Annotated in this window: 91 protein-coding genes (1 of these 91 running past the window's edge); 47 read left to right on the top strand and 44 right to left on the bottom strand. The window is 33.9% G+C overall.

Going from position 1 to position 115343, the window contains the following annotated elements; translation table 11 throughout:
- The 3 genes from FDM27_RS14465 to FDM27_RS14455 all read left to right on the top strand — a co-directional run.
- Nucleotides 1-1417, top strand: the 3' portion of a protein-coding gene (locus FDM27_RS14465) for a valine--tRNA ligase (protein ID WP_140487543.1). 1217 nt of this gene lie to the left of the window's left edge; 1417 of the gene's 2634 nt are visible here — the last part of the coding sequence; its start codon lies off the left edge, out of view; it ends in the stop codon at nucleotides 1415-1417.
- Between the two features lie 871 nt (nucleotides 1418-2288).
- Nucleotides 2289-6017 (top strand): hypothetical protein, encoded by a 3729-nt coding sequence (locus tag FDM27_RS14460; RefSeq protein ID WP_140487541.1) that lies wholly within the window; start codon nucleotides 2289-2291, stop codon nucleotides 6015-6017.
- A 194-nt stretch (nucleotides 6018-6211) separates the two neighbouring features.
- On the top strand, nucleotides 6212-6742 hold the full coding sequence (locus FDM27_RS14455; RefSeq protein WP_071183731.1) for a hypothetical protein: 531 nt from the start codon (nucleotides 6212-6214) through the stop codon (nucleotides 6740-6742).
- A 47-nt stretch (nucleotides 6743-6789) separates the two neighbouring features.
- Here the strand turns inward: FDM27_RS14455 and FDM27_RS14450 are convergent, their stop codons facing one another.
- Complete coding sequence (locus FDM27_RS14450) at nucleotides 6790-7740, bottom strand: TerC family protein (RefSeq protein WP_071183730.1); 951 nt, start codon at nucleotides 7738-7740, stop codon at nucleotides 6790-6792.
- 106 nt (nucleotides 7741-7846) lie between these two features.
- Nucleotides 7847-8863: a glutamine synthetase beta-grasp domain-containing protein gene (locus tag FDM27_RS14445; RefSeq protein WP_071183729.1), complete on the bottom strand. Its 1017-nt coding sequence runs from the start codon at nucleotides 8861-8863 to the stop codon at nucleotides 7847-7849.
- A 275-nt stretch (nucleotides 8864-9138) separates the two neighbouring features.
- Here FDM27_RS14445 and FDM27_RS14440 point away from each other — a divergent pair, with 275 nt between their 5' ends.
- The gene (locus tag FDM27_RS14440; protein WP_140487539.1) at nucleotides 9139-11328 is read left to right on the top strand and encodes a glutamine synthetase III; all 2190 of its coding nucleotides are present in this window, start codon (nucleotides 9139-9141) and stop codon (nucleotides 11326-11328) included.
- A 117-nt stretch (nucleotides 11329-11445) separates the two neighbouring features.
- Here FDM27_RS14440 and FDM27_RS14435 read toward each other — a convergent pair whose 3' ends face one another.
- Nucleotides 11446-11718 carry a DUF4242 domain-containing protein gene (locus FDM27_RS14435; protein WP_071183728.1) on the bottom strand — a complete coding sequence of 91 codons (273 nt, stop codon included), beginning with the start codon at nucleotides 11716-11718 and terminating at the stop codon, nucleotides 11446-11448.
- Between the two features lie 286 nt (nucleotides 11719-12004).
- On the opposite strand from FDM27_RS14435, the gene FDM27_RS14430 reads away from it, so the two are divergent.
- Both FDM27_RS14430 and FDM27_RS14425 read left to right on the top strand, forming a co-directional pair.
- The gene (locus FDM27_RS14430) at nucleotides 12005-13183 is read left to right on the top strand and encodes an AIR synthase related protein (RefSeq protein WP_140487812.1); all 1179 of its coding nucleotides are present in this window, start codon (nucleotides 12005-12007) and stop codon (nucleotides 13181-13183) included.
- A 97-nt stretch (nucleotides 13184-13280) separates the two neighbouring features.
- Entirely contained in the window at nucleotides 13281-13646 is a 366-nt protein-coding gene (locus tag FDM27_RS14425; RefSeq protein ID WP_140487537.1) for a hypothetical protein, read from the top strand.
- A gap of 46 nt (nucleotides 13647-13692) precedes the next feature.
- Here FDM27_RS14425 and FDM27_RS14420 read toward each other — a convergent pair whose 3' ends face one another.
- Together FDM27_RS14420 and FDM27_RS14415 are read right to left on the bottom strand one after the other, a co-directional pair.
- Nucleotides 13693-15159: a PAS domain S-box protein gene (locus tag FDM27_RS14420; protein ID WP_140487535.1), complete on the bottom strand. Its 1467-nt coding sequence runs from the start codon at nucleotides 15157-15159 to the stop codon at nucleotides 13693-13695.
- Nucleotides 15160-15236: 77 nt separating this feature from the next.
- Nucleotides 15237-17132: a heavy metal translocating P-type ATPase gene (locus tag FDM27_RS14415; protein WP_140487533.1), complete on the bottom strand. Its 1896-nt coding sequence runs from the start codon at nucleotides 17130-17132 to the stop codon at nucleotides 15237-15239.
- A 216-nt stretch (nucleotides 17133-17348) separates the two neighbouring features.
- Between FDM27_RS14415 and FDM27_RS14410 the strand changes: the two genes are divergently transcribed.
- Nucleotides 17349-17789 carry a hypothetical protein gene (locus tag FDM27_RS14410; RefSeq protein ID WP_071186095.1) on the top strand — a complete coding sequence of 147 codons (441 nt, stop codon included), beginning with the start codon at nucleotides 17349-17351 and terminating at the stop codon, nucleotides 17787-17789.
- A gap of 270 nt (nucleotides 17790-18059) precedes the next feature.
- Here the strand turns inward: FDM27_RS14410 and FDM27_RS14405 are convergent, their stop codons facing one another.
- From FDM27_RS14405 to FDM27_RS14370, 8 genes are all read right to left on the bottom strand, one after another.
- Entirely contained in the window at nucleotides 18060-18365 is a 306-nt protein-coding gene (locus tag FDM27_RS14405) for a hypothetical protein (RefSeq protein WP_071183723.1), read from the bottom strand.
- Nucleotides 18362-18691 carry a hypothetical protein gene (locus FDM27_RS14400; RefSeq protein ID WP_140487531.1) on the bottom strand — a complete coding sequence of 110 codons (330 nt, stop codon included), beginning with the start codon at nucleotides 18689-18691 and terminating at the stop codon, nucleotides 18362-18364. The genes FDM27_RS14405 and FDM27_RS14400 overlap by 4 nt, the downstream gene beginning before the upstream one ends.
- 272 nt (nucleotides 18692-18963) lie before the next feature.
- Nucleotides 18964-20118 (bottom strand): peptidylprolyl isomerase, encoded by a 1155-nt coding sequence (locus FDM27_RS14395; RefSeq protein WP_071183721.1) that lies wholly within the window; start codon nucleotides 20116-20118, stop codon nucleotides 18964-18966.
- A 34-nt stretch (nucleotides 20119-20152) separates the two neighbouring features.
- Nucleotides 20153-21271, bottom strand: coding sequence for a peptidylprolyl isomerase (locus tag FDM27_RS14390; protein WP_140487529.1), 1119 nt, complete (start codon nucleotides 21269-21271; stop codon nucleotides 20153-20155).
- Nucleotides 21272-21310: 39 nt separating this feature from the next.
- Entirely contained in the window at nucleotides 21311-21982 is a 672-nt protein-coding gene (gene gldI, locus FDM27_RS14385) for a gliding motility-associated peptidyl-prolyl isomerase GldI (RefSeq protein WP_140487527.1), read from the bottom strand.
- A 5-nt stretch (nucleotides 21983-21987) separates the two neighbouring features.
- Nucleotides 21988-22992 carry a DHH family phosphoesterase gene (locus tag FDM27_RS14380; protein ID WP_140487525.1) on the bottom strand — a complete coding sequence of 335 codons (1005 nt, stop codon included), beginning with the start codon at nucleotides 22990-22992 and terminating at the stop codon, nucleotides 21988-21990.
- A 68-nt stretch (nucleotides 22993-23060) separates the two neighbouring features.
- Nucleotides 23061-24308, bottom strand: a complete 1248-nt coding sequence (locus tag FDM27_RS14375) for a voltage-gated chloride channel family protein (protein WP_140487523.1) — start codon at nucleotides 24306-24308, stop codon at nucleotides 23061-23063.
- Between the two features lie 97 nt (nucleotides 24309-24405).
- Nucleotides 24406-24792, bottom strand: a complete 387-nt coding sequence (locus FDM27_RS14370) for a RidA family protein (RefSeq protein ID WP_128197594.1) — start codon at nucleotides 24790-24792, stop codon at nucleotides 24406-24408.
- 236 nt (nucleotides 24793-25028) lie between these two features.
- Between FDM27_RS14370 and FDM27_RS14365 the strand changes: the two genes are divergently transcribed.
- The 7 genes from FDM27_RS14365 (at nucleotide 25029) to yidC (ending at nucleotide 34120) form a co-directional block, all read left to right on the top strand.
- On the top strand, nucleotides 25029-25646 hold the full coding sequence (locus tag FDM27_RS14365) for a hypothetical protein (RefSeq protein WP_071183715.1): 618 nt from the start codon (nucleotides 25029-25031) through the stop codon (nucleotides 25644-25646).
- 110 nt (nucleotides 25647-25756) lie between these two features.
- On the top strand, nucleotides 25757-26470 hold the full coding sequence (locus FDM27_RS14360) for a hypothetical protein (RefSeq protein ID WP_140487521.1): 714 nt from the start codon (nucleotides 25757-25759) through the stop codon (nucleotides 26468-26470).
- 123 nt (nucleotides 26471-26593) lie between these two features.
- Nucleotides 26594-28123 (top strand): glutamine-hydrolyzing GMP synthase, encoded by a 1530-nt coding sequence (guaA, locus tag FDM27_RS14355; RefSeq protein ID WP_140487519.1) that lies wholly within the window; start codon nucleotides 26594-26596, stop codon nucleotides 28121-28123.
- Nucleotides 28124-28241: 118 nt separating this feature from the next.
- Complete coding sequence (locus tag FDM27_RS14350) at nucleotides 28242-30152, top strand: LysM peptidoglycan-binding domain-containing protein (protein WP_140487517.1); 1911 nt, start codon at nucleotides 28242-28244, stop codon at nucleotides 30150-30152.
- A 12-nt stretch (nucleotides 30153-30164) separates the two neighbouring features.
- Nucleotides 30165-30398 (top strand): DUF3820 family protein, encoded by a 234-nt coding sequence (locus tag FDM27_RS14345; protein WP_071183712.1) that lies wholly within the window; start codon nucleotides 30165-30167, stop codon nucleotides 30396-30398.
- A 143-nt stretch (nucleotides 30399-30541) separates the two neighbouring features.
- Nucleotides 30542-32155, top strand: coding sequence for a CTP synthase (locus FDM27_RS14340; RefSeq protein WP_140487514.1), 1614 nt, complete (start codon nucleotides 30542-30544; stop codon nucleotides 32153-32155).
- Nucleotides 32156-32224: 69 nt separating this feature from the next.
- On the top strand, nucleotides 32225-34120 hold the full coding sequence (yidC, locus tag FDM27_RS14335; protein ID WP_140487512.1) for a membrane protein insertase YidC: 1896 nt from the start codon (nucleotides 32225-32227) through the stop codon (nucleotides 34118-34120).
- Nucleotides 34121-34174: 54 nt separating this feature from the next.
- Here yidC and FDM27_RS14330 read toward each other — a convergent pair whose 3' ends face one another.
- On the bottom strand, nucleotides 34175-35134 hold the full coding sequence (locus tag FDM27_RS14330; protein ID WP_140487509.1) for a fasciclin domain-containing protein: 960 nt from the start codon (nucleotides 35132-35134) through the stop codon (nucleotides 34175-34177).
- Between the two features lie 371 nt (nucleotides 35135-35505).
- On the opposite strand from FDM27_RS14330, the gene FDM27_RS14325 reads away from it, so the two are divergent.
- From FDM27_RS14325 to FDM27_RS14310, 4 genes are all read left to right on the top strand, one after another.
- Nucleotides 35506-36168, top strand: coding sequence for a toxin-antitoxin system YwqK family antitoxin (locus FDM27_RS14325; protein ID WP_255510560.1), 663 nt, complete (start codon nucleotides 35506-35508; stop codon nucleotides 36166-36168).
- Between the two features lie 99 nt (nucleotides 36169-36267).
- The gene (mnmA, locus tag FDM27_RS14320; RefSeq protein ID WP_140487505.1) at nucleotides 36268-37455 is read left to right on the top strand and encodes a tRNA 2-thiouridine(34) synthase MnmA; all 1188 of its coding nucleotides are present in this window, start codon (nucleotides 36268-36270) and stop codon (nucleotides 37453-37455) included.
- Between the two features lie 92 nt (nucleotides 37456-37547).
- Nucleotides 37548-38489 (top strand): NAD(P)H-dependent flavin oxidoreductase, encoded by a 942-nt coding sequence (locus FDM27_RS14315; protein WP_140487502.1) that lies wholly within the window; start codon nucleotides 37548-37550, stop codon nucleotides 38487-38489.
- Between the two features lie 11 nt (nucleotides 38490-38500).
- Complete coding sequence (locus FDM27_RS14310) at nucleotides 38501-38914, top strand: hypothetical protein (RefSeq protein WP_071183705.1); 414 nt, start codon at nucleotides 38501-38503, stop codon at nucleotides 38912-38914.
- A 73-nt stretch (nucleotides 38915-38987) separates the two neighbouring features.
- Here the strand turns inward: FDM27_RS14310 and FDM27_RS14305 are convergent, their stop codons facing one another.
- The 4 genes from FDM27_RS14305 to FDM27_RS14290 all read right to left on the bottom strand — a co-directional run bounded on the left by FDM27_RS14305 (nucleotide 38988) and on the right by FDM27_RS14290 (nucleotide 46629).
- Nucleotides 38988-40958 carry a DUF3857 domain-containing protein gene (locus tag FDM27_RS14305; protein WP_071183702.1) on the bottom strand — a complete coding sequence of 657 codons (1971 nt, stop codon included), beginning with the start codon at nucleotides 40956-40958 and terminating at the stop codon, nucleotides 38988-38990.
- Nucleotides 40955-42892 (bottom strand): DUF3857 domain-containing protein, encoded by a 1938-nt coding sequence (locus FDM27_RS14300; RefSeq protein ID WP_083382033.1) that lies wholly within the window; start codon nucleotides 42890-42892, stop codon nucleotides 40955-40957. The genes FDM27_RS14305 and FDM27_RS14300 overlap by 4 nt, the downstream gene beginning before the upstream one ends.
- The gene (locus FDM27_RS14295; RefSeq protein WP_140487500.1) at nucleotides 42867-46121 is read right to left on the bottom strand and encodes a toxin-antitoxin system YwqK family antitoxin; all 3255 of its coding nucleotides are present in this window, start codon (nucleotides 46119-46121) and stop codon (nucleotides 42867-42869) included. Before FDM27_RS14295 ends, FDM27_RS14300 begins: the two co-directional genes overlap by 26 nt.
- Before the next feature lie 70 nt (nucleotides 46122-46191).
- On the bottom strand, nucleotides 46192-46629 hold the full coding sequence (locus tag FDM27_RS14290; RefSeq protein ID WP_140487498.1) for a DUF4268 domain-containing protein: 438 nt from the start codon (nucleotides 46627-46629) through the stop codon (nucleotides 46192-46194).
- Between the two features lie 87 nt (nucleotides 46630-46716).
- Here FDM27_RS14290 and FDM27_RS14285 point away from each other — a divergent pair, with 87 nt between their 5' ends.
- The 3 genes from FDM27_RS14285 to FDM27_RS14275 all read left to right on the top strand — a co-directional run bounded on the left by FDM27_RS14285 (nucleotide 46717) and on the right by FDM27_RS14275 (nucleotide 49787).
- Entirely contained in the window at nucleotides 46717-47370 is a 654-nt protein-coding gene (locus tag FDM27_RS14285) for an NUDIX hydrolase (RefSeq protein ID WP_140487496.1), read from the top strand.
- Nucleotides 47371-47435: 65 nt separating this feature from the next.
- Complete coding sequence (locus FDM27_RS14280) at nucleotides 47436-48257, top strand: lysophospholipid acyltransferase family protein (protein ID WP_071183697.1); 822 nt, start codon at nucleotides 47436-47438, stop codon at nucleotides 48255-48257.
- Between the two features lie 321 nt (nucleotides 48258-48578).
- Nucleotides 48579-49787: a 3-oxoacyl-[acyl-carrier-protein] synthase III C-terminal domain-containing protein gene (locus FDM27_RS14275; protein WP_140487494.1), complete on the top strand. Its 1209-nt coding sequence runs from the start codon at nucleotides 48579-48581 to the stop codon at nucleotides 49785-49787.
- Nucleotides 49788-49797: 10 nt separating this feature from the next.
- On the opposite strand, the gene FDM27_RS14270 is transcribed toward FDM27_RS14275, so the two are convergent.
- A complete protein-coding gene (locus tag FDM27_RS14270) occupies nucleotides 49798-50889 on the bottom strand; it encodes a DUF3810 domain-containing protein (protein ID WP_140487492.1) in 1092 nt (363 codons plus the stop codon).
- A gap of 106 nt (nucleotides 50890-50995) precedes the next feature.
- Between FDM27_RS14270 and FDM27_RS14265 the strand changes: the two genes are divergently transcribed.
- Entirely contained in the window at nucleotides 50996-52459 is a 1464-nt protein-coding gene (locus tag FDM27_RS14265) for an aminoacyl-histidine dipeptidase (protein ID WP_140487490.1), read from the top strand.
- Between the two features lie 314 nt (nucleotides 52460-52773).
- Here FDM27_RS14265 and FDM27_RS14255 read toward each other — a convergent pair whose 3' ends face one another.
- The 3 genes from FDM27_RS14255 to FDM27_RS14245 form a co-directional block, all read right to left on the bottom strand.
- The gene (locus tag FDM27_RS14255) at nucleotides 52774-53541 is read right to left on the bottom strand and encodes a carboxypeptidase-like regulatory domain-containing protein (protein ID WP_071183693.1); all 768 of its coding nucleotides are present in this window, start codon (nucleotides 53539-53541) and stop codon (nucleotides 52774-52776) included.
- 89 nt (nucleotides 53542-53630) lie between these two features.
- Nucleotides 53631-55496, bottom strand: a complete 1866-nt coding sequence (locus tag FDM27_RS14250) for a DEAD/DEAH box helicase (RefSeq protein ID WP_140487488.1) — start codon at nucleotides 55494-55496, stop codon at nucleotides 53631-53633.
- A gap of 612 nt (nucleotides 55497-56108) precedes the next feature.
- Nucleotides 56109-56687, bottom strand: a complete 579-nt coding sequence (locus FDM27_RS14245; protein ID WP_071183691.1) for a non-canonical purine NTP diphosphatase — start codon at nucleotides 56685-56687, stop codon at nucleotides 56109-56111.
- Nucleotides 56688-56887: 200 nt separating this feature from the next.
- Here FDM27_RS14245 and FDM27_RS14240 point away from each other — a divergent pair, with 200 nt between their 5' ends.
- Nucleotides 56888-57328 carry a lipocalin family protein gene (locus tag FDM27_RS14240; protein WP_140487486.1) on the top strand — a complete coding sequence of 147 codons (441 nt, stop codon included), beginning with the start codon at nucleotides 56888-56890 and terminating at the stop codon, nucleotides 57326-57328.
- Between the two features lie 302 nt (nucleotides 57329-57630).
- On the opposite strand, the gene FDM27_RS14235 is transcribed toward FDM27_RS14240, so the two are convergent.
- The 5 genes from FDM27_RS14235 to FDM27_RS14215 all read right to left on the bottom strand — a co-directional run bounded on the left by FDM27_RS14235 (nucleotide 57631) and on the right by FDM27_RS14215 (nucleotide 62010).
- Entirely contained in the window at nucleotides 57631-59139 is a 1509-nt protein-coding gene (locus FDM27_RS14235; RefSeq protein ID WP_140487484.1) for an FMN-binding glutamate synthase family protein, read from the bottom strand.
- Between the two features lie 56 nt (nucleotides 59140-59195).
- A complete protein-coding gene (locus tag FDM27_RS14230; protein WP_140487482.1) occupies nucleotides 59196-59996 on the bottom strand; it encodes an NYN domain-containing protein in 801 nt (266 codons plus the stop codon).
- A 106-nt stretch (nucleotides 59997-60102) separates the two neighbouring features.
- Complete coding sequence (locus tag FDM27_RS14225) at nucleotides 60103-60429, bottom strand: DUF2200 domain-containing protein (protein ID WP_410503849.1); 327 nt, start codon at nucleotides 60427-60429, stop codon at nucleotides 60103-60105.
- 401 nt (nucleotides 60430-60830) lie between these two features.
- Nucleotides 60831-61136: a DNA-directed RNA polymerase subunit alpha C-terminal domain-containing protein gene (locus tag FDM27_RS14220; RefSeq protein ID WP_140487478.1), complete on the bottom strand. Its 306-nt coding sequence runs from the start codon at nucleotides 61134-61136 to the stop codon at nucleotides 60831-60833.
- Between the two features lie 25 nt (nucleotides 61137-61161).
- Nucleotides 61162-62010 carry a hypothetical protein gene (locus FDM27_RS14215; RefSeq protein WP_140487476.1) on the bottom strand — a complete coding sequence of 283 codons (849 nt, stop codon included), beginning with the start codon at nucleotides 62008-62010 and terminating at the stop codon, nucleotides 61162-61164.
- 392 nt (nucleotides 62011-62402) lie between these two features.
- Between FDM27_RS14215 and FDM27_RS14210 the strand changes: the two genes are divergently transcribed.
- Entirely contained in the window at nucleotides 62403-63671 is a 1269-nt protein-coding gene (locus FDM27_RS14210) for an aminotransferase class I/II-fold pyridoxal phosphate-dependent enzyme (protein WP_071186091.1), read from the top strand.
- Nucleotides 63672-63840: 169 nt separating this feature from the next.
- Here the strand turns inward: FDM27_RS14210 and FDM27_RS14205 are convergent, their stop codons facing one another.
- Together FDM27_RS14205 and FDM27_RS14200 are read right to left on the bottom strand one after the other, a co-directional pair.
- Complete coding sequence (locus tag FDM27_RS14205; RefSeq protein ID WP_140487474.1) at nucleotides 63841-64959, bottom strand: GTP cyclohydrolase; 1119 nt, start codon at nucleotides 64957-64959, stop codon at nucleotides 63841-63843.
- A 14-nt stretch (nucleotides 64960-64973) separates the two neighbouring features.
- Nucleotides 64974-65927 carry a transporter gene (locus FDM27_RS14200; RefSeq protein ID WP_071183681.1) on the bottom strand — a complete coding sequence of 318 codons (954 nt, stop codon included), beginning with the start codon at nucleotides 65925-65927 and terminating at the stop codon, nucleotides 64974-64976.
- A 131-nt stretch (nucleotides 65928-66058) separates the two neighbouring features.
- Here FDM27_RS14200 and FDM27_RS14195 point away from each other — a divergent pair, with 131 nt between their 5' ends.
- From FDM27_RS14195 to FDM27_RS14175, 5 genes are all read left to right on the top strand, one after another.
- The gene (locus FDM27_RS14195; protein ID WP_071186089.1) at nucleotides 66059-66337 is read left to right on the top strand and encodes a DUF4834 family protein; all 279 of its coding nucleotides are present in this window, start codon (nucleotides 66059-66061) and stop codon (nucleotides 66335-66337) included.
- A gap of 45 nt (nucleotides 66338-66382) precedes the next feature.
- Nucleotides 66383-68815 (top strand): YfhO family protein, encoded by a 2433-nt coding sequence (locus FDM27_RS14190; RefSeq protein WP_140487471.1) that lies wholly within the window; start codon nucleotides 66383-66385, stop codon nucleotides 68813-68815.
- Between the two features lie 45 nt (nucleotides 68816-68860).
- On the top strand, nucleotides 68861-70147 hold the full coding sequence (locus FDM27_RS14185) for a glycosyltransferase family 4 protein (protein WP_140487468.1): 1287 nt from the start codon (nucleotides 68861-68863) through the stop codon (nucleotides 70145-70147).
- A gap of 8 nt (nucleotides 70148-70155) precedes the next feature.
- Nucleotides 70156-71625 (top strand): lipopolysaccharide biosynthesis protein, encoded by a 1470-nt coding sequence (locus FDM27_RS14180; protein ID WP_071183678.1) that lies wholly within the window; start codon nucleotides 70156-70158, stop codon nucleotides 71623-71625.
- A 133-nt stretch (nucleotides 71626-71758) separates the two neighbouring features.
- A complete protein-coding gene (locus FDM27_RS14175; protein ID WP_071183677.1) occupies nucleotides 71759-72052 on the top strand; it encodes a hypothetical protein in 294 nt (97 codons plus the stop codon).
- A 275-nt stretch (nucleotides 72053-72327) separates the two neighbouring features.
- On the opposite strand, the gene uvrA is transcribed toward FDM27_RS14175, so the two are convergent.
- Nucleotides 72328-75114, bottom strand: a complete 2787-nt coding sequence (uvrA, locus tag FDM27_RS14170) for an excinuclease ABC subunit UvrA (RefSeq protein WP_140487466.1) — start codon at nucleotides 75112-75114, stop codon at nucleotides 72328-72330.
- Between the two features lie 197 nt (nucleotides 75115-75311).
- Between uvrA and FDM27_RS14165 the strand changes: the two genes are divergently transcribed.
- From FDM27_RS14165 to FDM27_RS16120, 9 genes are all read left to right on the top strand, one after another.
- Nucleotides 75312-78113 carry a triple tyrosine motif-containing protein gene (locus FDM27_RS14165; RefSeq protein WP_317133614.1) on the top strand — a complete coding sequence of 934 codons (2802 nt, stop codon included), beginning with the start codon at nucleotides 75312-75314 and terminating at the stop codon, nucleotides 78111-78113.
- 244 nt (nucleotides 78114-78357) lie between these two features.
- Nucleotides 78358-81405 carry a SusC/RagA family TonB-linked outer membrane protein gene (locus FDM27_RS14160; protein WP_140487464.1) on the top strand — a complete coding sequence of 1016 codons (3048 nt, stop codon included), beginning with the start codon at nucleotides 78358-78360 and terminating at the stop codon, nucleotides 81403-81405.
- Between the two features lie 11 nt (nucleotides 81406-81416).
- On the top strand, nucleotides 81417-82949 hold the full coding sequence (locus FDM27_RS14155) for a RagB/SusD family nutrient uptake outer membrane protein (protein ID WP_071183673.1): 1533 nt from the start codon (nucleotides 81417-81419) through the stop codon (nucleotides 82947-82949).
- Nucleotides 82950-82953: 4 nt separating this feature from the next.
- Nucleotides 82954-84579 (top strand): hypothetical protein, encoded by a 1626-nt coding sequence (locus FDM27_RS14150; protein WP_140487462.1) that lies wholly within the window; start codon nucleotides 82954-82956, stop codon nucleotides 84577-84579.
- Between the two features lie 11 nt (nucleotides 84580-84590).
- On the top strand, nucleotides 84591-86237 hold the full coding sequence (locus FDM27_RS14145; protein ID WP_140487459.1) for a family 16 glycosylhydrolase: 1647 nt from the start codon (nucleotides 84591-84593) through the stop codon (nucleotides 86235-86237).
- Nucleotides 86238-86301: 64 nt separating this feature from the next.
- Entirely contained in the window at nucleotides 86302-88602 is a 2301-nt protein-coding gene (bglX, locus tag FDM27_RS14140) for a beta-glucosidase BglX (protein WP_255510558.1), read from the top strand.
- Between the two features lie 3 nt (nucleotides 88603-88605).
- A complete protein-coding gene (locus FDM27_RS14135; protein ID WP_071183670.1) occupies nucleotides 88606-89361 on the top strand; it encodes a family 16 glycosylhydrolase in 756 nt (251 codons plus the stop codon).
- A 256-nt stretch (nucleotides 89362-89617) separates the two neighbouring features.
- A complete protein-coding gene (locus tag FDM27_RS14130) occupies nucleotides 89618-90202 on the top strand; it encodes an RNA polymerase sigma factor (RefSeq protein ID WP_071186085.1) in 585 nt (194 codons plus the stop codon).
- Nucleotides 90203-90260: 58 nt separating this feature from the next.
- Nucleotides 90261-90404: a hypothetical protein gene (locus tag FDM27_RS16120; protein ID WP_181161680.1), complete on the top strand. Its 144-nt coding sequence runs from the start codon at nucleotides 90261-90263 to the stop codon at nucleotides 90402-90404.
- Between the two features lie 58 nt (nucleotides 90405-90462).
- On the opposite strand, the gene FDM27_RS14125 is transcribed toward FDM27_RS16120, so the two are convergent.
- Entirely contained in the window at nucleotides 90463-91110 is a 648-nt protein-coding gene (locus FDM27_RS14125; RefSeq protein WP_140487457.1) for an endonuclease III domain-containing protein, read from the bottom strand.
- 154 nt (nucleotides 91111-91264) lie between these two features.
- On the opposite strand from FDM27_RS14125, the gene bcp reads away from it, so the two are divergent.
- Nucleotides 91265-91717 carry a thioredoxin-dependent thiol peroxidase gene (gene bcp / locus FDM27_RS14120; RefSeq protein WP_140487455.1) on the top strand — a complete coding sequence of 151 codons (453 nt, stop codon included), beginning with the start codon at nucleotides 91265-91267 and terminating at the stop codon, nucleotides 91715-91717.
- 374 nt (nucleotides 91718-92091) lie between these two features.
- Here bcp and FDM27_RS14115 read toward each other — a convergent pair whose 3' ends face one another.
- Nucleotides 92092-92700: an outer membrane beta-barrel protein gene (locus FDM27_RS14115; RefSeq protein WP_140487453.1), complete on the bottom strand. Its 609-nt coding sequence runs from the start codon at nucleotides 92698-92700 to the stop codon at nucleotides 92092-92094.
- Between the two features lie 231 nt (nucleotides 92701-92931).
- Nucleotides 92932-94386, bottom strand: coding sequence for a TonB-dependent receptor (locus FDM27_RS14110; RefSeq protein ID WP_140487451.1), 1455 nt, complete (start codon nucleotides 94384-94386; stop codon nucleotides 92932-92934).
- Between the two features lie 101 nt (nucleotides 94387-94487).
- Between FDM27_RS14110 and FDM27_RS14105 the strand changes: the two genes are divergently transcribed.
- Together FDM27_RS14105 and FDM27_RS14100 are read left to right on the top strand one after the other, a co-directional pair.
- Nucleotides 94488-95252, top strand: a complete 765-nt coding sequence (locus FDM27_RS14105; protein WP_140487449.1) for an MBL fold metallo-hydrolase — start codon at nucleotides 94488-94490, stop codon at nucleotides 95250-95252.
- A gap of 10 nt (nucleotides 95253-95262) precedes the next feature.
- Nucleotides 95263-95763 carry a hypothetical protein gene (locus FDM27_RS14100; protein ID WP_140487447.1) on the top strand — a complete coding sequence of 167 codons (501 nt, stop codon included), beginning with the start codon at nucleotides 95263-95265 and terminating at the stop codon, nucleotides 95761-95763.
- Between the two features lie 311 nt (nucleotides 95764-96074).
- Here FDM27_RS14100 and FDM27_RS14095 read toward each other — a convergent pair whose 3' ends face one another.
- From FDM27_RS14095 to FDM27_RS14080, 4 genes are all read right to left on the bottom strand, one after another.
- The gene (locus tag FDM27_RS14095) at nucleotides 96075-97028 is read right to left on the bottom strand and encodes a transketolase family protein (protein WP_140487446.1); all 954 of its coding nucleotides are present in this window, start codon (nucleotides 97026-97028) and stop codon (nucleotides 96075-96077) included.
- Nucleotides 97029-97175: 147 nt separating this feature from the next.
- On the bottom strand, nucleotides 97176-98030 hold the full coding sequence (locus FDM27_RS14090; protein WP_071183662.1) for a transketolase: 855 nt from the start codon (nucleotides 98028-98030) through the stop codon (nucleotides 97176-97178).
- 433 nt (nucleotides 98031-98463) lie between these two features.
- Nucleotides 98464-99036: an RBBP9/YdeN family alpha/beta hydrolase gene (locus tag FDM27_RS14085; RefSeq protein WP_255510557.1), complete on the bottom strand. Its 573-nt coding sequence runs from the start codon at nucleotides 99034-99036 to the stop codon at nucleotides 98464-98466.
- 76 nt (nucleotides 99037-99112) lie between these two features.
- The gene (locus tag FDM27_RS14080) at nucleotides 99113-100675 is read right to left on the bottom strand and encodes a protein adenylyltransferase SelO (protein ID WP_140487444.1); all 1563 of its coding nucleotides are present in this window, start codon (nucleotides 100673-100675) and stop codon (nucleotides 99113-99115) included.
- Nucleotides 100676-101038: 363 nt separating this feature from the next.
- On the opposite strand from FDM27_RS14080, the gene tgt reads away from it, so the two are divergent.
- The 6 genes from tgt (at nucleotide 101039) to FDM27_RS14050 (ending at nucleotide 108382) form a co-directional block, all read left to right on the top strand.
- Nucleotides 101039-102169, top strand: a complete 1131-nt coding sequence (gene tgt / locus FDM27_RS14075) for a tRNA guanosine(34) transglycosylase Tgt (protein ID WP_140487442.1) — start codon at nucleotides 101039-101041, stop codon at nucleotides 102167-102169.
- 87 nt (nucleotides 102170-102256) lie between these two features.
- On the top strand, nucleotides 102257-103345 hold the full coding sequence (locus FDM27_RS14070; RefSeq protein WP_140487441.1) for an LptF/LptG family permease: 1089 nt from the start codon (nucleotides 102257-102259) through the stop codon (nucleotides 103343-103345).
- The gene (locus FDM27_RS14065; RefSeq protein ID WP_140487439.1) at nucleotides 103332-104219 is read left to right on the top strand and encodes a DMT family transporter; all 888 of its coding nucleotides are present in this window, start codon (nucleotides 103332-103334) and stop codon (nucleotides 104217-104219) included. Before FDM27_RS14070 ends, FDM27_RS14065 begins: the two co-directional genes overlap by 14 nt.
- Before the next feature lie 222 nt (nucleotides 104220-104441).
- Nucleotides 104442-105395, top strand: coding sequence for an acetyl-CoA carboxylase carboxyltransferase subunit alpha (locus FDM27_RS14060; RefSeq protein WP_071183656.1), 954 nt, complete (start codon nucleotides 104442-104444; stop codon nucleotides 105393-105395).
- Between the two features lie 143 nt (nucleotides 105396-105538).
- Nucleotides 105539-107083, top strand: a complete 1545-nt coding sequence (dnaB, locus tag FDM27_RS14055; RefSeq protein WP_071183655.1) for a replicative DNA helicase — start codon at nucleotides 105539-105541, stop codon at nucleotides 107081-107083.
- 36 nt (nucleotides 107084-107119) lie between these two features.
- A complete protein-coding gene (locus tag FDM27_RS14050) occupies nucleotides 107120-108382 on the top strand; it encodes an asparagine synthetase B (protein ID WP_140487438.1) in 1263 nt (420 codons plus the stop codon).
- A 4-nt stretch (nucleotides 108383-108386) separates the two neighbouring features.
- Here the strand turns inward: FDM27_RS14050 and FDM27_RS14045 are convergent, their stop codons facing one another.
- The 7 genes from FDM27_RS14045 to thrS all read right to left on the bottom strand — a co-directional run bounded on the left by FDM27_RS14045 (nucleotide 108387) and on the right by thrS (nucleotide 114850).
- Complete coding sequence (locus tag FDM27_RS14045) at nucleotides 108387-108776, bottom strand: hypothetical protein (RefSeq protein WP_140487436.1); 390 nt, start codon at nucleotides 108774-108776, stop codon at nucleotides 108387-108389.
- A gap of 156 nt (nucleotides 108777-108932) precedes the next feature.
- Nucleotides 108933-109604, bottom strand: coding sequence for a response regulator transcription factor (locus tag FDM27_RS14040; RefSeq protein ID WP_140487434.1), 672 nt, complete (start codon nucleotides 109602-109604; stop codon nucleotides 108933-108935).
- Nucleotides 109605-109613: 9 nt separating this feature from the next.
- Nucleotides 109614-111341, bottom strand: coding sequence for an ATP-binding protein (locus tag FDM27_RS14035; protein WP_140487432.1), 1728 nt, complete (start codon nucleotides 111339-111341; stop codon nucleotides 109614-109616).
- Between the two features lie 153 nt (nucleotides 111342-111494).
- Nucleotides 111495-111839, bottom strand: coding sequence for a 50S ribosomal protein L20 (rplT, locus tag FDM27_RS14030; protein WP_035633036.1), 345 nt, complete (start codon nucleotides 111837-111839; stop codon nucleotides 111495-111497).
- A 169-nt stretch (nucleotides 111840-112008) separates the two neighbouring features.
- On the bottom strand, nucleotides 112009-112206 hold the full coding sequence (gene rpmI / locus FDM27_RS14025) for a 50S ribosomal protein L35 (RefSeq protein ID WP_007810722.1): 198 nt from the start codon (nucleotides 112204-112206) through the stop codon (nucleotides 112009-112011).
- A 126-nt stretch (nucleotides 112207-112332) separates the two neighbouring features.
- The gene (infC, locus tag FDM27_RS14020) at nucleotides 112333-112887 is read right to left on the bottom strand and encodes a translation initiation factor IF-3 (RefSeq protein ID WP_394332097.1); all 555 of its coding nucleotides are present in this window, start codon (nucleotides 112885-112887) and stop codon (nucleotides 112333-112335) included.
- Nucleotides 112888-112903: 16 nt separating this feature from the next.
- Nucleotides 112904-114850 (bottom strand): threonine--tRNA ligase, encoded by a 1947-nt coding sequence (gene thrS / locus FDM27_RS14015; protein ID WP_071183650.1) that lies wholly within the window; start codon nucleotides 114848-114850, stop codon nucleotides 112904-112906.
- Nucleotides 114851-115343 lie beyond the last annotated feature (493 nt).

The following is a 115343-nucleotide window of genomic DNA, read 5'->3' as shown; positions in this document are numbered from 1 at the left end:
ATGGTGGGGACAACAAATTCCGGCCTATTATTATGGAGACGGAAAAGAAGATTTTGTAGTTGCTGAAACTATCGAAGAAGCTTTGGCATTAGCCAAAGAAAAAACTTCGAACTCACAACTTCAAACTTCTGATCTGAAACAAGATGTAGATGCCTTAGATACCTGGTTTTCTTCTTGGTTATGGCCAATGTCCGTTTTTGGAGGAATCATGGATCCGGAAAGTTCGGATTATAAATATTATTATCCAACAAACGACTTGGTGACAGGTCCGGATATTTTGTTTTTCTGGGTTGCCAGAATGATTATTGCAGGTTACGAATATGCTGGTGAAAAACCGTTTACGAATGTATATTTGACAGGTTTGGTTCGTGACAAACAACGTCGTAAGATGTCTAAATCATTAGGGAATTCACCTGACCCTTTAGATTTAATTGAGAAGTTTGGTGCTGATGGTGTTCGTGTAGGATTGTTGTTGAGTGCTTCGGCAGGAAATGACATTATGTTTGATGAAGAATTGTGTAATCAAGGAAAAGGATTTTCGAATAAAATTTGGAATGCTTTCAAATTGATTAAAGGTTGGGAAGTTTCAGAAACTATTCCTCAGCCGGAATCATCAAAAGTAGCTATCGAATGGTATGAAGCCAAGTTACAGCAAACCTTAGTTGAAATCGAAGATAATTTTGAGAAATACAGAATTTCTGATGCTTTGATGGGAATTTACAAACTGGTTTGGGATGATTTCTGTTCCTGGTTCCTTGAGATGATTAAACCAGCTTACCAACAGCCAATTGATAAAGCTACGTTTGATAAAGCAATCGAAATGTTGGAGAATAACCTGAAATTGTTACATCCATTCATGCCGTTTTTGACAGAGGAAATTTGGCATCATATTGCCGAAAGAACTCCGGAAGAAGCTTTGATTGTTTCAACCTGGCCAGAAATGAAAGCTTTTGATTCCAAATTAATTCAGAATTTTGATTTTGCAGCCGAAGTGATTTCCGGAATCAGAACAATTCGTAAAGACAAAAACATTCCTTTTAAAGATATTATCGAATTGAAGGTGATGAATAATGATAAAGTGACAACTTATTTTGATGCAGTGATTACTAAGTTAGGAAATGTTAGTGATTTAGAATATGTTTCTGAAAAAGTAGATTCAGCCTTGTCTTTCCGTGTGAAATCAAATGAATATTTTATCCCGATTACCGGAAATATCAATATCGAAGAAGAAATTGAAAAATTGAATGCCGAGTTGGTGTATATCAAAGGATTTTTGAAATCAGTACAGGCTAAATTATCTAATGAGAAATTTGTGGCTGGAGCTCCTGAGAAAGTAATTGCTAATGAGCGACAAAAAGAAGCTGACGCTTTAGCTAAGATTGAAACTCTTGAACAAAGTTTGTTGAGTTTGAAATAGTATTTCGTTTTTAATTATAAAAAAAGCCAAAATAGATTTGTTTTATTTTGGCTTTTTTTTGTGTCTCATTCACAGTTGTTTAGCTGTTTTTTTTAATAGTTTTTTTATTATAGTTATTCGGTTTTTTTTATTTTTTAGTCTGGATTTTTGCATTTTGTCGATTAAAAAAAGCGGATAATCTATTTTAAGGTTTTGTTAACATTTAGGTCTTTTATTAAAAATTAACTTTGAAAGACAAAATAAAATTCAGACCATTTTATTTTGTTGTTTCTTTAGTTTTATTTCGAAAAAAAACTATTTTTTTAAGTTACCCCAAACTTATTTTTAACCTACTGGATGCGTTAATTTTTAGAATAATTTTATTGGCATTGTTGGTTAATATCAAAAGATTGAATTTTTCATTCTTTTAGTTATTCCGTTAATTGATTGATGGCTTTGCGTTTTTCTGCGAAGGTGTTTGTTACAAGTTTTCTACCCCCACATTCTGAAAACAACTGCTTTTTAACCTTTTTGATTTTTGAATATTTTTTTAAAAATGGTTATTGGTTAATACTAAAAGATTGAATTTGTCATTCTTTTAGTTATTCCGTTAATTGATTGATGGCTTCGTGGTTTTCTGCGAAGGTGTTTATTACAAGTTTTCTACCCCCCACATTCTGAAAACAGTTGCTTTTAACCTTTTTTTAATCACTGGAAACTATTTCTATGATAGTTATTGGTTAATAAGGGGATATTCACTTATCCTTTGTTTGATGATTTACTTCATGGCTTCTGGCTATGCGGGTGTTTTTGCAATTCTTTTTTTCGATACGTTTTCCCCAAATTTTAGTTTCCTACCTAAGTAATTTATGAAATAAAAATACTTTATGTCATGGAAAATAATACAATTTCGAAGTTTTTCGATGTCTTAACGCGCAAATTAGCGACTTGCCTTTTAACGAAAAACAGTATTCTTAAATTTTTTAATGTAGATTATTTGTCAAGATTTTGGCAGGCTATGTGGCATCAGTCAGTAGTGCGGTCAATGCTCTTGTTTGTAATTTTAATGATGGCTTATACGGTCAATGCACAAAATATCAAGGGAATCGTGCCGGTACAGTATCCTATTAGTGGTTCAGGTGTTGACGGAGATGCCTGGGCACATGAACCTATTAATACTATTTATCAAAATGTAGGGGATTTGTTTGACAGGCAATTTGGTAATCCTGATTACCCACTGGATATTACGAACAATGGTGTTCTTGACTTTTCTAATGGTTCTCTTCTTTATCCTGGGTTTACTTTTTTTCTACAAGATCGCTATGTAGATGATCTTACTATATTTACTTCGTCCAATAAGATAAATGACAATCCTAATACTTATACCTGGGGAGCCGGTTCTTCTCCTAATAAAAATGAGATTCAAAATGCTGGAGCTCATTTTTCTTATGGTAGTGCTTCTGTAGAAGGAGGAGAAAGTATTGATGGATTAACATTTGTTAACGGAACGAACAGATTCGGAAATCCAACTGATTTATGGTGTCTTTTTGCAGGTGATCGTCAGGTTACTAACGGAAGTAGCTATATTGATTTTGAGTTTTTACAAAAACCTTTAACTATAACTGGTGCAACATTTGGACCTGTAGATCCTAATACTGGTATAGCGCCTATTACCGGAGGTAGTGGTGCGTTTTCTACTTTGGGTACCCAAGGAGGTCGTACAGTAGGAGATGTGTTGATTACCATAGAGTTTACTCAGGGTGGTGGTGACGCTACTGTTGTAATTAGAGTTTGGAAAGCTGTAGGAAGCGGATTTGAATATGTTGTAGTTCCTAATACTACTTTTCCCGGAAATGTTTTTTGTACCAACAACAGTGTGACCACTACAGTTCCTTTTGATGCTTATGGTGTTACTCCGGGTACTTATGCTCCTAATCAATGGGCAGAAGGAGCTATCAATTTAACAGAAGTATTTAAAAATACCAGTCCTAATGATCCGTGTTTTAATATTAGTACACTATTTATTAGAACCCGATCTTCAGGGAATTCTGCTCAGTCAGAGTTAAAAGATTTTCCCGGGGCTCCAATTCAGTTGAATTTGAATTTAATTCCAATAGCTAATGCTGGAGCAGACTTTGCGATGACTTGTATTACTAATCCAAATGGTAAAGAAATTGGAGAAGCTCCAGAAGCAGGATTTACCTATTCTTGGTCACCAACTACAGGTTTAAGTGATCCTAATATTGCTAATCCTATTGCCAATCCATTGGTTAGTACTACTTATACTGTGACAAAAACTAAGACAGGTACGGTTTGTAGTGCTACTGATAGTGTGGATGTGACAGTAAATAAACCAACAGTTGTAGCAGTTGCGGGAGATGACTTTACTAAAACCTGTACCACAAATGCAAATGGCGGTACCATTGGAGAAGCTTCAGCTGCGGGTTATACTTATTCCTGGTCTTCTATGCCAGCCGGCTTTAGTTCTTCTTTATCTAATCCATCTGTAAATCCATCTGTAACTACTACTTATACAGTAACTAAAACACATACTGCTTCAGGTTGTAGTGATACTGATGAAGTAACTGTTACTGTAGATAAACCAGATGTGTTAGCCAATGCCGGAACTGATTTTACCATAAGTTGTATTGCTAATACAAGTGGTGGATCAATTGGAGAAGCTTCAGCTGCGGGTTATACTTATTCCTGGACTTCTATTCCAGCCGGCTTTAGTTCTTCTTTAGCTAATCCATCTGTAAATCCATCTGTAACTACTACTTATACAGTAACTAAAACACACACCGCTTCAGGTTGTAGTGATACTGATGAGGTGACTGTTACAGTAAATAAACCAACAGTTGTAGCAGTTGCGGGAGATGACTTTACTAAAACCTGTACCACAAATGCAAATGGCGGTACCATTGGAGAAGCTTCAGCCGCGGGTTATACTTATTCCTGGACTTCTATGCCAGCCGGTTTTAGTTCTTCTTTATCTAATCCATCTGTCAATCCATCTGTAACTACTACTTATACAGTAACTAAAACACATACTGCTTCAGGTTGTAGTGATACTGATGAAGTAACTGTTACTGTAAATAAACCAGATGTGTTAGCCAATGCCGGAACTGATTTTACCATAAGTTGTATTGCTAATACAAGTGGTGGGTCAATTGGAGAAGCTTCAGCCGCGGGTTATACTTATTCCTGGACTTCTATTCCAGCCGGCTTTAGTTCTTCTTTAGCTAACCCATCTGTAAATCCATCTGTAACTACTACTTATACAGTAACTAAAACACACACCGCTTCAGGTTGTAGTGATACTGATGAAGTAACCGTTACTGTGAATAAAGAGTTGCCAAATGCTAATGCTGGTTCAGACGGTTTGATATTATGTGGTACTTCTTCTGTAATGCTTTTAGGGTCTTCTACAACTCAAGGGGCAACATTTGCCTGGGTTGCCAGCAACGGTGGAAACATAGTTTCAGGTGTTGATACAGCTACTCCAACAGTAAATGCCGCCGGTACTTATACTTTAACTGTTACTAATCCGGCTAATGGATGTACTTCAACAGATGCAGCAATGGTATCAGTACAAATTTGTTCAGATGCATTATGTACTTATACCCAAGGATACTATGGAAACATTGGAGGTATGTCTTGTGCTCCTGATGGACTAGGTGGATTTGCAAGTTATACAACCAAAGCACTTATTGAAAAAGCCTTGGCTTCTTATGGAGGTGCTATGTATGTTGGTATAAAAGATGTGCGTCATGTTTCAATCATGAATAATATGACTGATATTGATGCTATCATAGCGGTGTTGCCAGGCGGAGGTATGAGTAAAGCACTTCCTACCGGTCCTAATAATGGATTGCATTCAATAAGTAATTTGCCTCAAAGTTTATTGAAAGATGGAAATATCAATAATACTTTATTAGCTCAAACTATTGTTTTAGGTTTGAACTTAGGTATAAATGGACAACTTGGTGATTTTGAATTACAAGCTGGAACTTTTGCAACAGCAGCTTCAGAAGGAGGTTGTGGATCTGATACTCCAAAAATACGTTCTTGTAATCCTGATGGAACAACAAATAATGAGTATGAGTTCTACAGTATTCCAGCTAATATTGTAACTGCTTTAGGAGGTAATGCTACTGTTCAGGGATTGTATGCTTTGGCAAATCAAGCTCTGGGTGGAGGAGATACCAATGGTGTTTCACTAAGTGCTATTGCAGATGTGGTTGATAAAATCAATAACGCTTTTGACGAATGTAGAATACCTGTTGGTTATGGTATTGAGCCATTAGATTGTCCGGTTATTGAAACAATAACTACAATGTCATTAATGCAGGCTGATTTGGCAGGTTTTGTAGCTTATCCGGTTCCGGTTGATGGTCAGTTGTCTATTCAATGTACTTTTGATTATACTTCTGATGCGACCATTGAGGTGTTCGATAGTAAAAACCAAATGGTTTATACTAAATCACAAGCACAATGTTCTAATGGTACAGTAATTACATTAGATTATAATTTTAATAGCGAACAACAACAGGTTTTCTATATAAGATTAACAACTAGTCAGGGTTCTACGACTCATGATGTGATATCTGCAGCTAAATAAAAAAATAAATAAATCTTAATTTTAATTAAAGCACCCGTTTGATAGCGGGTGCTTTTTTGTTGGTAGTACTGTTGTGAATTGCATGGATTGTGTCTTTCGGCAGGCAGGAAAAGAAAAATTTCATCGAAAAATAAATTTTGGCACAATTAATGAATACTAGATTACAAACCTTAACCATTTAAAAATTTATAGTCATGAAAAAAATAATAACACTTTTTGCCTTTGTTAGCTTTTTAGCTGTTTCCAGTTGTACTACTTCGGATGATAACTTTCAGCCAGACAATGATACTATTAGTGAAGTCTTTCAATTAACCAATGTGAATTTTGGTTTTAATTCTGAAGATGGGTATAATATTTATGAAGAATTAAATCCTGTACTCTTTAATGAGGATGTTATTTTAATTTATAGAAAAGTTGGATCGATAAGTGGTACAAATTCACCTATTTGGGAACAAATACCAAGAACAATTTATAACTCTAATGGAGAAGTCGATTATGATTTTGATTTTAGTGTTGGACATTTTATAATTTATGCGCGAGCAACCTATAATTTAGCACTGACTCCGGAATATTTAAATAATCAAACTTTTAGAATTGTTATTGTGCCAGGTTCTCCTTCTGGAACGGCGAAATTTGCTAATAATGTTAAAGAAGATTATTCTGATTATAATGCTGTTATCAAGAAATATAATATTGATGATAGTAATGTTAAAGAGCTGAATTAATATTTTATGAAAAAATAAAAAAAGGAAATCTCTCGATTTCCTTTTTTTTATGCTTTTTTGTTTCGTTTGTCTTTTTGTATTGAGACAATAATTCCTGAGAGTAGCGCCACTGCGATAAAAGCTAAAGAAGCCCATTCCGGCAGATTGACAAATTTGTGGAAAATCATTTTGAATCCTACAAAACTTAAAATGGCAATCAAACTGTATTCCAGATAGCTGAATTTTTCCAGCATATTGGCTAAAAAGAAATACATGGAACGCAGTCCTAAAATGGCAAAAATATTCGAACTAAATACCAGAAACGGATCGGAGGTAATGGCTAAAATAGCCGGTACGCTATCTAAGGCAAAGATAATGTCCATAACCTCAATAAGAATCAAGGCTACAAATAATGGGGTTGCGGTATTGGTATTGTTGATTTTTATAAAAAAATGTTCGCCGTCTATTTTTGTAGTAATAGGGGTTAGTTTTTTTAAGTATTTGTATATTACAGAATTGTGAGGGTCGTATTCGTGGTCTTCTTTTGTAATTAGCATTTTGATGGCTGTGTAAATCAAAAAGGCTCCAAATAAATAAGTTGTCCAGGCGAATTTATTGATAATCATTACTCCAAAATAAATCATGAGTCCTCTAAATGCAATGGCTCCAATGATTCCCCAAAATAAAACACGGTGTTGGTATTTTTTTGGAATTCTAAAAGAAGAAAAGATAATAGCAATTACAAAAATATTATCAATACTTAATGAAAGTTCGATAAGATAACCTGTGATATACTTTATTGTAGCAGCCATAGGTTTTAGCTGATCAGGGTTTGCTACGTAGTTGTTACTATACAACCAGTAAACTACAGTTGAAAAAAGGAAAGACAATGAAACCCAAATTCCGGTCCATTTTCCGGCTTCTTTCGAGCTGATTTCGTGAGGCGTTTTGTTGAAAATTCCCAAATCTAAAGCCAGGAATAATAAAATAGCACTTATGAAGCAAATCCAAACTATCATGATAATTGTTTTTGTGTTTTTGCAAAGATAGTTGTTTGTGTCTTACTTTTAATATAAAAAAAAAGTGCTTCCATTTCTGAAAGCACTTTTGAATTGTATATAAAAATTACAAAGCAGATTTAACTGTTTTGATAATTCTTGCAGCAATTTTGTATGGATCACCGTTAGAAGCTGGTCTTCTGTCTTCTAGCCATCCTTTCCATCCTTTTTGAACAGTCATCAAAGGAATACGGATAGAACATCCTCTGTCAGATACTCCATAAGAGAAGTCGTTGATAGAAGCAGTTTCGTGTTTACCAGTTAAACGTTGCTCATTGTAAGCTCCGTAAACAGCAATATGCTCTTTAGTTACTGGACGGAAAGCCTCACAAATTCTCTCGTAAGTTTCTTGAGAACCACATGTTCTTAATACTTCGTTAGAGAAGTTAGCGTGCATACCAGAACCATTCCAGTCAGTATCTCCTAGTGGTTTTGGATGGTATTCAATATAGTAACCATATTTCTCAGTCAAACGATCTAATAAGTAACGAGCAACCCAGATTTCATCACCTGCTTTTTTAGCTCCTTTAGCGAATAATTGGAATTCCCATTGTCCACAAGCAACCTCTTGGTTGATTCCTTCAAAGTTGATTCCAGCATCAATACATAAGTTAGCGTGCTCTTCAACTAATTTTCTTCCGTGAGTGTTTTTTCCACCTACTGAACAGTAGTACATTCCTTGTGGAGCAGGGTATCCACCTACAGGGAAACCTAATGGTAATAAAGTTTTAGTATCCATGATGAAGTACTCTTGTTCGAAACCAAACCAGAAATCATCATTGTCATCATCAATAGTAGCTCTTCCGTTAGAAGGATGTGGAGTTCCATCAGCATTCATAACCTCACACATTACTAACCATCCGTTAATACGCTCTGGATCTGGATAGATAGCAACTGGTACTAATAGACAATCAGATGAACCACCTTCAGCTTGTTTTGTAGAAGAACCGTCAAAAGACCAGTTTCCTATTTCTTCTAAAGTTCCTTGAAAGTTTTCGTGTTCTTCAACTTTTGTTTTACTTCTAAGATTTTGAGTTGGTTCGTAACCATCTAACCAAAGGTACTCTAACTTTATTTTTGCCATAATAATATAAATTAATTTTCTTGATTTTAACTGAGGTGCAAATATAGAATATTTTTTTTAGTGCTGAAAACCTTGGGGTGTCTTTTGTTTAAATGGATGTTATTTTTTAGATTACTATATTTTGATGGGGGGTATATTTAAAAAATAGCAATTTTGAAGCTAAATAAAAAGCAATTTGATAATGGGTTAGCGGGCTGATTTTAGTGTTAGATTCTTTATCTTTGTGTTTTTTAATTATAAAATTGATTATTAACAGTTTAATAAATACTTTAAAAATGTCAACAATACGTTTTCAAGCATTAAGAGAGGCTTCTAATAGAAAAGCGGTTCATTTTGAAGAAACCAATAGAAAATCAAGCATTTTTGGAACAAATGTTTTTAACGAAAAGGCAATGAAGCAATATTTGACTTCAGATGCTTTTAAAGCTGTACAAGGAGCTATTGAACATGGAACAAAAATAGACAGAAAATTGGCTGATTATATCGCGATGGGTATGAAAGAGTGGGCTTTGGCTAAAGGAGTTACTCATTATACACACTGGTTTCAGCCTCTAACAGGAACAACAGCTGAGAAACATGACGCTTTTTTTGAAACTTCTTTTGATGGTAGTGATCCGGTAGAGAAATTTGGGGGAGCACAATTAGTTCAACAAGAACCGGATGCTTCCAGTTTTCCAAACGGAGGAATCAGGAATACTTTTGAAGCCCGAGGATACACGGCTTGGGATCCAACTTCTCCAGCATTTATATATGGTACTACCTTATGTATTCCTACCGTTTTTATTTCTTATACAGGAGAAGCATTAGATAACAAAATTCCTTTATTAAGAGCTTTGGCTGTTATGGATGAAGCGGCTACTGAAGTTTGTCGTTATTTTGATAAGAATGTCAAAAAAGTTACAGCAACCTTAGGTTGGGAACAAGAATATTTCCTGGTAGATAAGGCTTTGGCGCATTCTCGCCCTGATTTGATGATGACTGGAAGAACGTTGTTAGGGCATACATCGGCAAAAGGTCAACAATTAGATGATCATTATTTCGGATCTATTCCTACTCGTGCTTTGACTTATATGCGTGATTTGGAACAAGAATGTATGTTGCTTGGAATTCCGGTTAAAACGCGTCATAATGAAGTTGCGCCAAATCAATTTGAGTTAGCACCAATTTTCGAAGAAACAAATCTGGCTGTGGATCATAACTGTCTTTTGATGGATATTATGCAAAAAGTAGCCGAACGTCATGATTTTAAAGTGTTGTTGCATGAAAAACCTTTTAAAGGTGTAAATGGTTCCGGGAAACACAACAACTGGTCATTGGCAACTGACACTGGAGTGAATCTATTGAGTCCTAGTAAAACTCCAATGAGTAATTTGCAGTTCTTGACTTTCTTTATTAATACCATCAAAGCGGTAAATGATTATGAAGAATTGTTGCGTGCTTCGATTGCAACGGCTAGCAATGACCATCGTTTAGGAGCTAATGAAGCGCCGCCTGCAATCATTTCGGTATTTATTGGAGAACAACTGACTAGAGTTTTGGCTGAATTAGAAAGTGTAACCACAGGAAAATTATCTCCAGAAGAAAAAACCGATTTAAAATTAAACGTAGTAGGGAAAATTCCAGAGGTAATTTTAGATAATACCGATAGAAACAGAACATCACCTTTTGCTTTTACAGGAAATAAATTTGAGTTTAGAGCGGTAGGTTCTTCAGCAAATTGTTCGAATGCAATGACTACTTTAAATACCATTGTTGCTAAGCAATTGAGAGATTTTAAAGTGGAAGTTGATGCTTTGATTGATTCAAAAGCAATGAAAAAAGATGATGCTATTTTTAATGTTTTGAGAGAGTATATCAAGGTTTCAAAAGATATTCTTTTTGAAGGTGACGGTTATAGCGAGGCCTGGGAAAAAGAAGCTAAGAAAAGAGGATTGAGTAATTTTAAAACAACACCTGAAGCCCTAAAAGCTAGAGCATCAAAACAAGCACTTGATTTGTTTTCTGAATTAGGAATTATGAATCATGTGGAAGTGGAAGCACGCTACGAAATTGAATTAGAAGAATACACTAAGAAAATCCAAATTGAAAGTAGGGTTTTAGGAGATATTTCGAAAAATCATGTTATCCCAACAGCTATTCGTTATCAAAATACTTTGATTGAAAATGTAAAAGGCTTGAAAGATATTTTTGGAAAAGAATTTGAATCAATTGCTAAAGAGCAAATTGGTTTGATAAAAGAGATTTCTACTCATATCGAAGGTATCAATGCTAAAGTTGAGGAGATGCGTAATGAAAGAAAAAATGCGAATGCTTTGAATAATGCTCAAAAAACAGCTGAAGCTTATTGTAATAAAGTAAAACCGTATTTTGAAATCATTAGAAACCACTGTGATAAATTAGAGTTGTTAGTTGATAATGAATTATGGACACTAACTAAATACAGAGAGTTATTGTTTACTAAATAATTAAGATATTGTTTGTTGTAGAAAATGCCTATTCGTTTTGGATAGGCATTTTTTAGTTTTCTAAGTTGTTGTTAAAATTTGTTTTTTTGACGAAACTAATTTCATTGGTGATGTGATTCATTCAGAAGTCGTTGGGTCAATAATTGTGGATACTTTGCTTACTGAATTTACTGGAAATCCGCCTAGTTTGGCATGCTCGCGAATCATTTCTTCATTCTGAGCAATATAAACACAATAGATTTTGTCTGTTGTTACAAAACTGTTTACCCATTGAATATCAGGTCCCATTTTGTTTAATACCTCGCAGGAAGTTTTTGAAATACCTTTTAGCTGTTCTGCGTTAAGTTTGCCTGCATCTGGTAAGTCTCTTTCAATTACATATTTTGGCATCTTGTAAAAATTTAGTTTCCTACTCTTTTGGCTTTTCGGAATTGCCCCGTTTTTTATCGTGGTCGCTGGTTTCCACCTTGTATTGTGTTTTTAAATCTGCTTTTTTATTGTTATTGAATTGGTTATTAGTATTCTATATTAAATTTAGTGAAATAAAATGGGATTTTGATTGATGATTGCAGATTTTAGAAAACGCTTAGAAGAATGGGACGGGATAAACCCAAAAAAATAATTATCTTTGCCGCAAAACCAAGTTGCTCCATTGCAGCTTACACAATTACAATTCATGAGTTCAGATACTTCAAAAAGATATGCGCAACGTGGTGTTTCGGCATCCAAAGAAGATGTACACAATGCTATAAAAAATATAGATAAAGGATTATTTCCTCAGGCATTTTGTAAAATTGTCCCTGATTATCTAACCCAAGACGATGATTATTGTCTTATCATGCATGCCGATGGAGCGGGAACTAAATCCTCATTGGCTTACATGTATTGGAAAGAAACAGGGGATATTTCGGTTTGGAAAGGCATTGCTCAGGATGCGTTAATCATGAATATTGACGATTTATTATGTGTAGGAGCAACGGATAATATTTTACTTTCTTCAACAATTGGAAGAAATAAAAATCTAATTCCAGCCGAAGTAATTTCGGCAATTATCAACGGAACTGAAGAATTAATTCAAGAGTTGGCTTCTTTTGGAGTTAGTATTCATTCTACTGGTGGAGAAACTGCCGATGTGGGTGATATCGTTCGTACAATTATTGTGGATTCTACCGTTACGGCTCGCATGAAACGTTCTAAGGTAATTGACAATGCTAATATCCAGGCAGGTGATGTAATCGTTGGATTGGAATCTTTCGGTCAGGCTTCTTATGAAAAAAGCTATAATGGCGGAATGGGAAGTAATGGGTTGACATCGGCGCGTCATGATGTTTTCGGGAAATATTTGGCAACAAAATATCCGGAAAGTTACGATGCTGCTGTTCCATCAGAATTAATTTATTCAGGTCAGGTACAATTGACTGATGCAGTAGAAAATTCGCCAATTGATGCCGGACAATTAGTGCTTTCGCCAACACGTACTTATGCGCCCATTATCAAGAAAATTTTAGATCAATATTCTTCGAATGAAATTCACGGAATGGTTCACTGTAGTGGTGGAGCACAAACTAAGATTTTACATTTTGTAGATAATTTACATATTATAAAAGACAATTTATTCGCAGTTCCTCCATTGTTCAAGTTAATTCAGGAACAATCAAAAACGGATTGGAAAGAAATGTATCAGGTTTTCAACTGTGGACATCGTATGGAAATTTATGTTCCTGAAGCCGTTGCACAGGATATTATTGCTATTTCAAAATCGTTCAATGTTAATGCGCAAATTGTAGGTCGCGTTGAAGCTGCTGATACTAAGAAATTGACTATTTCCAGCGAATACGGTACTTTCGAATATTAATATAGCTAGCAGCTAATCCCGCTATCCGCTATATCTTTATCTTTTTAAAGAAAGAAGATAAAGGATGTCGCTACTATCGGGGCTAAAAAATAAAAAGATGTACGAATTACTTTTTTGGAATTATTTAGAAGGTGTTTATTTAAACCATCAAGAGGTTTATGAAGCTATCGATGAGCAAGAAACTATCGAGGGTTTAGAAGAACTTCCTGTTGCGGTTATTATCAACCGAATTGCTTCGGTATTTTCTAATTGGGAAAGAGTAGATGAGAACAGTTGGAAAAATAAGGATGGAATAGGAGCTTTTCAGGTAAAAACTACATCTCAAACAGTTGAAATAGATTGTTATGGGACATCTGGAAAAACCATGGATAAATTAGTAGATATCATGGAAGAATTCAAATGTCCGCTTTATGATCCGCAAATTCCTGCCCGTTACGACGAAATGTACGAGGAAGAAGAATAAAATGCAAAAGCGTTAAGGTTTAAAACTTAACGCTTTTTTTATACAGTTATAAAGGTTTCTTTTTGTCTTTGTCATCTTTAACTTCGTTTTTGAAACCAATAAGTTTGCGGTATTTGGTTTCGGTTTCTTCGAGTTCTTCTTCCATTTTTTTGTATTGGCTAATGTCTTTAATGGTAATAACGGCGGCAACAATATTGTTGTCCTGATCCACTAAAGGACGTCCGCTTATTAAAACTCTTCTTTTTTCACGCGCAACAGGATTCCAAAGTACTAAATCCACATCATCGGTTATTTCTCCGTTAAAAGCACGTTCCATAGGTAAATTTTGAGCGGGAAATATGGTTTTTTCATCAGGGAAATAGAGTTCAAAATGGGTTGTTAAATCCGTTGAAATTTTATCATCTTCTTCAATTCCAAAAATATCGTTGGCCATATAATTGGCCAGTACTACTTTTTTATCGGCATTGGCCACAATCACACCTTCACCAATGTTTTCTACAATTACGCGTAATTTTTCTTCGTTTTCATAGAGTTCTTCAACAGCTTTTTGCTGTTCAAATTCAAGTGTTATTTTTTCGGTAATATCTCTGGCTGCTGAATAGATGATTCCTTCTTTTAAATCAATACTGCTATTCCAGTCCAGCCATCGGTACGTGCCGTCTTTATGGCGTACTCTGTTTTTAAAACTCACAACGGTGTTGCCTTTTAATATTTGAGCTAATACTTCATCTGAAGTTGGTCGATCTTCAGGATGGGTAAGATCCATGAATTTTATTTCGTCCATATCTTTTTGTGTGTAGCCTAAAGTATTGGTAAAGGCAGTATTAATTTTGATAAAATGATCGTTTCTGGCAACCGTAAAAATATCGAAAGACATATTAAAGAAAGCATCGGTGGCTTTTAGGGAATCCTCCAGTTTTTTTCTTTCGGTAATATCAGTAGAAATGCCTCCGATGGCGTAAATTCTTCCCGTATCGTCATACAAAGGGAATTTAACCGCAATATAAGTATGCACTCCGTCTTTTTGCTCAATGGTTTCTTCGGATTTTAGTTCGACTAATTTCTTAGCTACTTCCAAATCCGAATTTCGATAGGTTTCAGCGATTTCTTTTGGGAGAAAATCATGATCGGTTTTGCCTATAATTTTATCGTTGGCTATGCCAAATAATTCGCCAAAATTTTTATTTACTAATAGATATTCTCCATTTAATTTTTTTATAGCAATAGGATTGGATGTATTATCAATAATGGACTGTAGCAATTGTTTGTTTTCTTCGAGTAGTTTTTGAGCTGCTTCTTTGGCTTTTAATTGATTTCTAATAATAAAATACACTACAATCAATAAAATAACAGAAAGTATAAATAAAGCAATTTCTATTGCGTCCAGCGTACTGTCAGTCATTGCATTGCGTTCGGGATTGATTCGGGCTAAAAAAATCCATGCTGCTGCAATTACCACTATTACATTGATTATAAATCCTATAAATATTTTTTTTTCGAAAGAGATATTCATGGTTTTCTGGTTTTTGGTTGGAGACAAAAATGTTTATGCAACAGTTAAGTTAGTAAATAAACAATAAAAAAGTGCTTTTAAACTTTTGATTTTTCAAAACGCATTAGATTCAGGCTAAATAAAATAACAATTAATGTCACGCCTACATCGGCAGCTATAGCTAAGGCCAGATTGCTGAGTCCAAAGACAGCCAGTAGAACAAAAATAAACTTAGTTATAATAGCTCCAAGTGTATTCATTTTGATTTGTTTCATGGTTTTTTTGCTCAACCGAATCAAAAAAGGAATTAATGAAAGTTGATCGTTCATCAAGGCAATATTTGCCGTTTCTATGGCGGTATCACTTCCCGCTGTTCCCATTGCAATTCCCACAGTGCTTATGGCCAGAGCAGGAGCGTCGTTAATTCCGTCACCTACCATGGCAACTTTGTCATATTGTTGTAATAATGCTTTTATTTCTTCGGCTTTTTCTTCAGGGAGTAAATCGCCAAATACTTTTGTAATGCCTACTTGTCTTGCAACAAAATGTGCTGCTTTTTCGCTGTCGCCGGTAAGCATAATTACATCGATATTTTGTTCCTGTAATTCTTGTATAGCTGCGGCACTGTCTGGTTTAATTTTGTCTGTAAGACCAATAATTCCCACAACACCTTTCCCAAAACTGATTACCACACTCGTTTTTCCTTCGGTGGCTAATTGTGCTTCGATTGCTTCCACTTCGGTAGATATTTCATGGTATTCTCTAATAAATTCCAGTTTGCCCACCAGTACACTATCAGTTTGACAAACTTCGCATTTTGCCGTTGCACCTTTTCCAATAATACTTTTGAAATCTTTGGCGGTATGTGGTTCAAAACCCTCTGCTCTGGTTGCTGTAATTATGGCTTGCGCCAGTGGATGTTCTGAGAATAGTTCAGCACCCGAAACACAAGAGAGCAATTCTTTTCGGCTGGTTCCTATTAGGGGAAAAACATCCGAAACTACTGGAGTTCCATAAGTAATGGTTCGGGTTTTATCTACGGCAATCGCTTTGATTTCGGCCAGAGCCTCTATGTATTTCCCTCCTTTTATCAGAGCACCTTTTGCGGAAGCGTTTCCTATAGCGGCATAAATAGCAACCGGAGTCGAAATAACTAAAGCGCAGGGACAGGCAATTACCAGTAAAGTAATGGCTTGTTTTAACCAATGGTTGAAATCCTGATGAAGTAAAAAAACAGGAACAACAAAAATCAAGAGAGCCAATCCAATAATGATAGGGGTGTAAAGTTTTGAAAAGCGTTGAATGAATTTTTGGGTTTCACTTTTAGCAGCTCCCGCTTCAAAAGTAAGTTGGATAATTTTTGCAAAAGTTGTATCTGTCGAAAGTTTTGAGGTTTTTATTTCAATAAAACCATTAGTGTTGAGTGTGCCTGCAAAAACAGTATCACCCACTTGTTTTTCTTTAGCAATAGGTTCTCCTGTAATAGCCGATTCGTCAATCAGGCTTTCACCAAAAGTGATTTTGCCATCCAGCGGAATAATAGTTCCTGCTTTGATTTGGATAACAGTTCCTATTTCAATTTGCTCAATAGGGATTTCTTTATTGGCTTTTTTTACAAAAGCTGTTTTTGGGACACTTTTTATTAATTCGTCTAATGCTGATTTAGAATTTTCCAGCCCAATGTCTTCCAGACGTTCGCCTAAAACATAAAGTACAATTACAACGGCAGCTTCTGGATATTCGCCTAAATATAAGGCGGCAATAACAGCAATGGTCATTAATAAATTAATGCTGCTAAAGTTGAGTTTTATAAGAGATTGTAGTCCGTTGAGGATCACTTTGTAGCCAATAGAGATGATAAAAGTACAGAAAATAAACGGTGCATAAGGCATAGGTAAATGAATTCCTAAAAGTGATAATATTTCCAAAACAATGACAATACTAACAGATAGCAGTAGAAAAACAAACTTTTTATCTTTGAAAGGTAGGTTCATGAGAATGACTTTTTTCGAAAACTAATTTTTTAGATTGGGTGGTTGTTTTTGCTTTTTTAAAATTAAAAGACTGTTTTTATTAAAAAAAACACTATGTATTAAATTTACTGAAAATTTATCTTATGCTGTTTGCTTTTAGTAAAACCTTAAGATTATAACCGATAAAATGCCTGAGATGTGAAAAAGTTTGCGAACTTTGCGCTAAAATTATAGATGATGAAAATAAACCTTAAAAACGGGATTGATAAACTCATTTTCGGTATGAAACAAAAAGATGTAACTGCCGTTTATGGAACTCCGGACAGAAATTACAAAGACGAAGATGATAACGTTATTTTTGTGTATAATAAATTCAAAATGCGTTTGACTTTTTATAAAGATGAAGATTTTAAGTTTGGTTACGTAGTTGCTTCCAGTGCCGATTTGGAATTATTTGGCAATAAATTAATTGGTAGAAATGTCAAAGACGTAAAGAAAGATTTAGCTCAAAAAAGCATTACCAAATTCACTCAGGAAGAATTTGATACTTTTGAGAATTATTTTAATGAAGAAAACTGGTTGTTACTGCAAACTGAGTTTGAAGAAGTGGTAAAAGTTGAGGTAGGAGCCATTATCAACAGTAAAGATGAATTTGACTGGAAGTTTGGGAAGAAATAATTTTTAGTATATAAAATAATTTAACTGTCCGCTAAGCGGACTAAATAAAAAAAAACAGCCACGAATTCCACGAAATAACACAAATTGGTGTAATTTATTTTAAAAATCAGTAATATTTGTACCAATTTGTGTAATTCGTGGCAAAAATAAAACTCGTTCGTTTGCCTAGTGATTGGTATAAGAAACAGATAATTATATAAAATAAAACCCTTTCATCCTCTGGGATTGAAAGGGTTTTTTGTATGTTGAAAATAGCTTTTTTTGCTAATTTTAATGCTGATTTTTTTCCAGTTCAATTTTGGATAAATCGACTAGGTTTAAAAAAGATTTGGCATATTTATTAGCTATGGGCTCTAAAATTTCTTCTACGTTAGTATTTTTATTTTTCTTTGTCAGTTTTGTTAAATTCAAACTTAGCTGTCTTTGAAAGCGTTTGAACTCCCGATCAAATTTTGGATAATCTTCGGGATTTAAGTTGTTTTTCTTCTCATTAAATGAGGTTTTTTCAATCAAACTTTTTTTATGAATTAAGAATAGCTTCTCGCATTCTTGAGAAAAAAAATCTTGAATACTCATGTTTTTCTTTTTTTAAGAATATTTTTAAAATGATTAGTAATGAAAAAGAAAGAGCTTTTGCCAATTAAAACTGATTTTTTCTTTTTGGTCTTTTTATGCAGATGCTGATTTTTTTTTAGTTCTTCCGTTCTCTTTTTTTCGGTTTCTTCCTTTTTTTTCAAATGTTCAAACCAACCACCGTTTTCAATAATATTTTTTCCAAATTCGGTTATGTAACATTTATTGTTTTCTATGGTGATTAGGTTTTCTTTTTCCATGAGATGGAAAAGTTCCATTATTTTTCCTAATTTTTTTCCATTATTGTCTTTGAACTCTGAAAATTTCAAAGATTGGTTTTTTGATGAAAATAGCAATTGCAGGTTAATGTCTATTATTTCATTTACTTGATAAAACATAAGCTTATAAAATTATTATTTCAGCAGTTCTTCAAGATTGTTCCAAAACAAGGGTTAATAGCGGTTTTTTGAAAAACTCAGAATATTTTTTCAAATATATGAAAATAACTTTATTTAGGTAAGAAAAATTGTGTTTTTATTTGCAAAGGTGATTAAAAAAAATCCGACTACTTTAATTGTAATCGGATTTCTAATTGTTGTTTTTATTTTGTTTCGACTTGTTTGTCAAAAATTTCCAATTCGAAAATTAAAGTTGCATTTGGAGGAATTACTCCGCCCGCACCGCTTTCACCATAAGCTAATTTAGCCGGAATAAAAGCAGTCATTTTATCTCCAAAAGAGAGTAAGTTGATGGCTTCGATAAAACCTGGAATCATACCGTCTTTTTTACCTATTTCAAAAGGAAAAGGATTGTAGCCTCCTTGCATGAATCGCATTTCGTTGTATTTGTCGTAGATTTTAGCTACTTCTGTTATGCTGCTGTCAAATAAGTTTCCGTCTTCAAAAAATCCTGAGTAATGAAAATAGACAGTGGTTCCCGCAGCCGGTTTTGCGCCTGATCCTTTTTGCGTTATTTTATACATTAATCCTGATGGAGTAGTTGTTGCAGTTGCTTTTTGACTGTTGAAGTTGTTTACTTTTTCAGTAATCAAAGCCGCTATTTTTTCTTTTTGAATTTTCTCGGCAGCTGCTTTGGCTTCTGCCTCTTTTCTTTCTTCTTCAGCTTTGTTGTTGTAATAATTAGCAAATACTTTTTCGGCTTTGAATTTTTTTGCCAAAGCTCCTTTTTGGATAATAATAATGTTTTTGATTATATCGTCCTGAGCAATTTTATTAACCACGTCCATTCCTTCTACAACGTGTCCAAAAATAGTGTGTTTCCCGTTTAACCAGGGTGTGTCTTTGTGAGTGATAAAAAATTGACTTCCATTGGTTTTTGGACCTGAATTGGCCATAGCTAGAATTCCTCCTTTGTCAAATTTTAACTCAGGGATAAATTCGTCTTTAAAAGAATAACCTGTTCCTCCGGCACCGGTTCCTTGTGGATCCCCCCCCTGAATCATGAAATCACTAATTACTCTGTGAAATTTCAAACCATCAAAAAAAGGTTTGCCTTTCAGTTTACTGTCGGTTACAAATTCGTTTTTACCTTGTGCAAGGCTAATGAAATTGGCAACGGTAACGGGTGTTTTTTCGAATTCTAATTGTAAAACAATGGCTCCTTTAGTAGTATTAATGGTTGCAAAAATACCTTCTTCTTTTACAGCAGCTGTTTTTTTAACTGCTTTTTTAGAAGTTTCCTGTGCCTGAACTGTAAGTAAAGCAAAGAATGCTAAAAATAATATTCTAAATTTCATTGGGTTGTGTTTTTCTAATAGTTGTATTTAAAAATTATTGAGGTTTAATTAATTCAATTTCAAAAATAAGATTGGTGTGCGGAGGAATTGCACTACCTGCACCACCGGCACCATAGGCTAAATGCGAGGGGATAAATAAAACGGCTTTGTCTCCATAAGACATTTTATCGATGCCTTCAGTAAATCCGGGAATGATACCATCTCTTTTTCCTGCCTGAAAAAGAATTGGCTGGTAAGCGTTTTGAGCAGCACGTTGCGAATTCAATTTTCCAAAATCTTTTGCTACACTTTCGATTGTGGTATCAAAAAGCTCTCCGTATTCTGAAAACACGGCATAATTTACGTTAACAGTAGTTCCTTTTACCGGTTTTGTATCACTTCCTTTTTGAGTAATGATGTATTTTAGTCCCGAAACGGTTTTGGTCGCTTTTTCTTTTAAGGCTTCAAAATAGTTGGTTTTAGCTGTAATTATTTCCCCGTATTTTTCGTAATACTTTTTCTCGTTTTGGGTTTCAATATCCTTTTGTACTTTTTGGTTTTTAGATTCAATAACAAAATAATCATCAAATATTTTTACCGCATTGAATTTTTTAGCAGCTTCTCCTTTTCTAATAATAATGATTGATTTAACAACATCGTCCTGATTAATATCATTGACCACCTCCATACCATTGCCCATCACATGACCAAAAATAGTGTGCTTCCCGTTGAGCCAGGGAGTAGGGTTACGCGTGATAAAAAATTGGCTGCTGTTTGTGTTAGGGCCGTTATTGGCCATAGCCAAAACACCTTCTTTGTCAAAAAAATAATCGTTAAATTCGTCTTTAAATTTATAGCCGGAATTACCTGTTCCTGTTCCTTCGGGATCTCCGGTTTGAATTACAAATCCTTTGATGACACGGTAAAACTTCATGCCATCATAAAAAGGACGTCCTTTAGCGTAATCTACAGTTACAAAATTGTTTTTTCCCTCAGCCAGCGTAACAAAATTGGCTACTGTAATAGGAGCTTTTTTATAATCCAGTTCTAAATAAATGATACCTTTGTTAGTTTCAATTTTAGCATACAAACCATCTGCGAAATAATCGCTTTCATTTTTACAAGAATAAAAACAACTGATAAGAAGTAGCACAAATAGAATGCTTTTTTTCATGATTTTATTTATTGTTTTTGCAGTTTACGAATCTTAGAATTATTCTTCCAGGGTGTCTTTGCTTATTGGTTTTGTTTTTAAAACTACTTTTTTAGCCTTTTTTATACTATCGGTTTTAGCTAAATTATTGGTGATGTTTTGTTCTAATTCTTTTTTGTAAACCGCCTCCGATTTGAAATCGTTTAGTGTTACAGTACAAATTAAAGGTTGGTTTACACCAATTTTTTTATTGTCTCCGTGATAACCATAAGCAATATGAGAAGGAAAATAAAAATTTATTTTTTCGTTTTTACGCATCAATTTAATTCCGTCCCTCAATCCCATCATGATGTCCTGTTTGTCCACTCGATATACCTGAGGTCTAAGCTCCACTTCTGAATAGATAACAGCTCCGTTTAGGTCTTTTAATTCATAGTTAAAAAAAGCAACGTCGCCTTTTTTAGGTGTTAAGGAGTCAATTTCGTTTTTGATTTCATAAGAATACCAATAACCTTTAGAAGAAGCAATGTAGCTAATCTTCGGATTTTTTTTCATCAAAGCTTTGATTTGATCTTCTTCTGAAGCAATCAGTTTTTTATTTCTTTCGATTGATTTTTTCATAAAAACTCCCGAAGCTCTCGAAATAGGACGTCGGGCTTCCTGTTGTTTTTTGCAGGCAGTAAAACCTAAGCATAAAAAGCAACTTAAAATCACAAATTGGATAGTTCTCATAGTGTTTACAGCGTTAGGGTATGAACTATTTTTTCAAATTTTGCGATGGTTTCTTCCATCGAAAGTTCTGATTTTCCTCCGGCGGCATTGCGATGTCCGCCTCCGTTAAAATGTTCTCTGGCAAACTCATTTACATCAAAACCACCTTGAGAACGAAAAGAAATCTTAATGATTTTTTCGTCTTTGTTTTCGATAAAAATAGCCGTAAACTGTATTCCTTTGATGCTTAATCCATAATTTACAATTCCTTCGGTATCTCCTTTTACATAGTTAAAACTGTTTAATTCGTCCTGACTTAGTGTGATATATGAAGTCTTGTGTTCAGGCAATACTTTTAAATTTTGTAAAGCTCTGCCCAATAACTGTAATCGGCTGTAGGAACTATTGTCAAAAAGCAGGTTAGGGATTTTAGTGTTTTCTACTCCTAAATCAATTAATTCGGCAACAATTCTATGGGTGTTTCCTGTAGTATTAGGGAATTTAAAAGAACCGGAATCGGTTAAAATACCTGTATAAATACAGGTTCCTATTATTGTGTCAATTTGTTCTTTTTGACCTAAAAAAGAAATGAAATTATATACCATTTCGCAGGTAGAACCAAAAGAAGTGTCTGAATAAGTGTAAGCAGCATAATCATCCGGTTTTTGATGATGATCAATCATAATGTAAGTGGTGTCGAGTACTTCGAGTACTTTTTCCATTTCGCCTACACGATGAAAGGCATTGAAATCGAGGGTGAAAACTAGATCAGCTTCTTTTAATATTTGAGTGCAATTTTCTTTGTCTGTTTCAAAAACACGAACCATTTCAGAGCCGGGAAGCCAGGCTAAGAAATCAGGAAAATCGTTTGGAGATATAACCGTAGCTTCGTGATTGTTTTTGCTTAAAAAATGATATAAGGCTAAGGTTGAACCCATAGCGTCTCCGTCAGGATTTCTATGCGGAATGATAGCAACTTTTTTAGGTGTTGCCAGTAAGGATTGTATTGCTTGTATGTCTTGTATTTTCATAGTTTGCGAATTTACATTTTTTTAGTGTAAACTATGAAAACATTTCAGAATTAACTTCTTTTTACAATTTATAAATCATCAAGTTTACGTCTTTTAAATCTTTCATACAAACGGATTTTTACTCCTTTTACAGTTTGTGCATGATAAATGCCTACTGAACCCGAAGCCAGATAGGCAATAAAGCAAGAGATTCCAATGAAAATAGTAGCTTCAATACCAAAAAGTTCGATTCCCATAATAGTACAGGCAATAGGTGTGTGAGTAGCACCCGAAAATACAGCAACAAATCCCATTCCGGCCAAAAGTGCTATTGGCAACGGAATAAAAACAGATAAAGCACTTCCCAGAGTCGCACCTACAAAAAATAATGGAGTTACTTCTCCGCCTTTAAATCCTGCTCCCAAAGTAAATCCTGTAAATAAAATTTTGAGTAAAAAATCTTGATATTCATTCGGTTTTGAGAAGGCTTCTACAATGGAAGGAACACCTAATCCCATAAACTGTGATACATTAAAAGTATAAAAAGCTAATGCTAAGATGATTCCGCCGACAAAAGGGCGCAACGGTGGATAGGCAATGTTTTTTGAGAATAGAGCACCCCAAAAATGTGTGCTTCTGGAGAAAAGCATGGCAGCAAAACCAAATAAAATGCTGGATGGAATTATCCAAAGTAAGTTTTCCGGATTCATTTCGGGAATTATTGGAATGCTGTAATGTGTGTGATGAACAGCCCAAAGTTCTACGGTGTAATAAGCAAAATAAGCAACGACAAAAGAGAGGATACTACTTTTTACACTGATTTTACAAAAATAAACCACTTCCAGAGCAAAAATAGCACCTGCAAGCGGAGTTCCAAAAACAGATGCAAAACCGGCACTGATTCCTAAAATAATAAGTGTTTTTCGGTCGGTTGCATCGAGATGGAATATACGGCTAAACTGGTCGGCAATTGCACCTCCCATTTGTACCGCTGTTCCTTCACGACCTGCCGAACCTCCAAAAAGATGGGTGATAAGTGTTCCTATAAGTACAAAAGGAGCCATTTTTAGCGGAATCACTTTTTTAGGAGTTTCGTATTCTTCTAATAAAAGATTGTTTCCTTTAACTACGTCTTTGCCATGATAATGATAAAGTAAACCAATAAAAAGTCCACCGATGGGTAATAACCAGATAAACCAGCTGTTTTGTATTCTAAGCTGCGATACCCATTCCAGGGCAATTAAAAAAAAAGCAGAAGCTGAACCGGAAAAAAAACCTATCAAAGCACAGATTAAAATCCATTTGAGTGAAAGTAGTATTGTCTTTTTTAAGTTCATTGGGCTTTGTTGTAGTATTAGCATTCGAGCGCAACAAAAGCAATTTTAGTTTTCTAATTGCTTTTATTGCGCTCGAAGAGTAATTTTGGAAATCTAATTATTCAGCTAATACAGCAGTTAATTCAATTTCAACTAAGTATTCAGGAGCTACTAATTGGTTAATTCCGTAAAAACCTGTTGTAGGTTTGATGTCTTTGAAAAAGGTAGCGTGAGCTGTAGCAACTGCTTCAAAAGTACTTACGTCAGTAGTAAAAATACGGGTACGGATAACATCTTTCATACTTGCGTTTAAATCTTCTAATACTTTTTCAACTCTTTCTAAAATATTTAAGGTTTGTGCATGAGCGTCATCAGCTTTTACTTTGTCGCCATCAACAATTGCAACAGTTCCCGAAACTTCGATGATGTTTCCGATGCGAACTGCACGGCAATATCCCATTTTGTCTTCCCATGGCGATCCCGTTAAGATGTTTTCTCTTTTCATTTTGATGTATTTAATTAGTTTATAGAGGAATACACCTCCGGTTAAAGTTTAGAATATTTTGTGCAATTTATAAAAAATAGTAAAATAAAAAACACTCATTTTGATAAAGACAAACAGGTTTAGGTTGTTTTTGATTAGCTTTGTATATAATAAATTAAAAACTTTCTTGTTATCTATTAGGAATAGACTAATAAAAATAGTTTTTTTGAATACAGTTTTTAAATTAAATACATAAAATGATGAGTCAATATTTTAGTTTTAAAGGTCAGGTTTTTATTTTGGGTTTGATGTTTGGGATGCTTTCAACAGCTTATTCCCAGGAAGAATTTGGGGCTGAGTTTAAGGTTAAAGCTGCTCCGGCAAAAAAGAAGGAAGTGAAGGTTAAAGAAGTTAAGGAGAAAGATGTAAAAGTATCTAAGGCTGATTATAATGCAATAAAAAATTATGTGATAACAGATATAGGGGAAAATAAATATGAAGTTCCTAAAGGGGAAGAAAAAGATCCTGAAAAATTAGCTAAGAGAGATCAGGATTTTGGAGTGGTTAAAACGGCTTCGGGAACTGCTAAAGTAAGTTATCGTGATGCGGCTTATGTTGATGGAGACAAGGTGCGTGTGTATTTGAATTATGTTATCGTTGAGCCGGAAGTACTTTTGAATGGAGAGGCGCAAGGATTTGATATTGCATTACAAAAAGGAGTTAATCGAATTGATTTTGAGGCTATCAATGAAGGATATGCAGCACCCAATACCGCCGAATTTAAAATTTTTGATGATAAAGGAAATCTGATTACTGCTAATCAATGGAATATTGCGCAAGGTTTTAAGGCTACAATTGTGATTGAAAAGGAATAAAAACGAATGCTTTGGTTAAAATTTCTTTAATGTTCAATGTTGATTTTGTTTTGTAAAATGAAAGCTTGGTATATTTGTTGATGCTTAAGAGTTTTAAAAAGCAAAATAATATGAATAGGAAGCAGTTTTTATTGTTTGTAATGGTTTGTTTTACTGTTAGTAGTTACGCTCAAAATGATTTTGGGACTACTAAGTTTAAAATAAATGCGCCATTAAATACTGCTCCGGCTCCTAAAAAAGTTACTCCATCCACAGCCGAGGCAGCGGTTATCAAAGCACCTAATATTTTTAAAAAACCGGATGCGGTTTTGCCTTTAGGTTCTAAATATCAAATAGGAGAAGCGAAGTCTTTTTCGATGGAACAAACCAATGATTTTGTAAATCCCGGAGATAGAATTAGGGATAAACTCAATGAGAGCGTGAGTAAATCTTTGATTGCAAATGGATTGAAAGAGGATGATTCCTATATTAGAAAAACGGATGTTGATTTTGGAGTAATCCGAACTAAATCTAATTTTTTAATTGTTAAAATTCGTGATTATGGTGCTATTGATGGCGATTTAATCAAAGCTACTTCTATTTATGATTACAAAGCTACTATTCTGGTTAATAGTTTGCTGCTTGGTCCCGGTTTTGATGATATTAGAATCAATTTGAATGATGGCTTGAACTATTTGGAGTTAGAAGCACTTAATCGGGGAAATTTAGGAGGAAATACAGGGAATTTTGAAATTTACGATCAGGAAGGGAAGTTGTTGGTTTCTAACTATTGGGATAACATTGATAAGGGTGTTAAGTCTAAATTTACTTTTATAAAAGAATAAAAAATATTGTTTTTAGCTGTTGGTTTCTGTAGGGATAAGAGAGCTAAAATTGGAACAGAAAAAAAATAAAAAATTTCAAAAATCCACTTTTGCAATCCAAATTTAAAAAGTAATTTTGCGCCCATGCAACACAACGTACTTATTTTAGATTTCGGTTCGCAATACACTCAGCTGATTGCGCGTAGAGTTCGCGAATTAAATATATTCTGCGAAATTTTTCCATACAATAATATCCCTTCAGATTTGTCAAGTTACAAAGCTGTAATTTTGGGAGGAAGTCCATTTTCTGTTCGTGCAGAAGATGCACCACATCCTGATTTGTCTGAAATCAGAGGGAAATTGCCAATGCTTGCTGTTTGTTACGGTGCGCAATATTTGTCTCATTTTAGCGGAGGTGAAGTTGCTGCTTCAAATACTAGAGAATACGGTAGAGCAAACTTGTCTTATATTAAAGAAGATGAAGTTTTCTTTGAAGGGGTTTCTCTAAACAGTCAGGTTTGGATGAGTCATAGTGATAGTATTAAGGCTTTACCGGCTAATGGTGTGAAGTTAGCAAGCACACATGATGTGGAATTTGCAGCTTACAAAATTGAAGGTGAGACCACTTATGCTATTCAATACCACCCGGAAGTGTATCATTCTACTGACGGGAAACAAATGTTGGAGAACTTTTTAGTGAAAATTGCTCATGTTCCTCAAAATTTTACGCCAAATGCTTTCGTTGAAGAAATCGTGGCTGAAATGAAAGAAAAAATCGGAAACGACAAAGTTGTTCTTGGACTTTCAGGAGGTGTAGATTCAACTGTAGCAGCAGTTTTATTGAACAAAGCAATCGGAAAAAACCTGTATTGTATTTTTGTTAATAATGGTTTGCTTCGTAAGAATGAGTTTCAAAGTGTTTTAGATCAATACCAAGGAATGGGATTAAACGTTAAAGGAGTAGATGCTTCTCAACGTTTTTATGATGCCCTGGCTGGAGTTACTGATCCGGAATTGAAAAGAAAAGCCATCGGAAATGCTTTTATCGAAGTTTTTGACGATGAATCACATAAAATTGAAGATGTCACCTGGTTAGCCCAAGGTACAATATATCCTGATGTTATCGAATCGGTTTCTGTAAAAGGACCATCGGCAACAATTAAATCGCACCATAATGTGGGAGGTTTACCGGATTATATGAAATTAAAAATTGTAGAACCTTTGCGTATGCTTTTCAAAGATGAGGTACGTAGAGTAGGAGCGTCTTTAGGAATTGATCCTGAATTGTTAGGAAGACATCCTTTCCCTGGGCCTGGATTGTCTATCCGTATTTTAGGAGATATTACTTTAGAAAAAGTACAAATTTTACAAGATGTAGATAAAGTTTTTATCGACGGATTGAAATCTTGGGGATTGTATGATAAAGTTTGGCAGGCAGGAGCAATTTTGCTTCCTGTAAATAGTGTTGGGGTTATGGGTGACGAGCGTACTTATGAAAAAGTTGTTGCGCTACGTGCTGTAGAATCTACCGATGGTATGACTGCTGACTGGGTTCACTTGCCTTATGATTTCCTGATGAAAGTATCTAATGATATTATCAACAAGGTAAAAGGGGTGAATCGTGTTGTTTATGATATTAGTTCAAAACCACCAGCAACAATTGAGTGGGAATAATAGAAACTTCTTAGTTGACGTTTCTTAGTTATTATAAAAACGGTATCAGATTTTGGAATAAAATTTGGTACCGTTTTTTTATCTTTAGTTTAATAATTTTTTTAAATAAAATAATCGAATGAAGTATTTTTTTGCAATTTGGATTCCTGTTTTAATGTTTACCAATCTTGTTATTTCGCAAGGAACGATAACGCATAAAGTAGAAAGCGGAGAAACGATAAATGACATTGCTAAGAAGTATCAAGTGACTCCTTATGATATTTATAAATTAAACCCTGATGCTCAAAGAAAATTAAGTCCTAAAATGATGCTTTTGATTCCTGCTAAAGCAGCTTTGAAAAAGGTAGCTACTCCGGCAGAAATAACGCATAAAGTGTTGCCTAAAGAAACTTTGTTTGGAATCGAAAAAAAATATAATGTTTCGGATGCTGATTTGAAAAAAGCGAATCCTTTTTTAGAAACAGAGGGTTTGCAAATAGATCAGGTTTTAGTAATCCCATCTAAAAATGCTACTAAACCTAAGGTGGTGCTTCAGGAGAAACCTTTGTATCATGATGTGCTTCCTAAAGAAACTAAATTTTCAATTGCTAAGAAATACGGTATTACTATTGCCGAATTAGAAAAGAAAAATCCTGAAATCGTAGCTAATTTGACTATTGGTTCTCATTTGTTAATCAAAGGAAATCCAGCTAAGAATGCTGTTGTTTTGTCTCAAAAAGAACCGGTTAGGCAAGAGGTTGTTGCGGCTCCGGTTAAGAAATATGCGACTTATGAAGTGAAACCAAAAGAAACCTTGTATAGTTTGTCTAAAATGTTCGATATGAGTCAGGAAGAATTATTGGTTTTAAATCCTGAACTTAAAAATGGTGTTGAAATAGGAATGCTTTTAAAAGTGCCAGCTGGTTCTGCATCTTCCGCCGTTCAGGAAAATAAAGTATATGCTGATTTAACTCCTAAAATTAACGGAGTGCGTAAAAAGATGGTTATGCTTTTGCCGTTTAATGTAGCCAGAGTAGAGGGGGATTCAGTAAACTCAGTGGTTGAGCAGCTAAAAAAGGATAAGTTTTTGAATATGACTCTGGATTTTTATGCCGGAGCTTTAATGGCGATAGATTCGGCTAAAACTTTAGGATTGCCTATAGATGTACAGATTATAGATTCGGAAGAAAAAAAATACGGTTCTGATATTGCAGCGGTTGTTAAAGCTAATAATCTTCAAACTGCCGATGCTGTTGTTGGACCTTTTTATCAGAATAATGCCGAAACTACCGCTCGTTTGTTAGCGGCTAATAATGTGCCTGTGATTTCGCCATTGTCAAAAGACGCTGGGAATTCGATAGCTAATTTGTATCAATCGGTTCCTGTAAATGATGTTTTAAAGGCTGCTATGTTTGATTACATGCGATCCAAAAAAGGAAATATTGTTGCGGTGGTGGATCGAAAAAAAGAATCGGTAATTCAGTATCTTAAATTGAATCAGCCCGATGTGCGATTGGTTCCTTTGACTGAGAGAGGAAGCGTTGCTGCCGAAACTTTAAGAGGAATGTTAGTTGCGGGTCGTATGAATTACGTGGTTATGGAAACAGCTAATACGATGATGATTAAAGCAACTATTGCTTCGATGTTGAGTGCTATGGCTGATTATCAGGTTCAGTTGGTTATTTTGGAAGCAAATGAAACTTTGGATACTGATGAAATTAGTTTCTCTAATTTGGTAAAATTAAAATTAATGTATCCTTCGGTTACGAGAGATAATAATTCACCTGAAGGAGTTGTTTTCGAGAATAAATTCAGAAAAATCAATTCGATTGCGCCAAGCGATTATGCGGTAAGAGGTTTTGATGTTACTTTTGATACCATGATGCGTTTGATGCAAAATAAACCTTTTGAGGAAACGGTAAATGCGGTTGCAACAGAGCAATTTGAAAACAAATTTGAGTATTATAAAAAAGACAATGCAGGCTATATTAACAAAGGAGTTTATATCATGTATTATGATACTGATTTGACTGAAAAAGTGGCAAATTAATTTGTTTTTTTAATGGATGCAAATCAACAAAAACTGATAAAATTAGCACATACTAAAATGCCTTTTGGTAAATATGAAGGCAGGTTTCTTATTGATTTGCCTGAGTATTATGTGGTTTGGTATCACAATAAAGGCTTTCCAAAAGGAGAATTAGGTGAGCAGCTACAACTGATTTACGAACTAAAGTTGAATGGTTTAGAAGAATTGATACGAAATATTAAAAAAAGATACCCAAAACCTCATTGAATTCTAAATTTAATGAGGTTTTTGTTTTTGTATTAACAAATCTCAATTTTAGAAATTATCTCATTTCCAAATTAGCATAATCTAAATTTATAATCGTATTTTTGCCACGTTTTTTACACAACTACAATACAAACTAGAACAGCATGAATCAAACAAAATATATTTTTGTTACTGGAGGGGTTACTTCTTCTTTGGGAAAAGGAATTATAGCAGCATCATTAGCAAAATTATTACAGGCAAGAGGGTACAGAACAACTATTCAAAAATTTGATCCCTACTTAAATGTTGACCCAGGAACATTGAATCCTTATGAACATGGGGAATGTTATGTAACCGATGATGGAGCTGAAACCGATTTAGATTTAGGTCACTACGAGCGTTTTCTAAATGTTCCGACTTCTCAGGCTAATAACGTAACGACTGGTAGAATTTATCTTTCGGTTATTGAAAAAGAAAGAAGAGGGGAGTTTCTAGGGAAAACAGTTCAGGTTGTTCCTCATATCACTAACGAAATTAAGGACAGAATGCAATTGCTGGGGCAATCCGGTGATTATGATATTGTTATTACTGAAATTGGTGGTACTGTAGGTGATATTGAATCTTTGCCTTATATTGAATCTGTTCGTCAATTAGTTTGGGATTTGGGTGAAAATAATGCAATTGTTATTCATTTAACTTTAGTTCCTTACTTAGCTGCAGCAGGTGAGTTGAAAACAAAACCCACTCAGCACTCTGTTAAAACTTTGATGGAAAGCGGAATTAAGGCCGATATTCTTGTTTGTAGAACTGAGCATGAACTTTCACAGGAAATACGCAGTAAACTAGCTTTGTTTTGTAATGTGAAAAAAGAAGCAGTTATTCAGTCTATCGATGCTTCTACAATATACGAAGTACCAAATTTAATGCTTGAAGAAGGATTGGACATTGTGGCTTTGAAAAAATTAGACTTACCTAAGAAAGCCGCACCGGATTTGAAAAACTGGAATACTTTCTTAAAAAGATTAAAAAGCCCAAAACATACCGTGAATATTGGTTTGATTGGGAAATATGTTGAAATGCAAGACTGTTACAAGTCTATTTTAGAAGCGTTTATCCATGCAGGTGCTGCCAATGAAACTAAAGTGAATGTAGTTTCTATTCATTCAGAATATATTGATGACGAAAATATTGCTGATAAATTAAAAGATATTGATGCTATTTTAGTTGCACCGGGATTTGGTGAAAGAGGAATTGAAGGTAAAATAGCTGCGGTGCGTTATGCACGTGAAAGCAAAATGCCTTTCTTCGGAATCTGTCTTGGAATGCAAATGTCGGTTATCGAATATTCCAGAAATGTATTGGGATTAGCAGATGCTAATTCGACCGAAATGAATTCAGATACTCCAAATCCGGTTGTGAATTTAATGGAAGAGCAAAAAAATGTAACCGACAAAGGAGGTACAATGCGTCTTGGAGCCTGGAAATGTGAAATAAAACCAGATACTTTAGCTTATAAAATTTACGGACAAACTACTATCCACGAGCGTCACCGTCACCGTTATGAGTACAATAGTGCTTATGTAGCCGAGTTAGAAAAGGCAGGATTGAAAGCTTCAGGTGTAAATCCTGATACCGGATTAGTAGAAATTGTTGAGATTGAAAATCATCCGTTCTTTATCGGGGTGCAATACCATCCGGAATATAAGAGTACTGTGGCAAATCCGCATCCGCTTTTCGTGAATTTTGTGGCTGCTGCCGTAAAATCAAGAAAAAAATAATTAGTGTTTTCTAGTTTTAGAATCAAATAAATTAGGCTCAAAAGGCCAATAAAAATAAGTCGTGTAATAATGGAAGAAAAAAAGTTTGACCCTAATTCGTTAATCGGTTTTGTATTGATTTTTGGTATTTTACTTTGGATAATGTATCAAAACAAGCCTACTGAAGCGGAACTTGCTGCGGAAAAAGCCAAAAAAGAATTGGTTGTTAAAGAAGAGGCTAAAGTGCAACAAAATGCTGCAAAATTAAACGTAGCTTCGGCTGTAGCCAATGATACTTTGAAATTAGCACAATTACAAAAATCTTTAGGGAGTTTTGCTTATTCGGCTACTTTAGCTTCTGCTAAAGATGATTATACTACTATCGAAAACAAATTAGTAAAACTTAAAATTGCTAATAAAGGGGGGTATATTGCTGAGGCAACTTTAAAAAACTTTGAACGATTTAAAAAAGGTTCAGGTAAATTAGTGCAATTAATTAAAGATAATAATGCACAATTTAATCTTCAGTTATTAACGAAAGACAATCATACTTTAAATACTAAAGATCTTTATTTTGAACCAACTTTGACAAAAAACGGTGAAGACCAAATTTTGACAATGCGTTTAAAAGCAGCTGATAATGCCTATTTGGAATACAAATATGTATTAAAAGCAACTGATTATATGTTGGATTTTGATATTCAAACCCAAGGATTGAATAATATTCTGAAAACAGAAAAACCATTGCAGTTAGAATGGAATCTTAAGACCTATACTAACGAAAAAAGTATTTCTTATGAAAACCGTTATTCTGAAGTTTATTTTGAATATGAAGAAGGTAAAAGCGATTATTTAGGTCAGGGAAATGATAAAACGGAAACTGCCGAGAGTGTTTCTTATGTGGCTTACAAACAACATTTCTTTTCTTCTATTTTGTTGTCGTCAACGCCATTTAAAACAGCTGAATTGTATTCTAACAATTTAGTAAATGATGATAAGGTGGATACTACATTTACAAAACAATTCAAAGCAGTAATGCCATTGGCTTTTAAAAATGGAGAGATTGACCAAAAAATGAATTGGTATTATGGGCCTACAGATTATAAATTATTAAAATCTTACGATAGAAATCTTGAAGATATTGTAGCCTTGGGCTGGGGAATTTTCGGTTGGATTAACCGTCATGCTTTTATCCCAATGTATGGTTTGTTAAGTATGTTTATTTCACAAGGTTGGGCAATTGTATTGTTTACTATTTTAGTAAAATTAATCATGTCTCCTGTTACATACAAGTCGTTCCTGTCTCAGGCAAAAATGAAAGTATTACGTCCTGAAATCACTGAAATTAGTGAGAAATTCAAGGACGAACCAATGAAAAGACAACAGGAAACTATGAAATTATACAACAAAGCCGGTGTAAACCCAATGGCTGGTTGTGTTCCCGGTTTGCTGCAGATGCCTGTTTTTTATGCCTTATTCCAGTTTTTCCCGGCCGCTATTGAGCTAAGGCAAAAAGGATTCTTTTGGGCAGACGATTTGTCATCATTTGATTCAGTTTACAAATTGCCTTTCCATATTCCTGCTTATGGAGATCATATTAGTTTGTTCCCAATTTTAGCTTCGATTGCCATTTTCTTTTATATGAAAATGACAACCGGAGACCAGCAAATGGCAACACCACAACAGGAAGGTATGCCTGATATGGCTAAGATGATGCAAATTATGGTGTACATTTCGCCATTAATGATGTTGTTGTTCTTTAATAGTTATGCCTCAGGATTGAGTTTGTATTATTTTGTTTCGAATACTATTACCATCGGAATTATGTTAGTTATCAAAAACTATATTATTGATAGCGATAAGATTCATGCTCAAATTCAGGAAAACAAAAAGAAAGAGCCTAAGAAACCAAGTAAGTTTCAACAAAAATTGCAAGAAGCTATGGCACAACAAGAAGCCATGAAAGCTCAAAATAAAAAGAAATAATACAGTTAAAACATAAAAAAGCTCTCAAAATTGAGAGCTTTTTTATGTTTGGTATTAATTTAAATTAGGCAATAACACCTTGTCAATTACATGGATGACACCATTGGAACATTGAACATCTGTTGCGGTAATATTTGAAATTCTATTGTTAAAATCCTTTATTTTAGCACCTCCAGTCAATTGAACAGTGAATGTTTGTGGAGTTTGTAGTGTATTGACTATTTGTCCTTCGGTTAAGCTTGCAGCTAAAATATTTCCATTTACAACATGGTATTGCAATACTTTCGTCAAATTGGCAGCTGAAACTCCCGCAACTCCACCTGGAGCTAGTTCTGTATTCAATGCTGTAAATGCGGCATTTGTTGGTGCAAATACAGTAAAAGGTCCTGTTCCTGATAAAATGCTAACAAAGTCAGGTTGACCTGCTCCGGTTAAAGCTCCTACTAATGATGTAAAGTTAGGATTAGTAGTAGCGTGTGTAACAATTGTAGGCAGATTGATTACTGCATCAACCACGTGAATTACGCCATTAGAAGCCATTACATCAGCAGTTATTACTTTAGCAACTCCATTTAGTTCTACTCCTGATGTAAGATCTACATACATGCTCATTGTATTTGTTCCTGAGGTAGCACTTTTGGCAAGTGTTTTAACATATCCGGTTGTTAAGTCAGTAGATTTTACTTTTCCGCTAACTACATGATTTAATAGAATTTGTGTTAATACGTCTTTTGGTACGTCGTTAATTGTTGCATAAGGAGTTGTTTCTAAAAAGGCTGTAAATGCTGCGTCTGTAGGTGCAAACACCGTAAAAGGGCCTGTTCCTTTTAGTGTAGTTGCTAATTCAGCTCGGGTTAAAGCTTGTACTAGAATTTTAAGGTTTGAATTTTTAACTGCTAGTCCGGTTATGGTGTTATCAACCGGTTTTGGATTGTCGTCGTTATCGCAAGATACCATTAAAGATAAAAATGCAATACAAGTTAGGGCAATTCTAAATTTTGATACAATTTTCATAATTTTTAGTTTTATAGTTGTTGTTAATTTTGTTTAAAGTTAATTAAAAAAAGTTAAACAAAAATTACTTTATAATTTGATTAATAGTTGTTTAGCGGTTGAGATATTGTTTTTCTATTGACAATAAGGTTTTTTGTTTAGTAAACTCGTTGTTTTAGTTAAACAAAATATCGTGCTGATTAATTCTTGTTTCTAAGCTTCATTTAGTAAATTTGACTAAAGATTGGTATAGTCAAATTACTGTCTGCTAGAGATTATCTACAAACAGTTTTGGCTAAGTGTTGATGAAATGAATAAATAATTATTGTTAAAAATTTAATTTGACCAAAATGATAAAAAAGAGTTTGTTTTTCTTTTTCTTTTTACAATGCATGACTCTAATAGCGCAAATAGGAATTAATCAATTGGATAGTGAGCAAAAAAAAGATGGTTTGTGGAAAGGTTTTTATCCGGAATCAAAAAGATTGCGTTATGAAGGAACTTTTTCTCATGGTAAAGAAATTGGTGAGTTTAAGTTTTATGATGATACTAAGGCGGGGACTGTTATTGCAACACGTACATTTAATGCTAATGATAATGTAGCTTACACGGTTTTTTATGATCAGAGTAATAATAAAGTCAGTGAAGGGAAAGTAGTCAATAAATTGTTTGAAGGCGAATGGAAATATTACCACAAAGCTTCTAAAACGATTATGAGTATTGAGAATTATAAAAACGGAAAACTAGAAGGCTTGCGCTCGGTGTTTTTTCCAAGCGGAAAAATAGCCGAAGAAACAAATTACAAGCAAGGTCTAAAAAACGGAATTTCTAAAAAATATTCCGAAAAAGGAATTGTATTAGAAGAGGCTACTTTTAAAAACGATCAATACGATGGGATTGCTGTTTTTAAAGATGTAGATGGCAATGTGGTTTCGAAAGGTAAATTTACAAACGGAAAGAAAACGGGAATTTGGCAGTTTTTTGAAAACGGAAAATTAACAGAAGAAACAAATATGAGTCATCCCAAAGCAAAACCAATTGCGAAAACAAAGTAATGTTTTTTACAAAAGGATTTTGATTACAAACGGAATGTTATAATTATCAGAATCGTTTGAAAACTTTGTACCTTTGCAGCCTCAAAAACAAACTTTATTATGAAACGTGTTGTAGTAGGACTTTCCGGTGGTGTCGATTCCAGTGTTGCGGCTTATTTGTTGCAACAACAAGGCTATGAGGTTATAGGTCTTTTTATGAAAAACTGGCATGATGATTCGGTGACGATTTCTAATGATTGTCCATGGTTAGAAGACAGTAACGATGCTTTGTTAGTGGCTGAAAAGTTAGGAATTCCATTTCAAACCGTTGATTTAAGTGAACAATACAAAGAAAAAATCGTTGATTATATGTTCAACGAATACGAGAAAGGGAGAACTCCAAATCCTGATGTATTGTGTAATCGCGAGATAAAGTTTGATGTTTTTATGAAAATCGCCTTAAGTCTTGGAGCCGATTATGTGGCAACAGGTCATTATTGCCGAAAAAGCGAAATTGAAGTGGACGGAAAGCCAGTATATCAATTGCTTTCGGGTGTAGATAATAATAAAGATCAGTCTTATTTTCTTTGTCAGTTATCGCAGGAACAATTAGCAAAATCACTTTTCCCAATTGGTGAATTGACAAAGCCCCAAGTGCGTGAAATTGCTGCTGAAATGGAATTGGTTACAGCCGAAAAGAAAGATTCGCAAGGATTATGTTTTATTGGAAAAGTACGTCTTCCGGAATTTTTACAGCAAAAATTACAGCCTAAAGACGGAATTATTGTTCAAATTGACAAAGATAATTCTGTTTATAATACTATTGTTTCAGACGAATTGATTACTGAAGAAGCCTTGTCTCTAGCAGCAAAATCCATTCGTTATACGCCTGAAATGGGTAAGAAAGTAGGAAAGCATCAAGGTGCACATTATTTTACCATTGGACAGCGTAAAGGATTAAACGTAGGTGGTACAGCCGAAGGATTATTTGTAATAGCAACTGATGTTGAGACTAATATAATTTATACCGGAATGGGAAGTCACCATCCGGGATTGTTTAGAAAGGCTTTGTTTATAGAAAAATCAGAAGTGCATTGGATTCGTAAAGATTTGGCTTTAGCCAATGGAGAAACAATGAAAGTTATGGCTAGAATTCGTTACAGACAGCCTTTGCAGGAAGCTACTTTACATCAATTTGAAGACGGAATGTATGTTTCTTTTGAAGAACCACAATCAGCCATTACCCAAGGACAATTTGTAGCTTGGCACATTGGGGACGAATTAATTGGTTCCGGAGTGATTTCGTAGTTCGTTTTCGAAAAAAAATAATATATTTAAGTGATTAATTCGTTTAGGAGTTGATCACTTTTTTTTTTGAAAAAATATAAAAATTTTTTGTGATGAATAGAATAACCACACTTTTCAATATTAAGTACCCCATAATTCAGGCAGGAATGGTTTGGGTAAGTGGTTATAAATTAGCCAGTGCTGTTAGCAATGCTGGCGGTTTGGGTTTGATAGGTGCGGGTTCGATGTACCCGGAAGTTTTAAGAGAGCATATTCAAAAATGTAAAAAAGCTACTTCAAAACCTTTTGGTGTCAATATTCCGATGTTGTATCCCAATATCGAAGAAATTATGAAAATCATTGTTGACGAAGGGGTTACAATTGTTTTTACTTCGGCAGGAAATCCCATGACCTGGACTACTTATTTAAAAGAAAATGGTGTTACTGTAGTGCATGTGGTGAGCAGTACCAAATTTGCTTTAAAAGCGCAGGAAGCGGGTGTTGATGCTATTGTTGCTGAAGGTTTTGAAGCAGGAGGTCATAACGGAAGAGACGAAACCACTACTTTTACTTTAATTCCAATGGTGAAAGAACAAATAAAAATTCCTATTATTGCAGCCGGTGGTATTGCTAATGGAAACGGAATGTTGGCAGCGATGGTTTTAGGAGCCGATGGAGTTCAGTTAGGCAGTCGATTTGCGGCTTCAGTGGAATCTTCGGCACATGACAATTTTAAACAAGTAATTTTAAATACCAAAGAAGGAGGAACGCATTTAACCTTGAAAGAGTTGACTCCGGTGCGTTTGATTAAGAATAAGTTTTTTGAGGATATTCAGGAGTTATACGCCAAATGCCCTACTAAGGAGGATTTGTCTCAATTATTAGGAAGAGCGCGTTCTAAAAGAGGTATTTTTGAAGGAGATTTAATTGAAGGAGAATTAGAAATAGGGCAGATAGCAGGATTAATTCACGAAATAAAAACTGCCGAAGCCATAATTTTAGATATGATGCAAGAATATCAGCAAGCCAAAAAAGAAGTTGCTGATTTCTTTTAAAATAAATTGAAATGACAAAATTGAAATGCTTTTACATAAGCTTATTTTTTTTACTACTTGGAATGCAGCAGTCCTACAGTCAGGTGTATCGATTTAAAACTTCAGGATTTAGCGTTTTAGAGAAAAACGAAAGAGGAAAATGGGGGAAATGGTCTGATTTGAGTTTGGTGAATATTCTGGTTACTCTGGATACTAATAAAAACCGATTTTTAATCTATTCCCAAAATATTCAATTGTATGAAATTTTGAGTTATCAACCGGAATCAGAATCAGAAAGCGATTTGGTTTATTCATTTGTATGTAAAGACAATGACGGAGTTGATTGCACGCTTTCTATCATTACCCGAAAAAAACAGGAAAACCGAAAACAATTATATATTACTTACAGCGATCATGTAATTGTGTATAATATTTTTACGATGTAAAAAAGAGGCGGTTCAAAATAATTTTGAACCGCCTCTTTTAGTATTTTGGGGTAATATGGTTAAATAGTTTTTATTAATTAGATAGAATTACTACAATTTTATTAAAATCAGCAGCAGCATTTATTACGGCTTTATAATCTTCAAAACATGATAAAGGGTAGTTTATTATATTGTAGTATTCTGTGTTTTCTACAACAATTTCATTTTCCTTTTTATTGTAATTACTAATAAAAGCAGCTTCTGTCTTATTATTTATTTTTGTCTTGAAATCCATATTGAATTTTTCCAGATTTTGGATTGTAGCACCTTGTGGTAAAATTATTTTAATTTTACGAGTGTAAAAATGAGGATAATCAATTTCTACAGGTAGTACTCTTTTGTTTTCTTGATAAAACTCCATTTGTCTTCCTATAATTTGTCCTATCGAAAACAAATATTTGTCTCCAGCCATCTGAATAAGTTCTTTCCCTTCAAAAGTTAAATCTAAAACAAATGGTTTTTTACCTATATTTTCAACGCCATCATTGCTAGCTGTTAATGTTTTGTATTCTGTTTTAACAGAGTAATTTTCTGCAATATTTTTAAGTATAGCTTGGTATTGCTCTACAGGGTAAAAATCTTTGATAGGTTGCATGTTAAATCCTGAATAACCTCCAAATGAAATTTTACTAGTAATATTTGGATTAGCAATATCTTTTGTAAAATCAACTGTAATATCCATATAGTCATGTGAAATATCAGTTCCCGGGATTTCAATAAAATCTATATCACTAATTGCCATAGTTGTTCCTGCAAATTCTTTTTCCTTGATGAAAAGACCATAGTTGTTGCCTAAATATTTTGGAAAAAGCGGAACTCTAAATTCGGCTTCTCTCGGACTTAGGTATTTTTTTATATTTGGAAAGTAAAGTAAAAAATCATTTAGGTTTTCATAACTTTCAAAATCTTTGTCAAAAGGTATTTTATAACGGCTTGTTGTAAAGACAACATTGTTTTCAATTTTAAAATTTTTCAAAACGGCTTTGTATAATTTTAAAAGATCAACTTCATTCGCTTGTTTTGATTTAATTATATCTGTTAGATTTTCATTAGAATTAATAAAACGTTCAAATGTTATTGTTTTTTTGATTTTGTTTTCAATATTCCAAATTTGTTCTTGTTCATCATTGGATTTTGTAATTGTAGCACAAAATTCATCAATCGATTTTTGTTGTTTTTTATCTAACGCTACATTGATACGGTTGTGTACATTAGTTGCAAATTCTTTGTAATTATACAGGTTTTTTGCACCGTTATTATTGTTAGCATCTAATTTGTATCTAAAAAGTTTGATTTGAACATCCCAATTGGAATACTTCTCGTCATCATCTAATGCAGCAACATCTTTTTCATTAAGCGTAAGTACAGTTTTTCCCTCTATTTCGTTATTGCTAAGCGTTGGGTTGCTTAAGTCATTATAACTTTTAGTTTTGAATACTAAGTTATTTGGATAAATTAACTGAAAGCTTAGGCTACAAATAGGAAGTTGAGCTTGCATTTTTATGGTTTTTCCTTTTAGGTCAGGATTTTCTTCAAGTAAATATATTTTTTCAATTATTGCCCCTTTCTCCAGGCCATTAACTGCAAAATAGTTGTATTTAAGACCTCTTTCTTTATCTATTTCTTCTTTAATATCTTCTGGTTTTAAAGTAATTATAGTACCATTTTTTAAAAGAACCCTTACTTTGTTCATTAAAATGGTTTCATTATTACCAAATGAAATATAGATTTTATTGTTTCGTTCTATTGCTTCATCAGAATTGATAAATATTTTTTCATGTTTAAGATGATATTGTTTTGCGGTATTACCTGTTACAACAATTTCAATTTTTTCAGTACAGTCAAGTATAACTTCTTTATTGTCTTTGTATAATTCGGGGATCTCTATTTTGTTTGGTTTTTCTAACCAGTCATAATTTTTAAAGGAGAAGTCTTGTCCATAGTTTATAGTAAGATTAATGAATAAGAGCAATGTTAGAATTGTTTTTAAGTTTATTTTTTTCATATTTTTTTTGATAAAATTAGGACTTGATTGTAATTGTTTTTTAGTGCTTTAATGCTTGTGTTCCAGAGCTCAAAATCAGATTTATCCAGAGTTAATTTTTTTTGAATTAAATTGATATTTAGCTTTAAATTTCCGTCTTTTAATTCATAAATGAAATCAGCTTTTATACAATCGTTATCTAAACTAAAATTTTTTGGGATTTGTTTTATATTATAGTTTTTGGGAATTTCTAAATTATAGTTTTTACTGTATTGGGTTAGGTATTCAAAATCAAAATTTGAAATTCTGTTTTTTTCAATTAAGAGGTTTTCAAAAAATTTGTCTAAAAATAAATTGATGTAGCAATCAGAGTCTAATTGTATTATGTAATTGTCTAAATCAAAATTGTAATTTATAATATATGGTTTGTCTTTATAATTCCTGTTTTCTTCATTGTATTCTATTAAATTAAATTTATTATTGCCTTTTAAAACCAGGTTTTTAATAGATTCAAATCGGGTTTTATTATAAGTATCCCCAATTTTCATTAGTGTATGACTTCTGTTGTATCCTTCAAGTTTTAATTTTCCTGTTCCAATAAGTTTGTTGTCTTTAAGAGTAAGATTTACATCATCTGATATTTTATTGTTTTCAGCCGGAACAACAGGTACTTTTACAATTTTGTATTTTTCATTTTCATAAAGTAAGGCTTCTTTTCCTTGAATAAAAGCGGTTGGGATACCGTAATTTGTTTCGTTATCAGTAGCATCAAGAAAAATATAATTGTCATTTTTTTTAAATACCGCTATCATATGATTGTCAACAGCAGGAGTAGGTAATTCATTATAGGTGTAAGGCAAACTTCTTGTGCCAATCCAAGCTATAGTTACATCTTTTATTTCAGCATACTTAGCCATACAGTTTATGAGGCTTCCCATATCTTTACAATCGCCAAATTTGCGTTGGAAAACTAAGCTGGCTTCACGTGGTATGAAACCTTCATAACCATTTTCAAAAGCAATATATTTTATGTTTTCTTTTACCCAATAAAATATTGCTTTTATTTTTTCTTCATCGTTTTTTTTGTTTTGGGTAATTTCTAAAGTTAAGTTTTTTAATAGACTGTCTTCTTCTTTGTTTAAGTCTTTAATAAAACCTTTGTAATAATTATAAAGATTATCGATATTGTCTAATATGTTATTTGTTTGATTATCAACTGTGTAATTTTTTATGTAAAAATTGATATGCGGAACTACATATAAATAACCAGGGGCATTATTTTCGTATTTTAAAGGTTTAATATCTGATAAAGTCCATTTGTAAATCCATTTTCCTTTTTTTTCAGATTTTGAAAAAACAATATTATTATTAGGATCATTAAAGATTTTAAATCCAATTTCAATGTTTTTTTCGGTAGTTATTTCAAGTGTTGAGTTTTGAATAGGTAAATCACCACCAAAAATGAACTTATGTAATAGATAAGGATCAATAAATTCAGTTTGATAGTTGTACACTTTTTTAGAACCTGTTTCCAGGTTGTTAAAAGTGAGTTCACGTACCATTACATCATCAAAGAAAACGCTTCCGTTTTTTGAAGATTTTTCATTGGATTGGGATACTTTTATTTTTTTTTCTTTTCCATTATCATTAAAAAGTGCATAGGCATCATAACTATTCAGTTTTACTAAATTGGAATAATAAAATGATTCTTTGTTGTTTTGAATACCATTTTGAGAAAGTATCATTGATTCAAAATGGTTGTCTTGGATTATTTTTAGTTTTTTATTTTCTATAGATATATTGTATGACTGTTGGTTATTTATTATTAGTTCGTTATAGTCAGGATATGTTTTTTTATACTCAGTAAGAGTATTTTGTGCAATAGCACTGATGTTAAAAAAACATAATATGAATAAAGAATATAAAGGCTTATATTGAAATTTCGACCAATTCATTAGAATTATATTTTTTAGTTGTTTTTAGTTTTCCGTTAGTATAAATTAAAGTTTTACCATTTAATTGGTCATTTTTGTATTCTGCTGAAATTTTAGGTTTTGTATCTTCATTAAAAAATTCTTGAAGTCCATCATAATTATTGTTTATAAAATGCTCCTTTTTATAAATAGTACCATTAGAATAATATTCAATTCGCTCTCCATTTAATAGGCCGTTAGTGTAGTTACATTCGTATTCTGTTTTTCCTTCGACATTTTTAATTACGAGTTTCCCATCAGTTTCGCCATTAACCAGATTTATTTGCATAGCTATTTTTCCATTAGAATAATAAGATATAATGTTTGCATTTTCTTTATTAATGATAGTTTTAGATAGCGGTTCATTGTTTTTGCTTCTTGCAATGTAATAAACAGGACTATTGTTTTGGTAACCTATTGTAAGAATCAATTCTCCTTTTTGATTGTAATATAAATGCTCTCCTTCTTGAGAATCGTTTATTTCGTTGTATTCGGATAATTTTGATTTATTATGATAGTAATGAGTGGTCTTGCCATTTTGAACACCATGTGTAGTGGTGTATTCAACTCTGAGATTTCCACATAAATCATAATTTTTGCTTGTACCATTAGTATATCCTAAGTAATAATTACTTTCGAATTTTAGAGTGCCTAAAGGCCCATAATATTTATAGTTGTCATGTAAAAGACCGTTGATGTATTTTGCTTCTACAATTGTATTGCCTAGTTTATCTTTTTCGGTATAGGTACCATTATTAATACCATTTACAAGTTGGGAACTACGAGTTATTGTGCCTTGAAATAAGTTAATGTCAAATATTCCTGTTTTGTTTTTATAGTCAAACTCATTTTCAATTTCTCCTTTTTCATTGTAGGTTTTTGTGTTGGTTGCAGCTCCGTCAATATATGTAGATTGTTTGTAGATATTTCCGTTTTGCCAATATGATTTGTAATCGTAATTTAAATTTTCATCTATAAAATAACCTTCATTGTTTAGCGTACCATCAGGATAAAAAGTTTGATAAGGTCCGCTTTTGATGTCATCAGTATAGTTGTAAGTAGAGGCTAATTTCCCATTTTCATATACTTCATACTTACCGTTAATTTTATCATTAATAAAGTTTTTTACAGTGTTTAAACTTCCGTTTTTGTTTAGAGTTTTACTAATACCATTTAGCAAATTAGCGGTATAATTTTCCTCTAATCTTTTTGCGCCTGAAGGATAATAATAGAGCCAAAGGTCATTCTTTTTTCCATTACTATAATTACCGGAAACTATTGTGGTTCCATTATAATCGTTCATGTCGAATTTGTTTTTCAATAAATTAATTTCAATTGGTTTTTGGTTTTTTAATGAATATTGTATGCCTGAATTGATCTCCCCGGATTTATATTTTTCAATAAAGTATAGATTTCCTTCTATATCATAGTAATTATAATTTTCAAGTTGTTCTTTATCATTGTAAAAGGCTTCACTGGATTTCTTTCCATTAGAATAATAGTTGGTTAGGCTTGTTAATTTTCCATCGTTATAATTAAATTCTCTTTCCAATAATGAATTTGCATAATAAGTTTTATAGGAATTTTTTACTTTACCTTTATTGTAGGTTGCTTCAGATTTGATAGTTTTGTCGTTATAATATTCAAAATATTCTCCATCAAGTATGTCATTCTCATAATTCTCGATTGCTGTTAAATTACCTAATTCATTATAGGTTTTGAAACTGCCATTTAGTTTTCCGTTTAAATAACTGATTTCCGATTTTTGTTTACCGTTTTCAAAGAGACATTCGTATTTCCCGTTTCTTTCTCCATTTGTAAAATTAACTTCGCATTTTTTTCCTCCATTAGGATAAAATGAAGTACTTATTCCTTCTAAAATTCCATCTTGGTAATTTTCTATTACGCTTACTCCTCCGTTTTGATAATAGGTAGTTCTTGTGCCATTTAATTTTCCGTTTTTAAATGTTTTTTCTTCGGTTATTTTACCTTCATCATCATAGTATTTTTGGAGTCCGTCTAATTCATTATTTACGAAGTTTAATTCTCCAATTAGCATACCGTTTTTATTGAGGTATTTGTACTTTCCTTCGTATTTTCCATCAATTACCTTTCCTACAAGGTAAGGCTCGTTATCTTTTAAAAACGTAATGACTTCTTCTTGTTTGCCAAACAAATCTTTATTGCGTTTTGCGAAAAAATACCAAAAATCTTTACTGTAAAAATTATCTTCAAAGTATGTTATTTTTTTCTTTTGCTTATTTAATTCTTTTTCGAGTTTATCTTTATAGGATAAAAGCATGTAGTAGGAAAATCCTTCAAAATAATTTTTCTCAACCATTTCTTTAATCCATGGAATGTAGGTGGTTTCAAAAAAACCATCCCCCATTTTATGTTCAAGGGTGTATTCGGCTACCGCTTGAACCTGTCTGATAATTACATCATCAATTTCAGATTTTATTTTATAAGCTTTATTTAGGGGTAATTGATTTCTTAAAATAGTTTCTATTTCTTCGAAATTATCTCCGGTTTTTGAAAAAATAAAATTGTTTTTAGTCAGGTAATTTTCTCCAAATTTAGCGTTTAGTTGGATAATAGCTTTTTCTGCAAATTTCCCATCTGGAGCAAGTATAAGATAACTCATTAAGGCAAGAGTTCCTTCTGTTATTTTTCCATTTTCAAATGCAATTAGACCTAATAAATAATGTGCTGAAGCATAATTTGGATTGATGATTATGACTTGCTTAAGTAAATCGATACATTTTTGATGTTCTTCTTTCCTAATGTATAGAATTGCAAAATTGTATAAAAAAGAAGCAGAATTTGAAAGGTATTGTTTTCCTTCAGTAAAGATTTTTTCTGATAATTCGTATTCTTTATTGTCACTTAAAAAGACAGCGTATAGGGTATATAGTTCCGGACTTTTTTGCATTTGTTTGGTCAAATACAAATTTTCTAAAAATAACTTCAGCTCATCTTTTTTATTTAAAGCATTTAGACATAATGCTTTTTCATATTGTGCTGAAAGATATTTAGGATCGTTAGGACTAATCTTATTGTATTCGGCAATTGCTTCGTCAAATTTTTCTAAATCATATAAATTGACTCCTTTTTTTATAATAGAATCATTGTTGTAAATATCAGAAAAACCGTTTTGAGAATAGGACTTAGAAATAAACCCAATTAATACAATTAAGAAAAAATGTTTCATTATGAAATTTATATTTATTTTTCAAATATAAATTTTTTTCTTTATTGTAAGAATATAATTGCTTATTATTTTACACTTCAATATCCTTTATAAACGCATCATATTCCAGATAAAAACGCTCCAGAGCATCCATTTTTTCATTAAAAAAATCAAAAATACTGTCCCAGTAATTGCGGTTGCTGAAACCAACGCCTGATTTTTCAACCCAAATCCTGCTAATGGTCTTTCCATTTTCCAGAACATAATCTTTTTCGAAAACCAAATCAGTGATGAATTCTTCTTCTAAGATGTTTTTTAAAGCTTCCAGTTTTTCAAAATAAGCAATTCGTTTTTCAGTATTACGATGTTCGATATCAATTAAAACCTGAGCTTTTTTATTATCCACATAAAATTTAAAAGAGAAGTCCTTAATCTTAGTGTCGTATAAAAGCCATTTTCGAGGATGTTTTTCGGCAAATGTTACCCAGAATTCTCGTTTTAACCGTTGCGTTTCTTCTTTACTATACATTTTATTAAGCTTTCATCTTTAGAAAATTTGTTCAGGCTCGTTTTCTAAAGTATATTTATGTTTTATTTGCAAAAATAGACTTTGATTATGGATTTTCAGCATTTTTTAAAAATTATACCCAAATTAGTTCCCGCAGTACTTCCTGCTTTTGCTTCTCATGAAAAGATGATGCCTGTTGAGCGCAAAGAACTTTTGGAGAAAATTAATCTGAAAGAAAAAAATCCCAGAGAAGCTGCTGTGACGATGTTGTTTTATCCTAAAAAGAGTCAGGCTCATTTGGTTTTGATTGTTCGAAATTCCTACGAAGGTGTGCATTCTGCCCAAATTGCTTTTCCGGGCGGCAAATTTGAAGTTGGTGATAGTAATTTAAAAGAAACAGCTTTAAGAGAAACGGAGGAAGAAATAGGAATCAGTCGTGACAAAATCGAAATTGTGAAAGATTTTAGTCCGTTGTATATTCCGCCAAGTAATTTTATGGTATATCCTTTTTTAGGAATTTGTACCGAAGAGCCAGCATTCGTTTTAGATCCTCAAGAAGTAGCTTCTATTATTGAATTGCCTCTGAAAGTTTTCAGGGATGATAGTATTGTAACAATCGAAAATCTATCAACGTCTTATGCTTCGCTTATTGAAGTTCCTGCCTTCAGGATTGAAGGACATATTGTTTGGGGCGCAACAGCCATGATATTAAGTGAATTGAAGGATGTTTTAAACTTGGTTTTATTTGATGAAAATGAATAGAATCAAGGTTCTCCAATAATAATTTGTAATTTTACATTTCAATTTTTAATATCAAAGAACAGTTTATGGGACTAGTTAAAAGAAATCCTTTTGGACATATTTTATTTCTTAAAAAATGGTTGATTCGTGTTTTTGGGAGCTGTACTCATAGGCGTTATCGCGGATTTAATGATTTGCAAATTGAAGGTTCGGAAATTATTCGAAATTTGCCCGATACCAATGTGCTTTTTATCTCCAACCATCAAACTTATTTTGCCGATGTAGTGGCAATGTTTCATGTGTTTAATGCCAGTTTAAGCGGACGAATTGATTCGATTAAAAACATTGGATACCTGTGGCAGCCCAAAATGAATATTTATTATGTCGCAGCCAAAGAAACAATGCGTTCGGGATTATTGCCTAAAATATTGTCGTATGCCGGAGCTATTCCAGTAGAAAGAACCTGGCGTTCAGAAGGAGTGGATGTTGTCGAAAAAAGGGCTGTAAATCCTAATGATACCGAGAATATTAAAATAGCACTCAACGATGGTTGGGTCATCACTTTTCCGCAGGGGACAACCCGTTCTTTTAAACCGGTGCGGAAAGGTACCGCTCATATTATCAAGCAGCATCGTCCAGTTGTGGTTCCTATTGTTATTGATGGTTTCCGACGTTCTTTTGACAGAAAGGGAATTAGAATGAAAAAGAAAGGGATTTTGCAGTCTTTTATCATTAAAGAGCCGCTTGAAATTGATTATGATAACGACACCATTGATGAGATTGTTGAAAAGATAGAATATGCTATCGAGCAGCATCCGTCTTTTTTAAAGGTAATTCCGGCTGAAGAATTAGAAGAGCAAGAACAATTGAATAAATTGCGCCGATGGGATGTTAATGAAGAAAATTAATTTATTTGTTAAAATTTTCGATTAAAATCTAATTTTTCCTATTTAGTTTTTTTAACTTTATAGTATTCTAAAAATGTTTTTTTGTCTAATTTATTTTAATAATAATTAGATGTTGATTGTGCTATTCTTGAGATTATTCAAGAATTTAGGGGGTGTATTGTTATCTTAATTGCCCCAATGTAACAATACTTTTTTTTAGTTTGTTTTGCGTATTTTTTTAAAATATTAAGGTATAGTTATATAATTACTCCAGGCATTTTCAATGTCCGTATTTAAAAGAATACTAAAAACAGCTTCGTTGTTAATCAAAATTACAGATTAATGAAAAGTACTGTTATTTTCAATTTTCACCCAATTATTTTGGGAAAATTGATGGATCAATCAAAACTCAATCAATACACTAAATTTTTATATTACTATTTTCAAAAGTTACATGCCGAATCTCTGGCAGGAGACAATCAATTGATGCCATTTGATGAAGTTTCTGAGCAGGTGGATAAGTATGGAATCCCTTCTGAGAATATTAGTAAGAGGCAAATTTTGATTTTTGACGAAGTAGAAAAATTTATTGAAACAAAAATGAATGGGACTCCATTCTCTGCTTATCCATTACCTTCTTGCCTGGAGGCGCACCCCAATGATGTGTTTGGTCCTAAAATAGGTGTTAGAATGGAGTGGTTTAAGAAATATATGGATCATGTTTTTGATGAATTTTATTCAAAAAATGAAACTCAGCCGGAACATCTTATCCATGTTACCTGTTCAGGATATTCTTCACCCAGTGTTGCTCAGCATGCTGTAATTAAAAGAAATTGGGAAACGACTAAAGTCACACATTCCTATCAGATGGGTTGTTATGGGGCATTTCCGGCTATAAGAACAGGAAGTAGCTTGTTGTATGCAAGTCAGGATAAGGGAAGGGTAGATATTGTTCATACCGAATTACTGTCGGCACATTTGAATCTTACCGAGTTTTCGGCTGCTAATACGATGATTTGTTCACTTTTTGCCGATGGTTTTATTGGTTATTCCCTTTGCGACGAAGAGATTCTTAAAAAGGATAAGACTTTTGAAGACAAGCAGGGAATGCGAATTTTAGCTTCGCATGAAGTTATTATTCCTGATACTTTAGAAGATATGTCCTGGGATTTAGGAGAATACAATTTTTTAATGACACTTTCTAAACGAGTGCCTGTTTTTATTAGAAAAAACATCAAACATTTTTTAGAAAACCTTTGTAAAAAAGTAGGTATTAGTCTGGATGATGAAAAAGATAAAATGTGCTTTGCAATTCATCCCGGAGGGCCTAAAATTATTGATTATGTAGTTGAAGCGATAGGGATTTCTAAAGAACAGGCCAGATGGTCTTATGATATTTTGTATCGTTACGGAAATATGTCCTCATCAACAATTCCTCATGTTTTAGACGAAATGATTCATGATAATACAATTGCCTCTGGAACCAAAGTTCTAGCAATGGCTTTTGGTCCCGGACTTACTGCAACCGCTTTGTTGTTAGAGAAAACCTAATTCGAAATTTTTACAGCGCTTTTGTTTTATAGTAATTCACCAGTAAATTAATAAATTTACTATAACTGTCTATTCCTTCTTTTTGCTGGTTTAGTTTTAAATAGCGGTCATAAAACAGATGAAATCCTTTTTCAATAGGAGTTTGGTATTGCATCCAGAAATCTTCACTTTCCTGGTAATTTTTTAAAATGCCTGGGTGAATCGTTTTTAGTAATTCCTTGTAAATTGTTTCATTTCGAATATACCAATTGTTCAAACAATACCGCAATGCAAAGCTATAGCCCGAATATTTAAAGTACAAATTATCATTGTTTACCGAAGCCAAAAAACCGATGAAATTGCATTCACTTTCGCTGGCATAACCCATTTGATGTGCCATTTCGTGACAACTTGTTGTGGGGAAATTGTACATTGGCATAAAAGAGTTCACTTGAGCTTCATTGGTAAAAGGATTCAAATAACCACCAAACCCCATATAGGTTAGCGGTAAACTAAATAACGATTTTTTGATGCTTAAATTCGAATAAGCAAAAAAAGGATATTGAGCGGCTAGATTTTTATAGCCATGTAAGTTTTTGATAAAAGCGACTTCTTTTGAGTAGGGAAAAACTACTTTCAGGCTGTCGTTTTTGGTAATTTGCCCGTGAATTTCATTGGTTTTAGCAATGATTTTTTTTGTAAAATTGTATAAATCGGCATCCGAATAATCACGTTCAATTTTCATTTTTTCGAAAAGGGGAATTCTGTAATAGTTGATTGCCCAAAGAAAATGAAAGAAAAAATAAAACACAGAGAGTACGCTTAAAATGGATAACGATAGGTCTTTCCAATTCGCTTTAGTACCGTTTTGTCCGACCTTGCTTCGAGTCCAGTTTTTTCTATTATTCCAAAACCATTTTACTGCCAATACAATCAACATAAAATACAATACATCTCCTATTGAAAACGGAATCCAGCCTAAAATGATTCTGAGAAAATTCGATAGATAAGGATAGAATCCATTGCTGTAAAATGCTTCTACAGTCTCAGGAAAAAAGCGAATTATTTTGAGAATTAAAATCTGAATAAGGAGTAAAAAAGGGAGTAGGTATTTCCGTTTCAAAATGACATTTTTTTAAACGTAAATATAATTACAATAATCAATTATAATGCTAAAAAAGGATTGTAAACTTTGTAACTTTGAGTTTTTTAAATCGAAAATACAAGATATGAGTCAAGAGATACGGAATTTAGAACCTAAGGCATTGTGGAATAATTTTGCCAATTTGAATGCGGTTCCAAGACCTTCAAAAAAAGAAGAACGCATTGTGGAGTTTATAAAAGACTTTGGTGAAAAATTAGGTTTAGAAGTTTTTGAAGATAAAATTCATAACGTAATTATTCGAAAACCAGCTACAGCGGGAATGGAAAACCGTAAGCCAATTGTGTTACAGGGACATTTGGATATGGTACATCAAAAAAATGCCGATACTGTTTTTGACTTTGCTACTCAAGGAATCGAAATGTATGTTGATGGCGACTGGGTACGTGCCAAAGGAACAACTTTAGGTGCAGATAATGGACTTGGTGTGGCTGCAATTATGAGTATTTTAGAAAGTACCACGATTGCACACCCTGCTATTGAAGCCTTGTTTACTGTTGATGAGGAAACCGGAATGACAGGCGCAATGAACTTAAAAGGAGGTTTACTTCAAGGAGAAATTCTGTTGAATTTGGATACAGAAGAAGATGATGAAATTGATATTGGTTGTGCAGGAGGAATTGATGTTACGGCTGTGGCTGAGTACGATGAGGAGGAAACTCCGGATCATTCTGTGGGATATACTATTACCGTAAAAGGACTTAATGGAGGACATTCGGGGATTGATATTCATAAAGGTTTAGGGAATGCTAATAAGATCATGAACCGACTTTTATATGATGGTTTTGATAATTTTGGTTTACAAATTTCGGAAATTCACGGTGGAAGTTTACGCAATGCCATTCCGCGCGAAAGTGTGGCAAAGGTTGTTATTGCTTCAGTTTATGATGAGGCTTTTGTTTTTGATATGCAGCAAATTGTCAGCGAAATTAAAAACGAACTAAAAACTACCGAACCTAACTTAGAAATTGTTTTTGAGAAATTAAAAAAAGCACCTTCAAAAGTAATGCCCCCGATGGCGCAATATTATTTTGTGCGTTCGATGGCAACGGCTGCTAATGGCGTGCATAGAATGAGTGCTGATTTTGATAATCTAGTGGAAACTTCGAATAATATTGCTAAAGTTGCTGTTGGTAAAGGAAAATTATCTGTGCAATGTTTGACACGTTCTTCGGTTGAATCGGCTAAGTTTGATTTGGCTAATGATTTGCGTTCTGCCTTTGAATTAATGGGCTGTGAAGTAGAAATTTCAGGTTCTTATCCGGGTTGGACACCGAATCCTGATTCGGCTATTTTAGCAACCTTGGTTCCAATTTATGAAAAACTAAACGGAGAAAAGCCTAAAGTAGTGGCTTGTCATGCCGGATTGGAATGCGGGATTTTAGGAGCAAATTATCCTGATATGGATATGATTTCTTTTGGACCAACAATCCGTGGTGCGCATTCACCTGATGAAAGAGCCAGTATTGCTTCTTCTCAAAAATTCTGGAAGTTTTTAGTGGAAATTTTGGCGAATATTCCAGTAAAATAAGAAAGTGTTCAGTAATCAGAATTTAGTTTTCAGCTCGTTTGTAACTGAATACTAAATTCTGAACACTGCTCACTAAATTTAGTCTCTTTTAGGACTGTTTTTTTTCTCTCTTTTTTCTTCTTTTTTCTCTTTTGCTGTTTTTAACGGTTCTTTTTTAACCGTTTTTTTAGCGTCTTGACTTTTTGCCATGGTAATTGTGTTTTGAAGTTGTTTTTTAGTAAATGTAGGGCTTATTGTGTTCGCTTTTCTTTTTATCTAAAAAAGAATCCCCAACTACTTTTGTAATTGAGGACTGATATCTGAATTCTGAAATCTTATTTCTTTTTTAATACCTTGTATTGTTCATAGCATCCGCTTATGGCATCCATGATTTGAAGGTCGTTTGCGGTTTGAATAAAAGATTCTGAATAATTGCATCTTTGCAGTATTTCAGGGATTTCTTTTTTATCGATACCTAATAAAACGGCTAATGTCTCACGATCAAATTTAGATTCCAGAAGATTTCTAACGGTATCATCTTTTTTCATTTCCCGGAGTTTTTTAAGCTCAGTTGACTTTTTACCAAAGAAATTATAAAGCATATCAGCAGGATTGAAAATCGATCCCAATACTTTTCCAAATGCTCCGGGTGAATATTCTCCGGCTTCATAGCCACTATTTAATCCTGAAATGCTATAGCGGTAATTTTGATTGACAGGAATGGTTTTAGAATCCACTTCGAGATAACCGGTTAGGTTAAAGGGTCTGATGACTACTTCTTCCAGTGCAATGGCTTTTTCGGTTAAGAAGATTTTAGCGACTTTATTTTTAATCCAGTCATTAGTTACTTTAACTCTTAGTGATTGGAATCCTAGAAAGGAGAAATGTAAAGTATCTGTAGGGTGAACATCAATTTCAAAATAACCTTTGGAGTCTGTTATAGCACCTCTTACTTTGTTGATGTTTATGATGTTAACTCCTGTTAGAGGCGTTTTGGTATTATCGTTGTAAATATAACCTGTTACCTTTTGAGAAGGAGTTATTGTTTGAGCAAAAGAACTTGCAGATAGTACTAAAAAAAAGAAAACTACAAAATATTTCATAAACTGGTTTAAAACTTTAAAAGTAATAAATCGGCTTTAAATATTTTGTAGTTTATTATTTTAATTATAAGAAAATTAACAGTGGTCTGTTAGTCTCTTCTTGGTCTTCTTGGTCTGGATGAATCACCAAAGCTTTCAGAACGTCTAGGGGCTCTATCAGAAGAACCTTCTCTTCTAGGAGCTGTACTTCTTTCGCTTCTGAAACTGCCTTCTCTTGGAGCTGAGTTTCTTTCGCTTCTGAATCCGCCTTCTCTTCTTGGAGCAAAATTTCCTTCACGTCTTCCGCCTTCGCGTCTTCCACCAGAATTTCTTCCGTTATGGTCACGTCTTCCGCCACCATCATTTTTGGAAATTTCAACATTGATACGACGTCCTTCCAGTTGCACGTTGTTTAAAATATCCATTACTTTATCAGTATGTTCCGGATCAGTATTGAAGAAAGAGAAACCTTCTTTTACGTCAACTTTGAAAACATCATCACGACCTAAGTCTAGTGTTTCTTTCAGATAATCTTTCAATGTCATCCAGTCGAAGTTATCTCTTGAACCAATGTTCACAAAATAACGTGTAGCACCACCATTGTTGTTTTCTCTTGGAGCGCGATCGTCACCACGTTCACGTCTGTCAGAACCTGAAGCAGAAATATCTCTGGTTTTCTTATAGTAATTGATGAAACGGTTAAATTCTACCGAAACCATTTTCTTAATCAATTCTTCTTTCGATAAACCTTCAAGAACATCATTAATAGCTGGTAAGTAGTTGTCAATTTCGTGATCTACCTCAGTATCTTTGATTTTGTTAGCTAGGTGTAATAATTGAATTTCGCAAATTTCGATTCCGGAAGGAATTGTTTTTTCTTCAAATTTTTGTTTGATGATTCTTTCGATAGAAGAAATTTTACGCAATTCACTTTTAGTAACAATCACTATCGAAGTTCCTAATTTACCTGCACGACCTGTACGACCTGAACGGTGGTTGTAAGTTTCAATTTCGTCTGGCAATTGGTAGTTTACTACGTGAGTTACATTGTCAACGTCAATTCCACGAGCAGCAACGTCAGTTGCAACAAGCATTTGGATTTGTCTTCCTCTGAACGATTTCATTACACCGTCACGTTGTGCCTGAGATAAATCTCCGTGCAAAGCAGCGGCACTGTATCCGTCTTCGATTAATTTCTCTGCAATAGCCTGTGTATCACGTTTTGTTCTACAAAAAACTACTGAGAAAATGTCCGGGTTAGCATCGGCTAAACGTTTTAAAGCTTCGTAACGATCACGGGCATTTACTAAGTAAAATTCGTGAGAAACCGTTGCTGAACCTGAGTTTTTAGTACCAACAGTAATTTCTTCAGGGTTAGTCATGAATTGTTTACCAATTCTCGCAACCTCTGCCGGCATAGTTGCAGAAAACAACCAAGTGTTTTTCTCGTCTGGGGTAGTTGAAAGGATATTTACGATATCATCATAGAATCCCATGTTCAACATTTCGTCTGCTTCGTCAAGAATACAGTAATTAATTTGAGTGATATTTACTAATCCTCTGTTAATCATGTCCTGCATTCTACCTGGAGTAGCCACAATAATTTGTGCTCCTCTTTTAATGTCTCTCGCTTGTTCTGTAATACTAGCTCCTCCATAAACTGCTACCACATTAATATCTTTTACGTATTTAGAGTAGTTTTTAAGTTCGTTGGTTATCTGTAAGCAAAGCTCGCGCGTTGGAGATAAAATCAACGCCTGCGTATTTCTATTGTCGGCATCAATTTTTTGGATAACTGGAAAACCAAAAGCTGCCGTTTTCCCTGTCCCAGTCTGAGCCAACGCAACTAAATCTGTATCTTTTTCCAATAATAGGGGAATCGCTTTCTCCTGTACTTCTGACGGATTCTCAAATCCTAGATCAATAATCGCCTTCAGTAACGATTCGCTTAATCCTAATTGTTCAAATTTATTCATATGTATTTTTAAAATAGGGTGCAAAATTACTGTTAATAATCCATATAAACTAATGCAATTCTAAGTTTTAATGATTTAGTATCTTTTGATTATCAGAAAGTTATGTTTTTAAACTAAATTCAAGACTTTCGGTTTTCAGTTTTTTGCAGTAATTATTGAGGGTCTTTGTAATAAAAACGAATAAAAATGTTGGATTTCAAACAATTATTTTAGTGCACTTAAAAAAGATAATAATGAGGTGTTTTTTTCCTCCTGAGATGATTTGGTGATGGATTTTCGGTTTTTTTTTGGATTCGAAAACTAAAATTTGGAATTGGTAAGATTGATTTTTAACAAGAGATATTAAACAATAAAGACCTTCTTGTTTGTTGCTTAAAAAAAGTGAATGTTAATTATTGGTTAATGTGTTGTTTTTTAAATTGTTAAAAGATATTTTTTTGTATCTTTACTACGTGGTTTCGATTAATTACTTGAAAGTATTAATCTTCTACGTGAGATAAATATTTCAATAGTCAGCTATGCTGGTATATGTATAAGTTGATAATGATAAATCAAAACCACAAAGTGGGGGCTTTAATAGCCCCCTTTTTTTATAGTCAAATTTAAGATTGATTACTTTATTTCGTTTAAATATGAAATCAGCAATTGAGTTGCTTTTCCTCTGTGGCTAATTTGGTTTTTGGTTTCCAATGATAAATCGGCAAAGGTTTCCTGAAATCCTTCGGGCTGAAAAATGGGATCATAACCAAATCCCTGATTTCCTGATTTCTCAGTAGTAATTTTTCCTTTGGCAATTCCTGTAAACAGTTGCTGTGTTCCGTTAAGATTTAAAGCAATAACGGTTTTGAATTGTGCTGTTCGATTATTTTGCCCAACTAAATTTTTTAATAATAAATCCATATTGTCTTCGGCATTACGCTGTTCTCCGGCATATCGTGCCGAATACACACCAGGTTCTCCGTTTAAAGCTTCTACTTCAAGACCAGTATCATCGGCAAAACAGTCGTAACCGTATTTTTCAGTTACATAATTAGCTTTAAGCACGGCATTGCCTTCAATGGTATCGGAAGTTTCGGGAATTTCTTCATGGCAACCAATTGTTTCCAGACTTAAAATTTCAATTGAATCGGGAAGTAGTTGTTGGATTTCTTTGATTTTATTTTTGTTATTTGAAGCGAATACTAATTTCATAGTTGTTTTTATTGATAATTTTATGCAAATGTAGTTATTTTTTATAGCTGTAATAGGAAGATTGATAAGGATTGAATGGAGAAAAAAAGATGATGAATTTTGTTGTTTTTATTGTGTATTTAATTGTATGTTAGTTGTTTGTGTCGTAAATTAGATGGTGTTTTTTTTAAGGTGAATTGTTTAATTTAAAACAAAAGATTATGAGAAAAGTAACTACTTTAATGGTGATAGTTTTAGTTTTTGTCACGGCTCTTCTTTTTTCTTGCAATGATGATGATAATCCAAATCCAGCTACTGCTTCGATTGAAGGAAAATGGAATTTCAATAAAATATCCGAAGAAATTAATGGTGTGAAATACCCGGAAGAAAATTATGATAATAGTACTGGTTGTCCAAAAGATTTTGTAGAGTTAAAATCAGGGGGAATTTATGTTGAGGGATTTTACAGCGAAATAGATTGTGACTTAGACGAGTATGTTGGGGAATGGTCAAAAGATGGAGCTATTGTGACTATCGTAACAGAGGAAGGAGCTACTTCTTATGAAATAGTAAGCATAACTGCTTCTACTTTAAAAGTAAAATTTTCAGAAACTATTGATGGAGATAAGTATGTTTACAGAATATCTTTTACCAAAGTTTAGTTTTAGGTGATTTAATGTCTTTTATAACTGTAGCTGAATAGCATTGTTGAAAAGAATTAATGCAACAGTAATAGTTTGTAATGTGTTGTTTTTAAGTTAATTATGTATTAAATTTTCACTAGAGCTATTGCTTTTTTAGTTAATAGTTGTATCTTTATACTGTGGTTTTGATTCATTATGTGTGTATGTTAATTTGGGTAGAAAATGAAAGCACAATCAGCAGCAGAATTTAGTTAATTATAAGTTGAGAGATAGTAAATCAAAACCAATTTTGGAGGGCTTTAATAGCCCTCCTTTTTTTTTTAATGCTTGGTCACATTGCTTAAATTGTCCGGAAAATACAAATCGGATAAATGGGTAAATTCATTGCCACGCATAAATAGCGATACATCTACTTCAGTGTAATTTGTTTTTCCTGCTGCAGCCAGCAATTCGTTGGCGGCATGAAGGGTGTTTTTGTGAAAATGATACACTCTTTCAAATTTATCCTCAATTACTAAACCTTTTTCCAGCATTCGGTCCTGAGTTGCTATTCCTACCGGGCATTTGTTAGTGTTGCAGCGCAAAGCCTGAATGCAACCCAATGAAAACATAAATCCACGGGCACTATTACATAAATCAGCTCCCAAGGCAATGGCTTTCAAAATGGCATGACCTGAAATGATTTTTCCACTACAAATAATACGTATTTTATCGCGAATGTTTAATCGGATGAGCGTTTTGTTTACAAAGATTAGAGCGGGTTCTAAAGGCATACCTACACCGTCTGAAAATTCTAAAGGAGCTGCACCTGTACCACCTTCGGCACCATCGACGGTTATAAAATCGGGATAGCAATTTTGTTCCATCATTTCCTGACAAATGGCTTCAAATTCTGAAGTTTGACCAATGCAGAGTTTGAATCCAATGGGTTTTCCGTTGGATAAATTCCGAAGGCGGGCAACAAATTCGATTAAGCCCTTGGGTGAGTCAAAAGCGGTATGGCAGGGTGGCGAAAGGATTTCAGTATGTGGTTTTACACCTCTAATTTCAGCAATTTCTTCGGTGTTTTTAGCTGCGGGTAATACGCCTCCGTGTCCCGGTTTGGCTCCCTGAGACAGTTTTATTTCAATCATTTTTACAAAAGGATGATTGGCTTTTTTGGCAAATTTTTCAGCATCAAAATTTCCTTCCTCATTGCGGCAACCAAAATAACCGGTACCAATTTGCCAGGTGACATCACCTCCTTGTAAATGGTATTGGGTCAGTCCGCCTTCACCGGTATTGTGATAGAAATTTCCTTTTTGCGCCCCTTTGTTCAAAGCAACAATGGCATTTTCGCTTAAAGAGCCAAAACTCATTGCCGAAATATTAAATAATGAAGCCGAATAGGGTTGTGTGCAATCAGCACCACCAATGCTTACACGAGGTAATTCATGGTTTACTTTTGCCGGAAAAATAGAATGTTTTAAACCTTCGTAAGAAGAAGTGTTAATGTCCAGTTGGGTTCCAAAAGGTGTAGTGTCGCTAATGTTTTTAGCACGGCGATAGGCTAGCGAACGTTCGTTTCTGGAAAAAGGTTTTCCGTCGGTAGTTCTTTCAATGAAATATTGCTGGATTTCAGGAGCTATTTCTTCAAACATATATCTGAAATATCCTAAAACCGGAAAATTTCTAAGAATGCTGTGTTTGTGTTGCATACTATTGAAAATCCCAATGATTAACAGAATGAAAATAGAAATAGCGATTAAAAGACTGGTTTTGAATAGAAAATGCGCAGCAAGACTTAGGATAAAAAGTCCTGTACCAATGATAAAAAATTCTTTTCTCATGATAAAAAAATTGAAATACTTAAAATCAGAAGTGTAAAACTTGTGTTAGGATGTGTTTAACTGAATAATAAACGAACATATACGTGTTTGATTCCTTTTTTGTCCGAATCTCTTTCGTCGATTTCCAGAATGTCGGTCAATGATTTGAGCATCGGAGTGAGTTTTGGAAAGCCATAGTTTCGTGGGTCAAATTCCGGTTTTTTCTTCACAATCAGATTTCCTACATCGCCCAGGAATGCCCAGCCAGCGTCGTCAGCCAAGTCTTCAATGGTGGATTCTATTAATTCGATAGTGGGTTCGTCAATTTTGTTGAGCGGTTTTTGAGTTGGTTTCTCTGTTACTTTTACTGTTGTCGTTTTTTCAACCGGTTTTTTGGTCTCAATTACTGTTTTGGTTGCTTTTTTCTTGATAGCACCGTCTAAAACTTCGAGGAAAATAAATCGGTCGCAGGCACTAATAAACGGTTTAGGTGTTTTTTGTTCACCAATTCCAATGACTTTCATACCTGATTCTCTCAATCGAATAGCCAGACGAGTAAAATCGCTATCGCTGGAAACAATACAAAAACCGTCTAGTTTTCCGGAATATAATAAGTCCATCGCATCGATAATCAACGCAGAATCAGAAGAATTTTTGCCGGTAGTATAGCTGTATTGTTGGATGGGTGTAATGGCATGTTCCAGTAAAACCGCTTTCCAGCCATTGGCATTGGGTTTAGTCCAGTCGGCATAGATACGTTTGGTGGTGGGAGTTCCGTATTTAGTAATTTCTTCCATCATGCCTTTTACATTGCTGTATGGAACATTGTCGGCATCAATTAATACGGCTAATTTAAGTTCTTTAGTGTTTTGTGGCATGACATTTATTTTGAGTGCTAAAGATAGTAATTCTTTATTCTGAAAATGTCCTGCACTGTCTTTTAAAGTTTTGTTAATGCCAGCTTTTGAATGAGCGTTTTGATTTTTATTTCCTCAAAATTTTATCCATTGCCTTTCCTTTAGCTAATTCGTCAATCAATTTATCTAAGTAACGAATTTGCTGCATCAGTGGGTTTTCGATTTCCTCGACACGATAACCGCAAATAACGCCAGTGATTTTAGCAACATTTGGGTTAATTTGTGGTGCCTGAGTAAAGAAAGTCTCAAAGTCGGTTTTGTTGTCCAGTATGTGTTGTAAATTTTGCTCGTTATAGCCTGTGAGCCAAAATATAATTTCATCTACTTCCTGTTTAGTACGTGTTTTTTTCTCCGCTTTAGCAATGTAATGCGGATAAACTGACGCAAAGGGCATTTTGAAGACTTTGTGGTTGTTCATTATTTTTTCCTTTTTTTAGAAAATTTGACAACTTTTTGAAGGTTGTCAAATTTAGATTTTTAATGGCACGCAGATTTTGTAGTTTTTTTAATGGATTATCTGAAATTCCTTGTAGTTTATTAATACTGAATTAACCACCCCGCCCTCCGGGCACCCCTCCAAAGGAGGGGAAGGTGTGTGGTTTTCCCTCCTTTGGAGGGGTGTCTGAAAGACGGGGTGGTTTTTCTGTGTTTTTTGAGAAAATTTGATAGGTTTTTGAAAATTGAATATTTAGTTAAAATTGCACCCAGTTTTTCCAGATCTTTTATCTGCTATAATTTGCTATATCTGCGTGAGATAAAAATACTCATAAGTTTATATGAATATTGTATTTCGTATTATTCATATTCTTTTTTAAAAGCTAAATTTTCTTTTTCTAATGCCGACAGTAGTTTAGGAATGGAACTTTTGCCAAAACCATGAAGTGCTAAAAGTTCTTTTTCGCTATACTCTGCTAATTTTTCTAAAGTGGTAATTTCTTTATTTTCTAATACTCTTCTGGCAGGAGCCGATAACAAAGATAAAAAACCTTGGAGAGGTTTTCTTTCTGATTCACAAACAGGACAAACCGGACAGTCGCTACTCTTGTAGTATTGATGGTCTTTTTCGCAGCTTCGTAAAGTTTGTTTTGGGGTTTGTTTCATTGTTATGACGCTCGCGCGAGCTGGGTTAGAAGGGTAAATCATCTTCTTCTTTTTCATTTGATTTATCCGTAATTCTTATACTCATTATAAATTGTTTCCAAAAAGATTCTCCTTTAGGTGTGAATTTATAATATAACCTATTGTTCTCTTCATCACGAACTTCTTTAATAATTTCAAAATGTCTATATTTTTCGATAACCAAATCATCAATGTTATTTGGTAATGAGCTTCTTCGGCTTATACCAGTTCCAATTTCTCTGAAAAATCTATATATATCTGAATTTTTGAATTCTAAAAATTGATTTTGTAAATTAACTTTTTCATTCTCACTTAAATCAGAATCATTATTGGTTTTTATAAAATCTCTTAAGCGAGCTTGGTCATTTTTTATTTGATTTAATTCAATATTTTGGATGTTGATTATTTCATCTTTTTCAGTTAGTTGATTATTGAGAATTTCGATTTTTTTATTTAAATCTGCTTTATCTCTGTAAGATGCTTTTATATTTTCTAATTCACTTTCTTCAAAAGCTATTTTTTGTTTGTTCTTGATATCTGAAATATTTAAGTCTAGAACATTGTCTTTTCTACCAATAATTGCTTTCGAAGATAATTTATCAAATCCCCATAAAATATATGGGAACAAAACAATGTAAAAGATTGAAAATATTAATGGAAACCAAAAATTATTATTTATTGAGCCATAACATTCTGTGATAAAATCAATTTTATTTTCAATAGAATTTTTTGAAAATAGAATGTAAAATAAAGGCTTCCAGTTAAAAATTAACCAAGAGAAAACAAATGATCCTAATAATGGATTTTTTAATCTATCTTTTGTAGAATCTAATATAGAGCTTATAATTTCTTTCATTTTTTTGTTTTCTGAGGTAAAATATTGGTCAACTCATCTATAGGCTAATAAAACTTTTTATATCTGCCTAAAATTGTATAGAATGATGAATGTTTGTTTCGTTTTATGTTTTTCAAATATATTTATTTTTTCTTACAAAGAATAGGTGTTTTTTTTATAATCAGTCGTTTTGGAAATGAATCTTTCTCTAATAGCCCCGATGGAAGCGGCATCCTCTTGTGGCTCGTTTCTTTAACGAGGCATAAGAGATATAGCGGACAGCGGGTGAAAAAGTTAATGAATGCACTGGCGTAAATAGCTCCTAAAAATAAATTCAGCTTAAAAGCCGCTAATAAAATTTAAATAATTATTTTTGCAAACTGTTAAAATTAATGTTATTACATCACGATAGTATGGTAAAAGATTTATTCGAAAGAATTCAGAGCAATAAAGGACCGTTAGGAAAATGGGCTTCGCAAGCAGAAGGATATTTTGTATTTCCAAAATTAGAGGGAGAACTAGGACCTAGAATGAAGTTTGCTGGAAAAGATATTTTGAACTGGAGTTTGAATGACTATTTAGGTTTAGCGAATCATCCTGAAGTACGTCAGGCTGATACTGATGCTGCAATTCAGTTTGGTGCTGCCTACCCAATGGGTGCTCGTATGATGAGTGGGCATACTACTTATCACGAACAATTAGAAAAAGAATTGGCTGAATTTGTAATGAAAGAATCAGCTTATTTATTGAATTTTGGTTATCAGGGAATGGTGTCTATTATAGATGCTTTGGTTACTAAGAATGATATTATTGTGTATGATGTAGATTCGCACGCTTGCATTATTGACGGGGTTCGTTTGCACATGGGTAAGCGTTTTACGTATAAGCACAATGATTTAGAGAGCATGGAGAAAAACCTGCAACGTGCTACTAAAATGGCTAAAGAAACCGGAGGAGGAATTTTATTTATTACCGAAGGTGTTTTTGGAATGCGTGGGCAACAAGGAAAGTTGAAAGAAATTGTTGCGATGAAAGAGAAATACAATTTCCGTTTGTTAGTTGATGATGCGCACGGTTTTGGTACACTTGGAAAAACAGGTGCCGGAGCAGGTGAGGAGCAAGGTTGTCAGGACGGAATTGATGTTTATTTCTCGACTTTTGCAAAATCGATGGCTAACATTGGAGCTTTTGTAGCTGCTGATAAAGATGTTATTGATTATTTAAAATACAACTTACGTTCACAAATGTTTGCTAAGGCGTTGCCAATGATTCAAACTATTGGTTCTTTGAAACGTTTGGAGTTATTGCGTAAGTCTTCTGAGATTAAAGATAAACTTTGGGTGAATGTTAATGCATTGCAAAATGGTTTAAAAGAAAAAGGATTCAACATTGGGGATACTAATACTTGTATTACTCCTGTGTACCTTGAAGGAAGTATTCCTGAAGCAATGGTGATGGTAAACGACTTGAGAGAGAACTACGGTATTTTCTTGTCTATTGTTGTTTATCCTGTTATTCCAAAAGGAATTATCTTGTTGCGTATGATTCCTACGGCTTCACATACTATTGAAGATATTAATGAAACATTGACTGCTTTTGAAGCTATCCGTGAGAAATTAGTAAACGGAACTTATAAGGCTATTGCTGAGAAGACTACAGTTAATGTTGATGCAGAAGCATAGAAATAGTGTTCAGTGTTCAGTTTTTAGTGAACAGTGAAAATTAGTTTATAACAAAAATCCATTCATCGAGGTGAATGGATTTTTTTTTGTTTGATGTCAGTCTAAGCTTGTCGAAGACTTTTTAGCCTAGTGATGTACTTCGACAAGCTCAGTGTGACAAAATATAATATTAAAGATCTTTTCTGAAAGTTTTTCTACGACAATGTACTTTTGGGTCAAAATGTTTCCAAAGATTGTGAATAGCTACGTTGTCGGCCAGTTCAGGGGTTCTGAAACAGTTTTCGATGCCTTTTGCTCTAAAAGTTTCGTAATATTCGTTAAAAATAACTGCTGTTACTGCCTTGTTTTGGTATTCCGGGTGTACTCCAATTAAGTAGAAAAGTACGTCTTTGCTGTGTTTTTTTGCTTTTAGCAAATAAAACAGTCCAAAAGGAAATAACTTTCCGTTAGCTTTTTGTAAGGCTCTGGAAAAAGAAGGCATTACAATACTGAATGCAATGATATTCTGGTCTTTGTCTTCAACAAATTTGATGTACTCCGGATTAATGAAGCTGATGTATTTCTTTTTAAAATATTCTTTTTGCACGTCGGATATAGCGACAAAGGAAGATAAATTAGCATAAGAAGTATTGAATAAATCAAACATCTTGTCCACATAAGGCATGATTTCCTTAGTCGATTTAAAGTTCAAAGCTTTTAACTGGTAACGCTTTTTAACTAACTCGTTTGCTTTTTGGAAAAACTCAGGTTGCACGTTTGAAAAAGGAAATTTACTTTCGATGTATTCTTTTTCAACCACATAGCCTAGTTGTTCAAAATGATTTGCGTAATACGGATGGTTGTACCAGGTAATCATGGTGCCCAGTTGGTCAAAGCCTTCGGTTAAGACCCCAACTTTGTCCAGATTTGAAAATCCCATTGGACCTTCAACATATTCCAAGTCATTTTTTCGGCCTAATTCATATACTTTTTCCAGTAAAGCTTCGGTTACGTTGATGTCGTTAATAACATCAAACCAGCCAAAACGCACTTTTTTCTTTTGCTGTCCGTTTACTTCTGCCCAATTGATAATAGCGGTAATACGGCCCGCAATTTCGTTGTTTTTGTAGGCGAGGTAAAAATAAGCTTCGGCATTTTCAAAAGCCGGATTTTTAGTTTTGTCAAAAGTTTCTAATTCGTCCGCAATTAATGGCGGAACCCAGAATTCATTGTCTTTGTATAAGGAAAAAGGGAATTTAATATATTCGGTTAGTTCTTTTTTGGTTGTAATTTCTTTTACTGTAATCATTGTATGTGGTTTCTTTATTCTATTGCGTCTTTTCGTTTTTGATCTCTTTTGGCTGCTTTTCGAACTGATCTGGGTTGCGAAGGAGCGTCGTCCAGGTTGATTCGGACTTCTTTGTAATTAGTGTCATATCGCCATGAAAAACCAACGCCTCCATAGAAAATACTTGGCGTGTCTTTTAAATTATGGCTTATGGAAGCGTCTATTTGCATGTTTTTGTTTAGTAAAAAAGCAGCTCCGCCACGCATAACGGCATCGCTGTAAAAATCGCTTTTGTATCCTTGATTTTCTATGAATCCGGACCATTTTCGGCTAATTCCTTTGGTTAAAGTAATGATGTAGCCATAACTGGGATAATCGGTTCCAATGTAATCGGCAATGATATTGGTTACAAAAACCCAGGAACCGTCACCTAAATGATTTTGAGTAATCAACATGGCTTTTGGCGAAATCATCGCATCGGGAGAAAAAGCATAGGGATTGTTTTTCAACGTCAAATTAGCACCTGCAAAAACAGAAACTGCGGGAATTAATTGACGCCAATTAAAAGCATGATTGGCTTTCCAGCTATAAACGTTAATCTTTTTTTCGTAATTTTTATAAGGATCATAAATCAGGTATTTGGCTCCTAAAACCGTTTGTTTTAAGTTTGATTTGGTGTATTGATCAAAACCATTTACAAAATCCTGATTCTGATATTGAAGATCAGCAATTACTTCTAGTTTTTCCATCAAAAATCCGTAGCGTAAAGTAAGGTCGGCTCCATAGCCGTTAGCATCGTATCCCAGCAATCGATGACTTTCCTGAATGCCGTAAATACCGGTTTCTACCTGTATTACCGATTTCCCAACTGCATAAGCCGACATGGTCTCGCCGGGTCTGTTGGAATTAATCTCGTCGGTATGTTGAGCGTAATTGTAATTGGCTAAAAGACTTATAGCTAAGACTAATAAAATTTTAAATTGAGACATGATGTTTGGATTTTAAAAGTAATAGGCTTTCCAAATGTACTATATTTTATTATTTATTTAAGAATGATATTCCAATTTTGTCCCGAAATTTCGGGATGGATTTATTAATTTTGCTAAAAATTATTTTGATTATGCAAGAAGCATCATTTACAGGATTTATAAAAACATTATTTTATATCATCGCTTTCTATTATATTTTTAGATTTTTAGCGAAATTGTTTTTACCGCTGCTGATTAAAAAAGTAGTGGAAAAAGCGGGCGAAAATATGCAGCAACAACAACGTCAGTATCAGGATTTCCAGCAAAATACTAAGGAAGGAGAAACCTCTATTTACAATACTCAAAACGTAAAACAACCTCGGGAGACCAAAAAAGTAGGAGATTATGTGGATTACGAAGAAATAGATTAAATTTGTCGCACACAGAAATTCATATTTTAATAAAATTCCCGAAAATTGAAAATACTTAATAGGTTTTACCCGCACGCTATTGCCATTCTTGGTTTTGTATTAGTTTCACTAATTTATTTTTACCCGGTACTTCAAAGAAAACAAATTTTTCAATCGGATATTGCCCAATATACGGGTATGGCGAAGGAACAAAATGATTTTAGAGCTGCCGAGAAAGTAGAGCCTTACTGGACAAATTCTGCTTTTGGGGGGATGCCAACTTATCAATTGGGTGCTAAATATCCTTATGACTTTATAGGGGCAATCGATGATGTATTGCGTTTTTTACCGCGTCCGGCAGATTATTTATTTCTATACTTTTTAGGGTTTTATGGATTGTTGTTGGTCTTAAAAACCGATCCTTTAAAAGCTTTTTTTGGAGCCATTGCCTTTGGTTTCTCTACTTATCTAATCATTATTTTAGGTGTTGGTCACAATGCCAAAGCTCATGCCATCGCTTATATGCCATTGGTAATAGCCGGTTTTATATTGGTTTATAGAAAAAAATATGTTGTTGGAGGATTGCTTACAATGATAGCTACGGCTTTAGAAATTAATGCCAATCACTTTCAGATGACCTATTATTTGTTGATTTTTCTGTTGATTCTTTCGGCATATTTTACTTTTAATTTTATAAAAGAAAAAGAATATAAATCGTTTTTTACGGCAATTGGAGTTTTAGCTGTTGCAGGAATTTTAGCTATTGGTGCCAATGCTACTAATTTATTGGCTACAGCCGAATATGCTGATTTTAGTACCCGTGGAAAAAGCGAGCTGACTTTTAACCCCGATGGATCGAAGAATACCGACACCAGTGCGATGACCCGTGATTATATTACGGAGTATAGTTACGGAGTTATGGAAAGTTTCAATTTGATTGCACCAAGACTTTTCGGAGGTTCTAATAGTGAAAGTTTAGGAACCGATAGCAGTATGTATGATTTTATGATTAGTCAGGGTGTTCCTGCTGGTCAGGCAGCTGATTTTGTTAGCGGGATGCCAACCTATTGGGGAGATCAGCCTATTGTAGCTGCTCCGGCTTATATAGGTGTGGTGGTTTTCTTTTTAGGAATTCTGGCTTTGATTATAGACGAAAGAAAAATAAAATATGTGTTTCTTTCGGGAGCAGTGGTAGCTTTGTTGCTTTCCTGGGGGAAGAATTTCCCGGCTTTAACGGATTTCTTTATTGATTATGTACCAATGTACAATAAGTTTAGAGCGGTTTCGTCTATTCAGGTCATTTTAGAATTATGCTTTCCTGTCCTTGCCGTTATGGGATTACAATCTTTTTTTAAGGCCGATAAAAAAGAACAATGGCAAGCTTTGTGGCAGTCAACAGCTATTGTGATTGGAACAATCGTGATTTTGTTTCTTTCCAAAGGGATGTTTAGTTTCTCAGGAGCCAGTGATAGTTATTTTACCGAAAGTTATGGGCCTAGTTTTGTTGATGCGCTTAAAAACGACAGAAAGACTTTGTTTAGTGCCGATTTATTGCGCTCCGCCTTTCTGATTATTTTGACAGCCGGCGTTTTGTGGATGCTTATTAAAAACAAAATTGCTCAAAATACCGCCATCATTCTGGTTGGTTTATTTATGGTTTCCGATTTGTTTTTTGTTGATAAAAAGTATGTTTCGGCTAAGGATTTTGTGAGTAAAAGAGAGGTTGAGGTGCCTTTTCAGGAAACTCCAGCCGATGCTCAAATATTAAAAGATTCTTCACATTACCGTGTTTTTGAAGTAAATGGAAACTTCTCCAGCGCCAGAGCATCCTATTTTCATAAATCTATTGGAGGTTATCATGCAGCTAAACCACGCAGAGTACAACAATTATTTGATTATCAAATTGCTAAAAATAATTTGGAGATTTTAAATATGTTGAACGTAAAATATGTGATTCAAACCGATAAAGAAGGAAAAGAATTTCCGGTTTATAATCCTGATGCCAACGGAAATGCCTGGTTTGTTAGTGATGTTAAATTAGTAAATAATGCCAATGCTGAAATGAAAGCATTGGAACATTTGAATACAAAAAAAGTGGCTGTTTTTAATATGCAGTTGCATAGAGATAAATTTAAAAACGCCCGTTTAAAACGCAATATGGATACCACAGGGAAAATTCAGTTGCGAGTGTACAAGCCTAATTATATTAAATACCTGTCAGAAAGTAAGGATGGAGGTTTAGCTGTTTTTTCTGAAATTTATTATCCAAATGGGTGGAATGCTTATGTTGACGGTGAAAAAACAGATCATTTTCCTGTGAATTATGTTTTAAGAGGGATGATGCTTCCTAAAGGAGTTCATACGGTAGAATTCAAATTTGAACCCGAAGTAATTAAAACAGGAAGTACCATTACACTGATAAGTGGAGTAGGTATGCTGTTGTTGTTAATAGGAGGAGTTTATTTTGAAAGGAAAAAAGGATCAAAGATTGTTGGTTAACGATTTTTGATTTGAATTAGTAAATTAAACTTAATTCCTTAAAACTTGGAATCAAAAAAAATTTTAATAATTACCTATTATTGGCCGCCGGCAGGAGGTCCTGGTGTACAACGCTGGTTGAAATTTGTAAAATATTTACCGGATTTTGGCGTACAGCCTATTGTATATATTCCTGAAAATCCCACTTATCCTATTGTTGATGAAAATTTAATAAATGAGGTTTCGGATAAGGCTATAATTTTAAAGCAAAAAATATTCGAACCTTATCAATTGGCTTCTTTTTTATCGAAGAATAAAACCAAGAAGATGAATTCGGGAATTATTCCCAACCAAAAGAAACAATCGTTTTTAGACAAGGTTTTTTTATGGATTCGAGGGAATTTATTTATCCCTGATGCCCGTTTTTTTTGGGTAAAACCTTCCGTATCTTATTTAGAAAAATACATCATTGAAAATAATATTGGTACCATTGTTACTTCGGGACCGCCGCATAGTTTGCATTTAATCGGACTGGAATTAAAACAGAAATTAAATCTAAAATGGTTCGCTGATTTTAGAGATCCCTGGACTACTATTGGTTATCATAAATCCTTACGATTATCAGCTTATGCGGCTCAAAAACACAAAGAATTAGAATCACAAGTTTTAAATACTGCCGATACAATTATTGTAACCAGTAAAACTACAAAAACCGAATTTGAAGCCTTGACCCCAAAACCTATTGCGGTAATTACAAATGGTTTTGATATAGAAAAAGTAGAGAAACAAACATTAGATACTAAATTTTCTCTGGCGCACATTGGTTCATTTCTTTCGGCAAGAAATCCCAAATTATTGTGGGAATCGTTGGTGGAATTAATAGCTGAAATTCCTGATTTTAAAACTCATTTGGAAATCAAATTAATTGGAGCAGTAAGTCAGGAAGTTTTAGAGACAATCAGCCAATTTGGTTTGAACGACTATTTGAATAATCTGGGATATGTTTCGCATGAAGAAGCGATAGCACATCAACGAAAGTCACAAGTTTTATTATTGATAGAGATTGATTCAGAAGAGACCAAGAGTATTATTCCGGGAAAATTATTCGAATATATGGTTTCTAATCGCCCAATTATCGCTATAGGCCCTAATGGTTCTGATTTTGCCGAAATTATTACGGATACGAATACGGGAGTATTTTTTGATTATTCTGAAAAAGTAAAGCTAAAAAACTTAATTTTGGGCTTTTATAATCAATACCTGGAAGGAAAATTACAATCTCATGGTGTAGGTTTGCAAAAATATTCAAGAAAAAACTTGACCGAGCAATTGGTACAACTTCTAACCTCTTAATTTTATAAATGGGAATCGTATTAAATCAGTCCTTAAAAAACACCATTATTACCTATATCGGTTTTGCTATTGGAGGAATCAATACCATTTATTTGTATCCTGTTTTTCTTGGAGCAACCTATTATGCTTTGACTAATTATATTTTGTCTTCGGCCAATGTAATTATGCCTTTGTTTGCCATTGGAATGCAGAATACTTTGGTAAAATTCTATTCTCAGTATGAAACTAACGAGGAAAGATCCCGGTTTTTATCTTTTACCGTACTGTTTCCTTTGCTGTTGATTGTTCCCTTATGTTTGATTGGTTTTATCTTTTTTGATGAAATATTGTATTTTTTATCTAAGAAGAATATCATCGTTAAAAATTATATTTGGCTGATTCCTTTTATAGGGATTTGTATGGCTTATTTCGAAATTTTCTATGCCTGGCTGCGGGTTCATATGCACTCGGTTTTTGGAAATTTTATTAAAGAAGTAGCACTCCGATTGGCTTCCTTATTTTTATTAGTTGGCGTTTATTACAATTGGATAACGGTAGAAGGTTTTGTTTATGCTACAGCAGTTGTGTATCTTTTGGCACTTCTGATAACCATGTTTTATGCTTTTAGTATTCAAAAACCTGATTTTCAATTTACCATTCCGGCTAATACTAAAGATATTTTAGTTTATACATTTTACATTATTTTATCGGGTAGCGTTGCTAATTTATTGTTAGATGGTGATAAAATGATATTGAATCAATATATGAATATCGAAAATATAGCCTACTATTCGGTGGCTACTTACATTGCTTTGGTAATTTCGGTTCCCAGTCGTGCCATGCACCAAATTGTGTATCCTATCACAGCCCGATTAATGCACGAAAATAACCATGACGAAATGGATATTTTGTATAAAAAAACATCGATTAATTTACAGGTAGTAGGAGGATTTGTAATGCTGGGTATTTTTGTCAATATTAAAATGCTTTATCAGTTAGTTCCACCTGAATATGCCGGAGGGATATCGGTGGTTTTTATGATTGGTTTGTCTAAGTATTTTGATTTGATTTTGGGGAATAATAATGCCATTATTTTCAATACCAAGTATTATCGAGCCGTATTGTTTTTAGGTGTGCTTTTGGTTGTTCTAACCGTAGGTTTAAATATGGTTTTTATCCCAATTTATGGAATCATGGGGTCAGCATTTGCTACTTTATTGTCAATCACGTTATATAGTTTAGCTAAATTGATGTTTGTTGTAAAACGTTTGCATTTGTATCCGTTTACTAAACAAACACTGTATTCGTTATATCTCACTACGGTTTTGTTTTTAGCGTTCTATTTTTGGGATTTTTCTTTGAGTCCTATTGTCGCTATTATTTTAAAATCCATTTTAGTAACTATAGCTTATGTTTATTTGAATTATAAGTTTGTTATTTCTGTCGAAATCAATCAGGTTATGGATGGTTTGTTGAAAAAGCTTGGTATTGTAAGATAAAATTTTCTTTTTAGTCGTTTTTAGGAGTGTTAATCACTAAAAGTGGGTATTGAAAAAGTTGATTTGTGGTATTAAATTTGTGGCAGCTTTATTGTCGTTGAATAGGCATTAATCTGTTGATAACCCTCAAATCATGGAAAACACTTTAATTATTAAAAATCAGAATTTAAAATTGGCTACAGTTTTAGCCCAAAAGATTAAAAAGGGTTTTGTTGTAGAAGAAGTTAATGATAAATTACCTTTTGTAGTTTTGTCTAAAAAGCCCGATAAAATCAATCATCGTTTGAATTTTTGGATTTCCTGTGCCACTTTCGGATTGTGGTCTATTCCCTGGGCATTCAAATCTTTTGAAGCTAAAAAAGAGAGGAAAATTATAATTGCCATCGATGAAGACGGAAATCCTTTTGAGGATAAATGTTATAGTTAGTTTCGGAACTAAAATAAAAACCGCATGATTTAACCGCAGATTCGCAGATTTATATTTTTAATCTGCGAATCTGCGGTTCTTATTTTAAAGGTGTTCAAAGTTTTTCTTTGAGATATTGAGCGGTAATCGATTTTTTGTTTTCTATAATTTATTCGGGTTGAGGATAAATGTTATAGTTAGTTTCGGAACTAAAATAAAAACCGCATGGATTTAAACGTAGATTCGCAGATTTATATTTTTAATCTGCGAATCTGAGGTTCTTATTTTAAAGGTGTTCAAAGTTTTTCTTTGAGATATTGAGCGGTAATCGATTTTTTGTTTTTTATAATTTCTTCCGGAGTTCCTACTGCTAATAATTGCCCGCCGTTTTCTCCGCCTTCAGGTCCCAAATCAATAATCCAGTCGGCACATTTTATCAGGTCGAGATTGTGTTCTATCACCAATAAAGAATGTCCTTTTTCTATCAAGGCATCAAAAGAAGCTAATAGTTTCTTGATGTCATGAAAGTGCAAACCTGTGGTAGGCTCGTCAAAAACAAATAAAGCCTTGTCTTTAGTAGCTCCTTTTACCAAAAAAGAAGCCAGTTTGATACGTTGTGCTTCTCCTCCGGAAAGGGTTGAAGAAGATTGTCCTAATTGTACATAACCCAAACCAACATCCTGCAAAGGTTTTAGTTTTTGGGTAATCTTGTTTTGTTTGTTTTTTTCGAAAAAAGCTAAGGCATCGTCAATGGTCATTGTTAAAATGTCGTTGATGTTTTTGCCTTCAAAAGCCACTTCGAGTACTTCTTTTTTAAAGCGTTTTCCATTGCAGGTTTCGCATGGCAATTGTACATCGGCCATAAAGACCATTTCGACATTGATGGTTCCTTCGCCACTACAGGTTTCACAACGTCCTCCATCAACATTAAAAGAAAAATGTTTGGCCTGATAGCCTCTTATTTTAGATAGTTTTTCTTTGGCAAATAAATCTCTGATGTCATCATAGGCTTTAATATAAGTCACCGGATTAGAGCGTGAACTTCTACCTATCGGATTTTGATCCACATATTCAATATGTTTTATTTGCGAAAAAGAGCCTGATATTTCGGTAAATTGTCCCGCTTTTTCTCCTGCATTATCCAGTTTCTTCTGCATAGCAGGAAACAGAATTTTCTTGATTAGCGTACTTTTTCCACTTCCGGAAACTCCTGTAATCACGGTAAGTACATCCAAAGGGAAAGTAACATCAATGTTTTGAAGATTATTTTCTCTGGCACCTTTTATTTCGATATGATTTTTAAACGGTCGACGTCTTTTAGGAATCGCAATTTCTAAATCTCCGTTTAAATATTTTGCGGTTAACGAGGTCGATTTTAGTATTTCGTCAAAATTACCCTGAGCCACTAATTCGCCTCCAAAAGTTCCTGCCTCTGGACCAATATCGATAATCATATCGGCGGCTTTCATGATGTCTTCATCATGCTCCACAACAATTACGGTATTTCCTAAATCACGTAGGGACAACAATACTTTGATCAAACGTTCGCTGTCTTTTGGGTGTAAGCCAATACTCGGTTCGTCCAAAATATACATTGATCCTACTAAACTACTACCTAAAGAAGTGGCCAGATTGATACGCTGCGATTCTCCTCCGGAAAGCGTGGCCGAATTTCGATTCAATGTTAAGTAATCCAAACCGACTTCGGTTAAAAAGGATAAACGATTATTAATTTCGACCAAAAGTCTTTTGGCTATTTGTTTTTCGTATTCGTCTAATTCTAAATTTTTAAAGAAATCAACTAAATGTTTAATAGGTAAATCGACTAAATCAGAAACGGTTTTGTTGTTTATTTTAACGTAAGAAGCTTCTACACGCAGGCGTTTTCCCTTGCAGGTTTGACATTTGGTTTTTCCTCGGTAACGCGACAACATTACCCGATTTTGTATCTTGTAATTTTTCTCTTCCAGTTCTTTGAAAAAATCATTCAGACCTTGAAAACAGGAGTTTCCAGTCCAGATTAATTCTTTTTGTTCTTCGGTTAGCTGAAAATAAGGTTTGTGGATAGGAAAGTCAAATTTGTAAGCACTATTGACTAATTGGTCGCGGTACCAACTCATGCTTTCGCCACGCCAAGGGAAAATAGCATTTTCGTAAATCGATAAACTGGTGTTTGGAACTACCAGTTCGGCATCAATTCCTATTATGTTTCCGTAACCTTCACAGCTTGGACAAGCACCATAAGGATTGTTGAAACTGAATAAATGGAGATTTGGTTCTAAAAACGTAATTCCGTCCAGTTCGAAATTATTCGAATAATCAAATCGCTTGTCTGAATTTAATTCCTGCAAATAACAAATTCCTTTTCCTTCATAAAAGGCAGTTTGTACCGCATCAGCAAGACGGTTGTAGAATTCTTCTTCGTCTTTAACTACAATTCGGTCCACAATCAAAGTAACATCTTTATTGTCTAATGAATGTTGGTCAATTTCGTCCAGACGTACCGTTTCATTATTGACTAATATTCGAGAAAAACCTTGTTGGAGCAACACTTTTAATTTGTCTTCCAGTTGTCTTCCTTCTTCCAGGTGAATAGGAGCAAGGAGCAACCATTTGCTGTTAAGTTCCAGATTTTTCACATCGCTAATAACATCCGAAACCGTATTTTTTTTGACTTCACGACCCGAAATAGGAGAAAATGTTCTTCCGATTCGGGCGTACAATAATTTCATGTAATCGTAAATCTCAGTCGAAGTTCCTACGGTAGAACGGGCGTTAGTGGTGTTTACTTTTTGTTCAATGGCAATTGCAGGAGCAATTCCTTTAATATATTCTACTTTTGGTTTGTCTAATCGTCCAAGAAATTGTCTCGCATAGGACGATAAGCTTTCTACATAACGGCGTTGGCCTTCGGCATACAAAGTGTCAAAAGCTAAACTGGATTTTCCTGAACCGGAAAGACCAGTAATTACGACTAATTTATTGCGAGGAATGACAACATCAAGGTTTTTTAAATTGTGTACCTGAGCCCCTTTGATTATTATATTTTTCTTTGGATCTATTTTAGAAAAGTCAACTTGCATGGAAAATATTGGGTTTTTACAAAAGTAATCATTTTATAACTGAGAAACAGAGGTGAACAAATCCTAAATTTAGTTAAAATAAGTGGCTTTTGGATGGAGTTGAGTAAATTAGAATTGTGGAATTATTAAGTATTTATTTTTCAACAACTAATTGGATTTAGTTTTAAATTTACAATAGACCAAAAAAAGACTTAGCCTTGAAAACAAAAATTACTCTCTTATTTTTTATTTTTTCTATTGCCGTTTTCTCACAAGATTTGCCTCCTATTGTGAAATACGTTCCTAGTAGTTATGGGGCAGGAAATCAAAACTGGATGATTTCACAAGATCAAAATCAGTTTGTGTTTTTTGCCAACAATGAAGGACTTTTAGAGTTTAATGGTTCGTATTGGAAATTGTACCCTTCTCCAAATGAAACTATTATCAGGTCAGTAAAAGTAATTGGAGATCGAATTTATACAGGTAGTTATATGGAATTTGGTTTTTGGAAGCGAAAATCAGATGGTTTGTTAGCATATAAGTCTTTAAGTGCTGCCATAAAATCTAAGATTTTAGATGATGAGCAATTTTGGAATATATTAAGTTATGATTATTGGGTTGTTTTTCAGTCTTTGAATCGGATTTATATTTATGATACACAAAATAATAGTTTTAAAATTATTGCGCCCAGTGCTAATATTATTAAAGCTTTTAAAACAAAGAATGCTTTTTATTATCAAACTAATAATGAAGGATTATTTGAAATTGAAGGAGGAAAGAGCAAATTAATTTCAGCTCATCCTGATTTGAAAAAAAATCGGATTGTAAATGTTTTTGAACAAGGAGATGAACTTTTAATTTTAACTCAAGGGGCTGGTTTTTATACTCTTTCAGAGAAAGAATTAAAGAAATTCCCAACCGAAATTGATGTTAATTTTGCCGACGAAAGTGTCTATAGTTGTGAGTCATTGTCTAATGGCGGCTATGTTATAGGAACGGTTTCAAACGGTATTTTTATCATAACCAAGGAAGGAAAAAAGAAATACCATATCTCTCAAAAGAAAGGTTTGAGCAATAATACCGCCTTATCATTGTTTGAGGATAAAGAAAAAAATCTCTGGATTGGTCTTGATAATGGGATTAACTGCATCAATCTCAATTCGCCTATACAGAGTTATGTGGATGATTCCGGGGTTTTAGGTACAGTTTATACTTCGCAATTGTACAATGGAAAATTATATGTAGGAACTAATCAGGGGTTGTTTTACAAGGATTATCAAAGTAACGATGAATTTCAATTTATAAGTGGTACAAAAGGGCAGGTTTGGTCCTTGTATTTGTATGATGGTACCTTGTTTTGCGGACATGATTTAGGAACTTTTGTGGTAACAAATGGAATTGTGAAGAATATTTTTTCCAAATCAGGGACCTGGAATTTTGTTAGAGTTCCCGGAAATAAAAATCTTTTGTTACAAGGGAATTATTATGGTGTTTCGGTTTTAGAGAAAAAAAATAACGAATGGGTTTTTAGAAATAAAATCAGAGGTTTTGATTATTCTTCTAAATATTTTGCCATTACTAAAGGTTTCGAAATCTATGTAAGCCACGAATACAAAGGGGTTTTTAGATTAGAAACCGATGCTAAACTTCAGGAAGTCAGAAGGAATTTTGCCTATAAAAATCCCAAAAAAGGGAAAAATGCCAGTTTGGTTCAGTTTAACAATGTAATTTATTATGCTAATAAAGAGGGGGTTTTTAAATTAAATAATACTACAAAAGAGTTTTATAAAGAGCCGGTTTTGAGTTCTGTTTTTGAAAAAGACGAATATACTTCGGGTAAAATGATTGTAGATAATTCTAATAAAATATGGTTGTTTTCCAAGAATTATATTAGTTATTATGCTTCTAATAAGTTGATTAATAAGCTAAAAAGAAACAGTATTCCTATTCCTGCTTCATTGACAAATTCCATGTTAGGCTATGAGAATATTACTCAATTATCGCCTTCTACTTATTTTTTTGGAACTACGGATGGTTATTATACAATGAATATTAACGAATTGGCTTTCGAAAATTATAAAGTTTCTATTTCAAATATTAGTAGTAATACGCTAAATGGGTCAGTGAAAACTAATCCAATTCTTGAGGAAGGTCGATTTCCACATGATGAAAACAATCTTACTTTTTCATACACCGTAGCTGAGTATAATAAATATATTAATGTGGAATACCAATATATTTTAGAAGGTTTTCAGGATCAATGGAGTGATTGGAATGTAAGGCCCTCAGTTAATTTTAAGAATTTACCATCAGGGGATTATGTTTTTAAAGTGAAGGCAAAATTGGCTAATTCGAATCTGGAAAATACAGTAACTTATCGTTTTACGATTTTAAAACCCTGGTATGCTACTAATTTGGCTATTGTTATTTATATTCTTTTAGGATTTTTATCCATTCGATTAATTCATAAAGAATACAATAAATATTATCAACGTCAGAAAGAAAAACTGATTGAAGAAAATAATTTGTTGTTAGAGATAAAAGAGTTGGAAAATGAACAACAATTAATGCGTTTAAAAAATGAACAATTATCTCATGATGTGGATGAAATCAATAAAGAGCTTGCTGCTTCTGCTATGAGTTTGCATAGTAAAAATGAATTATTAGCCTTTATCCAGAAAGATTTAAAAAACAATGAAGAAAGTGATAGCCGAAGTATTAAAACCGTAATTTCTACTATCAATAAGAATATTACAGGAAAAGATTCCTGGAGTGTTTTTCAGGAAGCTTTTAATAAAACAGATAAGGATTTCCTGAAAAAAATGAAAGAGGCACACCCTTCCTTAACTGCAAATGATTTGCGATTATGTGCTTACTTAAGACTCAATTTGTCTTCAAAAGAAATAGCTCCATTGTTAAATATATCGGTACGAAGCGTTGAGATAAAAAGATACCGTTTGCGTAAAAAAATGGATTTATCACATGAACAAGGCTTGGTTGAGTATATTTTGACTGTATAGCTGACCTTTACAAAGACAGTAAAAACTATACATTACCACAACATTTGCTAAATATTGTGGTTTTTTTATGTTTTTTAATAAAAAATTAAGGATTCATTATTTCTTGTGTTTTCTTGTTTTTGTTGAATTATTGATAAATAAAAGTGTTTTTATTTTTATTGTATGTTTTTTGTAGGGGTTATTTTTAATTAATTAGCGTTTTAAGATTATAATTTTATAATTCACAATAAAAAACACAAACTATATGAAATCAAATTATCTATTAATTGTTTTTCTAATGTTTTCAACTTTGGTTTTTTCTCAAAGTTATGACATAGGTGGAACTGTAAAAGAAAAAAGTTCTGGTTTACCAATACCAGGGGTTAATGTTCAAGTTAAGAACAGCACTAGTGGTACCTCCACTGATTTTGATGGGAATTTTACTTTAAAGGGACTTCCACCGGGTTCCGTTGTTGTCTTTTCTTTTATAGGGTATAAAACTTTTGAATATTCCGTAACAGGAACTAACACTAATATGAGTATTACTCTATTAGAAGATTCAAAAGTGTTAGATGAAGTGGTTGTAATTGGTTATGGAAGCCAAAAAAAGAAAGAAGTTACCGGAGCAGTTTCTACTGTGGATAGTAAAACTTTAGAAGTATTAAAACCTGTAAGAATAGAACAAGCTTTACAAGGAACTGTTTCAGGGGTTAATGTTACTACTCAATCAGGATCTCCTGGTGCAGCATTGGATATCAGAATTCGTGGTATTGCTACTAATGGTGATGCCAAACCATTAACTATAATAGATGGTTATATTGGAGAATTGGGATTATTGAATCCTAATGATGTTGAAACCATCACTGTTTTAAAAGACGCACAGGCTGCCATTTATGGTTCTGCTGCTGCAAATGGTGTAATCTTGGTAACCACTAAAATGGGTAAAAAGAATTCTAAAGGTAAAATAGTATATAATACCTATGCTGGTTTTCAAGAAACTTCACGCACTTTACCAATATTAAATGCTACGGAATATGCTTTGTTGCTTAATGAAAGATATGCTAATAGTGGAAATGTAATACCATATACAAATGTTAGCGGATTTGGTAAAGGAACAAATTGGCAGGACAAAACGCTAAGTAAAGGGGTGCCTATCATTAGTCACGATTTGACTTTTTCAGGAGGATCTGACAAGATTACGTATTCTGTTAGTGGCTCACACTTAGATCAAGAAGGAATTGTAGGTGAATCAAAATCCGGATTTTTAAGAAATACAGCAAGGGTTTCTCTTGGTGCAGATGTTACTGAGAAGCTAAAGTTAAAAACAAATGTGATTTATACCTATTTTAACAGAAGAACCTTGCCTGAGAATAGCAATGCTTCCGTACTATTAAATGCAGTTAATGCGCCATCTAATCTTAATCCTTACGATTCATCAGGTAATTTTACGGTGTTTCCGGGAGGCTCCTTAGGAAATGAAATGATTAACCCTTTGGCTCAAATTGCTAATAGTTATAATGATTATAACTTTAAGCAAATAAATGGAAATTTTGGGTTGGATTATAAGTTCACTCCTGCTTTTGTATTAAGCAGTACCATTGGATTTAAAACGGCAAATAGTGAGTCTAAAAGCTTTTCTCCGATATTAGATTACGGTAGTGGTAAAGTGTTTAATACCACACGTAGCTCCGTCTCTCAAAATGCGGTTAACGACAACAACTATTCTTTTGATTTATTTGCTACTTATACTAAAACCATAGCTGAAAACCACAAATTGGTTGGTGTAGTTGGTAATACTATTTTTAAAGAATATGGTAACGGTTTATTTGCAACAGGTTATGATGTGCCTAATAATTCATGGGATTTTGCCGATATTAGCTTGGCTAACGGTGCTCCTCCTGCAGGAACAGTGCCTGTAAGTTCTTATGTATATGACGAAAGAAGGTTGTCTTATTTTGGAAGATTACAATACGATTATAAAGGAAAATATCTTTTGTCTGCCATGTTAAGACGAGATGCTTCAACCAAATTTGGTCCGGGAAATAAAGTAGGTTATTTTCCTTCGGTAACGGCTGGTTGGGTAATTTCTGACGAAGGATTTTTTGGTGAATCATCAATTATAAATTTCTTAAAATTAAGAGGAAGTTATGGTATAGTAGGAAATGATGCTATTCCTAATAATGGCTACATTTCTCAGCTTACGGGTGAAGCAACCTATGTTTTTGATGGTACTTTAATAAATGGTCGCGCTAGTGGTCAAATTCCGAATCCGAATCTTAAATGGGAAGAAGCTAAGAAATTTGATGTTGGAGTAGATATGAATTTGTTTGACAATAAAATAAATATAGTTGTTGATTATTTTATTGATACCAGAGCTGATTTATTAATCCCTGGCATTCCAGTTTCAGGCATATCAGGAGGGCAATCACCCGGAGCTTCAAATCCTACGATTAATGCTGGAACAGTTAGAAATGAAGGTATTGAATTTGCTGTAAATTATAGCAATAGATTTTCAGATGATTTTAATATGAGTTTAGGTTACAATGTTACTATGCTACGCAACAATGTAACTTATATGGGGACACCATTTATTGCCGGTGGCTCCTTTGGAATTGGTCAACAAGCGCCTTCAAGAATGCAGGTAGGTCATTCCATAGGGTATTTTTATGGTTTGAAAACAAATGGTATTTTTCAAAATCAACAAGAAGTTAATGATGCCCCATCTCAGGTTGAGCTTGGAGTAGCGGCATCTCCGGGAGATATTAGATATGTTGATGTTAATGGAGATGGCAAAATCAGTTTTGATGACAGAACAGATATTGGAGATCCAATCCCTACAGCAACAATGGGTTTCAATGTGCAGTTTAATTATAAAGCACTTGATTTTTCGATGTACACCTTTGCTTCTTTAGGCAATAATATGGTTCGTAATTACGAGAGTGTTGCACCAGATGCCAATCGTTTAAATTATGTTTTAGGCAGATGGACTGGAGAAGGAACTAGTAATAGCGTTCCCAGAGTCACAACAGCAGCTACAACTAATAATTTGTTTTCTGATTATTTTGTTGAAGATGCGTCCTATGTAAGAATCCAAAATATCCAATTGGGATACTCTTTAAATCCAAATACAATAGAAAAAGTTGGACTAAGTAAGTTACGCCTATATGCTGGGGTTAATAATCTTTACACTTTTACAAAATACAAAGGATTTGACCCGGGTGCTTCTAATGGTGCTCCTATAGGAGGTGGGATCGATTATGGTTTCTATCCTATTCCAAGAACGTATATGTTAGGTTTAAACATTAATTTTTAATTTATATTAAAATGAAAAAGTATCTATTTATCACCATAATGACGATAACTGTTTTTGCTACAATGACTAGTTCTTGTAGTGATGATTTTGTGAGTCGTCCTGTTCAATACTCTATCGATTCAGAGAATTATTTTAATTCTAAATCCGATTATGAAAATGCTGTAATTGCAGCCTATGATTTATTACAGTCCACTTTTATTAATGTTTTAATGGGAGAAATAGCCTCTGATAACACATTTGCAGGAGGAAACAGCCCAACAGACGTTATAGGTTACCAACAAATTGATCAAATGATTCATGGTCCTGTGAATGAAAATTTAAAACAACTTTGGGATTGGATGTTTGCAGGAGTTCAAAGAGCTAATTATATCCTTGAATTCAAAGATAAAACGGATTTTGAAGGAAAAAATAAAATTATTGCAGAAGCCCGTTTTCTAAGAGCTTACTATCAATTTGAGTTGGTAAAATGGTTTGGAGGTATCCCAATGAAAGGAGACGCACGTTTTTCCCCTGGTGATGAGACTTCAATACCGCGTTCATCAGTTTCAGATGTTTATGCTTCTATCCAAAATGATTTAATTTATGCAGCCGAAAATTTACCTGCAACCCCTGCACAACAGGGCAGAGCTACAAGTGGTGCAGCTTTAGCCTTACTTGGAAAAGCATACTTGTATGATAAAAAATACGATTTAGCTGCCGAGACTTTTGGAAAATTAATTGCGACTGGTAGATACCATTTAGTTCAAACTGCTGATTTGACAACACAGCAAATAAATGCTGGTTTGACTCCTTTTGGAAGTATTTTCGAAGAATCGGGGGAAAACGGACCTGAATCTGTTTTTGAAATTCAGTACACAGATGTTGAAGGTGCCAGTTATGGACAATTACAATATAGCGAAGGAAATGTTGCAGTAGGTTTTGCAGGTCCTTTTGGATACGTTGGTCCTGTATTTGCTGATGGAAACAACTTTAATTTACCTACACCAAAGATCGTTAGTGCTTTTGAAGCAGGCGATTTAAGAAAGGAGGTAACTATTTTAGATATGGTAGCATGGATAGCACAAAATCCAGGTACGAGTTACACCAAACAAAATCAAGATACAGGATATTTTAATAGAAAATACATACCTAGAAAAAGAAGAACAGAAGCAGCTGGGGATGTTAAATTGACAAGTCCAAATAATTATAGAGCTATTCGCTATGCTGATGTATTATTAATGGCAGCAGAAGCATACAATAAAAGTACAGCTCCAAATGATGCCCTTGCTCGAAATTATCTGAATGAAGTAAGACGTCGTGCTTTTGGGGATAACAACCATGATATTACTGCATCAGGAGCAGCCTTAGCTGATTTTATTCAGGCAGAAAGAAGAGTAGAATTAGCAGGAGAGGGACATCGTTTCTTTGATTTGGTTCGAACAGGAAAAGCGGCTCAGGAAATTCCGGGATTTACGGCTAATAAGAATGAATTATTTCCTATTCCAATTGAAGAGATTCAATTTGCAGCAGGAAACTGGCAACAAAATCCTAACTATAATAATTAGTATAATGAAAAAGATAAAATACATAACAAGTCTTATTGTAGCAGCTATGATTTTTAGTTGTTCAACCGAGAATGATCTGATTGATTTGGATACACTGGGTGCTCCAACTAATATTTCAGCATTAACTACTGTTACGCAGGATAATACAGGAAAAGTAACTTTCTTGCCTAAAGGAGAGGGAGTTACTAAATACGAAATATATTTTGGTGATGAAACCACAACACCGGCTTATGTGAATCCGGGGGCTACGGTAGATCATGTTTACAAAGAAGGAACGTATAATGCTAAAATTGTTGGAACTACTTTAAATGGAAAAAGAACTGAAGTCACTCAACAAGTTGTCGTTTCTTTTAAAGCACCACAAAATTTAGTGGTTACTATCGAAAATGATTTAGCTGTTTCTAAAAAAGTGAATGTTGTGGCAACTGCAGATTATGCCTTGTTTTATGATGTTTATTTTGGCGAGGCTGGAAAACCGGATCCTATTTCGGTTAATAATGGAGAACCGGTTTCTTATACCTATCAAAATGCAGGCGTTTATACGATTAGAGTAGTTTCTAAAAGTGCAGCGATTCAAACCACTGAATTTTCACAGCAATTTACGGTAACTGTTGTGAATAAGCCTTTTACTTCGGCTCCAACACCACCTAATCGTCAGGCAGCTGATGTCATTTCTATTTATGGTTCAAAATATACGAATGTTGCCGGTACCAATTATTTCCCGGATTGGGGACAAGCAGGTCAGGGAAGCAGCTGGACAGAATTTGACTTAAATGGCGATAAAATGCTCAATTATATCAAATTAAGCTACCAAGGGATAGCATTGGCTGACGGAACAACCATTGATGTTTCCGGAATGGAATTCATTCACATGGACGTTTGGACTGCTGATTTACAAAAAATAGAAACTTCTTTAATCAGTAAAACCAATGGTGAAAAACCAGTAGTAAAGGATTTAACTGCAAATCAATGGACCAGTATTGATATTCCAATCTCAGCTTTTACAAGCCAGGGATTAACAGTAGCTGATATATTTCAATTGAAATTTGTAGGAACACCTTGGGCAGGAGGAAGTGTTTTTATCGATAATATTTATTTCTACAAAACACCTTCTGCTTTAATTGAAATGCCTATTGATTTTGAATCTACAACCTTAACGTATCCATGGGCAGGTTTTGGAGCAGCTGATTTTGGAGCTATTCCGGCAGCTGTGATTGATAATCCTGATAAATCAGGTAATAATTTATCCAATAAAGTAGTGAAAATTGAGAAACCATCAGGAGCACAGGTTTGGGCTGGAGCGAGTTTGAATTTAGATGCTAAAGTTGATTTTACTAAAGGAACTAAGGTGAAAGTGAATGTTTGGTCGCCAAAAGTTGGAGCTAAGATTTTGTTCAAAATGGAAGTTTCAACCTCTCCAAAAGATGGTAATGGTAATCCAACAGTTTTTGTTGAAATCGAAGCCACAACAACAGTGGCTAATTCATGGCAGGTACTCACGTTTGATTTGACAAGCTCAGCTGCGTTCAATACTGCTAATGCGTATGATAGAGTCATTTTGTTCCCTGATTTTGGTGTAAATGGAACAGGAACTACCTATTATTTTGATGATATCAAACAATCTAACTAAAACTACAAAAGATGAAAAATATATTAAGAAGTACAATTGCCATTTTTACATTGTTACTGATGGTCAATTGTCAGGAGGATAATTTAGTTTTTGGAACATTAAGCGCTCCAACTAATCTAGATGTTACAGTAGAAATAGTTGGAAAAACTGATGCTCTGCCTAATGGAGATGGTTCTGGTACTGTTAAGTTTAAGAGTACAGCTGATGGTGCTATTTCTTATAAGTATATCTATGGGGATGGTGTTACAGAAAATTCTCCAGGAGGTATTGTAGAGCATGGCTTTACAACAGTTGGTGTTAATACTTATACAGTAACAGTAATTGCTTATGGTAAAGGAGGTTTAGCTACCAATGAAACAGTAGAAGTCACTGTTTTTAGTAATTTTAGCGATGAAAGATCTACACAGTTTCTTACTGGTGGTACGGCTACTGGAAAAAAATGGTATTTAGCTGCCTCCGAAAAAGGTCATCTTGGAGTTGGACAAAATGATGGTGACGCTACTAAAAATTATTTTGCTAATTATTACCAGGCAGAGCCTTTTGAAAAATCAGCTACTTGTTTCTATGATGGAGATTATACTTTTGCTTTGGTAAATGGTAAAATTGAATACAAACAAGATAACAAAGGAAATACCTTTTTTCACAACTCTTATAAAAGTGTTGCAGGCGGAACAAATGGTGGCGATGATGCTTGTTTAGCTTATAGTACAGCAGGTACTAAAATTGTATCTTTAAGTCCTTCCACTTCAGTTGTTTCTAAAAATCCAGCTGAGACAAGAGTAACTACAGGAACAGTGATGAATTTTTCTGATGGAGGTTTTATGGGCTATTATGCAGGAGCGACTCAATATGAAATTTTATCCATTACTGAAAATAGAATGGTAGTGCGATTAGTTCAAGGAAATAATGCAGCACTAGCCTGGTATCTCATATTTACTACAACTATGCCAACTTTGTCTCCTGACCCAGACTATACTGTTTTAAAATTCTCAGATGAATTTAATACCGATGGCGCTCCCGATGCTACTAAATGGACTTACGATTTAGGAACCGGTACTGATGGCTGGGGGAATAATGAAGCACAAAGTTATACGAATGCTTCTGACAACGTAATTGTTGCTGGTGGAAGTTTGAAAATTACCGCTAAAAAAGTAGGTTCGTCTTATATTTCCGCAAGATTAAAAACAGAAGGTAAGTTTGATTTTACTTATGGAAAAGTTGAGGTTAGAGCTAAGTTGCCCGTTGGTGGAGGAACCTGGCCTGCCATCTGGATGTTAGGGGCTGATTATGCTACTAATACCTGGCCGGCTTGTGGAGAAATAGACATCATGGAGCATAAAGGAAATGAACCTAATAAAATCCATGGTACTTTACATTATCCGGGTCGCTCAGGAGGAAATGGGAATACAAATACTACGACAATAACAAATGCTTCTTCTGAATTTCATGTATATAAAGCTATTTGGAGTCCTACATCAGTAAAAATATATGTAGATGATGTGCTTTTTCATACCGTTACTAACGACAGTAGTTTGCCTTTCAATAAAGACTTCTTTATGATTCTAAATGTGGCTATGGGAGGAAGTTTTGGAGGGACTATCGATCCTGGATTTACGCAATCTTCTATGGAAGTAGATTATGTAAGAGTGTACCAATAATCAAATTAAAAATGCAATTGAAAGGTCGAATAAAATCGGCCTTTTAATTAAAAACAGACAGAAAATGAGAGTAATAAAAACAATGTTATTTGTTTTCATTACCATTGCTATATTGAGCTGTAGTCAAAAAATAGTAAAGTCCAATGTAAGTTTTATTCCAAAAAATCAGTTAGAAACGAGAGTAGATTCCGTTTTAAAATTGATGACTTTGGAAGAAAAAATTGGACAACTCAATCAATACAATGGTTTTTGGGAAATTACAGGGCCTACGCCTAAAGAAGGTCAGGCAGCTAAGAAATACGCCGATTTAAAAAATGGTTTGGTAGGTTCGATGTTGAATGTGAAAGGAGTAAAAGACGTAAGGGCTTTACAAAAAATAGCAGTCGAAGAAACACGATTAGGAATTCCATTATTATTTGGTTTTGATGTGATTCATGGGTATAAAACCATCAGTCCTATTCCACTAGCCGAAGCTGCCAGTTGGGATTTAGTAGAAATAAAAAAATCAGCTGCCATTGCTGCTGAGGAAGCGGCTTCTGTTGGACTCAACTGGACTTTTGCTCCTATGGTAGATATTTCCCGTGATGCCCGATGGGGTAGAGTGATGGAAGGTGCCGGGGAAGATCCTTATTTAGGAAGTCAGATAGCAATTGCCCGTGTGCAAGGTTTCCAAGGCGATGATTTGAAAGCGAGAAATACTATTTTGGCTTGCGCCAAACATTTTGCGGCTTATGCTTTTGCTGAATCAGGACGAGATTATAATACAGTTGATATTGGCGAATCTACTTTGCAAAATATTGTTTTCCCTCCATTCAAAGCAGCTGTCGATGCGGGGGTTCGCACTTTTATGAATTCTTTTAATGAACTGAATGGAATTCCCGCAACAGGGAACGCTTATTTGCAAAGAAAAATCCTGAAATCCGATTGGGGTTTTGATGGTTTTGTGGTTTCTGACTGGGGTTCGATTAACGAAATGATTCCTCATGGTTTTGCTAAAGACAGCAAACATGCGGCCGAAATCGCTATTAATGCAGGTTCTGATATGGATATGGAATCCAATGCTTATGTAGCACATTTAGCCACTTTAGTAAAAGAAGGAAAAGTAAAAGAAAGCCTAATTGATGATGCCGCCCGAAGAATTTTGAAAGTTAAATTTGAATTGGGTTTGTTTGATAATCCTTATTTGTATTGTGATGAAAACTACGAAAAAGAAACAGTAGGAAAAGCAGCTTTTCACGAAGGTGTTTTAGAAATGGCAAAAAAATCAATTGTTCTTTTGAAAAATGAAAAAGAGTTGTTGCCACTTCAAAAATCAGGACAAAAAATAGTTGTAATTGGTGCTTTGGCAAATGATAAAACCAGTCCGCTGGGGAGTTGGCGCATCGCAGCCGATGATAATTCGGCAGTATCTTTATTAGAAGGATTACAAAATTATAAAGGAAACCAATTGAGTTATGTAAAAGGTGCCGATGTAACCGAAGGTAGAACCGAATTTATCTGGGAAACCAAAATTAACACCACTGACAAAAGCGGATTTGACGAAGCAATACAGGCCGCAAAAACTGCCGATGTAGTGATTATGTCTTTAGGTGAACACGGTTTGCAGTCAGGAGAGGGTAGAAGTAGAACTGATATTGGATTGCCGGGAGTACAACAGGAGTTATTAGAAGCGGTTTATAAAGTGAATCCGAATATTGTTTTGGTTTTAAATAACGGAAGACCATTAGCCATTCCTTGGGCCGATGCTCATATTCCTGCTATTGTAGAAGTCTGGCAATTGGGAACACAAAGTGGAAATGCCATTGCACAGGTGTTGTATGGAGATTATAACCCAAGTGGAAAATTACCTATGACTTTCCCCAGAAATGTGGGACAGGTTCCTATTTATTACAATTATAAAAACACCGGTCGCCCTTTTATGACAGAGCCCGATAGCGTATTTTGGTCGCATTATATTGACGAAAAAAATACGCCTTTGTATCCTTTTGGTTATGGTTTGAGTTATGCAAAATTTGAATATTCAAATTTAAGTTTAAGTCAAAAAGCATTTTCAGGAAACGAGCAAATTGAAGTTTCAGTAACGGTTAAAAATTCAGGAAAATACGCTGGAAAAGAGGTGGTTCAGTTATACATTCGTGATTTGATCGCATCGGTAACCCGTCCGGTAAAAGAATTGAAAGGATTTGAAATGATTGAATTACAGCCCGGTGAATCTAAAAAAGTAAATTTTACAATCAATAAAAAAACAATTGAATTTTATACTGCCCAATCAAAGTGGGAAGCAGAACCGGGGGATTTTAAAGTTTTTGTCGGAGGAAATTCAGTGCAAACTTTGGAAAATGATTTCCAATATTTAAACAACTAAAAAATGAATAAATTTTTAATTATACTTTTCGTCAGCACCCTTTCTTTGGCCCAGCCAAAAGGGAAAAAATTAGTTTGGGAAGAACAATTTAACGCTAAAGAATTAGATTTGAATAATTGGAATGTTGAATTAGGAGATGGTTGCCCCAACTGCGGTTGGGGTAATAATGAACGCCAACTTTATACTAAAGAAAACCAACAGCTAAAAGACGGGTACTTAGTGATAACAGCTAAAAAAGAAGGAGAAAAATATACTTCTTCGAGAATTACAACTAAGGGAAAAAAGGAATTTCAGTACGGCTATTTTGAAGCCAAAGCTAAATTGCCTGTTGGTTCCGGAATTTGGCCGGCTTTTTGGATGCTTGGAGCTAATATTGATAAGGTGGGTTGGCCTAAATGTGGAGAAATTGACATTTTGGAATATGTTGGTAAAGAACCTAATACCGTTTTTACATCCTTGCATACCCAGGACAGTCATGGAAATACAATTAATACAAAGAAAACTAAAATAGCAACAATTGAGCAAGGATTTCATTTGTATGCAATAGACTGGAATCCGGAAAAAATTGATTTTTATGTCGATAATCAATTGGTTTATACCTTTAATCCGGAGCATAAAACAGAGGCTATTTGGCCATATAATCAACCATTTTATTTTTTGGTAAATATGGCTATAGGCGGAAATTTTGGTGGTCCGGAAGTAGATGATGCTATTTTTCCGCAAGAGTTTAAAATAGATTATATCAAGGTTTATCAGTAAAAAAAATGGAGAGAGGAAGCAGTAAGGTTTTGGTTTTCAGAATTTAAGTTGAAATGTTGTAAAAGAATAACAATATTTTATAAAATATTGTAAAACTTTATTTTTGGTTTAATTTTTGTCAAATTTATTTACCAAGCAAGACAATTATTCGTTAAATTTGGAGAATTAATCACCTCAAAAATAGAAGCGCCTATAGTATAAAACTACTTTTTAGAAAAATACCCCAATTTAACTCATACTAAAAAGTATTACTATGATAGCTAATATTCAAATTCCAGACGCCTTGTTGGTACAGGATTATGTGGCAGGTAACGAAGAGGCCTTAGCTACTTTGATCAAAAGACACGAATCTAAAATTTACGGTTTTATATATTCAAAAGTTTCCGATAGAGATGTTGCTAACGATATTTTTCAGGACACTTTTATAAAAGTTATTAAAACCCTTAAATCCAATTCCTATAACGAGGAAGGGAAATTTCTTCCTTGGGTGATGCGTATTGCTCATAATTTGATTATCGATTATTTTAGAAAAAACAAAAAAATGCCCTTGTATCGGGAAACCGAGGAGTTTTCGGTTTTCTCCATTATGACGGATGATACGTTAACTATCGAAAATCAGTTGATTGCCAATCAGGTAGAATTAGACATTCAAAAACTGATTGAAGAACTTCCGGAAGACCAAAAAGAAGTTTTGGTGATGCGTATGTATAAAGATATGAGTTTTAAAGAAATTTCGGAAATTACAGGAGTGAGTATCAATACTTCTTTAGGGAGAATGCGTTATGCACTAATGAATTTGAGAAAAGTAATTGATAAACATCAAATTATTTTAACCAATTAAACAATATATCCAAACTTGCCACGTTCTATTCTAACGACTTAAAAAGAAAGAATAATATATGGCAAAAATTTACTCTAAAAAAAATCTAGTTACTACACAGATGAAACCTAAAAAAGAAGTTATTTCTTTTCTATTAAATTATTCCAAAGCACTGCACATGATAAAAGTTGCGGATAATAGTTTTGAAATTATTGCAAATTAATGAAGCTAGCAATAGCTGTTTTGGTAAATCTCACTAATTATTTTAGAGTTAGTGAGATTTACTTTTTATAGCCGTCTAAGGCGGTTTTTCGACCAATAGTTCTCGTAATGACATCTTTCTCCAAACTCCAACCACGAGCCGGCGAATATTCGCGACCATACCAGATAATTTGCAGATGCAAATCGTTCCACAATTCCTCCGGAAACAATCGTTTGGCATCTTTTTCGGTTTGAACAACACTTTTTCCATTGGTTAAATTCCAACGATACATTAAGCGGTGAATATGCGTATCTACAGGAAAAGCAGGAACTCCAAAGGCTTGTGACATGACCACACTAGCCGTTTTATGTCCCACAGCAGGCAATGCTTCCAAAGCTTCAAAACTTTGTGGAACTTTGCCATCGTGTTTTTCAATTAGAATTTCAGATAAACCATGGATTCCTTTCGACTTCATTGGCGACAAGCCACAAGGACGAATAATTTCTTTGATTTCTTCCACCGACATTTTTATCATATCATACGGATTATCAGCTTTAGCAAACAGTAAAGGCGTGATTTGGTTCACTCTCACATCCGTACATTGGGCCGAAAGCAAAACAGCAATCAACAGCGTATAAGGATCTTTATGGTCTAGCGGAATCGGGATGGTAGGATAGAGTTCTTTTAACGTATTTATAACAAATGTTACCCGTTCTTGTTTGGTCATTTTAGTTTAATTTTGAATGGTAAAGAAAAGAAATTTCAATGGCAATGGCAAAAAATCAATGACAATGTCAATATCAAAAAACAATAACAATTAAAAAATAAAACTTAGTGAACTTAGCGGAAGCTTTGCGAACTTTGTGGTTAAACAAAAAAATATGACAACATTAAAAAAAGGCGATAAAGCTCCCGATTTTTTTGGCGTAGACCAAGACGGAAAAGCACATCAATTAGAAGATTATAAAGGAAAAAAATTAGTTGTTTTCTTTTACCCAAAAGCAAGTACACCAGGTTGTACAGCCGAAGCCTGTGATTTAAGAGATAATTTCCAGCGTTTTCAGGCTAATAATTATGCCTTGTTAGGTGTTAGTGCCGATTCGGCAAAAGCGCAAGCCAAATTCAAAGAAAAATATGATTTCCCATTTCCATTATTGGCCGACGAAGAAAAAGAAGTCATTGAAGCATTTGGCGTTTGGGGACCTAAAAAGTTCATGGGTCGCGAATACGACGGCATTCACCGCACCACTTTTGTAATTGACGAAAACGGAATTATCGATGAGGTTATTGAAAATGTAAAAACAAAAGAGCACGCTGCTCAGATTTTGAAGTAAATTGAAAACGCCACAAGAGAATTTCTTTGTGGCGTTTTTGTTGTTGAGTAGGTACGCGAAAGGATTCGCGCACTAACTGTGGAGTATACCCAATTTTGTCATTCCGAAGAATGAGGAATCACACAAGCTGTTCACGTTATGTGATTTCTCCCTCTGGTCGAAATGACACAAAATACGTTTAACTTAATGACATTGTTCGCGCGCCGGCTAGGGATATATACGCAATTTTGTCATTCCGAAGAATGAGGAATCTCATCAAGTATTTCTAGCTTTTTTCTCATCTTTGCGGGCACGGAAAATATTTCCGCGCTAACTTTGTGTTGATATATTTGGGCAGTTGAACACAAAATAGCATTTTTTATACTTTGTCGGGATTAATTTTTTGAAGTCAAATTACTTATATCAAATAATAAATTCAAATAAAATCCATAATTTTTAGCTGTATTATTTTCACTATCCAAAGTATTCGTTAAATTTCGATCTGCTAAAACTTCAATACTTAATGATTTAGAAAAATTAATTCCTAATCCGAGTAGAACACCAACATTTGATTTTTTATAAAAGTCGTCAAGAAGTTCTTGGTCATCACGAGCGTTTTTATCTAAAATCGAAGTTAGTCTAAATCCTCCTGTTAAATAAAATCCTTTGTTATATTCTTTATTAACATCAAACTTTGTCAATAAATGTGCTTGCAATGTTTTTAATCTTACTCCGTTAAAAGCTCGTCCAACATTAGGTATATCATAACTAGCAACTTCGTTTGTAGTGTTGTAGATACCATATAGTTTTAATCCGAAGTTTTCGTTCATAATATATTCTCCAAATAATCCTAAATTAATATCACTATTTGCAGCTCCTCCACTTATTGGACCATCAATTTCTATATCATAGAAATTTCCGCCAATTAACAATCCATAATTAAAGTCTTGAGAAAAGCCTTTTAGACTTAGAACAAAAATAACACATATAAAGAAGTGTTTCATTTTCAAAAATATTTAAAAATTATTATTTTACTAAATTTCAAATTAATGTCAACTTATATTTAGGTCTGATATAATTCGTGACTATACGCTAATATTGGTTGGATAGCTTTGACGGCAATCAAACTTTATTTATTCTCAAAAATAGGATATTTATTTCAAAAAATATTTGATAAACAAAAACGCCACAAGAGAATTCCTTTGTGGCGTTTCAGTATTTATGAGTTTGTATTTTTATTCCGTTAAAGTCTTATTAGGATCGTAACCAAACAGTCGTTTTTCTTTGATGATTTCTGAAACTCCGCTAGGTAGCATTGGTTCCCAGCCCGGTATTCCGTTGTTAATCATTTTTAGGACTTCACGGGAGAATACTTTTAGGTTTTCAGGGTTGTAATCTTCCACATCAATTACTTTTCCGTTGAATTTAAAGAATTTGTATAGTTCTTTCATTCGCGGATGTACTTTTAAGTTTTCAGAAGTGGTGATTTCTCCGTTTTCGTCCAGCATTGGGTATAATAATACCTTCATGTCCCGGAAGAATAATTTACCAAAAGCTTCCAGAATTCCACCACTTAAATGGCGATAGTATTTCTCGTCAAAAATATCCACAAGGTTGTTAACACCCATGGCAAGTCCCATACGGGCTTTGGTATAATTAGCAAAATATTCTACCACTTTGTAATATTCCTGGAAGTTCGAAATCATTACCGTTTGTCCTAGTGAACAAAGTAATTCGGCACGATCCATAAAATCTCTTTCGTCAATTTCACCATCGGAACGCAGGTTAGACAAGGTAATTTCGAAAATAACCAAGGTATTGTCTTTGTCCACTTTATTTTCTTCAAGGAACATTTGTAATGATTTCTCATACATATCCATATTTACCTTGGTAACTGGACGGAAACTACCTCTAATGGCTAATATGTTTTTTTTGTATAAAACGGCAGCCGGAAGAATGTTTTTTCCTTTTGGATTGAACATTACGGCATCGGTCATTCCGTTTTTAACCAGTTGCAAACTGATTAAACGGTTGTCAACATCAGCAAAACGAGGTCCTGAGAAATTGATGGTGTCAATCTCCAGTTGGTCTTTGTCTAAATGATCGTATAAATAGCGCAGTAATTTTTTTGGGTCGTCGTATTTGTAAAAAGCGCCGTAAATTAGGTTAACACCAAGGATTCCAAGGGTTTCCTGTTGGAGTTTAGCATCCGTTTCTTTAAAACGGATATGAAGTATGATTTCGTTATACTCTTCGGTAGGGTCAATTTGGTAACTAATACCTACCCATCCGTGTCCTTTAAATTGTTTGGCAAAGTCGATTGTGGCTACCGTATTGGCGTAGCTAAAAAACATTTTGTTAGGGTGTTTCTCTCTGTTCAGTCGTTTTTCAATTAAGTCAACTTCGTGCGAGAGCATTTTCTTCAGTCGGTTTTCAGTAACATAGCGACCGTCTTTTTCAACACCATAAACGGCATCGCTAAAGTCTTTATCATAGGCCGACATTGCTTTTGCAATAGTTCCCGAAGAACCACCGGCTCTAAAAAAATGTCTTACTGTTTCCTGTCCTGCGCCTATCTCGGCAAATGTTCCATAAATATTTTCGTTTAAATTGATACGTAGTGCCTTGTCTTTTATCGAAGGGACTTGTGCAATGACTCTGTCACCTTTTAGTTTTATTTCGCTACCCATTTTTTAGTTTAATTTTATGTATTTGCCTGATGTTACAAAGTTAATTAAATAGCTAGCCTAATAAAAGAGAAATAATCCTATTTTTGTGAAAAAAATAAGATTTGAAGGTATATTTTTTAGGTACAGGTACTTCTCAGGGAATTCCGGTTATAGGCAGTGATCATCCCGTATGTAAAAGTGCGGACAGCAAGGATAAAAGACTCCGGGTTTCGATATGGATCCACTGGGATAATTATTCTTATGTTATTGATTGTGGTCCTGATTTCAGACAGCAAATGCTTGTTGCTAATTGTCAAAAAGTGGACGGAATTATTTTTACGCATGAACATGCTGATCATACAGCCGGTTTAGATGATATAAGACCGTTTAATTTTAGGCAGGGCGTGATGCCTATTTATGCACACCAACGTGTTATTGACAATATGAAAATGCGTTTTGACTATGTTTTTGAAACAGTTAATAAGTATCCGGGAGCTCCTTCGGTAAAAACGATTGAAGTAATCAATAATGAATCTTTTGCTATTGGAAATAAAATAGCTGTTCCGGTCAATGTGTCACATGGGGGTTTACAGGTTTTTGGATATCGAATAGATGATTTTGCCTATCTAACAGATGTAAAAACAATAGAAGATGCCGAAATTGCAAAGCTTCAAAATTTAAAAGTATTAGTAATTAATGCTTTAAGGGAAGAACCGCATTTTTCACATTTTAATTTAGAAGAAGCTTTGGGATTTATTGCTTTGATAAAGCCTGAAAAGGCTTATTTAACACATATTAGCCATGTGATGGGATTTCATGAAGAAGTACAACAAAAACTTCCTGAGAATGTGTTCCTAGCTTATGATAATTTAGAAATCACCCTATAATAATTTTACAATGAAAAAGTCATTCACGCTCTACGCCTTTATTTTATTGGTATTAATTAATATTTTTACCTATATGTTTTTAAGTAAGGAAGTGAAATTTGAGCAAAACCGATACGAAAAAACCACAAAAAAACTCAGAGACAGTGTGGCTTTGATGATTAATAAATTGATTGATGCCAATTATTTTTCTTTGGAAAATAATGAAAACGCTCAAAATTATTTTGATTCGGCTATAGCCAATAAAACAATCGCTTACGAGAAATTAATTCCTGTTGTAACCGAAAAATTGATGGATTTGAATGCTAATCCAAAAGGGAATCCTTATGTGGGGCAGGATCAGATAGGGGCAAATAAATTTGTAATTAACAAAGTAAAAGTCCTAAATCATCGTTGGATTATTGCCGATTATAGTGATGGTAAAATGTGGGGGGAAGTGCTGTTGAAATATTTTGTCAATGAAGACGAAAGTATTTCTTTTGAAGTGATGCAGTCTTTGCTTTATGCTCAATAATAAGAATTTAAACCATATAAGTCATATAAGTTTTAGGCTTAAATTTATCTCTTTTTTTGTGGTTTATGACCATATAAGTAATACCAATAATTTATTGGTGTATAATAAAGAACAGCTTAATTTATGTAATCTAAATTGTAAATCATAGGCAAGGAATTGGATAAAACAAAAGCTTATATGACTTATATGTTAAAAAAAGAATGTTGCTCTGTTTTAATTATTTGACAAATATTCGATTGCAGTGTTTTTCAAAACAAAAATCCCATCTCGTTTAGAACAAGATGGGATTTTTAATATATTTTAGAATCGAATTATTTTCTTTTAATAACTCTTTCTACAGCTTCAACAATCGCTTGATTGTTTAATTTGTATTTTTCCATTAATTGCTCAGGAGTACCTGATTCACCAAAACTATCTCTAACAGCTACAAATTCCTGTGGAGTAGGATTGTTTACAGCTAATACACCTGCAATGCTTTCTCCAAGACCACCAAGGTAGTTGTGTTCTTCAGCAGTTACGATACATTTAGTTTTAGCTACCGATTTTAAAATAGCTTCTGCATCTAATGGTTTAATAGTGTGGATGTTGATTACTTCAGCAGAAATTCCTTTTTCTTCTAATTTCTCAGCAGCAATTAAAGCTTCCCAAACCAAGTGACCTGTAGCAATAATAGTTACATCAGTACCTTCGTTTAACATGATTGCTTTTCCAATGATAAATGGTTCGTCAGCAGGAGTAAAGTTAGGTACAACCGGGCGTCCAAAACGCAAGTAAGCAGGGCCATGGTGATCAGCAAGAGCAATTGTAGCCGCTTTAGTTTGGTTGTGGTCACAAGTATTGATCACAGTCATTCCCGGTAACATTTTCATTAAACCAATATCTTCAAGGATTTGGTGAGTTGCACCGTCTTCTCCTAAAGTCAAACCGGCGTGAGAAGCACAGATTTTTACGTTTTTATCAGAGTAAGCAACTGATTGACGAATTTGGTCATAAACCCTTCCTGTAGAAAAGTTAGCAAAAGTTCCTGTAAATGGAATTTTTCCACCAATAGTTAATCCTGCAGCAATTCCAATCATGTTTGCTTCAGCAATACCAATTTGGAAAAAACGCTCCGGGTGATTTTTCTTGAAATCATCAAATTTTAATGATCCAATCAAATCAGCACAAAGTGCTACAACATTTTCATTCTTTTGACCTAATTCAGTCATTCCCACTCCAAAACCTGAACGGGTATCTTTACTTCCTGTATTTATATATTTTTTCATTTGTTTTTTTTGAGTTACTGAGCCTCTAAGACTCTAAGATGCTAAGTTTTAAAATCTAAAATGCTTTGCCTGTTCGCTATCGCTCGAGTCAGAAATCGTTACCCGAGCCTGAAAGGCGAATAGGCGAAGCAATCTCTAATCTGAAATTCAATAATCTGAATTGCCTCCAGTATTATAGTTTTGTCCTAAAGCGTTTTCAAGTTGAGCATCGTTAGGTGCTTTACCGTGCCAAGCATGACTGTACATCATATAATCTACACCGTTACCCATTTCAGTATGTAATAATACACAAACTGGTTTTCCTTTACCGGTTCTTGCTTTTGCTTCAGCCATTCCTCCAATGATAGCTTCAACATCATTTCCTTTAGTGATTTCAACCACTTCCCAGTCAAAAGCTTCAAATTTAGCACGAAGACTTCCCATTGCTAAAACTTCGTCAGTAGTACCGTCAATTTGTTTTCCGTTAAGGTCAACAGTTGCAATTAAGTTATCTACTCCTTTAGCAGAAGCATACATAATAGCTTCCCAGTTTTGACCTTCCTGTAATTCACCATCACCGTGAAGTGTGTAAACGATATGCTTGTCGTTGTTTAGTTTTTTAGCTTGCGCTGCTCCAATTGCTACTGATAATCCTTGACCTAGAGAACCAGATGCAATACGTACTCCCGGCAAGTTGTCATGAGTAGTTGGGTGTCCTTGCAATCTTGAATTTAACAAACGGAAAGTTGCCAATTCTGAAACTGGAAAATAACCGCTTCTTGCCAGAACACTATAAAAAACAGGAGAGATGTGTCCGTTTGATAAGAAGAATAAATCTTCACCAATACCGTCCATATCCCAACCTTCTTTGCGGTCCATTATGTTTTGATACAAGGCTACCAAAAATTCAGTACAGCCTAGAGAACCTCCCGGGTGACCTGAATTAACAGCGTGAACCATTCGAAGGATGTCTCTTCTTACTTGGATAATTAAATCGTTTAATTGTTGAGTGTTAGGTTTCATTTTGAGTGTAAAAGTTAATAAACTTTTGCAAATGTAATTTTTATTTTGCCGTAAGACAAATGATTTTTATAATTGTTTGATTGCAATTGTATTAGGAATAACAGCTCTAAATGAGGTTTTGGTTTCTTTATGGAGAAAATAGATGGATTTTATAAATGTAAATTATACACTAATTTTTTTTAATTGATACTTATCGAGTCATTGCTATTAGTGATTTGATGGAATTTGATGTCTAAGTTAGCGTCTTTTAATTTTTCCAGTACTTTTAGTTTTTTAAATTCATTTTCAGAATTATTTTAGAGAGCAATTTTTTTTTGGAAGATAGCTGTGTTTTAACAATTTTATTTATGAATGTTAGAAAATGATTTTAGGTAGTGTTTTTAGAAAACGTTATAGTAATAAAAAAGCCCCGGATGAGGCCTTCGTTTAATTCTTAATTTTTAGTAATTAACTGTAGTAAAGTTTGTAATATTTCTTGTCCTTCTTCCCAAAGTCCCAGTTGTGAATCCAGATTCAAATGTCCTTTTGGACCAACGTTATAAAACAGACTTCCCCATTTTTGAGCTAAAAATTCGGCTCTTTCTGCCGAAATGTAAGGATCATTAGAACTGGTAATTACGATAGATGAATACTTTAATTTGTCTAAAGGAATAGGAGCAAAGTTCCAGGTTTCTTCGGGAGTATGAACTGCCGATTCTACATCGGCGGGAGCTACCAGTAAAGCACCAGCAATTTTGCTGCTGTCATTTTGTTGTGACCAATGAGCAACTAACGAAACCGCAAGGCTATGGGCGACAATAATAATGGGTGTTTCGATACTTTTGATAGTTGCATCCAGATTGCTTAACCAATCCTTTAATTGTGGTTGATTCCAATTGTTTTGAACTACTTTTTTTGCATTTGGAAAATGATGTAACCAATTGTCCTGCCAATGTCCTGTTGTCGAATCTCCTAATCCGGGAACTATTAATAAGGTGTGTTGCATATTAATTTGTATAAATATCATACAAATATATGTAATTATATGGATTTAGTAGGGTAATTTTAATAACTAAGAAATTTGGTAAAAATGAGTTAGATAGCTAAGAACTACACGACAACATAGAACAACCTACTTTGTTTCTTGCCCAATCGGGACGTTTGGCGAACCATTTTTCCTGGTCTTCTTGTTCAGAGTAGGGCTTTTTTAATAAATTGAAAAGTTCATCGATTAGGTTGTAATCTCCTTTATCGGCTGCATCGATGGCGAGTTGTGCCATGTAATTTCGCAATACATATTTTGGATTAATAGCGTTCATCTTTTCAGAACGCTCTAGGTCTGATTCCTTTTCTAATTGCAAACGAATACTGTATTTATCGAACCATTTATTCCATGCTTCAGTTATTTCAGGCAATTGTTCGATGGAACCATAAAAAGCATCCTGAATAATCGAAATGCCTTGTTCTGGATTTTCTTTTGAAAAACGACTTAGGTTTCTAAAGAAAATGGTCATATCCGTTTCGGTTAAATGCAAATTGTTCTCTAATTCCTGAATGAGTTTTTGATCGTTTTCGTTTTCGCTGAAAAGACCTATTTTAGAACGCATCATATTCAAATATTTGTTTTCGAACGCAGTACCAAAATCAGCTAGCACTTTTTCTAATCCTTCGGTTTCGTTAATAAGAGGATATAAGGCATTGGCGAGTTGGTACAAATTCCAAAGCACTATATTAGGTTGGTTTCCATAACGGTAGCGTTTGTGTTGGGAGTCGGTTGTATTGGGGGTCCAGCCATAGTCATAGCCCTCCAGCCAGCCATAAGGACCATAATCAATGGTTAATCCCAAGATTGACATATTATCGGTATTCATCACTCCGTGTACAAAGCCCACGCGTTGCCAATGAATGACCATTTCCAGGCTGTTTTCGGCAACTTTTTTGAAAAATTGGAGATAGCTTTCTTTTGAAGGCGTACCTAATTCAGGATAAAAATGTTTGATGGTATAATTAACCAGTGTTTTTAGTGTTTCAATGTCATTGCGAACAGCGAGGATTTGGTAATTTCCAAAACGCAAAAAGCTAGGCGCAATCCGGCTTACGATGGCTCCTTTTTCGTAAGCAGGATTACCATTGTAAAGTACGTCTCTTAAAACTTCGTCACCTGATAAGGCTAAAGATAAAGCTCGGGTAGTAGGAACACCTAGGTAAAACATGGCTTCGCTACATAAATATTCCCGGATGGAAGAACGCAAAACGGCTAATCCATCGGCGGTTCTGGAATAGGGAGTTTTTCCAGCGCCTTTGAGTTGGATTGCCCAACGTTGTTTGTTATGAACGATTTCGGTTAAATTAATGGCGCGACCATCGCCGAGTTGTCCTGCCCAGTTGCCAAATTGATGTCCACCGTAGCACATGGCATAAGGTTGGGTGTTAGGCAAAACTTCGTTTCCTGTAAAAACATTTTTGAATTCGTCCGATTGTACATCGGTTGCTGATAATCCTAAATTTTCAAGCATTTCCGGTGAAACGTGGATGATTTGAGGATTTGCTGTTTTTGTGGGTGTTACAAATGAAAAACAAGCATTTTCAACCTGTCTGACGTAGTTTTCTGTAATTGGGTCGGCGGGTAATTCTTTGTTGAAAGTATCTTGGATGATGAGTTTCATTGTGTTTTAAGTAAAATTATTATTTATACAAAGTTACGAATATAAACACACTTAAATTTACCATTAAGGAGTTAAGGAAGTATAGGTTTGATGGATTTAGAATTCTTATTGGTTTGTGAAAAAGTTAGCCGCGAATTCACTAATTGTTTTTGAAGTCAGAATTACAATGAATTCGATAGATGGTTTAAGTGTTTTGGTATAAGAATTTGTGTAATTAAAAACAGCTGGTAATTTGTGTTTGTTGGTGTAATTTGTGGTGGAAACTTTTAAAAGTCAACACTCTGATTTTGCTGTTAAAAATAAGTGACTTTTTCCAAATTAAACTATCTTTGCCAGCCGAACAATCGGTAGAAAAACCTTAGTATGAAGTTTGATTTATTACAAAAAGACCCACTTTCTAAAGCCAGAGCGGGAAGCATTACCACAGATCACGGTGTAATTGAAACGCCTATTTTTATGCCTGTAGGCACTGTTGCCTCGGTAAAAGGGGTGCATCAGAGAGAATTAAAAGACGATATTAATCCTGATATTATTCTTGGAAATACCTATCATTTGTATTTGCGTCCACAGACTAAAATTTTAGAAGCAGCGGGTGGTTTGCATAAATTCATGAATTGGGATCGTAATATTTTGACGGATTCCGGAGGTTATCAGGTGTATTCTCTTTCGAATAGCCGAAAAATTAAGGAAGAAGGGGTGAAGTTTAAATCGCATATTGATGGTTCGTATCATGTGTTTACGCCCGAAAATGTAATGGAAATTCAGCGTACTATTGGAGCTGATATTATCATGGCTTTTGACGAATGTACGCCTTATCCTTGCGATTATAATTATGCCAAACGTTCGATGCACATGACCCACCGTTGGTTAGACCGTTGTATCAATCATCTGGACAAAGTGCCGGTGAAATATGGTTATGATCAGGCTTTTTTTCCTATTGTTCAGGGAAGTACTTACAAAGATTTAAGACGTCAATCGGCGGAATATATTGCTAATTCCGGTCAGGTAGGAAATGCCATTGGAGGATTGTCAGTTGGTGAACCTGCTGAAGAAATGTATGCGATGACTGAGGTGGTTACCGAAATTTTGCCGGAAGACAAACCGCGTTATTTGATGGGAGTGGGAACTCCGATTAATATTTTAGAAAATATTGCACTAGGAATTGATATGTTTGATTGTGTGATGCCTACCCGTAATGCCAGAAACGGAATGTTGTTTACGGCTAACGGAACAATCAATATCAAGAATAAAAAATGGGAAGCCGATTTTTCGCCAATTGACGAAATGGGAATCACATTTGTGGATACTGAATATACAAAAGCCTATTTACGTCACCTATTTGCGGCGAATGAATATCTTGGAAAGCAAATTGCCACGATTCATAATTTAGGTTTTTATATGTGGTTAGTTCGTGAGGCCAGAAAACATATTTTGGCAGGCGATTTCAGACCTTGGAAAGAGATGATGGTAAAAAACATGAGCCAACGCTTGTAAAAAAAAGCTGGGAGTTAGATGATGGAAGCTGGGAGTTTCTCAGCACTTGACTTCTAATTTCTAACTTCTAACTTCTAACTTTAAAGTATGTTAACGATATTAGATAGGTACATTCTTAAAAGATATTTAGCCACTTTTATGGCTATGTTGTTGATGTTTATCCCTATTGGGATTATAATTGACGTTTCGGAAAAGATTAATAAGATGATTGAGAACAAAGTTCCATTTATGGACGTTGTTGTCTATTACGGTAATTTTACTATCTATTTTGCAAATGCGTTATTCCCAATATTTTTGTTTTTGTCAATTATTTGGTTTACTTCAAAATTGGCCAATAATACTGAGATTATAGCTATTTTGAGTTCGGGGATTTCTTTTACTCGTTTTTTAAGACCATTTATCATTGGAGCTACAATAGTTTCTATTGGAGTTTTATTAATGGGATTTTATGTAGTTCCAAAAGCCAGTGAAGGTTTCAATAATTTTCGATACATGTACTTGAGATCGGGAGGTAGAGAGCAAATGGTTGGCGACAATACAGATGTTTACCGACAATTGAATAACAAGGAATTCTTGTATGTAAGTAATTTTAATAGTTCTTCTAAGATGGCTTTTAATTTTGTTTTGGAGAAATTTGATAAAGAAAAAATGGTTTCTAAAATTACTGCCAGCAGGATTAAATGGAATGAAAAAGACAGTACTTATACTTTATACGATTATACTAAAAGAACAGTTGGAGAATTAGGGGATAAGATTGAAGTTTTGCCTGAAAAAAATCTGAAGTTTAAATTTGAACTCGAAGATTTAACTCCGGTGGTTTATATTGCTGAAACTCTAAGAGTGGGCGAGTTAATTGATTTTATTGATAAGGAAAGAAAAAGAGGTTCGTCTAATATCAAGGTTTATTCGGTGGTTTTGTATAAGAAATTTAGCGTTCCAGTTTCGGCATTTATTCTCACAGTTATTGCTGTTGCGGTATCCTCGATGAAAAGGAGGGGAGGAATGGGAATGAATTTGACCATAGGAATTGCTGTGGCATTTAGTTTTGTGTTTTTTGATAAGATTTTTGGAGTTTTGGCCGAGAAATCGACTTTTCCTCCTATGTTAGCTGTTTGGTTTTCAAATATCGTTTTTGGAATTCTGGCTGTATATCTACTGCACAATGCCAAACGATAGACTTAAAAGCTATTTGAATCTCCATCTTATAGTATTTATTTGGGGATTTACTGCCATACTTGGTGCTTTGATTACAGTGGATGCCGATGTTATTGTTTGGTATCGAATGCTTTTAGCAGCTTTGTTTTTAGGCTTTTATAACTTTTATTCCAGAAGATCTTTTCGTATTCCTTTGTTTTCTCTGCTTAAATTAAGCTTTGTAGGTTTGTTAATTGCACTGCATTGGATTTTTTTCTTTCATGCCATTCATGTTTCCAATGTATCGATTACTTTGTCTGTTTTTTCATTGGGTGCTTTTCTGGCTTCATTGTTAGAACCCTTGTTTTATGGGCGAAAAGTGCTTTGGTACGAAGTGTTTTTTGGTTTGGTTATTATTGCGGCATTGTCAGTAATTATGCAGGTCGAAATGGCTTATTTTGAAGGAATGTTGTTTGCCTTGGTTTCTATAATTTTAGGAGTTTTGTTTACCTTATCTAATGGGAAATTAATTCTGAAGCACGATTCGGCGGTGATTACATTTTATGAGTTTCTGGCTGGAATATTTTTCATTAGTGGTTATTTTCTTTGGAAAAATAAATTTACTGCGGACTTTTTTGATGTTTCTTTTAATGACTGGACACTGTTGTTTGTTTTATCCAGTGTTTGTACTGCTTATGCTTTTACAGCTTCGGTAAAAGTAATGAAGCAATTAAGTCCTTATACGGTAATGCTGACCACTAATCTGGAACCTGTTTACGGAATTGTTCTGGCTTACTTTATTATTGGAGAAAAAGAAAAAATGAGTGCCTTGTTTTATGTAGGAGCAGTTGTTATTATCGTGACGGTAATATTAAATGGTATTTTAAAACACCGAAGAAGATTAGTAAAAAAATAATTAATATGATTTAAGAAGTTGGATTCAAAGGAATTGATTTCTATTTGAAAGATAAAAATTAATGTTGATAATCAGCTGAATGAATTCTTTTTAGATGTATTCTAAAAGAATTGTAATGTAGATTTTATGGTGACAGCTTCACTAAAATAAAAAATAAGAGGGTGTAAATGATTTAATATTTTATATTTGCACTTCCAAATAAAATAATAACGCACAAATCCTATGGAATATTTAGATTTTGAGCTTCCAATAAAAGAACTTGAAGATCAGTTAGAAAAATGTCAAGTTATTGGGCAGGAATCAGATGTTGATGTTACCGCTACATGCAATCAAATCAACGATAAACTGATTGAGACTAAGAAAAATATCTATGAAAATCTTACTGCCTGGCAACGTGTGCAATTGTCAAGACATCCAAGCAGACCTTATACCTTAGACCACGTTAGAGGACTTTGTGGAGATACATTTTTAGAACTTCATGGAGACAGAGGATTTAAAGATGATAAAGCCATGATAGGTGGTTTAGGAAAAATTGGCGGTCAATCTTTTATGATTATTGGTCAACAAAAGGGATACAATACTAAAACGCGTCAGTACAGAAACTTTGGAATGGCTAATCCTGAAGGTTATCGTAAAGCTTTGCGATTGATGAAAATGGCCGAAAAGTTTAATATTCCAGTAGTTACTTTAATAGATACTCCGGGAGCTTATCCAGGTTTAGAAGCTGAAGAGCGCGGACAAGGTGAAGCTATTGCCAGAAATATTTACGAAATGGTTTTGCTTAAAGTGCCTATTATTACCATCATTGTTGGTGAAGGTGCTTCAGGTGGGGCTTTAGGAATAGGAGTTGGAGATCGTGTTTACATGCTTGAAAACACTTGGTATTCGGTTATTTCTCCTGAGTCTTGTTCTTCTATTTTATGGAAAAGCTGGGAGTATAAAGAAAAAGCAGCTGAGGCATTAAAATTGACTTCTGCTGATATGAAAAAACAAGAATTAATAGATGATATTATTCCTGAACCGTTAGGAGGAGCTCATTATGACAGAGAGACTACTTTCAGAACAGTTGAACAGTATATCTTAAAAGGATACAACGAATTGAAAGATTTATCAACAGCTGATTTAATTGCTCAGAGAATGGATAAATACACTAAAATGGGTGAATTCAAAGAATAATAAACTTATTTTAAAATGATAATCCGTCTCGTTTACTAACGAGACGGATTTTTTTTGGTTATAAACAAAATCGACTTAGTTATAAACATATTCGTGTAATAACTAAACTGTGTTTTTTTTAAAATTTATGTTACTTTCGTGCTATGGAAAATTTCAAGAATGTTAAGCCTGTTAAGGTAGATAAAACTACAATCATAAATTTAGAAAAAGGAAAACTTCCTCCACAAGCTATTGAATTAGAGGAAGCTGTACTGGGTGCAATGATGATTGATAAAAAAGGGGTTGATGATGTCATTGATATTCTTCAGTCTGACGCATTCTATAAAGAATCTCATAAGCATATTTTTGAAGCAATTGTACAGTTGTTTACTGAAACACAACCTATCGATTTGTTGACTGTTTCGGCTCAGTTAAAAAAGAATGGAAAATTAGAGTTAGCAGGAGGCGATTTTTATTTAATTCAGTTAACACAAAAAATATCTTCATCAGCACATATTGAATTTCACTCACGGATTATTCTTCAGAAATTTATTCAACGCAGTTTAATTCGTATTTCATCTGAAATTATCGAAGATTCCTATGATGAAACTACCGATGTTTTTGATTTGTTAGACAAAGCAGAATCAAAACTTTACGAAGTTACCCAGGGAAATATTAAACGTAGTTCGGAAACTGCACAAAGTTTAGTTTTACAAGCCAAAAAGAAAATTGAAGAAATTAGTAAAAAAGAAGGATTGAGTGGTGTTGAAACCGGTTTTACTAATTTAGATAAACTAACTTCAGGATGGCAGCCAAGTGACTTGATTATTATTGCGGCTCGTCCGGCAATGGGAAAAACAGCTTTTGTATTGTCAATGGCAAGAAATATGGCAATTGATTACGGACACGGAGTAGCTGTATTTTCGCTGGAGATGGCTTCTGTACAATTAATCACTCGTTTGATTTCGTCTGAAACAGGTTTGTCGTCTGAGAAATTACGTACTGGTAAATTAGAACCACATGAGTGGACTATGCTAAGTACTAAGGTTAAAGACTTAGAAAAAGCACCTTTATTTATTGATGATACGCCTTCGCTTTCTATTTTTGATTTACGAGCAAAAGCAAGACGTTTGCATTCACAACACGGTATAAAGATTATTATTATCGATTATTTGCAGTTGATGACCGCTGGTGGAAATTCAAAAGGTGGAGGAAATCGTGAGCAGGAGATCTCGACTATTTCCCGAAACTTAAAGGCTTTAGCCAAAGAATTGAATGTTCCTGTAATTGCACTTTCACAGTTATCACGAGCCGTTGAGACGCGTGGTTCCAGTAAGCGACCTTTGCTTTCTGACCTTCGTGAATCGGGAGCGATTGAGCAGGATGCTGATATTGTATCGTTTTTATACCGTCCTGAATATTATAAAATTGACGAATGGGATGATGATGAAGCAGCACCAACTGCAGGTCAGGCCGAAATCATGATTGCAAAACACCGTAATGGTGGAATCGAAAATGTTCGTTTGAAATTCTTAGGACATTTAGGTAAGTTTGACAATTTAGATGATTATAGCGGAGGTTATGATGACGATTTACCTTCGGCAATGAATCAGGATGATAATTCTTATATTACTAAAAATCTGCCTTCACCTCATGAAGCTTTTGGGAGTAATTTGAATGATGACGATGACGACGATATGCCTTTCTAAGATAAAAAAATGCTATATTTGAAATAAAACATTCCAATGCTTTTTAGAAAAATAGCTTTCCTCATAATTATCTTAATTTCTTTTTCAGTAAAGGCTTCTTTTATTTTGTTGCCAATGGATGAGAATTCACAGCAAAATCACCTTAAAGCTTACGGAATTACCTATTGGTGTCTGGATAAAAAATACAAGGCGAGTTGGCTGCTTAATTATCGCGGTGGCTCGTTTTTATTACCCGATGCAGCTGAAATTCGAAAAGAATGCCAAATTAGAGGAGTAAGTTTCGAAATTTTATCAGATAATGAACAGCAGGTTATTTTAAACGAAATCGCAAGTCCATCGCAAAATATGGAAAATGTGATTTTGGAAAAAGCACCTAAAATAGCTGTTTATACGCCTAAAGGAAAACAACCTTGGGATGATGCCGTGACTTTGGTTTTAACCTATGCCGAAATTCCTTTTACCGCTATTTATGATGAAGAAGTTTTAAGTGACCAATTAGTTCTGTATGATTGGTTGCATTTGCATCATGAAGATTTTACGGGACAATACGGTAAATTTTATAGTTCATATCGAAATGTGCCCTGGTATATCGAACAAAAAAAAGAAGCTGAAAATCTGGCTGTCAAATTGGGTTATGCTAAAGTTTCGCAAGAAAAAGGAGCTGTAGCTAAAAAAATCAGAGATTTTGTTATCGGTGGCGGATTTATGTTTGCCATGTGTTCGGCAACGGATAGTTTTGATATTGCTTTATCAGCCGATGGAGTAGATATTTGCGAATCAATGTTTGATGGCGATCCGAGTGAAGCTAATTATCAGTCGAAATTAAATTATGGTAATTCTTTAGCATTTAAAGATTTTATTTTAGAAAGAAGTCCTGAAAAATATGAGTTTTCAGATATTGATATGACCGAAAAAAGAATCGTTCCAATGGAGAAAGATTATTTTACGCTAATGGGATTTTCGGCCAAATGGGATCCAATTCCTTCTATGTTATGTCAAAATCATACCCAACTCGTGAAAGGATTTATGGGACAAACTACAGCTTTTGATGCCAGATTGATAAAATCCAATGTTTTGACATTAGGGACTTGTGAGCTAAATGGTGAATCCAGATACATTCACGGACAAAAAGGAAAAGGAATGTTCAGTTTTTATGGAGGACACGATCCGGAAGATTACCAACACAAAGTAGGGGATGCTCCTACAGTTTTAGATTTACATCCTAATTCACCAGGTTATCGATTGATTTTGAATAATGTTTTGTTTCCTGCTGCGAGAAAAAAACAACAAAAAACCTAGTATTTTAATCGATTTTTAATTTATACTTTAAGCCATTAATATCAGTTGCTATTATTTCTTTATAATTAATATCCTCACTGACAATTTCAATTTCATTATTGTTTTTTTCTTTTAAAATTCCGATTCCGACTTCATTTTCAAGATTAATAATTCCATTTACTTGTTCGCCATTTTCATTTGTTCCTGTAAATTGATGATCGTATTTCTTATTATTTCGAGGGGAATAATAATAAAAATCGTTTGACTTATGAATGTTGGATGCTTTTATCTTGTGTTTCTCAGTTGTCTCTTTTTTCGAAATGAGATTTTGTTTATCATCATTGGAGCAGGAACTCGAATTTATTAATAATCCTATTATTATAAATTTGGATAGACTATTCATTTTAGTTCTCATAGTTGATTTATTTTAACTATGTCGTTTAGTTTTTATTAGTGGTAGTTTTAATGTAGATTGGAATCCAAATCTATAACTAATAAAAATATTTTTTTTACGGAAAACCGTAAACAGAGAACTTTTTATGAAGGAATTATTAAATCTAAGAGATCGATTTTAGATTAATCCCATGTCTTTTGCTATAGCAATAAGGTGTATATTGTTATTTGCTTTGAAGTAGGTTTTGAGTTTGTTAAGGCGTTTTTCAATACTACTATTTCCGTTTGGGACAATTCCTGATTTTTTAAATTCGGTTGCAATTTCGTTTATAATTAATCCTTTGGATAATGATTTTAATAATGAAATATCATAAGATTCTATTTCGATTATAGATTTTTCTGTTGATGTATTAGTGTTTATTTCCGGTAATAAAATTCCAGTTTCGTTATTGTAAATTCGGTTAATTGCTTTTTCTAATTCTTTAATGCTATTTCTGCCTTTTATCACATAAGCATCAATCTTTAAAATATTGAATAAAGATTTTATTTTAAAAGATTTATCTTCAATAGAAAAGACAATTGTTTTGATGTTTGGTTGTGTTTTTTTTGCAGCAGCAATAAGTTCTTCGCCATTAATAAGTTTATTTTCTCTGTGGTCTTGTTTAAAAGATAAGTCGCTTATTAATAAATCGAATGGTTTTTTTTCAGCTAATGCTTTTTTAATTCTTATATGAGCGTCATCACAATATTTTACGTGTTGAATATCGTCTATAGAAAGTTCTTCTAAGGTGTGTATGATGGATTGACTAATAGAATCTAAATCTTCGGCAATTAATACTTTTTTAAACATATTGATTAATTATATTGGGATAATCATATTTATTTTAACGCCTTTATTGGGTTCGCTATCAAAATTAAAATTTCCATTGATGGCTGTAATACGGTTTTCTGCATTTTGAAGTCCATTTTTTTTAATATTTTCTTCAAGATTAATTCCAATTCCGTTGTCAAAATAATTCAATAAAAGTTTATTTTCTTGTTCTTTGAACGAAATTATGACTAAGTTAGATTTACTATGTTTTTTCATGTTTATCAATGACTCTTGAAGGACACGATATATTGTAATTTTTTTTAAGTTGTTTATGTTGGACCAATCTATATTTTCTAACCCATTAATAATAACATTTATCGAGTGATTTTTAAAGCTGTAAATCATATCTTTTAAATATTCCTCAAAAAGATTTCCGGTTTCAACTAGGCTGTTTTCTCTCGAAATATTTCTTGTTGTTGAATAGATATGATCTAAATTTTCGAGTAGTTTTTCGGTGTTATTAGTAGAAGAAAGGTCATTAGTTTCAGCAAAATTGATAGTTTGAAAGATATCATTGGCTAATTCGTCGTGTAGTTTTTTTGAAATTCTAATTTCGGTATTATAGGCTGTTTGAAGTTTTTCTTTTTTATTTTTCTCAATTAGATAGTAATAGATGAACCCGGAAATGATTAGTATAATTACTATTGTGAAAGTAATTACAATATTCTTGTTTTTTTCTAATTCCTCTTGTAGCTCTTTTTCAGCTTTTAATTTCTGATTTTCTTCTTTTTCTTTTTTAGAATCGTATTTTAATTTAGCAAAATAATTTTTTGCCTTTTGTCTTACTTTAGTAATGCTATCATTAAGATGTATGTAATTAAGAGAATAGTTTTTTAATTCTTTTCCTGTGCTGTTTTTTATTAAGAAACTTAAGGCTAGTAAACGATCACCTGGATTGTTATATTCTGTTGCTTTTTGATAATATAAATTAGCATATCTCACTGCCTTTTTTTGGTCTTTTTTTAAATAATATTCATATAAATTATAATAATTAGTTGTTAAATCATAATCATCATCAGCTGTTGCATCCATATTGGAACTAAGTTTTAATGATTTATTTAGAAATGCAATAGCGTTTAGGTTACCAATTTTAAAATAACAATAACCTAAGTCATTTAATATACCGGAGAGATAATATCTGTTTTGTTTTATTTCTTTTTCATCAAGTAAAGGGAGTAATATTTCTATAGCTTTTTTGTATTTCTTTTGTTGTTTGTAAATATTTCCAATGTTAATGACACTTAGTAGTTTACGTTTTTTAGAAACATTAAACGAGAGTGCTTTTTTATAATAAAATAAAGCCTCATTAAAATTTGCTTGGCATGTGTGATTGTATGCTAGCATGGTGTGAAATTTATATTTTTGTCTTTCATTCTTTACCTTTTCAATATTAGAAAGCGTTTCAACAATTGTACTTTCAGCACCTGAATAGTCTCCTTGTAGTTGTTGAGATGTTACTAAAATAAACATAGTAGTAGTGTACTTTGTAAATTCTTTTTCAGGATTGATTATTAGCTTTGTTTTGTTAGCATAATAAAAGGCACTGTCATATTTAGAATTATCGTAATACTCGTTGGCAAGTTTGTAGTATTGATTAACTTGTTTTGTATTGTATGTGCTGTCTTTTAGGACAACCTCTTCCTTTTTATGGCATGAAAAGGTTAGGAGCAACAATAATACAGCTATTGTTTTGAAAATTATTTTTGGAAAAATCATTTTACTAAAATACTATTTTTCTGTATATCTGAAAATGTCCTGACGTTATTTAGGTGTCTTTTTTTTGAGTTTCAATATAACAAAAAAACCTCATTCGGAAGAATGAGGTTTTTCTATGTAAGTAAGTAATCCTAAATTGAGTTGATAAAACGTTTATTTTACTTTATTAAGTACAGCTTTGAAAGCTTCTGGGTGGTTCATAGCTAAATCAGCAAGAACTTTTCTGTTCAATTCGATTCCGTTAGCTTTTACTTTACCCATGAATTGTGAATAAGACATTCCCTCTAATCTAGCTCCAGCGTTGATACGTTGAATCCATAAAGCACGGAAATTTCTTTTGTTCACTTTTCTGTCACGGTATGCATAGCACATTGCTTTTTCTACCGCATTCTTTGCAACTGTCCAAACGTTTTTACGTCTTCCAAAGAAACCTTTGGCTTGCTTCATTATTTTTTTTCTTCTTGCTCTTTTAGCAACTGAATTTACCGATCTTGGCATAATTTTATTGTTTTTTTGTAGCAGGCGTCCCGAATTTAATCAAGAGAACTTATGGCCATACTCCAAGGTTATAATTTAATTGTTTTAACCTAAAGAATAAAAAGTTAGAAGTTAGAATTAGAGGTTAGAAGTTTTTTACTTATAACAAATAACTCTTAACGATTAACAATTATATAATTCTTAATTGTTGTTTGATGCTTTTCATGTCTGTTGAGTGAACTAGCGCTGAGTGTGTCAAAGCTAATTTACGTTTCTTAGATTTTTTAGTCAAGATGTGACTTTTAAAAGCGTGTTTTCTTTTGATCTTTCCAGAACCAGTAACTTTAAAACGTTTCTTGGCGCTAGATTTGGTTTTCATTTTAGGCATTTTTTCCTAGTGTTTTAATTTATTCTTACTTACTTGTCTTTGCGAGCTTGAGAAGCACCCGAGCGAAGCGAACGGAGCTTTTGCTAATCTCATTGTATTTTCTGCAATTTGTCTTCTGCTAACTGCTTACTTTTTTTTCTTAGGAGCAATGAACATAATCATTCTCTTTCCTTCAAGAACTGGCATTGCTTCCACCTTACCATGTTCTTCTAAATCCTGAGCTAGTCTTAATAATAAGATTTGACCTTGATCTTTATAAATAATCGAACGCCCTTTAAAGAAAACAAATGCTTTCAATTTAGCACCTTCTTTCAAGAATTTTTCAGCGTTCTTTCTTTTAAATTCATAATCATGCTCATCTGTTTGAGGACCAAAACGGATTTCCTTAACGACAACTTGTGACGATTTCGCTTTTAGAATTTTTTCACGTTTCTTTTGCTCATAAACAAACTTTTTGTAATCCATGATTTTACAAACCGGCGGATCTGCATTCGGTGAAATTTCAACTAAATCCAATTCAAATTGATCTGCTAAACGCAAAGCTTCTGAAGTTTTGAAAACTCCTGGCTCTACATTTTCACCTACTAATCGTACTTCTGGTACACGAATAAGATTATTTATTCTGTGTGCATCTTTTTTTTCTACGCGAGGTTGAAAACCTCTGTTGCTTCTTATTGCTATGACTTTAAAATTTAAGTTAAACTGTAAATACTTTTAATGTTTTGTTTATTTCTTCGTTTACAATTGTAGCAAATTCTTCAATTGTTACGCTAATATTTCCTTTTCCTTCTTGACCTTGACGGCGGATTGAAATTGTTCCGTTTTTCTCTTCTTCCTCTCCTACAATCAGCATGAACGGGATTTTTTGTAATTCAGCATCCCTAATTTTCTTACCAATTGTTTCGTTTCGGTTGTCAATTAGCCCGCGAATTTCGTGATTTTCTAGCAATTCTAAAACTTTTTTAGCATAATTTTCATATTTCTCGCTCAAAGACAAGATAATAGCTTGTTCTGGCATAAGCCAAAGAGGGAAATTTCCTGCTGTGTGTTCCAGTAAAATAGCTATAAAACGTTCCATAGATCCAAAAGGGGCTCTGTGGATCATAACTGGTCGGTGTAATTCGTTATCTGACCCTTTATAAGTTAAATCAAAACGCTCTGGCAAGTTGTAATCTACCTGAATAGTTCCAAGTTGCCATTGTCTTCCAAGGGCATCTTTTACCATGAAGTCTAATTTTGGTCCGTAAAAGGCAGCTTCGCCATATTCAACAACGGTGTTTAATCCTTTGTCACGGGCAGCATTGATGATTGCATTTTCTGCTTTTTCCCAATTTTCATCTGTACCAATATATTTCTCTCTGTTTTCTTGGTCTCTTAATGAGATTTGAGCAGTAAAGTTTTCAAATCCTAATGAACCAAAAACATAAAGGACAAGATCAATTACTTTCTTGAATTCTTCATCTAATTGTTCCGGAGTGCAGAAAATATGGGCATCATCCTGAGTAAATCCTCTTACACGAGTCAAACCATGTAATTCTCCAGACTGCTCATATCTATAAACAGTACCAAATTCAGCATAACGCTTTGGTAAATCTTTATAAGACCAGGGTCTTACATTGTAAATTTCACAGTGATGAGGGCAGTTCATAGGTTTCAATAAGAACTCTTCGCCTTCGGCTGGAGTATTTATTGGTTGGAAGCTGTCTGCTCCGTATTTTGCATAGTGACCAGAAGTTACATAAAGTTCTTTTTGGCCAATATGTGGAGTGACTACTTGCTCATAACCGGCTTTTTTCTGTGCTTTTTTTAAGAATTGTTCTAATCTGTCTCTTAAGGCAGCTCCTTTTGGTAGCCATAAAGGTAAGCCTTGACCTACTTTTTGAGAAAAAGCAAATAATTCTAATTCTTTTCCGAGTTTACGGTGATCACGACGTTTTGCTTCTTCTAATAAAGCTAAATATTCAGTAAGATCTTTTTGTTTAGGGAAAGAAGTTCCATAAACACGAGTCAACTGTTTATTTTTTTCATCACCTCTCCAGTAAGCACCAGCAACACTCATTACTTTCATTGCTTTTATAAGGCCTGTATTCGGAATATGTCCTCCACGACATAAGTCGGTAAAAGTATCATGATCGCAAAAAGTGATTGTTCCGTCTTCAAGATTCGAAATTAATTCTGTTTTATATACATTGTCCTTATATAGTTCTAAGGCTTCTGCTTTAGAAACAGGACGTAATTTGAATTCGTGTTTTCCTCTAGAGATTTCAAGTACGCGATCTTCGATTTTCTTGAAATCAGCTTCGGTAATTTTTTGATCTTCAAAATCCACATCATAATAGAAGCCGTTTGCAATTGCAGGTCCAAGAGTTAATTTGATTCCAGGATACATTTCTTCCAGTACTTGTGCCATAACGTGGGAAGTCGAATGCCAAAAAGCTTTTTTTCCATCGGCATCATTCCATGTATATAATGTAAGACTGCCGTCCGTGGTCAAAGGAGTTACTGTTTCTACGGTGGTACCATTGAAAGAAGCAGAAATTACATTTCTTGCAAATCCTTCGCTAATGCTTTTAGCAACATCCATCGGAGTAGCGCCTGGCGCAAACTCTCTAACTGACCCATCGGGCAAAGTAATCTTAATCATTGTTAGTTTAATTTTGAGAGTGCAAATATATAGTATTAGAAAAATACATACAATATATATTATAGTATGTTTCGTGGAATTCAAGTCTAAATAAAAACACTTGCTTATATATGTATTGTTTTCTGGAGCTATTTCCCGCTATTCACTACAATCTTTCTTGTCCCGTTAAAAAAAAAACGGGACAAGAAAGGGTTTTTGTTGCTATCGGGGCTAGGGTTGTAGTTATTAAGTTGGTTTTTGTTGTCATTTCGAGTGGTTTTAAATGATAATGCGGTAGTTTATTGTTTAAAATTGTATCGGGAAGCTTTGTTTGAACTAAAGTTCTTGATATTGGGTTGGTGTTTTTTGTGTTTATCTAATAAAAACCTTAGCGAATCTCTGTGTTTTCTTTGAGTATCTCTGCGAAACAACTTCTGATAAACTCCAAAATCCTACAAAAGCTAAAAAATAAAAACCACGTTTTCAGTTGATTAAAAAATACTTTCAAAATAGT

Origin of the sequence: Flavobacterium sp. GSA192 (genome assembly GCF_006386525.1) — a bacterium.
GTDB classification, from domain to species: Bacteria; Bacteroidota; Bacteroidia; order Flavobacteriales; family Flavobacteriaceae; genus Flavobacterium; species Flavobacterium commune.
Note: the sequence above shows the minus strand (reverse complement) of the source record. Positions and strands in the feature narration are given on the sequence as shown.

Bases quoted from the DNA above. Each gene is read 5' to 3' on its own strand.
- FDM27_RS14325 (WP_255510560.1), top strand. From the start codon at position 35,506: ATGACTCTAATAGCGCAAATAGGAATTAATCAATTGGATAGTGAGCAA.
- FDM27_RS14245 (WP_071183691.1), bottom strand. From the start codon at position 56,687: ATGAAATTAGTATTCGCTTCAAATAACAAAAATAAAATCAAAGAAATC.
- dnaB (WP_071183655.1), top strand. From the start codon at position 105,539: ATGGAAAATTTCAAGAATGTTAAGCCTGTTAAGGTAGATAAAACTACA.
- guaA (WP_140487519.1), top strand. From the start codon at position 26,594: ATGCAACACAACGTACTTATTTTAGATTTCGGTTCGCAATACACTCAG.
- FDM27_RS14155 (WP_071183673.1), top strand. From the start codon at position 81,417: ATGAAAAAGTATCTATTTATCACCATAATGACGATAACTGTTTTTGCT.
- FDM27_RS14205 (WP_140487474.1), bottom strand. From the start codon at position 64,959: ATGATTACAGTAAAAGAAATTACAACCAAAAAAGAACTAACCGAATAT.
- rpmI (WP_007810722.1), bottom strand. From the start codon at position 112,206: ATGCCTAAAATGAAAACCAAATCTAGCGCCAAGAAACGTTTTAAAGTT.
- FDM27_RS14280 (WP_071183697.1), top strand. From the start codon at position 47,436: ATGGGACTAGTTAAAAGAAATCCTTTTGGACATATTTTATTTCTTAAA.
- FDM27_RS14210 (WP_071186091.1), top strand. From the start codon at position 62,403: ATGGTAAAAGATTTATTCGAAAGAATTCAGAGCAATAAAGGACCGTTA.
- FDM27_RS14160 (WP_140487464.1), top strand. From the start codon at position 78,358: ATGAAATCAAATTATCTATTAATTGTTTTTCTAATGTTTTCAACTTTG.
- FDM27_RS14040 (WP_140487434.1), bottom strand. From the start codon at position 109,604: ATGTTTAAAAAAGTATTAATTGCCGAAGATTTAGATTCTATTAGTCAA.
- thrS (WP_071183650.1), bottom strand. From the start codon at position 114,850: ATGATTAAGATTACTTTGCCCGATGGGTCAGTTAGAGAGTTTGCGCCA.
- FDM27_RS14200 (WP_071183681.1), bottom strand. From the start codon at position 65,927: ATGTCTCAATTTAAAATTTTATTAGTCTTAGCTATAAGTCTTTTAGCC.
- FDM27_RS14125 (WP_140487457.1), bottom strand. From the start codon at position 91,110: ATGACCAAACAAGAACGGGTAACATTTGTTATAAATACGTTAAAAGAA.
- FDM27_RS14240 (WP_140487486.1), top strand. From the start codon at position 56,888: ATGAGAAAAGTAACTACTTTAATGGTGATAGTTTTAGTTTTTGTCACG.
- FDM27_RS14265 (WP_140487490.1), top strand. From the start codon at position 50,996: ATGAGTCAAGAGATACGGAATTTAGAACCTAAGGCATTGTGGAATAAT.
- FDM27_RS14145 (WP_140487459.1), top strand. From the start codon at position 84,591: ATGAAAAATATATTAAGAAGTACAATTGCCATTTTTACATTGTTACTG.
- FDM27_RS16120 (WP_181161680.1), top strand. From the start codon at position 90,261: ATGGCAAAAATTTACTCTAAAAAAAATCTAGTTACTACACAGATGAAA.
- FDM27_RS14070 (WP_140487441.1), top strand. From the start codon at position 102,257: ATGTTAACGATATTAGATAGGTACATTCTTAAAAGATATTTAGCCACT.
- FDM27_RS14180 (WP_071183678.1), top strand. From the start codon at position 70,156: ATGGGAATCGTATTAAATCAGTCCTTAAAAAACACCATTATTACCTAT.
- FDM27_RS14310 (WP_071183705.1), top strand. From the start codon at position 38,501: ATGACAAAATTGAAATGCTTTTACATAAGCTTATTTTTTTTACTACTT.
- FDM27_RS14340 (WP_140487514.1), top strand. From the start codon at position 30,542: ATGAATCAAACAAAATATATTTTTGTTACTGGAGGGGTTACTTCTTCT.
- FDM27_RS14285 (WP_140487496.1), top strand. From the start codon at position 46,717: ATGGATTTTCAGCATTTTTTAAAAATTATACCCAAATTAGTTCCCGCA.
- FDM27_RS14080 (WP_140487444.1), bottom strand. From the start codon at position 100,675: ATGAAACTCATCATCCAAGATACTTTCAACAAAGAATTACCCGCCGAC.
- FDM27_RS14305 (WP_071183702.1), bottom strand. From the start codon at position 40,958: ATGAAAAAAATAAACTTAAAAACAATTCTAACATTGCTCTTATTCATT.
- FDM27_RS14365 (WP_071183715.1), top strand. From the start codon at position 25,029: ATGATGAGTCAATATTTTAGTTTTAAAGGTCAGGTTTTTATTTTGGGT.
- FDM27_RS14195 (WP_071186089.1), top strand. From the start codon at position 66,059: ATGCAAGAAGCATCATTTACAGGATTTATAAAAACATTATTTTATATC.
- FDM27_RS14410 (WP_071186095.1), top strand. From the start codon at position 17,349: ATGAAAATAAACCTTAAAAACGGGATTGATAAACTCATTTTCGGTATG.
- FDM27_RS14225 (WP_410503849.1), bottom strand. From the start codon at position 60,429: ATGCCCTTTGCGTCAGTTTATCCGCATTACATTGCTAAAGCGGAGAAA.
- FDM27_RS14065 (WP_140487439.1), top strand. From the start codon at position 103,332: ATGCCAAACGATAGACTTAAAAGCTATTTGAATCTCCATCTTATAGTA.
- tgt (WP_140487442.1), top strand. From the start codon at position 101,039: ATGAAGTTTGATTTATTACAAAAAGACCCACTTTCTAAAGCCAGAGCG.
- FDM27_RS14135 (WP_071183670.1), top strand. From the start codon at position 88,606: ATGAATAAATTTTTAATTATACTTTTCGTCAGCACCCTTTCTTTGGCC.
- FDM27_RS14215 (WP_140487476.1), bottom strand. From the start codon at position 62,010: ATGAAAGAAATTATAAGCTCTATATTAGATTCTACAAAAGATAGATTA.
- FDM27_RS14420 (WP_140487535.1), bottom strand. From the start codon at position 15,159: ATGAATATCTCTTTCGAAAAAAAAATATTTATAGGATTTATAATCAAT.
- FDM27_RS14235 (WP_140487484.1), bottom strand. From the start codon at position 59,139: ATGAGAAAAGAATTTTTTATCATTGGTACAGGACTTTTTATCCTAAGT.
- uvrA (WP_140487466.1), bottom strand. From the start codon at position 75,114: ATGCAAGTTGACTTTTCTAAAATAGATCCAAAGAAAAATATAATAATC.
- bglX (WP_255510558.1), top strand. From the start codon at position 86,302: ATGAGAGTAATAAAAACAATGTTATTTGTTTTCATTACCATTGCTATA.
- FDM27_RS14220 (WP_140487478.1), bottom strand. From the start codon at position 61,136: ATGAAACAAACCCCAAAACAAACTTTACGAAGCTGCGAAAAAGACCAT.
- FDM27_RS14095 (WP_140487446.1), bottom strand. From the start codon at position 97,028: ATGAAAAAATATATAAATACAGGAAGTAAAGATACCCGTTCAGGTTTT.
- FDM27_RS14230 (WP_140487482.1), bottom strand. From the start codon at position 59,996: ATGCCACAAAACACTAAAGAACTTAAATTAGCCGTATTAATTGATGCC.
- FDM27_RS14395 (WP_071183721.1), bottom strand. From the start codon at position 20,118: ATGAAATTTAGAATATTATTTTTAGCATTCTTTGCTTTACTTACAGTT.
- FDM27_RS14175 (WP_071183677.1), top strand. From the start codon at position 71,759: ATGGAAAACACTTTAATTATTAAAAATCAGAATTTAAAATTGGCTACA.
- FDM27_RS14050 (WP_140487438.1), top strand. From the start codon at position 107,120: ATGCTTTTTAGAAAAATAGCTTTCCTCATAATTATCTTAATTTCTTTT.
- FDM27_RS14380 (WP_140487525.1), bottom strand. From the start codon at position 22,992: ATGAAAATACAAGACATACAAGCAATACAATCCTTACTGGCAACACCT.
- mnmA (WP_140487505.1), top strand. From the start codon at position 36,268: ATGAAACGTGTTGTAGTAGGACTTTCCGGTGGTGTCGATTCCAGTGTT.
- FDM27_RS14110 (WP_140487451.1), bottom strand. From the start codon at position 94,386: ATGGGTAGCGAAATAAAACTAAAAGGTGACAGAGTCATTGCACAAGTC.
- FDM27_RS14445 (WP_071183729.1), bottom strand. From the start codon at position 8,863: ATGGCAAAAATAAAGTTAGAGTACCTTTGGTTAGATGGTTACGAACCA.
- FDM27_RS14430 (WP_140487812.1), top strand. From the start codon at position 12,005: ATGAGTTCAGATACTTCAAAAAGATATGCGCAACGTGGTGTTTCGGCA.
- bcp (WP_140487455.1), top strand. From the start codon at position 91,265: ATGACAACATTAAAAAAAGGCGATAAAGCTCCCGATTTTTTTGGCGTA.
- FDM27_RS14060 (WP_071183656.1), top strand. From the start codon at position 104,442: ATGGAATATTTAGATTTTGAGCTTCCAATAAAAGAACTTGAAGATCAG.
- FDM27_RS14150 (WP_140487462.1), top strand. From the start codon at position 82,954: ATGAAAAAGATAAAATACATAACAAGTCTTATTGTAGCAGCTATGATT.
- FDM27_RS14360 (WP_140487521.1), top strand. From the start codon at position 25,757: ATGAATAGGAAGCAGTTTTTATTGTTTGTAATGGTTTGTTTTACTGTT.
- FDM27_RS14250 (WP_140487488.1), bottom strand. From the start codon at position 55,496: ATGAATAAATTTGAACAATTAGGATTAAGCGAATCGTTACTGAAGGCG.
- FDM27_RS14460 (WP_140487541.1), top strand. From the start codon at position 2,289: ATGGAAAATAATACAATTTCGAAGTTTTTCGATGTCTTAACGCGCAAA.
- FDM27_RS14085 (WP_255510557.1), bottom strand. From the start codon at position 99,036: ATGATATTTATACAAATTAATATGCAACACACCTTATTAATAGTTCCC.
- FDM27_RS14370 (WP_128197594.1), bottom strand. From the start codon at position 24,792: ATGAAAAGAGAAAACATCTTAACGGGATCGCCATGGGAAGACAAAATG.
- FDM27_RS14425 (WP_140487537.1), top strand. From the start codon at position 13,281: ATGTACGAATTACTTTTTTGGAATTATTTAGAAGGTGTTTATTTAAAC.
- rplT (WP_035633036.1), bottom strand. From the start codon at position 111,839: ATGCCAAGATCGGTAAATTCAGTTGCTAAAAGAGCAAGAAGAAAAAAA.
- FDM27_RS14415 (WP_140487533.1), bottom strand. From the start codon at position 17,132: ATGAACCTACCTTTCAAAGATAAAAAGTTTGTTTTTCTACTGCTATCT.
- FDM27_RS14100 (WP_140487447.1), top strand. From the start codon at position 95,263: ATGAAAAAGTCATTCACGCTCTACGCCTTTATTTTATTGGTATTAATT.
- FDM27_RS14345 (WP_071183712.1), top strand. From the start codon at position 30,165: ATGGATGCAAATCAACAAAAACTGATAAAATTAGCACATACTAAAATG.
- gldI (WP_140487527.1), bottom strand. From the start codon at position 21,982: ATGAGAACTATCCAATTTGTGATTTTAAGTTGCTTTTTATGCTTAGGT.
- FDM27_RS14435 (WP_071183728.1), bottom strand. From the start codon at position 11,718: ATGCCAAAATATGTAATTGAAAGAGACTTACCAGATGCAGGCAAACTT.
- FDM27_RS14455 (WP_071183731.1), top strand. From the start codon at position 6,212: ATGAAAAAAATAATAACACTTTTTGCCTTTGTTAGCTTTTTAGCTGTT.
- FDM27_RS14045 (WP_140487436.1), bottom strand. From the start codon at position 108,776: ATGAGAACTAAAATGAATAGTCTATCCAAATTTATAATAATAGGATTA.
- FDM27_RS14330 (WP_140487509.1), bottom strand. From the start codon at position 35,134: ATGAAAATTGTATCAAAATTTAGAATTGCCCTAACTTGTATTGCATTT.
- FDM27_RS14440 (WP_140487539.1), top strand. From the start codon at position 9,139: ATGTCAACAATACGTTTTCAAGCATTAAGAGAGGCTTCTAATAGAAAA.
- FDM27_RS14450 (WP_071183730.1), bottom strand. From the start codon at position 7,740: ATGATAGTTTGGATTTGCTTCATAAGTGCTATTTTATTATTCCTGGCT.
- FDM27_RS14315 (WP_140487502.1), top strand. From the start codon at position 37,548: ATGAATAGAATAACCACACTTTTCAATATTAAGTACCCCATAATTCAG.
- FDM27_RS14290 (WP_140487498.1), bottom strand. From the start codon at position 46,629: ATGTATAGTAAAGAAGAAACGCAACGGTTAAAACGAGAATTCTGGGTA.
- FDM27_RS14300 (WP_083382033.1), bottom strand. From the start codon at position 42,892: ATGAATTGGTCGAAATTTCAATATAAGCCTTTATATTCTTTATTCATA.
- FDM27_RS14295 (WP_140487500.1), bottom strand. From the start codon at position 46,121: ATGAAACATTTTTTCTTAATTGTATTAATTGGGTTTATTTCTAAGTCC.
- FDM27_RS14350 (WP_140487517.1), top strand. From the start codon at position 28,242: ATGAAGTATTTTTTTGCAATTTGGATTCCTGTTTTAATGTTTACCAAT.
- FDM27_RS14090 (WP_071183662.1), bottom strand. From the start codon at position 98,030: ATGAAACCTAACACTCAACAATTAAACGATTTAATTATCCAAGTAAGA.
- FDM27_RS14375 (WP_140487523.1), bottom strand. From the start codon at position 24,308: ATGAACTTAAAAAAGACAATACTACTTTCACTCAAATGGATTTTAATC.
- FDM27_RS14255 (WP_071183693.1), bottom strand. From the start codon at position 53,541: ATGAAATATTTTGTAGTTTTCTTTTTTTTAGTACTATCTGCAAGTTCT.
- yidC (WP_140487512.1), top strand. From the start codon at position 32,225: ATGGAAGAAAAAAAGTTTGACCCTAATTCGTTAATCGGTTTTGTATTG.
- FDM27_RS14405 (WP_071183723.1), bottom strand. From the start codon at position 18,365: ATGAGTATTCAAGATTTTTTTTCTCAAGAATGCGAGAAGCTATTCTTA.
- FDM27_RS14115 (WP_140487453.1), bottom strand. From the start codon at position 92,700: ATGAAACACTTCTTTATATGTGTTATTTTTGTTCTAAGTCTAAAAGGC.
- FDM27_RS14035 (WP_140487432.1), bottom strand. From the start codon at position 111,341: ATGATTTTTCCAAAAATAATTTTCAAAACAATAGCTGTATTATTGTTG.
- FDM27_RS14275 (WP_140487494.1), top strand. From the start codon at position 48,579: ATGAAAAGTACTGTTATTTTCAATTTTCACCCAATTATTTTGGGAAAA.
- FDM27_RS14390 (WP_140487529.1), bottom strand. From the start codon at position 21,271: ATGAAAAAAAGCATTCTATTTGTGCTACTTCTTATCAGTTGTTTTTAT.